General features: G+C 29.8%; 100 protein-coding genes and 3 tRNA genes (1 of these 103 running past the window's edge). 51 read left to right on the top strand and 52 right to left on the bottom strand.

Annotated features, from left to right (window positions below; all coding sequences use genetic code 11):
• The 7 genes from BM549_RS00515 to BM549_RS00485 form a co-directional block, all read left to right on the top strand.
• Positions 1 to 456 carry the final stretch of a type IA DNA topoisomerase gene (locus BM549_RS00515; RefSeq protein ID WP_290468458.1) on the top strand. It extends 1,842 nt beyond the left edge of the window, so only the last 456 of its 2,298 coding nucleotides appear in the window; the start codon falls outside the window, past its left edge; its stop codon occupies positions 454 to 456.
• On the top strand, positions 457 to 1,032 hold the full coding sequence (locus BM549_RS00510) for a pseudouridine synthase (protein ID WP_013871150.1): 576 nt from the start codon (positions 457 to 459) through the stop codon (positions 1,030 to 1,032).
• 71 nt (positions 1,033 to 1,103) lie between these two features.
• Positions 1,104 to 2,351, top strand: a complete 1,248-nt coding sequence (locus BM549_RS00505) for a mechanosensitive ion channel domain-containing protein (RefSeq protein WP_290468457.1) — start codon at positions 1,104 to 1,106, stop codon at positions 2,349 to 2,351.
• Between the two features lie 85 nt (positions 2,352 to 2,436).
• Positions 2,437 to 3,114 carry a TetR/AcrR family transcriptional regulator gene (locus tag BM549_RS00500; RefSeq protein WP_013871152.1) on the top strand — a complete coding sequence of 226 codons (678 nt, stop codon included), beginning with the start codon at positions 2,437 to 2,439 and terminating at the stop codon, positions 3,112 to 3,114.
• Entirely contained in the window at positions 3,114 to 4,778 is a 1,665-nt protein-coding gene (locus BM549_RS00495) for a peptidase domain-containing ABC transporter (RefSeq protein WP_290468456.1), read from the top strand. The genes BM549_RS00500 and BM549_RS00495 overlap by 1 nt, the downstream gene beginning before the upstream one ends.
• 1 nt (position 4,779) lies before the next feature.
• Positions 4,780 to 6,126: an HlyD family secretion protein gene (locus tag BM549_RS00490; protein ID WP_290468455.1), complete on the top strand. Its 1,347-nt coding sequence runs from the start codon at positions 4,780 to 4,782 to the stop codon at positions 6,124 to 6,126.
• A gap of 1 nt (position 6,127) precedes the next feature.
• The gene (locus BM549_RS00485) at positions 6,128 to 7,513 is read left to right on the top strand and encodes a TolC family protein (protein WP_290468454.1); all 1,386 of its coding nucleotides are present in this window, start codon (positions 6,128 to 6,130) and stop codon (positions 7,511 to 7,513) included.
• Between the two features lie 53 nt (positions 7,514 to 7,566).
• Here BM549_RS00485 and BM549_RS00480 read toward each other — a convergent pair whose 3' ends face one another.
• Together BM549_RS00480 and BM549_RS00475 are read right to left on the bottom strand one after the other, a co-directional pair.
• On the bottom strand, positions 7,567 to 8,019 hold the full coding sequence (locus BM549_RS00480; protein WP_013871156.1) for a cold-shock protein: 453 nt from the start codon (positions 8,017 to 8,019) through the stop codon (positions 7,567 to 7,569).
• A 98-nt stretch (positions 8,020 to 8,117) separates the two neighbouring features.
• Positions 8,118 to 8,834, bottom strand: coding sequence for a hypothetical protein (locus BM549_RS00475; RefSeq protein WP_290468453.1), 717 nt, complete (start codon positions 8,832 to 8,834; stop codon positions 8,118 to 8,120).
• A 539-nt stretch (positions 8,835 to 9,373) separates the two neighbouring features.
• Between BM549_RS00475 and BM549_RS00470 the strand changes: the two genes are divergently transcribed.
• Positions 9,374 to 9,508 (top strand): hypothetical protein, encoded by a 135-nt coding sequence (locus BM549_RS00470; RefSeq protein ID WP_013871158.1) that lies wholly within the window; start codon positions 9,374 to 9,376, stop codon positions 9,506 to 9,508.
• A gap of 71 nt (positions 9,509 to 9,579) precedes the next feature.
• Here the strand turns inward: BM549_RS00470 and BM549_RS00465 are convergent, their stop codons facing one another.
• Positions 9,580 to 11,568, bottom strand: a complete 1,989-nt coding sequence (locus tag BM549_RS00465) for a dehydrogenase E1 component subunit alpha/beta (protein ID WP_290468452.1) — start codon at positions 11,566 to 11,568, stop codon at positions 9,580 to 9,582.
• Between the two features lie 143 nt (positions 11,569 to 11,711).
• Between BM549_RS00465 and BM549_RS00460 the strand changes: the two genes are divergently transcribed.
• The 6 genes from BM549_RS00460 (at position 11,712) to BM549_RS00435 (ending at position 16,470) form a co-directional block, all read left to right on the top strand.
• Complete coding sequence (locus BM549_RS00460; protein ID WP_290468451.1) at positions 11,712 to 12,659, top strand: 2-oxoglutarate and iron-dependent oxygenase domain-containing protein; 948 nt, start codon at positions 11,712 to 11,714, stop codon at positions 12,657 to 12,659.
• Between the two features lie 70 nt (positions 12,660 to 12,729).
• The gene (locus BM549_RS00455; RefSeq protein ID WP_013871161.1) at positions 12,730 to 13,056 is read left to right on the top strand and encodes a translation initiation factor; all 327 of its coding nucleotides are present in this window, start codon (positions 12,730 to 12,732) and stop codon (positions 13,054 to 13,056) included.
• Positions 13,057 to 13,060: 4 nt separating this feature from the next.
• A complete protein-coding gene (locus BM549_RS00450) occupies positions 13,061 to 14,002 on the top strand; it encodes a DUF1835 domain-containing protein (protein ID WP_290468450.1) in 942 nt (313 codons plus the stop codon).
• Complete coding sequence (locus tag BM549_RS00445; RefSeq protein ID WP_290468449.1) at positions 13,992 to 14,861, top strand: nucleoside phosphorylase; 870 nt, start codon at positions 13,992 to 13,994, stop codon at positions 14,859 to 14,861. Before BM549_RS00450 ends, BM549_RS00445 begins: the two co-directional genes overlap by 11 nt.
• 106 nt (positions 14,862 to 14,967) lie before the next feature.
• A complete protein-coding gene (locus BM549_RS00440; RefSeq protein WP_290468448.1) occupies positions 14,968 to 15,822 on the top strand; it encodes a substrate-binding domain-containing protein in 855 nt (284 codons plus the stop codon).
• A gap of 51 nt (positions 15,823 to 15,873) precedes the next feature.
• Entirely contained in the window at positions 15,874 to 16,470 is a 597-nt protein-coding gene (locus BM549_RS00435) for a hypothetical protein (protein ID WP_290468447.1), read from the top strand.
• Here the strand turns inward: BM549_RS00435 and BM549_RS00430 are convergent.
• The gene (locus BM549_RS00430) at positions 16,467 to 17,135 is read right to left on the bottom strand and encodes a uracil-DNA glycosylase (RefSeq protein ID WP_290468446.1); all 669 of its coding nucleotides are present in this window, start codon (positions 17,133 to 17,135) and stop codon (positions 16,467 to 16,469) included. The two genes, BM549_RS00435 and BM549_RS00430, sit on opposite strands and share 4 nt — an antisense overlap.
• A gap of 63 nt (positions 17,136 to 17,198) precedes the next feature.
• Here BM549_RS00430 and BM549_RS00425 point away from each other — a divergent pair, with 63 nt between their 5' ends.
• The 5 genes from BM549_RS00425 (at position 17,199) to BM549_RS00405 (ending at position 23,626) form a co-directional block, all read left to right on the top strand.
• Positions 17,199 to 18,692, top strand: a complete 1,494-nt coding sequence (locus tag BM549_RS00425) for a YfcC family protein (protein WP_290468445.1) — start codon at positions 17,199 to 17,201, stop codon at positions 18,690 to 18,692.
• Positions 18,693 to 18,711: 19 nt separating this feature from the next.
• Entirely contained in the window at positions 18,712 to 19,842 is a 1,131-nt protein-coding gene (locus tag BM549_RS00420; RefSeq protein ID WP_290468444.1) for an FAD-dependent monooxygenase, read from the top strand.
• A gap of 221 nt (positions 19,843 to 20,063) precedes the next feature.
• Positions 20,064 to 20,564, top strand: a complete 501-nt coding sequence (locus BM549_RS00415) for a hypothetical protein (RefSeq protein ID WP_290468443.1) — start codon at positions 20,064 to 20,066, stop codon at positions 20,562 to 20,564.
• A gap of 453 nt (positions 20,565 to 21,017) precedes the next feature.
• Positions 21,018 to 23,186, top strand: coding sequence for a DNA mismatch repair protein MutS (locus BM549_RS00410; RefSeq protein ID WP_290468442.1), 2,169 nt, complete (start codon positions 21,018 to 21,020; stop codon positions 23,184 to 23,186).
• Positions 23,186 to 23,626 (top strand): thiol-disulfide oxidoreductase DCC family protein, encoded by a 441-nt coding sequence (locus BM549_RS00405; protein WP_290468441.1) that lies wholly within the window; start codon positions 23,186 to 23,188, stop codon positions 23,624 to 23,626. Before BM549_RS00410 ends, BM549_RS00405 begins: the two co-directional genes overlap by 1 nt.
• Before the next feature lie 67 nt (positions 23,627 to 23,693).
• Here BM549_RS00405 and BM549_RS00400 read toward each other — a convergent pair whose 3' ends face one another.
• From BM549_RS00400 to aroC, 9 genes are all read right to left on the bottom strand, one after another.
• Complete coding sequence (locus BM549_RS00400) at positions 23,694 to 23,948, bottom strand: hypothetical protein (protein WP_290468440.1); 255 nt, start codon at positions 23,946 to 23,948, stop codon at positions 23,694 to 23,696.
• A 274-nt stretch (positions 23,949 to 24,222) separates the two neighbouring features.
• Positions 24,223 to 24,870 carry a hypothetical protein gene (locus BM549_RS00395; protein ID WP_290468439.1) on the bottom strand — a complete coding sequence of 216 codons (648 nt, stop codon included), beginning with the start codon at positions 24,868 to 24,870 and terminating at the stop codon, positions 24,223 to 24,225.
• A 4-nt stretch (positions 24,871 to 24,874) separates the two neighbouring features.
• Entirely contained in the window at positions 24,875 to 25,822 is a 948-nt protein-coding gene (locus BM549_RS00390) for an L-histidine N(alpha)-methyltransferase (protein WP_290468438.1), read from the bottom strand.
• Position 25,823: 1 nt separating this feature from the next.
• The gene (egtB, locus tag BM549_RS00385; protein ID WP_290468437.1) at positions 25,824 to 26,978 is read right to left on the bottom strand and encodes an ergothioneine biosynthesis protein EgtB; all 1,155 of its coding nucleotides are present in this window, start codon (positions 26,976 to 26,978) and stop codon (positions 25,824 to 25,826) included.
• 46 nt (positions 26,979 to 27,024) lie between these two features.
• Positions 27,025 to 27,750, bottom strand: coding sequence for a flavodoxin family protein (locus tag BM549_RS00380; protein ID WP_290468436.1), 726 nt, complete (start codon positions 27,748 to 27,750; stop codon positions 27,025 to 27,027).
• 126 nt (positions 27,751 to 27,876) lie between these two features.
• Complete coding sequence (locus BM549_RS00375) at positions 27,877 to 28,212, bottom strand: hypothetical protein (RefSeq protein WP_290468435.1); 336 nt, start codon at positions 28,210 to 28,212, stop codon at positions 27,877 to 27,879.
• 2 nt (positions 28,213 to 28,214) lie between these two features.
• On the bottom strand, positions 28,215 to 29,045 hold the full coding sequence (locus BM549_RS00370) for a sulfurtransferase (protein ID WP_290468434.1): 831 nt from the start codon (positions 29,043 to 29,045) through the stop codon (positions 28,215 to 28,217).
• A gap of 11 nt (positions 29,046 to 29,056) precedes the next feature.
• On the bottom strand, positions 29,057 to 30,382 hold the full coding sequence (locus tag BM549_RS00365) for a dicarboxylate/amino acid:cation symporter (protein WP_290468433.1): 1,326 nt from the start codon (positions 30,380 to 30,382) through the stop codon (positions 29,057 to 29,059).
• Between the two features lie 105 nt (positions 30,383 to 30,487).
• Positions 30,488 to 31,546: a chorismate synthase gene (gene aroC, locus BM549_RS00360; protein WP_290468432.1), complete on the bottom strand. Its 1,059-nt coding sequence runs from the start codon at positions 31,544 to 31,546 to the stop codon at positions 30,488 to 30,490.
• 205 nt (positions 31,547 to 31,751) lie between these two features.
• On the opposite strand from aroC, the gene BM549_RS00355 reads away from it, so the two are divergent.
• Positions 31,752 to 32,603, top strand: coding sequence for a UDP-2,3-diacylglucosamine diphosphatase (locus BM549_RS00355; RefSeq protein WP_290468431.1), 852 nt, complete (start codon positions 31,752 to 31,754; stop codon positions 32,601 to 32,603).
• On the opposite strand, the gene BM549_RS00350 is transcribed toward BM549_RS00355, so the two are convergent.
• Positions 32,595 to 35,507, bottom strand: a complete 2,913-nt coding sequence (locus tag BM549_RS00350) for an FAD-binding and (Fe-S)-binding domain-containing protein (RefSeq protein WP_290468430.1) — start codon at positions 35,505 to 35,507, stop codon at positions 32,595 to 32,597. The two genes, BM549_RS00355 and BM549_RS00350, sit on opposite strands and share 9 nt — an antisense overlap.
• Positions 35,508 to 35,617: 110 nt before the next feature.
• Here BM549_RS00350 and BM549_RS00345 point away from each other — a divergent pair, with 110 nt between their 5' ends.
• The gene (locus BM549_RS00345; protein WP_290468429.1) at positions 35,618 to 36,094 is read left to right on the top strand and encodes a hypothetical protein; all 477 of its coding nucleotides are present in this window, start codon (positions 35,618 to 35,620) and stop codon (positions 36,092 to 36,094) included.
• 55 nt (positions 36,095 to 36,149) lie between these two features.
• Here BM549_RS00345 and bshA read toward each other — a convergent pair whose 3' ends face one another.
• The 12 genes from bshA to BM549_RS00285 all read right to left on the bottom strand — a co-directional run bounded on the left by bshA (position 36,150) and on the right by BM549_RS00285 (position 49,147).
• A complete protein-coding gene (bshA, locus tag BM549_RS00340; protein ID WP_290468428.1) occupies positions 36,150 to 37,295 on the bottom strand; it encodes an N-acetyl-alpha-D-glucosaminyl L-malate synthase BshA in 1,146 nt (381 codons plus the stop codon).
• Between the two features lie 90 nt (positions 37,296 to 37,385).
• Positions 37,386 to 40,349: a glycoside hydrolase family 3 N-terminal domain-containing protein gene (locus BM549_RS00335; RefSeq protein WP_290468427.1), complete on the bottom strand. Its 2,964-nt coding sequence runs from the start codon at positions 40,347 to 40,349 to the stop codon at positions 37,386 to 37,388.
• Positions 40,350 to 40,477: 128 nt separating this feature from the next.
• Complete coding sequence (gene serB, locus BM549_RS00330) at positions 40,478 to 41,701, bottom strand: phosphoserine phosphatase SerB (protein ID WP_290468426.1); 1,224 nt, start codon at positions 41,699 to 41,701, stop codon at positions 40,478 to 40,480.
• 41 nt (positions 41,702 to 41,742) lie between these two features.
• The gene (locus tag BM549_RS00325) at positions 41,743 to 42,228 is read right to left on the bottom strand and encodes an ABC transporter ATPase (protein ID WP_290468425.1); all 486 of its coding nucleotides are present in this window, start codon (positions 42,226 to 42,228) and stop codon (positions 41,743 to 41,745) included.
• 31 nt (positions 42,229 to 42,259) lie between these two features.
• Positions 42,260 to 43,771 carry a PH domain-containing protein gene (locus tag BM549_RS00320; RefSeq protein WP_290468424.1) on the bottom strand — a complete coding sequence of 504 codons (1,512 nt, stop codon included), beginning with the start codon at positions 43,769 to 43,771 and terminating at the stop codon, positions 42,260 to 42,262.
• The gene (locus BM549_RS00315) at positions 43,758 to 44,273 is read right to left on the bottom strand and encodes a PH domain-containing protein (protein WP_290468423.1); all 516 of its coding nucleotides are present in this window, start codon (positions 44,271 to 44,273) and stop codon (positions 43,758 to 43,760) included. Before BM549_RS00315 ends, BM549_RS00320 begins: the two co-directional genes overlap by 14 nt.
• 4 nt (positions 44,274 to 44,277) lie before the next feature.
• Positions 44,278 to 44,472 (bottom strand): hypothetical protein, encoded by a 195-nt coding sequence (locus BM549_RS00310; RefSeq protein WP_013871195.1) that lies wholly within the window; start codon positions 44,470 to 44,472, stop codon positions 44,278 to 44,280.
• A gap of 20 nt (positions 44,473 to 44,492) precedes the next feature.
• Positions 44,493 to 45,284 (bottom strand): (Fe-S)-binding protein, encoded by a 792-nt coding sequence (locus tag BM549_RS00305; RefSeq protein WP_290468422.1) that lies wholly within the window; start codon positions 45,282 to 45,284, stop codon positions 44,493 to 44,495.
• A 21-nt stretch (positions 45,285 to 45,305) separates the two neighbouring features.
• A complete protein-coding gene (locus BM549_RS00300) occupies positions 45,306 to 45,644 on the bottom strand; it encodes a hypothetical protein (protein ID WP_290468421.1) in 339 nt (112 codons plus the stop codon).
• Complete coding sequence (locus tag BM549_RS00295) at positions 45,637 to 46,950, bottom strand: (Fe-S)-binding protein (protein WP_290468420.1); 1,314 nt, start codon at positions 46,948 to 46,950, stop codon at positions 45,637 to 45,639. The genes BM549_RS00300 and BM549_RS00295 overlap by 8 nt, the downstream gene beginning before the upstream one ends.
• Before the next feature lie 14 nt (positions 46,951 to 46,964).
• Positions 46,965 to 47,903, bottom strand: a complete 939-nt coding sequence (locus tag BM549_RS00290; protein WP_290468419.1) for an MlaD family protein — start codon at positions 47,901 to 47,903, stop codon at positions 46,965 to 46,967.
• Positions 47,904 to 47,959: 56 nt separating this feature from the next.
• Positions 47,960 to 49,147: an N-acetylmuramoyl-L-alanine amidase gene (locus BM549_RS00285; protein WP_290468418.1), complete on the bottom strand. Its 1,188-nt coding sequence runs from the start codon at positions 49,145 to 49,147 to the stop codon at positions 47,960 to 47,962.
• Between the two features lie 17 nt (positions 49,148 to 49,164).
• Between BM549_RS00285 and BM549_RS00280 the strand changes: the two genes are divergently transcribed.
• Positions 49,165 to 51,939, top strand: a complete 2,775-nt coding sequence (locus BM549_RS00280; protein WP_290468417.1) for a putative LPS assembly protein LptD — start codon at positions 49,165 to 49,167, stop codon at positions 51,937 to 51,939.
• A 43-nt stretch (positions 51,940 to 51,982) separates the two neighbouring features.
• Positions 51,983 to 52,366, top strand: a complete 384-nt coding sequence (locus BM549_RS00275) for a RidA family protein (protein WP_290468416.1) — start codon at positions 51,983 to 51,985, stop codon at positions 52,364 to 52,366.
• Between the two features lie 77 nt (positions 52,367 to 52,443).
• Here BM549_RS00275 and BM549_RS00270 read toward each other — a convergent pair whose 3' ends face one another.
• The 5 genes from BM549_RS00270 to BM549_RS00250 form a co-directional block, all read right to left on the bottom strand.
• Positions 52,444 to 52,953, bottom strand: coding sequence for a DUF3124 domain-containing protein (locus tag BM549_RS00270; RefSeq protein ID WP_290468415.1), 510 nt, complete (start codon positions 52,951 to 52,953; stop codon positions 52,444 to 52,446).
• Positions 52,954 to 53,043: 90 nt separating this feature from the next.
• On the bottom strand, positions 53,044 to 53,907 hold the full coding sequence (locus BM549_RS00265) for an N-acetylglucosamine kinase (protein ID WP_290468414.1): 864 nt from the start codon (positions 53,905 to 53,907) through the stop codon (positions 53,044 to 53,046).
• A gap of 135 nt (positions 53,908 to 54,042) precedes the next feature.
• Positions 54,043 to 55,044, bottom strand: coding sequence for a type I glyceraldehyde-3-phosphate dehydrogenase (gap, locus tag BM549_RS00260; RefSeq protein ID WP_290468413.1), 1,002 nt, complete (start codon positions 55,042 to 55,044; stop codon positions 54,043 to 54,045).
• A 23-nt stretch (positions 55,045 to 55,067) separates the two neighbouring features.
• Positions 55,068 to 56,054, bottom strand: a complete 987-nt coding sequence (pfkA, locus tag BM549_RS00255) for a 6-phosphofructokinase (protein WP_290468412.1) — start codon at positions 56,052 to 56,054, stop codon at positions 55,068 to 55,070.
• A gap of 186 nt (positions 56,055 to 56,240) precedes the next feature.
• Positions 56,241 to 60,614, bottom strand: coding sequence for a translocation/assembly module TamB domain-containing protein (locus BM549_RS00250; protein ID WP_290468771.1), 4,374 nt, complete (start codon positions 60,612 to 60,614; stop codon positions 56,241 to 56,243).
• Between the two features lie 148 nt (positions 60,615 to 60,762).
• On the opposite strand from BM549_RS00250, the gene tsaD reads away from it, so the two are divergent.
• The 8 genes from tsaD (at position 60,763) to BM549_RS00210 (ending at position 67,774) form a co-directional block, all read left to right on the top strand.
• Positions 60,763 to 61,785 (top strand): tRNA (adenosine(37)-N6)-threonylcarbamoyltransferase complex transferase subunit TsaD, encoded by a 1,023-nt coding sequence (tsaD, locus tag BM549_RS00245; protein WP_290468411.1) that lies wholly within the window; start codon positions 60,763 to 60,765, stop codon positions 61,783 to 61,785.
• 51 nt (positions 61,786 to 61,836) lie between these two features.
• Positions 61,837 to 62,451, top strand: a complete 615-nt coding sequence (locus BM549_RS00240; RefSeq protein WP_290468410.1) for a hypothetical protein — start codon at positions 61,837 to 61,839, stop codon at positions 62,449 to 62,451.
• 115 nt (positions 62,452 to 62,566) lie between these two features.
• Positions 62,567 to 63,202, top strand: coding sequence for a peptidylprolyl isomerase (locus BM549_RS00235; protein WP_290468409.1), 636 nt, complete (start codon positions 62,567 to 62,569; stop codon positions 63,200 to 63,202).
• Positions 63,202 to 63,906 (top strand): 16S rRNA (uracil(1498)-N(3))-methyltransferase, encoded by a 705-nt coding sequence (locus BM549_RS00230; protein ID WP_290468408.1) that lies wholly within the window; start codon positions 63,202 to 63,204, stop codon positions 63,904 to 63,906. Before BM549_RS00235 ends, BM549_RS00230 begins: the two co-directional genes overlap by 1 nt.
• Positions 63,907 to 64,051: 145 nt before the next feature.
• Positions 64,052 to 64,720, top strand: coding sequence for a DUF4159 domain-containing protein (locus BM549_RS00225; protein WP_290468407.1), 669 nt, complete (start codon positions 64,052 to 64,054; stop codon positions 64,718 to 64,720).
• A 197-nt stretch (positions 64,721 to 64,917) separates the two neighbouring features.
• Positions 64,918 to 65,418, top strand: a complete 501-nt coding sequence (locus BM549_RS00220) for a TrmH family RNA methyltransferase (protein ID WP_290468406.1) — start codon at positions 64,918 to 64,920, stop codon at positions 65,416 to 65,418.
• A gap of 69 nt (positions 65,419 to 65,487) precedes the next feature.
• The gene (locus BM549_RS00215) at positions 65,488 to 66,579 is read left to right on the top strand and encodes an AI-2E family transporter (protein WP_290468405.1); all 1,092 of its coding nucleotides are present in this window, start codon (positions 65,488 to 65,490) and stop codon (positions 66,577 to 66,579) included.
• 10 nt (positions 66,580 to 66,589) lie between these two features.
• Positions 66,590 to 67,774, top strand: a complete 1,185-nt coding sequence (locus BM549_RS00210) for a class I SAM-dependent methyltransferase (RefSeq protein ID WP_290468404.1) — start codon at positions 66,590 to 66,592, stop codon at positions 67,772 to 67,774.
• Here BM549_RS00210 and BM549_RS00205 read toward each other — a convergent pair.
• The 10 genes from BM549_RS00205 to BM549_RS00160 all read right to left on the bottom strand — a co-directional run bounded on the left by BM549_RS00205 (position 67,771) and on the right by BM549_RS00160 (position 76,793).
• Positions 67,771 to 68,175, bottom strand: a complete 405-nt coding sequence (locus tag BM549_RS00205; protein WP_290468403.1) for a hypothetical protein — start codon at positions 68,173 to 68,175, stop codon at positions 67,771 to 67,773. The genes BM549_RS00210 and BM549_RS00205 overlap by 4 nt on opposite strands.
• 121 nt (positions 68,176 to 68,296) lie before the next feature.
• Positions 68,297 to 68,947 carry a ligase-associated DNA damage response endonuclease PdeM gene (gene pdeM, locus BM549_RS00200; protein WP_290468402.1) on the bottom strand — a complete coding sequence of 217 codons (651 nt, stop codon included), beginning with the start codon at positions 68,945 to 68,947 and terminating at the stop codon, positions 68,297 to 68,299.
• 1 nt (position 68,948) lies between these two features.
• Complete coding sequence (locus BM549_RS00195; protein WP_290468401.1) at positions 68,949 to 71,402, bottom strand: ligase-associated DNA damage response DEXH box helicase; 2,454 nt, start codon at positions 71,400 to 71,402, stop codon at positions 68,949 to 68,951.
• Positions 71,403 to 71,404: 2 nt separating this feature from the next.
• Positions 71,405 to 72,994, bottom strand: a complete 1,590-nt coding sequence (locus tag BM549_RS00190; protein ID WP_290468400.1) for an ATP-dependent DNA ligase — start codon at positions 72,992 to 72,994, stop codon at positions 71,405 to 71,407.
• Positions 72,991 to 74,022, bottom strand: coding sequence for a ligase-associated DNA damage response exonuclease (locus BM549_RS00185; RefSeq protein WP_290468399.1), 1,032 nt, complete (start codon positions 74,020 to 74,022; stop codon positions 72,991 to 72,993). The genes BM549_RS00190 and BM549_RS00185 overlap by 4 nt, the downstream gene beginning before the upstream one ends.
• 108 nt (positions 74,023 to 74,130) lie before the next feature.
• A complete protein-coding gene (locus BM549_RS00180; RefSeq protein WP_290468398.1) occupies positions 74,131 to 74,292 on the bottom strand; it encodes a hypothetical protein in 162 nt (53 codons plus the stop codon).
• 78 nt (positions 74,293 to 74,370) lie between these two features.
• A tRNA-Arg gene (locus tag BM549_RS00175) sits at positions 74,371 to 74,444 on the bottom strand.
• 18 nt (positions 74,445 to 74,462) lie between these two features.
• A tRNA-Pro gene (locus tag BM549_RS00170) sits at positions 74,463 to 74,537 on the bottom strand.
• A 30-nt stretch (positions 74,538 to 74,567) separates the two neighbouring features.
• Positions 74,568 to 74,656 (bottom strand) — tRNA-Ser (locus BM549_RS00165).
• 91 nt (positions 74,657 to 74,747) lie between these two features.
• The gene (locus BM549_RS00160; RefSeq protein ID WP_290468397.1) at positions 74,748 to 76,793 is read right to left on the bottom strand and encodes an HDIG domain-containing metalloprotein; all 2,046 of its coding nucleotides are present in this window, start codon (positions 76,791 to 76,793) and stop codon (positions 74,748 to 74,750) included.
• A gap of 137 nt (positions 76,794 to 76,930) precedes the next feature.
• Here BM549_RS00160 and BM549_RS00155 point away from each other — a divergent pair, with 137 nt between their 5' ends.
• Together BM549_RS00155 and BM549_RS00150 are read left to right on the top strand one after the other, a co-directional pair.
• The gene (locus BM549_RS00155; RefSeq protein ID WP_290468396.1) at positions 76,931 to 78,106 is read left to right on the top strand and encodes an acetyl-CoA C-acyltransferase; all 1,176 of its coding nucleotides are present in this window, start codon (positions 76,931 to 76,933) and stop codon (positions 78,104 to 78,106) included.
• A 23-nt stretch (positions 78,107 to 78,129) separates the two neighbouring features.
• Positions 78,130 to 78,879 carry a C40 family peptidase gene (locus BM549_RS00150; protein ID WP_290468395.1) on the top strand — a complete coding sequence of 250 codons (750 nt, stop codon included), beginning with the start codon at positions 78,130 to 78,132 and terminating at the stop codon, positions 78,877 to 78,879.
• A 51-nt stretch (positions 78,880 to 78,930) separates the two neighbouring features.
• Here the strand turns inward: BM549_RS00150 and BM549_RS00145 are convergent, their stop codons facing one another.
• Both BM549_RS00145 and gyrA read right to left on the bottom strand, forming a co-directional pair.
• Positions 78,931 to 80,169 carry a tetratricopeptide repeat protein gene (locus BM549_RS00145; protein ID WP_290468394.1) on the bottom strand — a complete coding sequence of 413 codons (1,239 nt, stop codon included), beginning with the start codon at positions 80,167 to 80,169 and terminating at the stop codon, positions 78,931 to 78,933.
• A gap of 26 nt (positions 80,170 to 80,195) precedes the next feature.
• The gene (gyrA, locus tag BM549_RS00140) at positions 80,196 to 82,727 is read right to left on the bottom strand and encodes a DNA gyrase subunit A (protein WP_290468393.1); all 2,532 of its coding nucleotides are present in this window, start codon (positions 82,725 to 82,727) and stop codon (positions 80,196 to 80,198) included.
• Positions 82,728 to 83,150: 423 nt separating this feature from the next.
• Here gyrA and BM549_RS00135 point away from each other — a divergent pair, with 423 nt between their 5' ends.
• The 3 genes from BM549_RS00135 to BM549_RS00125 all read left to right on the top strand — a co-directional run bounded on the left by BM549_RS00135 (position 83,151) and on the right by BM549_RS00125 (position 86,806).
• Entirely contained in the window at positions 83,151 to 85,709 is a 2,559-nt protein-coding gene (locus BM549_RS00135) for an ATP-dependent Clp protease ATP-binding subunit (protein WP_290468392.1), read from the top strand.
• 73 nt (positions 85,710 to 85,782) lie between these two features.
• A complete protein-coding gene (locus tag BM549_RS00130) occupies positions 85,783 to 86,178 on the top strand; it encodes a hypothetical protein (protein WP_290468391.1) in 396 nt (131 codons plus the stop codon).
• 232 nt (positions 86,179 to 86,410) lie between these two features.
• Positions 86,411 to 86,806, top strand: coding sequence for a hypothetical protein (locus BM549_RS00125; protein WP_290468390.1), 396 nt, complete (start codon positions 86,411 to 86,413; stop codon positions 86,804 to 86,806).
• Here the strand turns inward: BM549_RS00125 and hutH are convergent.
• The gene (hutH, locus tag BM549_RS00120) at positions 86,770 to 88,281 is read right to left on the bottom strand and encodes a histidine ammonia-lyase (RefSeq protein WP_290468389.1); all 1,512 of its coding nucleotides are present in this window, start codon (positions 88,279 to 88,281) and stop codon (positions 86,770 to 86,772) included. The two genes, BM549_RS00125 and hutH, sit on opposite strands and share 37 nt — an antisense overlap.
• A gap of 133 nt (positions 88,282 to 88,414) precedes the next feature.
• On the opposite strand from hutH, the gene BM549_RS00115 reads away from it, so the two are divergent.
• Positions 88,415 to 89,458 (top strand): TlpA disulfide reductase family protein, encoded by a 1,044-nt coding sequence (locus BM549_RS00115; protein WP_290468388.1) that lies wholly within the window; start codon positions 88,415 to 88,417, stop codon positions 89,456 to 89,458.
• Between the two features lie 68 nt (positions 89,459 to 89,526).
• Here BM549_RS00115 and BM549_RS00110 read toward each other — a convergent pair whose 3' ends face one another.
• Positions 89,527 to 91,089, bottom strand: a complete 1,563-nt coding sequence (locus BM549_RS00110) for an NAD(P)H-hydrate dehydratase (protein WP_290468387.1) — start codon at positions 91,087 to 91,089, stop codon at positions 89,527 to 89,529.
• Between the two features lie 152 nt (positions 91,090 to 91,241).
• On the opposite strand from BM549_RS00110, the gene thrA reads away from it, so the two are divergent.
• From thrA to thrC, 3 genes are read left to right on the top strand one after another with little or no spacing between them, the layout of a single operon-like run.
• Complete coding sequence (gene thrA, locus BM549_RS00105; RefSeq protein ID WP_290468386.1) at positions 91,242 to 93,686, top strand: bifunctional aspartate kinase/homoserine dehydrogenase I; 2,445 nt, start codon at positions 91,242 to 91,244, stop codon at positions 93,684 to 93,686.
• Between the two features lie 9 nt (positions 93,687 to 93,695).
• The gene (locus BM549_RS00100; protein WP_290468385.1) at positions 93,696 to 94,616 is read left to right on the top strand and encodes a homoserine kinase; all 921 of its coding nucleotides are present in this window, start codon (positions 93,696 to 93,698) and stop codon (positions 94,614 to 94,616) included.
• A gap of 32 nt (positions 94,617 to 94,648) precedes the next feature.
• Positions 94,649 to 95,944, top strand: a complete 1,296-nt coding sequence (gene thrC / locus BM549_RS00095) for a threonine synthase (RefSeq protein WP_290468384.1) — start codon at positions 94,649 to 94,651, stop codon at positions 95,942 to 95,944.
• A 2-nt stretch (positions 95,945 to 95,946) separates the two neighbouring features.
• On the opposite strand, the gene BM549_RS00090 is transcribed toward thrC, so the two are convergent.
• Genes BM549_RS00090 through msrA form a run of 3 tightly spaced genes read right to left on the bottom strand, consistent with a single transcriptional unit; the run spans position 95,947 to position 97,451 of the window.
• A complete protein-coding gene (locus BM549_RS00090; RefSeq protein WP_290468383.1) occupies positions 95,947 to 96,249 on the bottom strand; it encodes a hypothetical protein in 303 nt (100 codons plus the stop codon).
• Between the two features lie 55 nt (positions 96,250 to 96,304).
• Positions 96,305 to 96,901: a GTP cyclohydrolase I FolE gene (gene folE, locus BM549_RS00085; RefSeq protein ID WP_290468382.1), complete on the bottom strand. Its 597-nt coding sequence runs from the start codon at positions 96,899 to 96,901 to the stop codon at positions 96,305 to 96,307.
• A gap of 1 nt (position 96,902) precedes the next feature.
• Positions 96,903 to 97,451 (bottom strand): peptide-methionine (S)-S-oxide reductase MsrA, encoded by a 549-nt coding sequence (gene msrA, locus BM549_RS00080; protein WP_290468381.1) that lies wholly within the window; start codon positions 97,449 to 97,451, stop codon positions 96,903 to 96,905.
• Between the two features lie 178 nt (positions 97,452 to 97,629).
• Here msrA and BM549_RS00075 point away from each other — a divergent pair, with 178 nt between their 5' ends.
• The 5 genes from BM549_RS00075 (at position 97,630) to BM549_RS00055 (ending at position 104,650) form a co-directional block, all read left to right on the top strand.
• Entirely contained in the window at positions 97,630 to 100,152 is a 2,523-nt protein-coding gene (locus BM549_RS00075; RefSeq protein ID WP_290468380.1) for a DUF5916 domain-containing protein, read from the top strand.
• Between the two features lie 52 nt (positions 100,153 to 100,204).
• On the top strand, positions 100,205 to 100,864 hold the full coding sequence (locus BM549_RS00070; RefSeq protein WP_290468379.1) for an ABC transporter ATP-binding protein: 660 nt from the start codon (positions 100,205 to 100,207) through the stop codon (positions 100,862 to 100,864).
• A gap of 54 nt (positions 100,865 to 100,918) precedes the next feature.
• On the top strand, positions 100,919 to 102,619 hold the full coding sequence (locus BM549_RS00065) for a hypothetical protein (protein ID WP_290468378.1): 1,701 nt from the start codon (positions 100,919 to 100,921) through the stop codon (positions 102,617 to 102,619).
• Positions 102,612 to 103,376 (top strand): TIGR02757 family protein, encoded by a 765-nt coding sequence (locus BM549_RS00060; RefSeq protein WP_290468377.1) that lies wholly within the window; start codon positions 102,612 to 102,614, stop codon positions 103,374 to 103,376. Before BM549_RS00065 ends, BM549_RS00060 begins: the two co-directional genes overlap by 8 nt.
• A 71-nt stretch (positions 103,377 to 103,447) precedes the next feature.
• On the top strand, positions 103,448 to 104,650 hold the full coding sequence (locus BM549_RS00055) for a GAF domain-containing sensor histidine kinase (RefSeq protein ID WP_290468376.1): 1,203 nt from the start codon (positions 103,448 to 103,450) through the stop codon (positions 104,648 to 104,650).
• 69 nt (positions 104,651 to 104,719) lie between these two features.
• Here the strand turns inward: BM549_RS00055 and BM549_RS00050 are convergent, their stop codons facing one another.
• Together BM549_RS00050 and BM549_RS00045 are read right to left on the bottom strand one after the other, a co-directional pair.
• On the bottom strand, positions 104,720 to 105,034 hold the full coding sequence (locus BM549_RS00050) for a DUF6799 domain-containing protein (RefSeq protein ID WP_290468375.1): 315 nt from the start codon (positions 105,032 to 105,034) through the stop codon (positions 104,720 to 104,722).
• A gap of 110 nt (positions 105,035 to 105,144) precedes the next feature.
• Positions 105,145 to 107,052 (bottom strand): peptidase M61, encoded by a 1,908-nt coding sequence (locus BM549_RS00045; protein WP_290468374.1) that lies wholly within the window; start codon positions 107,050 to 107,052, stop codon positions 105,145 to 105,147.
• 129 nt (positions 107,053 to 107,181) lie between these two features.
• Between BM549_RS00045 and BM549_RS00040 the strand changes: the two genes are divergently transcribed.
• From BM549_RS00040 to BM549_RS00020, 5 genes are read left to right on the top strand one after another with little or no spacing between them, the layout of a single operon-like run.
• Positions 107,182 to 108,189: a glycosyltransferase family 2 protein gene (locus BM549_RS00040; protein WP_290468373.1), complete on the top strand. Its 1,008-nt coding sequence runs from the start codon at positions 107,182 to 107,184 to the stop codon at positions 108,187 to 108,189.
• A 32-nt stretch (positions 108,190 to 108,221) separates the two neighbouring features.
• On the top strand, positions 108,222 to 110,168 hold the full coding sequence (locus BM549_RS00035) for a BatA domain-containing protein (RefSeq protein ID WP_367112923.1): 1,947 nt from the start codon (positions 108,222 to 108,224) through the stop codon (positions 110,166 to 110,168).
• Positions 110,165 to 111,418: a dihydroorotase family protein gene (locus tag BM549_RS00030; protein ID WP_290468372.1), complete on the top strand. Its 1,254-nt coding sequence runs from the start codon at positions 110,165 to 110,167 to the stop codon at positions 111,416 to 111,418. Before BM549_RS00035 ends, BM549_RS00030 begins: the two co-directional genes overlap by 4 nt.
• Positions 111,418 to 111,747, top strand: a complete 330-nt coding sequence (locus BM549_RS00025; protein ID WP_290468371.1) for a hypothetical protein — start codon at positions 111,418 to 111,420, stop codon at positions 111,745 to 111,747. Before BM549_RS00030 ends, BM549_RS00025 begins: the two co-directional genes overlap by 1 nt.
• Positions 111,748 to 111,749: 2 nt before the next feature.
• Complete coding sequence (locus BM549_RS00020; RefSeq protein ID WP_290468370.1) at positions 111,750 to 112,397, top strand: alpha/beta hydrolase-fold protein; 648 nt, start codon at positions 111,750 to 111,752, stop codon at positions 112,395 to 112,397.
• A gap of 6 nt (positions 112,398 to 112,403) precedes the next feature.
• Here the strand turns inward: BM549_RS00020 and BM549_RS00015 are convergent, their stop codons facing one another.
• Positions 112,404 to 112,844, bottom strand: coding sequence for a hydrolase (locus tag BM549_RS00015; RefSeq protein WP_290468369.1), 441 nt, complete (start codon positions 112,842 to 112,844; stop codon positions 112,404 to 112,406).
• A gap of 121 nt (positions 112,845 to 112,965) precedes the next feature.
• The gene (locus tag BM549_RS00010) at positions 112,966 to 113,727 is read right to left on the bottom strand and encodes an MBL fold metallo-hydrolase (protein WP_290468368.1); all 762 of its coding nucleotides are present in this window, start codon (positions 113,725 to 113,727) and stop codon (positions 112,966 to 112,968) included.
• A 105-nt stretch (positions 113,728 to 113,832) separates the two neighbouring features.
• Here BM549_RS00010 and BM549_RS00005 point away from each other — a divergent pair, with 105 nt between their 5' ends.
• Positions 113,833 to 115,284 carry a TonB-dependent receptor gene (locus BM549_RS00005; protein WP_290468367.1) on the top strand — a complete coding sequence of 484 codons (1,452 nt, stop codon included), beginning with the start codon at positions 113,833 to 113,835 and terminating at the stop codon, positions 115,282 to 115,284.
• Positions 115,285 to 115,343: the final 59 nt, after the last annotated feature.

Below are 115,343 nucleotides of genomic sequence, written 5' to 3'. Positions count from 1 at the left end.
TGTCCAAAATGTAAACAAGGTGCTATTTTAAAAGGAAAAACCGCTTATGGTTGTTCAGAATATAATAAAACTTGTGACTTTGTAATGCCTTTTAAGTTTGAAGGTAAAACAATTTCTGAAAAACAATTTATACGTTTATTAGAAAAAGGCTCAACTGTAAACTTAAAAGGATTTAAAATTGATGGCGCTTCCGCTGAAGGACTAGTAAGATTTGATGATGATTTTAAGCTAAAGTTCGAACCTAAAAAAGGAAAAATTCAACCTAAAAGTACTTCCGAAGAAAATAAATGTCCAAAATGTAATAAAGGCACAATAATAAAAGGAAAAACGGCTTACGGTTGTAGTGATTATAAAAGCGGATGTGATTTTAGATTTAGTTATGATTTAATTCGCGAAAAAGCGAACGGACAACAACTAACTAAAGCTTTGGTTTTTAAAATTATAAACGAAAACTAATTGCATCAACATTTTAAAATATACAAACCTTACGGTATGCTTTCGCAATTTGCGAGTAATTCTACACAACAAAAGCGCAAGCGTTTTTTAGGTGAGTTGGGTAGTTTTCCTCAAGGTACAATGCCTATTGGTCGTTTAGACGAAAAAAGTGAAGGCCTATTGTTATTAACTACAGATGGGAAATTAAGCGATTATGTTAACTCCAGTGGTATTGAAAAAGAATATTATGCCTTAGTTGATGGTGATATTTCTCAAGAGGAAATTAGTTCACTAAAAAAAGGTGTAGAAATTGGTTTTGATGGTAAAAAGTACCAAACCAAACCATGTAAAGTTTTTAAATTAGACAACGCACCTCTTTTACCAGAACGAGGGAAAAAAATACGTGATGCTAGACATGGTCCTGTTTCTTGGATTTCTATTACTTTAACCGAAGGTAAGTTTAGGCAAGTTAGAAAAATGACAAGCGCTGTTGGCTGTCCTACACTTCGTTTAGTGCGTGTTAGAGTTGGAAATATACAACTTGGAAATTTAGAATCTGGCGCAGTAAAGCCAATAGATATCCCTAGTTTACTTTAACTATTTTTTATAGGTTAATTTAGCTAAGACAAATTAAATCTCTTTAATTTTGTTAAAAATTTTAATAGACTATGCAAGAGCAAATTGCCTGTTTTTTTTATGATTACTATGAGGTTTTTGGTTTTAATGAAACCGCAGCCAAATATCTTAATATGTTTACATTATTAATAATAGCTTTATGTATTATTTATTTTGTAGATAAAATTATCACAAAAACATTACGCGTAGCCTCTGTTCGTATTGCAGAGCATACAAAATCTCCTTTTGATGATTTATTATTAGCCAATAAAGTTCCTAGAAATGTAGCACATATTTTTCCGTTAATATTAGCTTTAAACCTGCTACCTATAATTTTTGCAGATTTTGACTATATAGAATCTCCTGTTAGAAAATTACTTCAGGTTACATTTATAATTCTGGTGTTATGGATTGTTAGAAGTGTTTTACATACCATTGAAGATTTTTTAAAAACCATACCTAGTTTAAGAGACAAACCAATAGATAGTTACATACAAGTATTCATGATTTTTGCTTGGATAGTTGGTGCTTTTGCAGCTATTGCTGTGTTTACAAACCTTTCAATAATTAAATTCATCACTGGATTTGGTGCAGCATCTGCTATAATACTTCTTATTTTTAAAGATACCATTCTTGGTTTTGTTGCAAGTATACAAGTGTCTATTAACGATATGGTGCGTATTGGCGATTGGATAACTTTCGAAAAATATGGTGCCGATGGTGATGTTGTTGAAATTAATTTGGCTACTGTAAAAGTTCAAAATTTCGATAATACAATTACCACAATTCCTACCTATGCCATGATTTCAGACTCGTTTAAAAACTGGCGTGGTATGAAAAATTCTGATGGTAGACGTATTAAAAGACACTTAATGATTAAGCAGGATTCTATTAAATATTTAACACCCGAAGATGTAGAGCGTTTAAAAGACGTACAGCTTATCTCTAGTTATTTAGCAGGAATGCAAGAGAAACTAGATAAATATAACACCGAAAACAATGTAGATAAAACCTTATTGTTAAACGGAAGAAACCTTACCAATATTGGTGTTTTTAGAAAATACATTCAAACTTATTTAGAAAATCATTCTGCAATAAATAAAGACATGTTGTTAATGGCTAGGCAATTACAACCTACCACTCAAGGTGTACCATTAGAGGTTTATGCTTTTAGTAAGGATAAACGTTGGGAAAATTACGAATATGTAATGTCTGATTTATTTGACCATTTCCTTGCAGCAGTTCCTTTTTTCGAATTGGAGATTTTCGAATTACCAAGCTCTAAGACCTTCAAAGCCTAATTTTACAGTAAAAAAGTTAATTAATAGTTAATCTGATTTCAAAATTAATAGTATTACTATTATATTTGCAACTAAATAAATTGTTATGAAATATTTACTATCAAATATAAAAATTAGTATTAACGAGAAAATTTATTTAAAAGATCCAGAATCTTCTTCGTTAGGTAAACGCATTATAAAAAACAGCATTTTATTAATAGATGAAATTGGTTTTGATTTATTCACTTTTAAAAAATTAGGAGTTAAAATTGGATCTAACGAAAGTTCAATTTACAGGTATTTTGAAAACAAACACATGCTTTTACTCTACCTTACTTCTTGGTATTGGACCTGGCTAGAATACCAATTAGTACTTTCTACAAATAGCTTAGCAGATAAAGAATTAAAACTAAAAGCTGCAATAGAAGTACTTACACAAACAACTACAATAGATAGTGCTTTTGGTCATATAGACGAAATTATTTTAAAGCGTATAGTAATAAATGAATACTCTAAATCTTATTTAACAAAAGAAGTTGATGAAGAAAACAAAGAAGGCTATTTTTCAGTATATAAAAGATTAGTAAACAGGTTAAAAGATTTTATAATAGATGTTAATTCATCATATAAATATCCAAAATCGCTTGCAAGTACAATAATTGATGGTGCAATGCACCAACATTATCTAAAAGATCATTTTAAATCTATTACAGAATGTAGTGAAACCTTGGCTCCTACTGTATTTTTTAACGATTTGGTTTTTAAAATTTTAAAACAGAACTAATGGCAAAAACAATATTAACTACTACACAAAGATTAATAGGTCTTTTAAAACTTGATAAAAAAGATATTAAACAAATATTTTTTTATGCCATTTTTGCAGGTATAGTAAGTTTATCATTACCACTAGGAATTCAAGCTATTATTAACCTTTTACAAAGTGCTCAAATTAGTACATCTTGGATGGTTTTAGTTGGCTTAGTAACCTTAGGCGTTGTATTTGTTGGTGTATTACAGCTTATGCAAATTAGAATTATAGAAAATGTACAACAAAAAATATTTACGCGATCATCATTTGAGTTTGCATATCGCTTTCCTAAAATGACAATGAAAGGCTTAAATGGTTCTTATGCACCAGAATTAGCAAATAGATTTTTCGATACATTAACAATACAAAAAGGACTTTCAAAAATTTTAATAGAATTTCCCGCTGCATTATTGCAAATAATTTTCGGTTTAATATTACTATCCTTTTACCATCCATTTTTTATTATTTACGGTTTCTTGCTGTTATTACTAGTTTACATTGTATTTAAATTTACCGCTCAAAAAGGACTAGAAACCAGTTTAGAAGAGTCTAATAGCAAATATAAAGTTGCCCATTGGCTACAAGAAGTTGCCAGGTCTATACTAAGTTTTAAACTTTCTGGAAAAACTAATTTAGCAATGCATAAAAACGATAGACTTGTAACTAACTATCTAGAAGAGAGAGAAAAACATTTTAATGTTTTAATTCTTCAGTTTATGCAATTGGTAGGTTTTAAGGTTTTGGTAACTGCTGGATTGTTAATTATTGGAGGCCTTTTAGTTTTAAATCAAAAAATGAATATTGGACAATTTGTTGCTGCCGAAATTATAATACTTCTAGTAATTGCATCTGTAGAAAAACTAATTCTTGGCTTAGAAACTATTTATGATGTTTTAACCTCTATAGAAAAGTTAGGAAAAATAGTAGATAAACCTTTAGAATCACAAGAAGGAGAAATACTAAAAGTTAATAATGAGTTTCATTTAGAATTAGATGATATTTCATACTCTGTACAAGATAGAGAAGATAAAATATTAGACAATATTTCATTAGAAATTAAACCTAAGCAAACGTTGTTAATAACAGGGCAAAATGGTTCTGGAAAATCTACTCTTTTAAAATTAATAGCAGGCTTAATTAAGCCAACTAGCGGTAAAATTTATATAAATAACAAATCGCTTTTAGGAATTAATATAAACTCTTACAGATCATTTATTGGGCAAACACTCGCGCAAGAAATGCCTTTTGAAGGTACTTTGTTAGAAAACATCACTTTTGGTGATACTACTATAACATTAGATCAAGTAAATGATGTAATAAAAAACTTAGGCCTTAAAGATTATGTGAAAAGCTTACCCTTAGGCTTAAAAACAATGCTTTATCCAGAAGGAAAAGGAATGTCTTTTACAATTTCTAAAAAAATTATGCTAGCAAGAAGTGTTGTTAAAAAACCAAAACTACTATTACTAAAAGAACCATTAGATCAATTTGAAGCAAAAGAAGCTCAAGACATAATTCAATATTTAACCTTACCATCTCACGACTGGACTCTGGTAGTGGTAAGCCATAATAATATTTGGTTACCTAAAGCAAATAATGTTATAGAATTAAATGAAGGTAGAATAATTAACAAGAAATAATATGCTAAATATATCTACAAATAAATTAAACGAAAAAGTAGACATTTCTAACTATATGTCTCATAAAAAAGCTTTTGGTAAAAAGCATTTTAAAAACTTTAATAGACTATTAATTTCATTTGCTATACTTTGTATAATAATCTTGTTATTACCATGGACACAAAATATATCGGCCAATGGTGCAGTAACAACGCTTACACCAGACCAAAGACCACAAAGCATACAATCTCCAATTCCTGGTCGTATAGAAAAATGGTTTGTACGTGAAGGTGATTTTGTAAAAAAAGGCGATACAATTCTATTTATTTCTGAAGTTAAAAACGATTATTTCAATCCAGATTTAGTGAAAATTACTGGTCAGCAAATAAATTCTAAAACAGCATCTGTAGAAAGTTATGGTTTAAAAGTAAAAGCTTTAAACAATCAAATTTCAGCATTATCAAAAGAGCGTACTTTAAAAATTAAGCAAGCAGAAAACAAACTATTACAAGCAAAGCTTAAAATGAAAAGCGATAGTATAGATTTTGAAGCAGCTAAAACAAATATTGAAATAGCAAAAAAACAATTAAATCGTGCAGAAATTTTAGAAAAAGAAGGATTAAAATCATTAACAGATGTTGAACAAAAACGATTAAAACTTCAGGAAACTCAAGCCAAACTTATATCTCAAGAAAATAAATTTTTAGCCTCTAAAAACGAAATATTAAATGCCCAAGTAGAAATCACCCGCTTAAAAGCCTCATATATAGACAAAATATCTAAAGCACAAAGCGATAAGTTTACAGCAGAATCTAACCAATATGATGCAGAAGTACAAGTTTCAAAATTAGAAAACAACCGTACCAATTACGAGATACGAAATGCTATGTACTATATAAAAGCACCACTAGATGGTTATATTAATAAAGCTTTAAAAACAGGGATTGGAGAACGTTTTAAAGAAGGCGAACGTATTGTTGGTATTATGCCTGCAAATTACGATTTGGCTGTAGAAACCTATATAGATCCTATAGATTTACCATTAGTACATATAGGTGAAACATTTAGAGTTCAATTTGATGGTTGGCCAGCAATAGTATTTAGCGGTTGGCCAAATGTATCTTACGGTACCTATGGCGCAAAAGTAATAGCAATAGAAAATTTTATAAGCAGCAATGGTAAATTTCGAATCCTTTTAGCTCCAGATGAAAACGATTACAAATGGCCATCTGCAATTAGAGTTGGCTCTGGTGTTAGAGCAATTGGCTTATTAGAAGATGTACCTATTTGGTTTGAAGTCTGGAGACAATTAAACGGATTCCCGCCTAATTATTACCAACCAGAAAACAATGGAGACAAAACAAAATAGCATGAAAAAAAATATATTAATATTATGTATTTTATTATGTACTAATGCTTTTTCACAAAGTATTAATGAATTAGAATTAAGTTTTGAAGAATATATAAGTTACGTAAAACAATTTCACCCTATTGTTAAGCAGGCAAACTTAAAACTTGAAGAAGGCGAATACAATTTATTAAAAGCACGTGGAAGTTTTGATCCAAAAATTGAAGCTATTTACAACCGAAAAGATTTTAAAAACAAAGAATATTATAACTTATTTAACGCAACATTTAAAGTGCCTACTTGGTATGGCGTAGAATTAAAAGCAAATTTTGAAAATAATGACGGACTCTTTTTAAACCCTCAAAATAATGTACCAGATGATGGTTTGTTTTCTGCAGGAATATCGGCATCACTAGGACAAGGATTGATTATTAACGAAAGAATGGCTACTTTAAAAAAAGCCAAATACTTTATAGAACAAAATAAAGCAGAAAGAACTTTAGCAGTAAACCAAGTGTTATACGAAGCCTCAATAGCCTATTTTGAATGGCTTCAAACTTATAATGAACAGAAAATGTACAGTCGTTTTCTAGAAAACGCTAAAACACGATATAATGGAGTGAGAAAAAGTGTTTTAGCTGGTGATAAGCCAGGAATAGATAGTTTAGAAGCAAACATAAACATTAATAATAGAAAACTTTCACTAGAGCAATCAAATATTAAATTTTTAAAAAACACCCTAAAAGTCTCTAATTTTCTGTGGTTAGATTCCGGTGTGCCTTTAGAAATAAATACAAGTGTAACACCTGTACAATTACAGGAAACTACTGTAGATAAGGTTTTAAGTTTAAATCAAAATATTAATTTTGAAATAAACAACCATCCAAAATTAAATGCTTTAAATAATAAAATAAAAAGTTTGAATGTAGATGCTAAACTAAAAGCAAATATGCTTTTACCAAAAGTAGATGTACAATATAATTTTATTACTGAAAACCCAGACATAAGTAATAGTTATAGTTCTAACAATTACAAATTAGGATTAAACGTCTCATTTCCTTTATTTTTAAGAAAAGAACGTGGTAGTTTAAAATTAACAAAACTAAAAATTGATGCTTCAAAGTTTGAGCGATTAAACACTAGTATTACAATAACAAATAAAGTGGAAGCGCTAAAAAAAGAGCTTGATTCTTATACAACGCAAATAGAATTAATAGACTCTGTAGTAAAAGATTATAAAACTTTACTTAATGCTGAAGAAAGAAAATTTAGCTTTGGAGAAAGCTCTGTCTTTTTAATTAACTACCGTGAGTCAAGTTTAATTGATGCAGAATTAAAAGCTTTAAAACTAAAAAACATGTTTTACAAAACTAAAGTTAAGTTATTTGAAGCTTTAGGTAATATTTAAAAAAAAGCCTTGGTTAAAAACCAAGGCTTTTTTTAAACATACGCTTTATGGCGTTATATTTTTTTAACACGAACGGCATTTAAACCTTTCATGCCTTTTTCTAATTCAAATTGAACTTTGTCATTTTCTGTGATTTCATCAATTAAACCACTAACGTGACAAAAGTATTTCTCTTGATCTTCGGTATCTATGATAAAACCAAAACCTTTTGATGAATCGTAAAATGAAACTTTTCCTTTTCTAATTGGATCTACTTCTGGCAAATCTTCTTTTTTAGGTACACCTAAAATAATATTATCTGCTTTTACTTTAATTTTATCTTCTGGATCTGGCGGCGTATCTACTAAATTACCGTTAAAATCTACGTAAGCAAATTGTATTCCATCTGTACCATTTTCTTCCTTAGCGGCCTTTCTAGCCTCCATTTTCTTACGTTTATCTTCTCTTTTCTTTAAGCGCTTTTTTTCTTTTTCTAATTTGTTAAATGTCTGTTGCGACTTTGCCATTCTTCTTTTTTGTGAGTATTAAAAATTAACTTAGTTGTTAATTATGTTTGTAAAAATACGATTTTCAGTTGGTTAAATAAAAAAAATATTGAAGTTTGCTATTCTTTATTCTTTTCGTCTTCACTATTTGGTGGTAAAAGCACCACTGTAAAAGTACCGCGAACACCTGTAAGTAAGTTCCATTGGCTACTTAACAGCTTATTTCCAGTGGTTTTCTCAAAAACAGCAAAGCCTGCTGTATTTGGTCCAGATGTTCCTTGGTTTAATGCTTCAAATTCGACTACATTTTCTCCAGGTTGTAGTGTTAATGTAAAGTTTTTATTAGCATTAGATAAAACAATTCTACTATTTACTATAGTTCCGTTTACCCAAATTCTAACCAAATCTCCATCTTCTGCACCAAAATCTCTTAATAAAACATCTTGGTATTTAGATTTTGTAAGGTATTTACCAAAAAATTGATTTACTTTTCTACCTTCTTCACGATATTCATCTTCTCTTAATTGTAAAGCATTTTTTAATTGCTTACCATATAATTCAGCAGAACCCCTTAATTTATCGTCATGAACCATAGAGAATTCCTTTCTTTTTGAGATACTCATTTGTTCTTCTTTAGAAAGTGTTTCTTTTATATCGTCTTCTTTCTCGGGTTTTTCGTCATTCTTCTTTACTGGTTGAATAATAATTTCGTCATCTTCTAAAGGATCATCTACGTTTTCTGCTGGTATCGCAATAGATCTGTTTTCGCTATCTATTTGGGCATTTACACCAATTATAGAGCAAAATAAAAAGAATGTTAGTAAATAAATTTTCATAGGTATTTGGTAATATGTCAAAAATAAACCAAAAACCATACCTAAATATTAATTTTTTATTAATTACTGTGAAAATATTCTTAAACCAAGCTATTATTAACATATTCCCTATTATAATTACTCAATTTTAATAGTGCCTAAATGTTAAATTATGTTAAAATAGTACTATGTATTACAAAGTACTGTAACAATTTTGAAATTGCTTCGTCTTTATAGTATAACAAAACAATTATCAATCAATTTAAAACCAATTATTATGAGAACTTTAAACACAAATCAATTATCAGCAACATTAAACGGGACTAAAAGTAACACTTGGAATACTAGAAGACGTTTTAGATAAAAAAATATCAATCAATCAATCAATCAATCAATCAGTTAAAATTCATCAATCAAAAAATTAACCATCATGAGAACTTTAAACACAAATCAATTATCGGCAACATTAAACGGAACTAAAAGTAACACTTGGAATACTAGAAGACGTTTTAGATAGAAAAAAATCAACAATCAACCATCAATCAAAAAATCAAACAATTATGAAAGCAATTATTAATACATTAAGAAAAACCAGCAGTATTACAGATGAACGTTTATTTGTTAATAGAGAAGTTTTTAAATTTAGTAATACTAAAGGAACACTATGGAATGGCGTAAAACGCTACGCACATTAAAATTGCTTGATTAATTAAAAAAAGCCAGCGAGTTAGGGTTCGCTGGTTTTTTTATATAATAACATTAACTATTAATATTCTAATAAGGCTAATAATTCTGCTTCAAACTTATCACGAGATAAATATTGGTCTTCTAGCTGATTTATAAAAGGAATAGGTGTTTCAAGACTTGCAACACGTTTTACTGGTGCATCTAAATGTTCGAAACAATTTTCCATAATTAGTGCAGAAATATCACTGGCAATACTGCCAAAAAGTGAATCTTCTTGTAGTATAATTACGCGTCCTGTTTTTTTAGCTGAAGCATAAATAGTTTCTGTATCTAATGGTTGTAAAGATCTTAAATCAATAACATCGGCAGAGATGTCTTGGTGTTTATCTAAAGTATTTAATGTCCAATGTACGGCTTGACCATAGGCAATTACAGTAATATCATCGCCTTGTTTTAGTGTTGCTGCTTTACCAAACGGAATTGTAAAATAGTCTGTTGGTACATCTTGACGAATACTTCTATATAAAGCTTTGTGCTCAAAAAACAATACTGGATTTGGATCATTAATTGCTGTTGCCAATAAGCCTTTTGCATCTTTTGGAAATGCAGGATATATAACTTTTAAACCTGGAGTTTTAGTAAACCAAGCTTCGTTTGTTTGACTATGAAAAGGTCCTGCAGCTACGCCTGCACCACAAGGCATTCTTAGTACAACATCTGCATTTTGGTTCCAGCGATAATGTGATTTTGCTAAATAATTTACAACAGGATTAAAACCAGATGTTACAAAATCACTAAACTGTAGCTCTACAACGCTTTTTATTCCTGCTATGCTTAATCCCATTGCAGTTTCAATTATTGCCGATTCGCAAATTGGAGTATTACGTACTCTGTCTTTTCCAAATGCTTCTACAAAGCCATCTGTAATTTTAAAAACACCACCATATTCTGCTACATCTTGACCCATAATGACTAAGTCGTTATGCTTTTCCATAGACTGTTTTAAGCCTACGTGTATCGCATCAATCAAGCGTAACTCTTCGGTGTTTTTACTCTCTTTAACATCTTGATAATCAAAACTTTTAAAAACATCATTTAATTCATTGCTTTCAGTTGAAACAATTGCTGCTTCAGCATTCGTTCTGTCTAAATGTGTATCTATTTCAGCCTTAATTTCAGCTTTAAAAATAGCGTCTTCTTTTTCGGTTAAAATACCTTCTTCTAAAAGATGTAACTTATAATTATCTATTGGGTCTTTTTTTGCCCATTGGTCCATTAACTCCTGTGGCACATATTTAGTACCACTAGCCTCTTCATGACCACGCATTCTAAAAGTTTTGAATTCTATTAAAACAGGACGTGGTTTTTTTCTTATACTTTCTGTTATTTTAGAAATTTTAGTAAACACCTCTAAAATGTTATTACCATCTATAATATGAGATTCCATACCATAACCTAAAGCACGATCTGCTAAATTCTCACAATTATACTGTTCTTTGGTAGGTGTTGACAACCCATATCCATTATTTTCAATACAAAAAAGCACAGGCAATTGCCAAACAGATGCTACATTTAAAGCTTCGTGTATATCTCCTTCACTTGTTCCGCCTTCACCTGTAAATACCGCTGTTACTTGGTTTTTATTTTTCAGTTTACTAGCTAATGCAATACCATCTGCAACGCCAAATTGAGGTCCTAAGTGAGAAATCATACCTACAATATTAAACTCTTGCGTTCCAAAATGAAATGAGCGATCTCGACCTTTTGTAAATCCGTTTGCTTTTCCTTGCCATTGGCTAAATAAACGGTATAGTGGTATGTCTCGAGTTGTAAAAACACCCAGGTTTCTATGCATTGGTAAAATATATTCTTCTGCATGCATAGCCATTGTTACACCTACAGAAATAGCTTCTTGACCAATACCAGAAAACCATTTGCTAATTTTACCTTGACGAAGTAAAATAAGCATTTTCTCCTCTATTAATCGAGGTTTTAACATGGCTTGATATAATGCAATCTTGGTTTTGTTAGATAACTTTGTTTTATTATAATTTATGTTAGATTTCATAAGTGTGTTAGGCATCCTAAAAAGTTTATCAAATATAACATTATTGCATAAAAATCAATTATTGATCATAATAATTATCAATTATTAAATATGGTAACTTTTCTTTACATTTGTATATAAAAGATTATAAAACGAAAGTAGAAATGACAAGTATCCCAAGTGTTGATTTAGAAGATTTTCTTTCTGATGACCCAAAGAGAAAACAAAAATTTATAGATGAAATAGGAAAAGCTTATCAAGAGATAGGTTTTGTTGCTTTAAAAGGGCATTTTTTAGATGAAAAACTAGTTGATAGATTATATTCTGAAATAAAAAACTTTTTTTCTTTACCTGTAGAAACTAAACAAAGCTATGAGATTCCAGGAATTGGAGGTCAACGTGGCTATGTTTCTTTTGGAAAAGAGAGCGCAAAAGGAAAAAAAGAAGGTGATTTAAAAGAGTTTTGGCACTTTGGTCAATACGTAGAAGATGATCCAGAACGCGCAAAAGAATACCCTGATAATGTAGAAGTTAAAGAAATTCCTGCCTTTAATGAAGTTGGTAAAGAAACATACCAAATGTTAGAAAAAACAGCTAAATATGTTTTACGTGCTTTAGCTTTACATTTAGATTTAGAAGAAACCTATTTTGATAAGCATATTCATAATGGTAATTCTATTTTAAGACCAATACACTATCCACCAATTACCGAAGAGCCAAAAGCTGCAGAACGTGCAGCTGCCCATGGTGATATTAATTTAATTACCTTGTTAATGGGTGCACAAGGTCGTGGTTTACAAGTACAAAACCATGATGGAGAGTGGATTGATGCTATTGCAGAACCAGATGAATTAATGATTAATGTTGGAGATATGTTATCTCGCCACACAAATAATAAATTAAAATCTACAATACATAGAGTAATTAATCCGCCAAGAGAACTTTGGGGAACTAGCCGCTACTCTATCCCGTTTTTTATGCATCCAGTTAGTGAAATGAAATTAGATGTATTAGATAGTTGTATAGACGAAAACAACCCTAAGCAATACGAAGATATTACTGCAGGAGAATTTTTAGACCAACGTCTTATTGAACTAGGACTTAAAAAATAAGTTATAAGTACTACAGTCTTCAGTAAATAAAACTACTGAAGACTGTTTCTTTATACTTAATAATTAATAGATGGACTTAAAAGACCAATTAAAAAACCTTTTTCCAGAACACGAAGAAAAAGATATAGAACCTACAACAGAAGATCAAGGTCTTTGGTTGCAGGACGATCCTATTATTTGTAAATACGAAAAACGAAAAGGAAAACCTATTACCATATTAGAAGGTTATACTGGAGCTACAGAAGATTTTAAAGCTTTAGCTAAAGAGTTAAAACAAAAACTAAGCGTTGGCGGAAGTTTTAAAGATGATAAAATTATAATTCAAGGAGATTATCGTGATAAAATCATGACAATTCTTAAAGAAAAAGGCTTCAATGTAAAACGTGTTGGCGGTTAATAATATGAGCAAAAAAACACTTCACATTACAAATGGCTCAAGCCTTACAGATTTTCTTATAAAAGAAAAATACGAAGGAAATATTGTAACCTGGCATGAGATGTTATGCGAAGGTCCAACCGAAAAAATAATAGATACCGATTCATTTTTTAAAAACCGAAAAGCCTATCTAGAATCTATTTACGATTTTAAATACGATATTTCTAAAGTAAGAGATGAATTAAAAGTTTTAAATACCGTAAATGAATTTGATGAAATAGTACTTTGGTTTGAGTACGATTTATTTTGTCATATTAATTTAATAGCTGCCATTAGCTTACTAAAGCAAAAGGATATTAGAAAACCTTTAAGTTTAGTTTGTAGTGGTAGAATTGAAAATGAAAAAGAGTTAAAAGGATTACCACAATTAACACCAACTCAATTAAAAACACATTATAATGAGCGTGTTTCACTTACTATAGATGATATTGCATTAGCACAAAAAGCTTGGAGAATATACTGTGAAGGCGATCATAACTTATTAAAACCGTTAATTGTTAGGCCTTCAAATTTTAAATATTTAAGTATATGTTTAAAAGCACATTTAAAACGTTTTCCAGATACTAGAAGTGGTTTAAGTACATTAGAGTATAATATTTTAAAATTAGCAAAAGAGCATAAAGTTAAATCACGACACCATTTAGTTGGTTATGCACTACATTACCAAGGTTATTATGGTTTTGGAGATATACAAATAAAGCGTTTAGTAAATAATCTTGAAGCTTTTTATACCGAAACCGAAGATAGCCTTACATTAAATAGAAATGGGCATTTAGCCTTAGAGCATTTAAAAAACTTTAGAAACGAAATGGATTGTAATTTTGTTTTTGGAGGTGTTAATAAATGTGAATTTCAATTTAATAAAAAAGAAAATAAACTTATTAAAAATATAATGAATGCCAATTAAAGATTCAGAATTAATATTAAATCCAGATGGTAGTGTTTATCACTTAAATCTAAAACCTGAACATATATCTAACACCATAATTACAGTTGGTGATCCAGATCGCGTATCAAGTGTAACAAAACATTTTGATACTATTGAGTTTAAAACACATAAGAGAGAATTTCATACTCAAACAGGAACCTATAAAGGCAAACGCATTACTGTAATTTCTACAGGAATTGGTACAGATAATATTGATATTGTATTTAATGAGCTTGATGCTTTAGTGAATATTAATTTAGAAACTAGAGAAGTAAAACAAGAATTAACCGCATTAAACATAATACGTATTGGCACTTCTGGCTCAATAAAAGAAGACATTCCTGTAGATGCTTTTTTAATTAGTGAATTAGCAGCAGGTTTTGATAGTTTACTTCATTTTTATGATAGCGAATCGTTTCAACACAAAGATATTTCACAAGCATTAATAGAACAAACTAATTGGTTTAAAGCAAAATCAGACCCTTATGTAGTGAGTTGTGATGATTCTTTATTAAACAAACTAAGTTCAGACAAAACAGTTACTGGTTTTACAGCAACTAACGTAGGTTTTTATGGACCTCAAGGTAGAATTTTACGATTAGCACTTCAGGATAATCAATTAAATAATAAATTAGCTAGCTTTAATTTTAAAGGCAAATCTATTACTAATTTAGAAATGGAAACCGCAGGAATATATGGTATTTCAAAACTATTAGGCCACAAAGCACTATCCATGAATGCAATAATAGCCAATAGAGCAACTGGTGAATTTAGCGAAAATCCTACAGCAACTGTAGACAATTTAATAACTTACACATTAAATAAGTTAGTAGACTAATTTTAATAACACTTAAAAACAAACGCTATTACTACTTTTTAAGGTAAAAGAAAAAAACTTATTTTTAAATAAGAATAATTTAGAGTACCGTTTTCACGGAAACATTATGAAAAAAATAAATATAGGAGGTGTTCCAGAACATTTTAATCTTGCTTGGTATTTAGGCTTAAAAAACGGTGAGTTTAAAGACGAAAATATAAACCTACGTTGGAAAGACTATTTTGGCGGCACAGGTGCTATGTGTAAAGGCCTGCGTGATGGAGATATAGATATGGCAGTAATTTTAACCGAAGGCATTATAAAAGATATTATCGCCGGTAACAAATCTAAAATTGTACAAGTATTTGTTAAAACACCACTTATTTGGGGAATTCATGTCGCTCAAAACTCTAAATATAAAACTCTTGAAGATTTAAAAGGAACAAAAGCTGCAATTAGTCGTTATGGTTCTGGATCCCATTTAATGGCTTACATTAATGCACAAAACAATGGTTGGGATTTAGAAAAAGATTTAGATTTTGAAGTCATTAAAAACCTAGATGGTGCAGTTGAAGGCTTAACTAATGGAAAAGCCGACTATTTTATGTGGGAAAAATTTACCACAAAACCATTAGTAGATAATGGTGTTTTTAGACGCATAGACAACTGTCCGTCGCCATGGCCATGTTTTGTTGTTGCTGTACGAGAAGAGTTTTTAGAATCTAATAAAGATGATGTAAAAACCATATTAAATATTGTAAATAATACCACATCAGAATTTAAAGATATTCCTAGTATAGATCGCATGATAGCAAACCGCTATGAGCAAGAATTAGAAGATGTGCAAGAATGGCTAACCTTAACCGAATGGTCTCAAGAAAACATATCTAAAGCAACAATAAACAAAGTTCAAGACGAATTGCTTGCTTTAAATATAATTCCTGAAAAATGGAAATATGAAGATTTAGTAGAAAAACTCTAGCCAAAAACACGCAACCTTTTTTATTTCTGGCGTCTACTAAAAAATAAACTAATGAAAATTACTTCAGTTATTATTTTAGTATCCATTTCGCTTTGTGCCTCTTTATGTTGTTCTAGTGACGATGATTATTTTGCTCCAGAAATACTTATCGAGAATAACGCAATTGTGCAAATAGAGAATAATCAAACTGAATTTAATGTAAATGAAAACATTATTATAGAAACTTATATTTGTAACGCACAAACAACAATAAATAACCAAAACATAATTTTAAGCGATTTTGATTATGCTGAAGTTGGTCAATCACGATATTACTACAATTTAGCCTTGTATAAGTTAAATGGATTTGGTACTATTTCTCAAATCCCATTAACTACAGATAGTATTATAAACTTTAATGGAGAAACTTTAATAAACGGAAATTATATAGAGGTTATAAGTTATTTTGATGGATCAGGATATAAAAATAAGTTTAGTATTACACTTGCAGAGTCTGGGACATATTATTTAGCAGGATTAAATTTCTTAAATGCTAATACTGGAGAATTCACTGTACATGGCGGCATTTATGAGTTTGGATTTATAAACATAAAATCTACCATAAGTAATAGTAATGCAAATGCTGCTTACCAATTTATTGTAAATTAAGACCATATAACTTCACGCAAATTTTGTGTTTTTAAAATTGAATTCACCTTGCTAAAATGCTTATTACCAAACCAATACCCTCGATTAGCACTTAATGGCGAAGGATGTCCAGATGTTAAAATGTGATGTTTACTCTCATCTATTAATTTAGATTTCTTTTTAGCAAAACCACCCCAAAGAAGGAAAATTACACGCTCTTTTTTATCGCTTATTGTTTTAATAACAGCATCTGTAAAAGTTTCCCAACCTTCTTTTTGGTGACTTCCGGCTTCGTGAGCGCGCACTGTTAAAGTTGCGTTTAGTAAAAAAACACCTTGTTCTGCCCAACGTTCAAGATTCCCACTTTTTGGATATGGTATTTGTAAATCGTTTTCAATTTCTTTAAAAATATTTATTAACGATGGCGGATGCGTAATACCATTGTTAACACTAAAACACAAACCATTTGCTTGATTATAGTTATGGTATGGATCCTGACCTATTATCACAACTTTTAAATCATTAAAATGGCATTTTTCAAAAGCATTAAATATTAAATTTTTAGGAGGAAAGCATTGGTTTTCTTCGTATTCAGTTTCAACAAAATTCATTAAACTTTTAAAATAAGGCTTATTAAATTCAGCTTGTAAATAAGGTTGCCAACTGTTGTGTATTGTAATGTCCATTATTAGTTTTGTATTTCAGAATAAAAATAACACTATCTTTAGTGTTGCAAAAATATATTCCATTTGAAAAATATAAAATTTCCCACAGCACAAACTATTCTTTTAATTATAGCAGGACTTGTAACACTTTTAACATGGTTTATTCCTGCTGGTAAATATGATACTTTATTATATAATAGTGCCAGCAATAACTTTACTCAAACAAGTACAACACAAACTTTAAATTTACCTGCTACACAGCAAACTTTAGATGCATTAGCTATAAAAATTCCTTTAGAGAAATTTACAAATGGTGATATTTATAAAGCTATAAACATACCAAATACATACAAAAAACTAGAAGCACAACCACAAGGTGTGTTAGAATTTATAAAATCGCCGGTAAAAGGTATAATTGAAGCTGCAGATATTATTTTTCTAGTTTTAATTATTGGAGGATTAATAGGTATAATTAATAGCACAGGTGCTTTTGATGCTGGTATTTCATGGTTAGCAAATAAATTAAAAGGGAACGAATATATTTTAATTATTCTAGTAACAACTCTAGTAGCTGCTGGTGGTACAACCTTTGGCTTTGCCGAAGAAACAATTGCCTTCTTCCCTATTTTAATTCCTGTTTTTCTGGCAGCAAAATATGATGCTTTAGTAGGTGTTGCTTGTATTTTTATTGGTTCGTCTATAGGCACAATGTGCTCTACTATAAATCCTTTTAGTACAATTATAGCAAGTGACGCAGCAGGAATAAGCTGGACAACAGGTGTTTGGGGAAGAGTTTTTATGTTAGCAGCTTGTTTAACAATTTGTTTGATATATATAATTCGATATGCAAACCGTGTAAAAAAAGACCCTACAAAATCTATTATATACGATCAAAGAGAACAAATTGCGGCATTATTTGGTAATACAAATGCTAAAGTTATACATTTTACAACACGATTACGTTTGGCTTTATTTGTGTTTGCAATGTGTTTTGCTATTATGATTTACGGCGTTGTTTTCTTAGAATGGTGGTTTGTAGAAATGACAGCAACTTTTCTTGTTGGTGCTATAATTATAGGATTTATTGCCAATATAAAAGAATCTGTTTTTGTAGATACTTTTGTTAAAGGCGCTGGAGATTTACTAGGTGTAGCTTTAATTATTGGTATTGCACGAGGTATTACCGTAATTATGGCAGATGGTCTAATTAGTGATACCATGTTATATTATGCTAGTGATTTAACTACAGGAATGAATAAAGGTTTATTTGCTACTGCTATGACTGGTATTTATGCAGGTCTTTCTTTTTTTATACCAAGTTCTTCTGGTATGGCAGTACTTACCATGCCTATAATGTCTCCACTAGCAGATACCGTAGGTGTTGGACGCGAAATTGTAGTAAATGCTTATCAATTTGGATTAGGCTTATTTTACTTAATTAACCCAACAGGTCTTATTTTAGCTTCACTAGCAATAGTAAAAGTTGGATTTAATAAATGGCTAAAATTTATCATGCCGCTTTTTGTAATTTTAATTGTATTCACTTTAATAGTCATGACGCTTTCAGTATATTTATAGAAGCCAAAAAAAGCATTAAATGTATACAATTATAGGCGCAGGAATTGGAGGATTAACCACTGCCTTAGTTTTCGAAAAACTAAATATAAACTATCAATTATTTGAAAAAGCCAAAGGTCCAAACGCCTTAGGTGCAGGTATTTGGTTAGCGCCAAATGCATTACAAGTATTAGAATTTGCGGGTGTTTTAGATAATGTTACCCAAGCCGGTAATATTATTAATAGAATTACTTTAACTAATGAAAAACTTAATACTTTAGTAGATAGTAGTCAACTACCAGCAAAAGAAAAATATGGTTTTTCTACAGTTGCAATACATCGAGGTAAACTACAATCTGTATTAATTAATGCACTCCCAAAAAACAAAATACAATGGAATAAAGCTTTTAAATCTTACACGCAAGCTAATAATAATGTAACAGTCACTTTTAGTGATGGTTCTCAAACAAAAAGTACTTATTTAATTGGTGCAGATGGTATAAACTCTAAAGTAAGAGCACAATTATTTCCAGAATCTACAATTAGGTTTTCTGGACAAACCTGCTGGCGCGGAGTTATGCAAACAGCTTTACCTGAAGACTATAAAGATCGAGGTATTGAGATTTGGGGAAAAGGTATTAGGTTTGGTTTATCTCAACTATCTAATAACGAAACCTCGTGGTTTGCTGTGAAAAAAAGTAAGGCTTTTGGTAAAGATGATACCGCTGTTTTAAAAGAAAAACTCCATGCATACTATAAAAACTTTCACCCATTAGTTCATCAATTAATAAACAATACAAGTTTAGAACATATTATTAGAAATGATATTACAGATTTAAAACCTCTTAAAAGCTGGCAGAAGCAAAACGTTTGTCTTCTTGGTGATGCAGCACATGCAACAACTCCAAACATGGGTCAAGGTGGTGCACAAGCCATAGAAGATGCCTATTATTTAGGAAAATTAATAGCTAAATTTCCTAATAAAAATAATTTTAAAGCTTTTGAAAAAAAACGCTTTAAAAAAGCAAATGCTATTGTTAATCAATCTTGGAGAACAGGAAAAATAGCTCATTTTAAAACATTAGCTCCAATAAGAAATATAATTTTTAAAAACATTCCTAAACCAATTCTTGACAAAACAATGTTTTCGGTTTACGATTTAAAAAACTAAATAATAAGATTGACTGTCAATCAATGTCGTGATACACGTTCTTTAAAACCATAACATATACACAATCAATTGTTAAAAACTTCGCTATCAAAAGATTAAATTCGCTTGATTTAAAAACTGTAAAAATATAACTTCGCCTAACGAATGATATAAAATCTTACAACGTTTCATATCAGACAACATTAGCAATTATAAAAACCAATAAGCAATCATAGAATAAAATGAAATTAATAATATTTGGAATTTTACTTTTCTTTGTTTTAAGAACTATTGCAAAACAAAATTCGAAAGAAGGAAAAAAAGATTCATTAACTAAAACATTTTCAGTTATTGAAAATAATATTACAAAAGCAAAGAAAACGATAGAAAAATCAATAAGTAGTTCTTATATTACTGGTTGCAGTTGGATACAAACAAATATTGAAAACAATAATGTCCTTTATACTTTTAGAAGCAATGGCGAATTACTTATTACTACTAATGGAAATGTAAAAAAAGTTGAATATGAATTAATTGTTGACAACAACAGTATTTTAATCACTAAAGACGGAATAATTGAGCATTACAACATCTTCAATGAAGGAAATGATTTTCTTTTACTCAACAAAGTATCCTCAAATACTATAATTGCTTTAGCAAACCAAACAAAATATAAAGATGAAATCAAATCTGCTCTAAATCAAAAAATCAAAAATCTTAATAATCTAACCACAAATGAATAATTAGAAAGAAAAAAATATACTTCAAATGGTGATTCAGATCACTTATTTATTTCTTTATCTAAATCTTGGCAGAACAATAATAAAGAAAAAATAATTTTTGATTTTATTGACCATTTAGAAAAAAAGTAATTAAACACAGTATAGATTATGAGATTTAGGAAAAATATAATACTAAAGAAAATAGAGTTGACTTTGGAGAATTTATAATATGAAATAATTACAATTGCTAATAACGTGTATAATTCATTACTAGTTACAACTTACTTACGAAAGTCCTAGCGGACTTTCTATCTGTGATTTATTTCCTAAATTCAGTCCTAAAACACGCAACAAACCATACACAAAACCATTAAGCAAACTCTTCCAAAATTCATAATCTCACTTCTATTCCGTAACTTTGTTATGCTAAGAAAAAGATATAATTAAAAGTTTTCCGTTAACACGGAAAGTACTATGATAAACATTCATAAAAAAACATTACAAGATTTAGAATTCGAGACCGTTTTAGAACAAGTTAGTGAATATTGTGTAACCCATTTAGGAAACCAAAAAGCCTTACAAATAGAACCTTTTAATAATAAGGAGGCATTACTAAGCGCGTTACAATTAACTAATGAATATGTATCGTCATTTTATAATGATAATCGTATTCCTAACCATGGATTTGATGCCATAACAAAAGAATTACAATTACTACGTATAGAAAACACGTATTTAGAAACCCATAGCTTAAAGAAAATTGTTTCTATTTCGCTTACAGCTAATGATATTGTTAAGTTTTTAAACAAATTTGAAGACTACTATCCCAGCTTAAAACAATTCGCTAGTCGTATTGAGGTGACTACTGTAATTATTGAAAAAATAGATAGCGTAGTCGATAGGTTTGGTGATGTAAAAGATAATGCTTCTGCCCTATTATTTGAGTTACGCCAAAGCATGAATAAACTAAAAGGTAAAATTAACTCTAGTTTTACTTCGGCTTTAAACCAATATCATAATCTTGAATATTTAGATGATATTAGAGAATCTGTAGTAGAAAATAAACGCGTACTAGCTGTTAAAGCAATGTATAGACGTAAAGTTAAAGGTGCCATTATGGGTGGCAGTAAAACAGGAAGTATAGTTTATATAGAACCAGAAGCAACACTACAACACACAAGAGAATTAAATAACTTAGAATACGAAGAAAGCGAAGAAGTTGTTAGAATTTTAAAAGAAGTCACCAATTTTTTACGGGATTTCCTACCATTAATAGAAGCGTATCAAGTATTTTTAACTAACATAGATGTTATTGCAGCTAAAGCTAAATATGCAAAGTCTATGAATGCTATTTTACCAGAAATTAGTGAAGACAGGCATATATTTTTACGTGATGCTTACCATCCATTACTATATTTAACCAACGTAGAAAAAAAGGAGAAAACCTACCCGCAAACCATAGAACTTAATAACGATAAACGAATTATTGTAATTTCTGGACCAAATGCTGGAGGTAAAAGTATTACCCTTAAAACAGTAGGCTTATTACAACTTATGTTGCAAAGTGGTATGCTAATTCCTGTGCACGAACGTAGTAAAGTCACTATTTTCGATAGAGTTTTAACAGATATTGGCGACAACCAATCTATAGAAAACCACTTAAGTACATACAGCTATAGGCTAAAACAAATGAATTACTTTTTAAAAAAAGTAAATAAAAACACATTATTTTTAATAGATGAATTTGGAACAGGATCTGATCCTGAACTTGGTGGTGCTTTAGCTGAAACTTTTTTAGAAGAATTTTACGGTAGAAATGCCTTTGGAATTATCACAACACATTACGCCAATTTAAAAATGTTGGCCAATGAAAAAGATGAAATGATAAATGCTAATATGATGTTTGATGAACGTACATTAGAACCTATGTACAAATTAGCATTAGGTCAAGCAGGAAGTTCGTTTACATTTGAAGTAGCACAAAAAAACGGCATACCTTATAGTTTAATTAATCGAGCAAAAAAGAAAATTGAACGCTCTAAAGTAAGGTTTGATGCTACCATAGCAAAACTTCAAAAACAACGTGCAAAGCTTGAAAAAACCAGTGAATCTTTAAAGGTTAACGAAAGAAAAAAACAATCTGAAGCAGATAAACTTGAAGAAATAAATAATAAAATTCAAAAAAAATTAGAAAGCTATCAGGAACTGTATGATAGCAATCAACGTTTAATTTACTTAGGACAAAAGGTAAATGATATTTCTGAAAAATTCTTTAAAGATAAAAGGAAAAGAGAATTAATGGCCGAGTTGTTTAGATTAGTACAAATTGAAAACTCTAAACGCAAAAAAGTTTCTGCAAAACAAGCTAAAGCAGAAAAAGCCAAAGAAGCTAAAATAAAGCAAGAAGCCGAGAAAAAAGTTGAAGTTATACGTAAAAAGAAAAAAGAAGCTAAAAAGAAAGCAGTTGTACAAGAAAAGCCAAAGCCAGTTTTAAAAGTTGGAGATCGTGTACGTATGCATGACGGTAGAGCTGTTGGTAGTATAGACACATTAGAAAAAGGAAAAGCGACTGTTAATTATGGTATATTTACTACTAATGTAAATGTAGATTTATTAGAATTAGTTGAAGCTGTAAAAAAGTAATGATAAATCAATTACCTAAACATAAAAAGTTAATTTTATTTGATGGTGTTTGTAACCTTTGCAATAGCTCTGTTCAATATGTAATTAAAAATGATAAAAAAAGTAAATTCATGTTTGCAGCTTTACAAAGTGATGTAGGCAAACAAATTATTAATCATTTTAAAATTAACCCATTACATACAGATTCAATACTACTCTACTCTCCCAAAAAAAACACAATAAAAGTTAAATCTACAGCTGCATTATATATTGCTAAAGACTTAGGTTTCCCTACTAATGTAATGGCCATATTTTTAATTGTACCAGTATTTATTAGGCATTGGGTTTATGACTATGTTGCAAAAAACCGTTATAAATGGTTTGGAAAAAAAGAATCTTGTTGGTTACCAACGCCAGAGCTGAAATCTAAATTTATTGGTGAAGTTAAAAATGAGGCATAAAAAAAGTCTGAAATTAATTTCAGACTCTACTCCTAATACATTTATTTAGATTGGCATCTAATTAATATTAGCACATTTTAGGTTTTTGCTTAGATGAAGCAATTAATTTTAATAATGATGTTTTATTATAATTTTCAATGTCAATTTCTTCCATAGTTTTAATGCCTTTTACACTAATCACTACAGTGTTTTCTTTAACTTGAGTAGCAGCTTGACTTACAACTTTTACTTCTGTTTTAGTTTCTGTATTATTTGCTTTATTATCTTGAGCAGAAGCAAAAGAAACGAAAAGTAATAAAAGTAATGTTGTTAAAAATTTCATTGTTTGAGGCATTATTTCTGTTTAACAGTGTAAATATATATCGCCTCTCTAGATTTGCAATAAATTTCTCGTTGAACGACCAAACTATTTGATTTAGGAGATATAAATACAAATATTATCGACAAAATACACGTTTATTAGAAACCATATAAACTCTCATAGCCCACTAAATAAGGACGTTACTAAATGAGTATATGCTATAATTTTGTTATAGTAGTATTTGTTACTATTTAAAATTGAATAATTTTATTTTTAAATTGAAATTAATATTTAACTAAATTATAGCATTACATTGTAATTGCACTAAATCAATTACATTTTTTGTATGATTAGTATTTATTATAGAAAGTTCTGTACAAGCAATAATTACAAGGCAGTTTGTGCTAAATTCATTTACTAATGCTTTAAACTTAGCGACATTGGTACTTGTCTCTTTATTGTAATAAACGGCTTGTCTTAACTCATCTAAAAAAGAGATAATGTCTTCGTCTAAGTTTACTAAAGTCGTTTCTGTGTTATTTAAAACAGTTGCTATACTTGAGTTGCCTTTTGTATGCCTGGTACCAAACACTACACATGTTTTTAAGCTAGTTTCAATTAACTTGTGTTCTAAGAGAATAATAGGATGAATAATACAAAGCTTAAAAGACATTAAATCTAATATACTATGTAGTGTAATATTAGGTACAATTAAATTAGTTTTAAAAGAATTAAATGGCATTATTGCCTCTTGTAAAATAGGAATTATTACATTTTTACCGTTTGGCAAATAAGGATTGATTGTGTTAAAATCGATTTGTTTTACAATTAACGGACATGTTGAAAAGCCTTTAAATTTTTTATTATATAAATTATGAAGTACCTCTTGGTAAAACAAAGTGCTTCTAACACCTAAGCCAAGAAGTACAATTTGAGTTTGCATGACATTAAAATTTTTCTAAAATATAGCTGTTAAAATATTTTTTAGAATCGCTTATTTTAGAAATTTGCTTCAGTTTAGTATTATTTAAAAAAGAATTTAAAATCTCATCGTTATATTTTCTTGAAATTTCGGTAAGAATTTTTTCTCCTTTTTGAAACTTAAAACTAACATTATCGCCATTAAAGGTAACTTCTTGGTCTTCTTTACTTACTAAATAGCTTTTTGCTACTCCAGTTTTTTCATTGTATTCTGGACTATGATCAAAGTTTTCTATTTCAAAATTTGCTTCTAATTCGTTATTAATTCGGTTTAATAAATTAAGATTAAAAGCTTTAGTAACTCCTTGGCTATCGTTATATGCAGGTAAAACAACATCTTTAGGTTTTATAGTGTCTAAACCTATAATAACCTTATCGCCTACTTGCAAAGCATTACTTAATTTTATTAAAAAATCTTGAGCTTCATGATCTTGTAAATTACCAAGATTTGAGCCTAAAAACATTATAATCTTTGGTGTTGTATTGGTTTTAATATCGTTTAAAACACCAAAGTAATTACCTTGAATAGTTTCTATGTTTAAATTTGAAAACTCTTTGTGTATAGATTGTTCTAAAGCATCTAAAGCATTTTGAGAAATATCTATTGGCAAGTATTTAAAGTTATAATCTTCTTCAAGTAAAACTTTTAAAAAGGCTTTTGTTTTTTTACCGTCACCAGCTCCAAGCTCTATTAAATCGAATGGCTTATCTTTATTAATTTCTAATTTCGAAATTATTTTTTTTGATTTTGTGCTAAATATTTCAAATTCTGCTCGTGTTAAATAATACTCTGGTAAATGCATTATTTTCACAAAAAGAGCATCGCCAATGGCGTCGTAAAAATATTTTGAAGGCAAAGTTTTTGGCGAATTTTTTAATCCGTTTTCTATATCTAATCTAAATTGTGATTTCATTTTATTTGGCTAGTCGTATTCCTGTAAATTGCCATTGTGTTTCTGGCGAAAAAAAGTTTCTATAAGTATATCTACTATGGTTTGGTGAAGTTGCAACACTACAACCACGCAATACCATTGTGTTAATCATGAACTTGCCATTGTATTCTCCAACAGCTCCTGGTTCTTGTTTGTAATTTGGATATGGCAAATAGGCAGAGTTTGTCCACTCCCAAGTGTTTCCCCAATTAAATTTTGAAGCGGCAATTTCCCATTCAAATTCTGTTGGCAAACGTTTACCAACAAAGTTTGCGTAGGCATTGGCTTCATAATACGATAAATGTGTTACTGGTGCTTTAAGATTTATTTTTTTTAATCCGGCTAATGTGTAAACAAACCATTCGTTATCTATATTATACCAGTATAATGGTGCTTTTAAATTGTTTTTGTTAATCCATGTCCAACCATCGTCTAACCAATATTTTGCGGTTTCATAACCATTTGAGGTTATAAAATTTATATAATCTTCGTTTGTTACTAATTTATTTGAAATTGTATAGGGTTCTAAAAACACACGATGTTTACATGTTTCATTATCATAACAAAATTCATTATTATCATGACCAATAGTATAGATACCTTCTTCTATTTTTATAAACTCTTGCTTTTGTTCTTCTACTATATTGTTTGCAAAAGCTTCTTTGTATAATTTTGGATTTATTGGGTTTTTAGATAATGTATATTTTATATCTGTAATTAATAATTCTTGATGTTGTTGTTCGTGGTTGATACCTAAAACTAGCAGATTAGTAATATCGCTATCATTTGGGAAGTTTTTTAATAATAAAGAGATATGCTTATCTACATGAATTCTATAATTATAAATAGTTTCTACGCTTGGTCTTGTAATTAAACCACGTTCATTTCTATTAATTCGCTTACCTAAGCTATTGTAATAGCTGTTAAATAAAAAACCGTATTCTTCATCAAAAACTTTATAGTCTTTAAAATAAGGTTTTAAAATCATTTCTTCAAAAAACCACGTTGTATGTGCCAAATGCCATTTTGGTGGACTTGCAAAAGCTACAGATTGCGGTGTGTAATCTTCAATATCTAAAGGTTCACAGAGTGTATTTGTATACTGTCTTGTAGTGTTGTATTTTACAAGTATATCCATTATTTTCTTATGTCGTTTGTCATTAATTAAATATAACTAGAATTAATTATCTGTATTCTGGATTTTCAAAAGACCAATGTGTACCACTATCCCAATCTTCTCTTGAATTGCCATAATTATTATAACCATTATTGTCTTTTAGCATTTTTGCTAAATGCAATAAATTATATGTCATAAAGGTAGTATTTCTATTGGTAAAATCTGAATTAAACCCTTTTGGAGGATTCAATTTTTCTTCTTTCCATTTTGTATCGCCGTAACTTGGTCCTGGTCCAACTTCACCAATCCAGCCAGAATCTGCCTGTGGCGGAATAGAATAACCTACGTGCTGCAAAGCATATAAAATACCCATAGCACAATGTTTCACGCCATCTTCATTTCCAGTTATCATGCAACCACCAACTTTTCCATAAAATATATATTGACCTTTAGAATTGGTTAAACCGCTCATGGCATAAAGCCTCTCTATAAGTTTTTGTGCTTCAGATGATTTTTCACCCAACCATATTGGTGTACCAATTATAAGTACATCTGCATTCATCACTTTTTTATAAATTTCAGGCCAATCGTCTTTTTCCCAACCATGCTCTGTCATGTCTGGATAGACACCAGAAGCAACATCTTTATCTATAAACCTAATGCTTTCAAACGTTACATTTTCTTTTTTTAGAATGTCTTGAGAAACTTTCATTAAAGTTTCTGTATGGCTTACGTTTGGTGATTTTTTTAATGTGCAATTAATATAAAGCACAGTTAGATTTGAGAAATCCATAATTGTTTTTGGTTAGGTTATATACTAAGTAGTCGTTATAAAAAAGAGTACTTAACATAACTTATAATTGCTATTAAATATAAGCAATTTAAAACACAAAAACTTTTGTAAAATGTAGTATTGGTTTTATTCTTTTAAGATTTTGCGTAAATACATAAATGTAGTGTCTTCCATATCGTGAACTTCTCCATCTGCATAAAGCATAAGTTTTATATCGGCAAATAACTCAGAAAAATCTGTTTTAAAATAATTATGTGTTTTTACACTTTCAATTATTTTTTGAAGACATTGATAGTCATTATCATTATCGAATTCTTCATGTACTTTTGCAAATGTTTTTCTATCGACTTTAGACATAATAAAATCTTTTTCATCGTTAGTTTCATGCAAATCTGAATTTGCGATATATAATAAAATATAAGCAACTAATTCTTTTTTTGTCCAGCGACTTGGCTTATCCATAATTATGCAATTGTTAAAGTTCCATACTCTGTCCACGAGCCATCGTAAACACTATTTTTATATCCTGCAATTGTTGCAGCTAAGGCTAAAACAGAAGCAGTAATTCCGCTACCACATGTAAAGACTAAATGTTGATTGTTGTTAGCTATAGATTTAAAAATATTTTGTAATTCTGTTTTAGATTTAAATATATTACCGCTTAACACTTGGTTAAAAGGTAAATTAGTTGATGTTGGAATACGACCACTTCTTAAACCTTTTCTAGGTTCTGCAACTATGCAATTAAAACGATCGCTAGAACGCGCATCTATTATTTTAAAATTAGAATCTTTAGTTATAGCTTCTAATGAATCAAAATAAACCACAGAATCTGGTTTATAGTTGGCTTTAAAATCACCTTTTTTAAAAGATTTTTTATTTGTTTTCTTTTCAATTTTAAAACCTTTGTTTCTCCATTCTGGGAAACCACCGTTTAAAACAGCAACATTTTTAAAACCAAATGTTTTTAGTAACCACCAAGCTCTAGCGCTAGAATAAACTCCATGATAATCGTAAATAACAATTACCGAATCATCATTAATCCCTAAGCTTTGGGCAGGAGTTTCAAATTGAATTGCAGATGGTATTGTATTAGGAAATGTAGATTTTGTATTGCTAAATTGTTTTTTTATATCAAAAAATCTGGTGTTGGGTATTTGTGAATTTGATAAATCTGAAACGTCTCCAATAACCTTTGAAATAGTTGCATCTAATATTACTAAATTTTTAGCATCTAAATGCTTTTGTAGCCAATCTACAGATACTAAATTTTCAATTGTTGTTAATCGAGACATGTTATATTACATTATTTTACGGCATCGTAATTATCATCCCATTCTTTAGGTATTGGATTATCGTGTAATTTACCTAAAGATTTTGCTACGAGCATAGACACTGTAGCATCACCAGTTACATTTACTACAGTTCTACACATATCTAATGGTCTATCTACTGCGAATATTAAAGCTAAACCAATTGGTAATAATTCTGCAGGAAAACCAATAGACTCTAAAACAATTACTAACATTACCATACCTGCACTAGGTACAGCAGCACTACCTATAGAAGCCAATAAAGCTGTTGCGATAATTACTATTTGATTTGTAAATGTTAAGCCTTCTGGCCAAATAACTTGCATAATAAATACAGCAGCAATACCTTGGTATAAACTTGTGCCATCCATATTTACAGTAGCGCCAACCGGTAAAACAAAACCAGCAACTTCTTTATCTACACCTAAATGCTCTTCTACACGCTCCATAGTTACAGGTAATGTTGCTGCACTAGAACTTGTAGAAAACGCCAATAATTGCGCTGGAGATAATTTATTTAAAAACCATAATGGTGATTTTTTTGTGTATACTTTTACTAAAATTAAGTAAAAACCAATCATTAAAGCTAAACCAAATACTACACACAAAGCATAGCTTAAAAGTTTTAAAAGAATTTCGGTATCATCAAAAGCTATAATAACATTTGCCATTAATGCAAAAACTGCATACGGTGCAAAAAGCATGATTAAATCTACCATTTTCATAACTACTTCGTTTAAAGAATCGAAAAAATCTACAAGTGGTTTTGCCTTTTTTTCTGAAATTAATAATAAACAAATTCCCACAAAAAGAGCAAAAAAGATAACCTGAAGCATTTTAGCTTCACCTAAAGCAGTAAAAATATTACTAGGAAAAATATCTACTAATGCTTGTAAAGGCCCAGCATCATTTTGAGCAGAAGCTTTCATAAGTTTATCTGAAACACCTGCATCATTTTCATATTTCATTTTTATTTTCTCAATAGTATCCTGTGGCATTCCTGCTCCAGGTTTTATAGTATTTACAATAGATAAACCTATAACAATAGCCACTACAGTTGTACCAACATATATTAGTATGGTACGTAAACCCATTTGTTTTATTTTAGAAATGTCTTTTAAATCTGATATTCCCTTTATTAAGGATGCTAAAATTAAAGGTACTGCAATTAGCTTTAAAAGGTTAATAAAGATTTTTCCAAAAGGAGCAATCCAATCGGAAACAAAATGTCTTCCGCCATCAACAGAATTCATTATGAATCCAAAGATGATACCTAAAATCATTCCGATTATTATTTTCCAGTGTAATGCTAATTTCATATTGTAATTGTTTTATTTCCATTTTTTTTACATAATATATAATACTGTAAAAAAGGAAAATTTAGTTGTTAGTATTTGTATTTTATTTTTTTCTAGAGACTTAAGTTAGTACATTTTATTCAGCAAATAAAAATCTGCTAAAACTAAGGCTGCCATTGCCTCTACAATTGGTACTGCTCTAGGAACGACACAAGGATCATGGCGACCTTTACCTTGCATTTCTACAATATTGCCATCTTTATCTATAGTATTTTGATTTTGCATAATTGTAGCAACCGGTTTAAATGCAACACGAAAATAAATATCCATACCATTACTTATACCGCCTTGAATACCACCAGAAAGGTTTGTTTTTGTAGTGCCATCTTGATTGTATAAATCATTATGCTCGCTACCTTTCATTTTAGCACCACAAAATCCACTACCATATTCAAAACCTTTAACTGCGTTTATAGAAAGCATTGCTTTACCTAAATCTGCATGAAGTTTATCGAATACAGGCTCGCCTAAACCTACAGGAACATTTTTAATTACACAAGTAATTGTGCCTCCAATTGTGTCTCCTTGTTTTCGAATTTCTTTTACACGAGCTATCATTTTTTCTGCTGTAACTTCATCTGGGCAACGTATAGCATTCGTTTCAATTTTAGAAAAATCTAATTCTTGATAAGGTTTATCTATAAAAATATCTCCAACTGAAGATGTAAAAGCATTTATTTGAATATCTTGAAGCACTTGCTTAGCAATGGCTCCAGCAACTACTCTACTTGCAGTTTCTCTTGCCGAACTTCTTCCGCCACCACGATAATCGCGAAATCCGTATTTTTTATCGTAAACATAATCTGCATGACTTGGTCTGTAAGAATCTTTTATGTGCGAATAGTCTTTAGATTTTTGGTTAGCATTTTCAATTACAAAACCAATAGGTGTTCCTGTAGTTTTGCCTTCAAAAATACCTGATAAAAATTTTACTTCGTCAGGTTCTTTGCGCTGTGTTACTATTGCAGATTGCCCAGGTTTACGCCTATTCATTTCATTTTGAATGGCATCTAAATCTAAAGTTATATTTGGCGGACAGCCATCTATAATGCCACCTAAAGCAACACCATGAGATTCTCCAAAAGTTGTAAGTTTAAATAATTGCCCAAAGCTATTTCCTGCCATAAAGTTCTAATTTGTGCTAAAATAAATTTAAAATAACAGAAACAAAAATTGTATTGTAAATTATTACTGCTTATGCCTTGTTAATATGTAATTTACATAATTGTAATTAATTTTACATACAGTTAACGTATTACTATTCTTTATATAAACTCTAAATAATATTCCATTAATATTAAGTTTTAATCTTTGTGTAAAATCTATTAGTTTGGAAATTAAAAGAAAAGTAGAAGTTGTCGTTATCTCTGATGTTCACTTAGGTACCTACGGTTGTCACGCAAAACAACTGCTTACCTACTTAGAAAGCATCAACCCTAAAACACTAATTTTAAATGGTGATATTGTAGATATATGGCAATTTAGTAAACGTTATTTTCCTAAATCTCATTTAAGAGTTATTAAAAAAATAATGGATTTTGCGGCAAATGGTGTTGAAGTAATTTACATTACAGGAAACCATGACGAAATGCTTAGAAAATTTACCGATACTAAAATAGGCAACATTTCTATAGTAAATAAAAAAATACTGAATTTAGATGGAAAAAAAGCGTGGTTTTTTCATGGTGATGTATTTGATGCATCAATACAAAACGCTAAATGGATTGCTAAATTAGGCGGTTACGGTTATGATTTTTTAATTCTTGTAAATAGGTTAGTAAACTGGTTTTTAGTAAAAATGGGAAAAGAAAGATATTCGCTTTCTAAAAAAATAAAAAACAGTGTTAAAAGAGCAGTTAAATATATTAGTGACTTTGAAAATGTTGCTACAGATTTAGCTATTGAAAATGGCTATGATTATGTAGTTTGCGGTCATATACACCAACCTAAAATGGTTATTAAAAAAAATAAATACGGAGAAACTACATATTTAAATTCTGGTGATTGGGTAGAAAATTTCACAGCATTAGAATACCAGTTTAAACGCTGGAAATTATATAGTTATAAAGACGATAAACGTGCTCCTTTTTTTGCAGATAGTGATTTAAAAGAAATGGATTTTAAAGACCTTGTTGCTGCAATAACCATTATTGACCCAAAAGAAATAAAAAAATCAAGCTAGAGCTCGTTTTAATATTGTAATTGGATGTAATGCTTCGCGTTGGGTTCCATCTTTTATTTGATGCCTACAACTTGTTCCATTGGCAGATATTAAAGTGTTTGCATCTGCTTTTTTAATTGCTGGAAATAAGGTTTGATTTCCTATTTGCATACTTACTTTATAATTTTCTTTTTGATAACCAAAACTTCCAGCCATACCACAACAACCGCTTGGTATTAGGGTAACTTTATAATTAGCTGGCAAATTAAGTACATTAAAACTATGAATTTGATTACTTATTGCTTTTTGGTGGCAATGTCCATGAAATTTAATTGTTTTAGCTTCTTGCGTAAATTGAGATGCATTAATATTACCTATTGCTATTTCGTTGCTAATAAACTCTTCAATTAAATAACTATGTGTTGCTATTTTTTTAGCAGATTCTTTATCATCTGCCAATTTTAAATACTCATCTCTAAATGTTAAAATAGCTGAAGGTTCAATGCCAATTAATGGTGATTCATTTGTAATTAAATCTTTAAATAAAGCCACATTTTTATTAGCTACTTTTTTTGCTTCTTTTAAAAATCCTTTTGATATAAATGCACGACCAGATTCTTCATTTTTTATGACTTTTACCTGATAGTTTAATGCCTGTAAAAGCTGAATTGCGTCTACTCCAATTGTTGTATCTAAATGGTTTGTAAATTCATCATTAAACAAATAAATAGTTTTAATATATTTATTCTTAAGGTTTTGATTTTTAATGTTTTTAAATTCACCATCTAAACTTATACTTGATATGTTTGGCAAGCTTCTTTCTTTCGCAACACCTAAGAATTTTTTTACTATTGAGGATGTAAATTGGTTTGAAAATATAAAGTTTGATGTCTTAGGTAGTATAGCTGCATAAGCGTTTAACTTATTATTATATGCAAAGATTTTTGTTGCTAAACTACTCCCGTTTTCCTTTTTATATTGGTATTCAAATTCGGCTTTTAAAGTAGCTACATCAACACTACTTGGGCATTCGGTTTTACAAGCTTTACAACTTAAACACAAACTAAAAACATCTTTTAATTCTTTATGATTAAACTTGTTGTTTTTTTCAGAATGCGTTAAATACTCTCTTAATGCATTTGCTCGTGCACGTGTAGAATCTTTTTCGTTTTTAGTAGCTCTATAACTTGGACACATTGTACCACCAAAACGTTCTGTTTTTCTACAATCTCCAGAGCCATTACATTTTTCTGCTTCTCGTAAAATACCTTGAGAACTAGAGAAATCTAATAGTGTTTTTACTTCTGGTTCTTTTCTGTTAACTTGATATCTCAAGTTCTTATCCATTGCAAATGGCTCTACAATTTTACCCGGATTAAATATATTTTTAGGATCAAAAGTATTTTTAATGCGCTTTAAAAGCTCATAATTTTTATCACCAATCATTAAATTTATAAACTCTGCACGCACAATACCATCACCGTGTTCTCCACTAAAAGAGCCATTATACTTTTTTACTAAATGTGCTACATCTGTTGTTATTTTTCTAAATAAAATAACATCTTCTTCTTTTTTTAAATTTAAAATAGGTCTTAAATGAATTTCGCCTGCACCGGCATGAGCATAGTAAACAGCATCTTGATTGTAACCATCCATTAACTTGGTGAAGTCTGAAATAAAATTAGCTAAATCTGGTAATGCAACAGCAGTATCTTCTATACAAGCAACCGCTTTTTTATCGCCAATAATATTTGCAAGTAAACCTAAGCCAGCTTTTCTAAGTTCAACAGCTTTATTAATTTCATTATTAACCAAGCTAACATTAGCATAACTTAAACCACTATTTTCTATTGTGTTTATTAAATCTTCTGCTTGCTTATTTGCTTCTGCTTTACTGCTAGCTTTAATTTCACACATTAATACAGCTTCAGGATTACCTTTAATAAATTGCCTATTTTCTGCTTGGGTTTTATTATTTTTAGTACAATCTAAAATGGTTTTATCCATCATCTCACAAGTAAACAAGCTATGTTGCATAACTGGTTGTACTGCATTTAAACAGCTAGAAATTGAATTAAAATGAGCAACAACCATAATACTTTCTTTAGGTGGTAAAGTATCTAGTTTTAAAGTAATTTCTGTTGTAAAAGCTAAAGTACCTTCACTTCCCGTTAGTAACTTACTTAAATTAAAGTTTTCTTGAATGTTTAAAAGTTCGTCTACTGCATAACCCGTATTTCTTCTATGAATTTCTTGTTTTGGAAATTCTTTAATTATTTCATTTCTATTTTCTTCAGAAGTAATTTCTTTTATTATTGATTTATAAATAGAGCCTTCTAATGTATTTAAATCTATTTTTTTATTAAGTGTCTCGTTCGATATTTCTTTAAACTCTACCTCACTACCATCACTTAACATTGTTTTTAATGCAATTACTTTATCTCTTGTAACACCATATTTAATTGATGTTGTTCCTGATGAGTTATTACCAACCATACCACCAATCATGCAACGGTTAGATGTTGATGTATTAGGACCAAAAAACAAACCAAATGGTTTTAAATATGCATTTAATTCGTCTCTAACAACTCCTGGTTGTACAGTTACAGTTTTATTAGTTTTATCTAAACTTAAAATTTTTGTAAAATGTTTAGATATATCTACTACTATTCCTGGACCAACGCATTGTCCTGCTAATGAAGTTCCTGCAGCTCTGGGTATTAAAGATATATTATTAGCATTTGCAAAATGAATTAAGGTTTGTAAATCTGTAACAGTTTTGGGTACTGCTACAGCTAGAGGAAGCATACGGTAAACTGATGCATCTGTAGCATAAAGGCGTTTTATTAATTCATTGTTATAAAATTCGCCAGTTAATGAATCACTTAAATTTTGTAATTTAAAAGTAGAAACTATTTTGCTCATAATTTTTTCAAATTTAAGATATCTTAACAATTATTAACCAAACTTTAGCGTTATTGTTTTAAAACGCATTAATCTTAATATTACTTTTGAATAACTAAAAACTATAATTTATGAAAAAAATACTTTTATTATTGCTAGTAGTTGTTGGATATACAGCTACTGCACAGGATATTTCTAAAAATGCAATTGGTCTTCGATTGGGAGATGATGATGGGTTTGGAGCCGAAATAACATACCAACGCGCTATACAAGACAACAACAGACTAGAGTTTGATTTAGGTATTAGATCTGGTAACGACTACGATGGTTTTAAATTAACAGGTTTATACCAATGGGTTTGGAATATAGATGGTGGTTTTAACTGGTATGCTGGTGCTGGTGGTGGAGTTGGTTCATATAGTTATGACAATAGATTTGGAGATGATTTTGATGATACATTTGTATTTGCTGCCGGAGATGTAGGTATAGAATATAATTTTGATATTCCTTTACTACTTTCTCTTGATATAAGACCAGAATTAGGTTTTGGCGATTATAGAGATGATTTAAATTTTGATTTAGCTTTAGGGATTAAATATCAATTTTAAAAAACAATAGATAGAATAAAAAAAAGCTATTTCAAATTTGAAATAGCTTTTTTTTTTATAGTTTTTGTGTTAACAAACATGTTTTTAAAGTTTCTTCATATAGCGCTTCGTATTGCGGTACTATGTTATCTATAGTAAACTTTGCTGCTTGAGTTTTTGCATTTATTTTAAAAGTTGCCAACTTAGTTTCATCTTCTAAAATTTTAACTGCATTATTGCTCATTGCATTCACATCTCCAACATCACTTAAATACCCAGAAAAACCTTCTAAATTAACCTCTGGAATTCCTCCAGTATTACTCGAAATAACAGGAACACCAGAAGCCATAGCTTCTAACGCCGACAAACCAAAACTTTCCGTTTTACTTGGCAATAAAAACAAATCGCTAAAACATAGTATACGGTCTATTTCATTACTATTACCAAAAAACACCACTTTGTCTGTAATACCTAATTCTCTACATAATCTTTCAGCTGGTTCTCGTTCTGGTCCTTCTCCAACCATCATTAATTTTGCTGGAATTTGTTTTTGAATTTTATTAAAGATTTTTATAACATCAGGAATGCGTTTTACTTCTCTAAAGTTACTAATATGAGTAACAATTTTTTCTTCTTTAGTTGCCATCATATCACGTTGGCAATCTGTAAAATTTGTTTTAAATTTTTTAGTATCTATAAAGTTAGTGATTACATTAATATCCTTTTTTATATCAAAAAGCCTTAAAGTATCTTCCTTTAAACTTTGTGATACCGCTGTAACCGCATCAGATTTATTAATACTAAATGTAACAGCTGGTTTGTAAAATGGGTGATTACCAACAAGCGTTATATCTGTACCATGTAATGTTGTAACTATTGGCACATAAATATCTTCCTCACGTAACATTTTTTGCGCCATATAAGCTGCGTAAGCATGAGGTATAGCGTAATGCACGTGTAGTAATTCTATTTTGTGTAGTTTAACCATATCTACAAGCTTACTTGATAAAGCAAGCTCATAAGGTTGGTAATGAAATAAAGGATATTCTGGTACGTTAACCTCATGATAATGTACATTATTACCCAATAACTCTAACCTAACCGGTTGATTATAGGTTATAAAATGAATGTTATGACCACGTTTAGACAACTCTAAACCTAACTCTGTTGCTACAACTCCACTTCCTCCAAAAGTTGGATAGCATACTATGCCTATTCTCATAATTTTTAATTAACGTGCCATACTTAAAGTAGACATGTGTTGGTTTTTTATTGGTAGTAATAACTATTAATACTTTACAGTAATTACATATTATTTTATAATTGCATTATAAATAGCTTCTTGAATATTGGTTCTAATATTTTCACGAAGTAACATATTTTTTCCTTTAGATGTTGGGTATGTTCTATTTGCCATAAAAACATATACTAACTCTTCATCTGGGTCTGCCCATGTGTATGTGCCTGTAAATCCTGAATGACCAAAACTAGCCATTGAAACACAGCCACAGGTTGGTCCTGATTCTCCTAATTGAGGCTTATCGAAACCTATACCTCTTCTTACACTTTTGTGACAATAATGGCAGGTGTTAAACTTATCTATAGTTTCTGGTTTTAAATAACGTACACCACCATAATATCCTTTTTGCAGAAACATTTGCATTATTTTGGCAATATCATTCGCGTTACTAAAAACTCCTGCATGACCACCAACTCCATCTTGCATAGCAGCGCCCATATCATGAACGTAACCTTGTATTTTTTGAAAACGGAAATAATCATCTTCTTCAGACGGAACAATTTTTGTGTTACTTACTGTTTTGTAAGGATTATAAATGGTGTAGTTTGCTCCTAAAGATTTATAAAAATGCTCTTGTGTTAACTCATCTAAAGGCTTGTTGTAATGACTTTCTATGTATTGTTTTAAAATATAATAAGGTAAATCGCTATAGCGGTAACGTAAACGTGACAGTAATTCTGTTTCTTCAATTATTTTAGGAATAGAATCTTTATAATCTTTTCTCATCCACATATTATTAGCCACTTTAATACTGTATTTCTCAGATTTTGTTTTACGGTAATATTTCGCTTGTGGTTTTTTAGTAACAGAATCTAAAGTTTTATAATAGAAAGGAATCCAAGGTTTTAACTGTGCATAATGTGATAGCATTTTTTTTATAGTAACGTCCTTTTTATTATTGTTTTTGTAATTAGGAAGAATTTCTGAAAGTTTAGTATTTAAACTTACAACGCCTTGTTCTTCTAATTCCATTAACAATGGCAATGTGGCTACAATTTTTGTTAATGAAGCAATATCATAAATATCATCATCTTTTACTTTTGGAGCATCTTTACTATAGGTATGGTGACCAAAATTTTTGTTGTAAATAACTTTTCCTTTTTTTGCAACAACAATTTGTATTCCTGGTGTCATTCCTGCTTTTACTGCATGATTTGCGATAGAATCTATTTTTTCTAATTTATAAGAACTCATGCCAACACGTTCTGGAAAACTATAGCCTAAACGCTCTAAAGAATTGGTTTGTACTCCTTGTCCAACACTAAAATAAGGACCAGAAGACACTGGTAAAGTACCTTGTGCTGCTAAAGCACCAAAAATAATTTCGGCAGATGTTTCTTGCGCTATTTTACTGTTTTGATAACTAACTATAACACTTTCAATGTTTGTAATAGATTTTATATCTAATAACGCATATGGTTTAGCAAAAACATCTAAAATAACATTATTTGTTCTCGCTATTTCATAAAGCCATGTCAACTCTTTATCGCTAAACTTATAGCCTTTCCATGGGTTTTTATTCGATTTATGAAACCCTATAATTACGGTATTATAATTTTGAAGTTTTTTAATTAATTCATCTAAATGCGTTGCGGAAACTTCATGTACTTCACCATATTTTTTAAGAGCATTATAAAATGGTTCTCCATCTGCATCACCCATTTTTACATAGGCTATTTTTTTGGTATCTAAATTACGAAGCGGCAATAACTGTACAGAATCATGAGCTATGGTAATGGCTTGCTCCATTAATTTTTCATAAAGCATATCATCTTGTAAGCGGTTTAAATCGTTTACAATATTATACAATCCAATAGGCTCATAATTATTTAAACCAACTTTATATTTAGCCCGCAATACTTTTTTTACAGAATGTGCTAAACGTTCTTCGGTAAATAATCCTTTTTCAAAAGCTTTAAAAAGTTTATTGATTCCTGCTTCAACGTTCTCAGACATTAGCATTACATCATTTCCTGCTAAAAAAGCTGCTAAATCTATGTTACCAACAGTGTTTTTGGAACTGTTGCTATCTCCATCTAACTCTTCAAACTTAAAATTTGCAGCGCCTTTCATTGTTAAAGCATCTGTAAATATTAAACCTTTAAAACCTAAACGTTGTTTAAGAATGTTGGTTACAATATTTTTTGAAATAGATGATGGATAACCTGGTCTTGGTTCTAAACTAGGAATGTTTAAATGAGCAACCATGACACTAGACAATCCTTCTTTTATAAGTTTTTTATATGGATATAAATCTACTGAATCTATACGTTTTTCATCAAAAGAAACGGTTGGTAACGTTAAATGCGAATCGTCTTCTGTATCACCATGTCCTGGAAAATGTTTTGCATTAGCTAATACTCCTGCACTTTGCATGCCTTTCATGAAAGCCGCTGCTTTATCTGTTACATTATCTCTATCCTCACCAAACGAACGGTTTCCAATTATGGGGTTATTTGGGTTTGTATTAATATCTACTACAGGAGCAAAATTAAAATGGACACCTAAGCGTTTACAATGTTCTCCTAATTGTCTGCCTGTTTGCTCAATTAAATAATTATCTTTTATTGCACCAAGCGTCATATTCCATGGAAAAGAATATGTAGAATCTAAACGCATACTCAATCCCCATTCTGCATCCATACCAATTAATAAAGGTACGTTTGATGCTGCTTGTAATTCGTTATTTAATTTAGCTTGGCGCACTGGTCCACCTTTAGAATAAATAATACCACCAATTTTTTGTTCTTTTATAAGCTTAACAACTTTTGCTTTTTCGGCAGCAGATTGACTTGAAAATACTTGCACCATATATAATTGTGCAATTTTCTCTTTTGTGCTTAATGTGTTATACAAACTATCTACCCATTTGGTTTGAGCCATTACATCTTTTGCCTGTAAAGGGTTTTGAGTTTCTTGTGCAGAAATGGTTATAGTAAATAATATAGAGAGGAAAAAATAAAGTGTTTTGCGCATGTAAATTTTTCTTTTTGAATCGTTACTTAGATAACAACTAAAAACTATGCCAAATTAGTATAATTACTATACTTATTAAAGTCTTTAAGATAGATTTATGAAGAAATAATGAACAATTAAAATAATGTTTATTCTAATAAATCTATATGCCTATCGTGGTAGCCTAAAAGGTATAAAACGCCATCTAAACCAATACTTGAAATAGAACTTTGGGCATTGTCTTTTACCTTTGGTTTAGCATGGAAAGCAATACCTAATCCTGCTAAATTTAACATAGCCAAATCGTTAGCTCCATCACCAATAGCTATGGTTTGGCTAATATTTAAGCCTTCTTTTTTTGCAATTTCTTTTAGGTATTCGGCTTTTTTATTTCCATCTACAATTTCACCAAGATGATTACCGGTTAATTCTCCATTTTTAATTTCTAATTGGTTAGCATAAACGTAATCTATACCTAATTCTTTTTGAAGATATTCACCAAAATATGTAAAACCTCCAGAAAGTATTGCTGTTTTAAAACCGTAACTTTTTAAAGTATTTATTAATCGTCTTGCGCCTTTTGTAATTGGTAAGTTAACAGCAACATTTTGTAAAACGTCTTCTTTTAACCCTTTTAAAAGTTTCATACGTTTTGTAAAGCTTTCGTTAAAATCTATTTCACCTTGCATTGCAGACTCTGTAATAGCTTTAACCTCTTTACCTACTCCAGCAAGTTCTGCTAATTCATCTATAACTTCGGTTTGAATTAAGGTAGAATCCATATCAAAACATACTAAACGTCTATTTCTTCGGTAAATATTATCTTCTTGAAAAGCAATATCTACATCAAGCTCTTTAGAGACTTGCATGAATTTTTCGGTAAGTTCTTCCTTATTGTTTATTTTTCCTCTTATAGATAATTCTATTGAAGCTCTAGGATAATCGTTAGTTTTAACTAAAGATGTTCTTCCTGTTAATCGTTTTATAGCATCGATATTTAGGTTTTTATCTGAAATTATGTTTGTAACCTTAGACATTTGCTTAGCCGTAAGTCTTTCGCCTAAAATGGTAACGATATAGCGATCTTTACCTTGTAAGGTTACCCAATTTTCATAGTTTTCTAATGTAATTGGAGTAAATTTTGCCTGTATTCCTAATTCGTAAGATTTAAATAACAAATCTTTTAATACAGGTGAGGCACTTTCTCCAGATTCTATTTCAAATAAAATACCTAAAGATAAAGTATCATGAATATTTGCTTGACCAATATCTAAAACTTTGGCTCCATATTGTGCTAAAACAGCTGTTAAACTTGAGGTTAATCCTGGTTTATCTTGTCCTGAAATATTTAATAAAAAAATCTCATTAGTCATAGCGTATGGCTTAGTTTATAGTATGGGTTTTAGGTGTTTTTTTAATTTAAGAAACGGTTATGCCAGCTATCGCTAGCAGGAACTTCCCAGTTTTCGTTTAGTTCTGCAATATTGGTAACTAAATTATTAAAAACAATAGTGTTTTTAGAAACGGCTTTATCTTTTGCCATTTTTCTAAAATCTGTTAAAGATTTATAAGCAACATATTCTCCTTGTTTGTAAGACACGTTCATTTTATCCATTAAATCTACATTGTAATCTTTTTCTAATTGCTGAATAAAATGTACAGATGCATCAATACTGCAACCTGTTGCAGACTGCGAATCTTGATTAACAGCTATAATTATAAAACGCTTATATCTTATTTCGTAACCGGCTTGTAAACCTGTACCATGGGCAGTCCAATTTGCTATAAAAGTATCTAATTTTGCTTTAATTTCTTCTAATTCTGTAACAGAAAAAGAACGATTTGCTTGATATATCCAGACTCTTGACTCTTCTGGTAGTGTATTAAATTCTACTAACATAATTTTATTATTGAATTACAAAAATAACAGATTACATCCAATCTCTATCTTCAGATTCTACTTTATATAATAAGAAATTTTTAATGTCTCTTGCTATATTTAATTCTATATGTGGTATTGTAATTGCTTTTGATGCAGAATACACTTTTACCGTTGCTAATTTGCGCTTTTTTTGAAATATGGTTTGCTTTATTTTTACTGCTTGTACCTTATGTGTTTCTAAAAAACTGGTATGTGTTTCTATTAACTTTCCTGTACCTACAACTATATATTTATTGTCTATACTGTAGTATGCTTTTTTATAAGCGTATAAAGTGTTAGCTGCAAATAATATTACCAAAGGAATATTTATTAAAAACACTAATGGTGGAGCAAAAATTATAGGGATATTGATTAATAGTAATAGAAATATATTAACCATTATTTCTTTTAAAATAAAATAACGATTGGGTTTATATTTTTGTATTGATGTGTATACGCCAGAATAAAACTCATTAATTAACTCATTAATTTGAGTTTTATTTAAACCTATAATATTGAACTTTAATTGTTGCTTTTTATTAACCATTGCCTGCGTAAATGAAAGTTTATAAAGCCCAAGTGCTTTTTTAAACTTGTTTGTAGAAATGGTTGTGTTTTGGATTCTTGATGAAACTAAACCTAAGTTTATTTTATTAAACAATCCTTTAGATATTTCTAATCCATCTTTTTTACGATAGACTGTTAAATTGAAGTTTTGTACTACTGTTTTTATAAGAGAAAATAAAAAAGATGTAATTAATAATAGAATTAATAATGTAACATTAAACATTATTAATCCTAAAAGTGCTTGTTCATCTAACTCAAAGTATTCATTAAATCTTGAGGTGACTTTAAATTGCTTTATAAATTCTTTAAAATCGTTATACAGACCAAAAATAAAAGCTAAAACAAAGACTAAACTTTTTAAATGATTCTCGCTTATACCTTCTAAAAGTAATTTTTTAAAAGAGGCTTTATAGTATACATTGGTTGTTTCAACGCTTTTTTTTATATTTTCTTTCTTTTCTAAATTATCCTCTACTTTAGCACCAGATAATAACTGTTTTTTTAAAGCTTCAGCTTTTGGTTTAGATAGTGCTTTTATTTCAATTTCAGTTTTATCATCTCCTGCAGTTTCTATAGATAAGGAAACTACATTTATAAGTTGCTGAATTACATTTTGCTTGATGTAAACGTTTTGAATTTTAGATTTAGATATCGAGGTTTCTTCTTTATTAATTATACCTTGTTTTAATATAAAGTAGTCTTTATTAATATAAAACTTAAAGTTTAGGTATTTTAATATAGCAAATATGATAAAGTATAAAATAAATGCTGCTACAGAAAGTATTACTTTATAGTTGTAAATATCTAAAGCTTCACCACTTTGAAAATATTTTAAAAAAAAGGCAGCAATAACAATTATTAAACCTTTAATTACTTTATAAACGCTAACTCCAAAAAATACAATAATGCCTTTTGCAGATTGTCGAGAAGGTATATTAAAGTTATTCTCGCTCATTTAAAATATTGGTTAAAAAAGCATATTGAGAATCGGCTACTTCTTTTGGTAAGCCACTTATAGATAAGTCTCCACCAGATTCTCCAGCAGAGAAAATTTTTAATGTAGATAAACCAAATTTTCTGGCTAAAAAAGATCTTGAAATTTCTAAATGTTGTATACGGTTAAATGGTAATGTTGTTGAAGAATTATTTAAATAGCCATGAGAATATGTTATGTCTTTTTCTCTTAAAGCATACTTACGTTTTTTAAAACCTAATTTATATAAAATAAATTGTGCTAAAAAAACAATTAGAACTCCAGCTACTAGGTACCAATAAATAGAATGAAAACCTTCTTTTTTAGTAAAATACTTTACAGCACTTAAAACTGCTATTATAATACCATATAGTATTACAAGGTTTATTACTATTATGGTAAAATATTTTTTTGCTATAGGTTTTAACTCTAATGCTTCAACTTTTGGTAAAGTTTCTATATCTATTTGACTGTTTGAAAACAAATGATTATTTTTTATTGTTATTCATAAAATAAAATCCAGATACAAGTCCTTGAAATAATCCAAAAGCTACAAAATGAAAAAGGAATTTAAGAATATTAAATTCTTCATGATTATAATGATCTAAAGCCCACATAAATATGGCAAAAAACAAACCAGATATAAAACCAAATAATATTCTAGTAATTGTTTTCTTACTCATTTACTTATGTGAATTTTGACTTATAAACCTTGTGCTTGAGCAATTAACTCGGCAACATCTAACACTTGAATTTCGTTTTCTTTTTCTTTAACTTTTACGCCATCAGACATCATTGTCATACAATAAGGACAACCAGTTGCTATAATATTAGGATTTGTTTTTAAAGCATCTTCTGTACGTAACTCATTAACATCTTTGTCTCCTTTTTCTGGTTCTTTAAACATTTGAGCTCCACCAGCACCACAACATAATGCTGTAGACTTGCTTCTTTTCATTTCAATTAATGTTGCATTTAGAGTATTCAATACATCTCTAGGTGCTTCGTATTCTGAATTAGCTCTGCCTAAATAACATGGGTCATGAAATGTAATACGCTTATTATTAAAAGTGTTTGAGCTAATTTTAATTTTACCTGTATTTATAAGTTCTTTTATAAATTGAGTATGGTGTACAACATCATAGTTACCACCTAAACCTGGATATTCGTTTTTTAAGCAATTAAATGAATGAGGATCGCAGGTAACAATGCGTTTAACTTCGTAAGCGTTAAGTAATTCGATATTCATAAACGCCTGCATTTGAAACAAAAATTCGTTTCCTGCGCGTTTTGCTACATCTCCTGTAGAGCTTTCTTCGGTTCCTAAAACAGCAAAATTTACTTCAGCTTTATTTAATATTTTAACAAATGCTTTTGTTATTTTTTTTGCTCTATCGTCGTAACTTCCAGCAGAACCTACCCAGAATAAGATATCTGGTGTTTTACCTTCTGCCATCATTTCTGCCATTGTAGGCACTATTAGTTGCTCGCTCATGTTAATTGGTTATATGAGGTTTTACTTATTGTCTTTCAGTTTTGCAAAATCTTTTTTAGCAATTCGTATATAAATTGCTAATCTTTTTTTGCCTTGTTTTAATTTATTTTCTGGCAAATACTTTTCGGCATCTGCTCTATACAATGCTTCTTGACCTATACTTTCTAATTGTTTTTCGTTACAATAATCGCAAAACACTTTTTTTAACCAAATGCTATCTGCCTTACTATTGTTATATATAATTTCTGTATAAGCTTTTATTTGAAGCGAATCTTTTTTGTATGATTGACTAAACATTACATTTGAAACACATAACATTATAAATATAATTATATGGTATCTCAAGGTTTGTTTATTCATCTTTCCAGTTTAATCTATCCATTTGGTTATATGGCCATGGTGCTCCATTGTTTTCAACATTAGTCATCATGTTGTTTAACTCCATTGGTGCTGCACTTTCTTCCATAACTAAGTAACGACGCATCTCCATAATAATATTTAATGGGTCTATACTAATTGGACAAGCTTCTACACAGGCATTACAACTTGTACATGCCCATAATTCTTCTTTTGTAATATAATCATTAAGTAGTTGTTTACCATCGTCTACAAAAACACCTTTGTTAGCGTCTATATTTTTACCAACTTCTTCTAGACGATCTCTGGTATCCATCATTATTTTTCTAGGCGATAATTTTTTACCTGTTAAGTTTGCAGGACACTCGCTGGTACAGCGTCCGCACTCTGTACAAGTATATGCATTAAGTAGGTTTAACCAACTTAAATCTTGCACATCACTAGCTCCAAATTTTGCTGGTATTTCTTCCTCTTCGGTTTCTGCTGGCGCAGCAAATGGATCTGCATCTGGATCCATCATTAATTTCACTTCTTTTGTTACAGCATCATTATTATCAAATTGACCTTTTGGTGTTAATTTACCATAATATGTATTTGGAAACGCTAATAATATATGTAAGTGTTTAGAGAAATACAGGTAGTTTAAGAATACTAATATTCCTAAAATATGTAACCACCAAGCGCTACGTTCTATAATATGTAAAGTACCTTCTGATGCTCCACTAAATAATGGCGCAATAAACTGGCTAACTATATTTCCAGATGCTATATTTTGAAATGTAGTATCTGTTGCATTCATTATTAAGAATAATGCCATTAAAACCATTTCAAAATAAAGTATAAAATTACCATCGTTTTTTGGCCAGCCTTTCATTTCGGCACTCATAAAACGTCTTAATTTTATAATATTTCTACGAACCCAGAATACAACAACCGTTATAAATACTAATGCTGCAAGAATTTCAAAGCTTCCTATTAAAAAACCGTAAACAGATTCTGGTAAAATACTTAAGCCAATTCTATGTGTTCCAAAAAGGCCATCGATTATAATTTCTAAAACTTCGATATTAATAATTACAAAACCAACATATACAACAACGTGCAAAAATCCTGCTATAGGTCTTTTTACCATTTTGCTTTGTCCTAAAGCTATCATTGCCATGTTTTTCCAACGTTGAGATTTATTGTCGCTAACGTCTTTGGGTTGGCCTAATTTAATGTTTCTAATTAGTTTTTGTACATTTTTTGCAAAGTAGCCAATGCCTAAAATTAATGCTATGGCAAAAATAATGTTTGGTAAGTAGTTCATTTATATTAGTTAGTTTATTCTCTTTCGTCTTCAGGTTCTACGTATGGTTTGCTCTTTTTCCCAAATACAGATATGTTTACATAACGTTTTGGGTTAAGTTTAAAATCTTGTAGTAGTTCTTTTAATTGGTAAGAAGCTACTTCAAGATTATTATATAATTTATCGTCTTTTAATAATTTACCCATAGAACCTTCACCTTTATTTAAATCGGCAATAAGTCCATCTACACTAGCTAAAGTGTTGTCAAGATTTTTTACAGTTTGGTCTATATTAACATCTTTTAAATTATTTGACAAAATAGCTAAATCTTGACTTACTGTATTAAAATTTGTTAATACCTCGTTTAAATTCTTTTCATTTGAAGCAATTACACCATTAAATGATTTTGATAGTGTTTGAAAAGATCTTAAGGTATTGTTAAGTTCTGAAAGTGCGTTTCTAAGTCCTTTTTCTGAGTCGTCTTGAACTAAATCGTTTAAACTTAAAAGTAAAGAATCTGCTGCTTTTAAAGTACCATCAAGCTCATTACTTAAACCAGAAAAATTACTTGTTAAGCTTGAAATTAAGCCTACTTCTACTTCACTTTCTATATAATCTCCAGATTTTGCTAATTCTTTAGAATCTCCTGGAATAATAGCAATACCATTGCCTCCCATTAAACCTAATTCGTATAGTCTAATCTTACTATCTTTTGAAAATTTTAATTTTTCATCTACTTGAAAAGCAACTCTTGTTTTTCCGGTTTCAAAATCGTATTTAATTTCTGAAATTCTCCCTACATTATTACCTTTAATAGTTACTGGAGAGGATGACGTTAATCCATTATATTCAAAAGTGGTATAGAATGAATTGTCTGCTTCTAATAGATTTTCACCCTTAAGATAATTAAATCCAAAAATAAACAAAGCTATTCCTGCAATAACCAATATGGCTGTTTTTACTTCTCTTGACATGTGTAGATTATTATTTGAGTCGATAACAAAAATAGGATATTTTTATAAAGAATAGCCTATTTTGTACCCTCATTTAGCGCTTTTTCTAAACTTATTCGTTTTCCGTCTTTGTAAGCTACAATATATGCGCTTTTAAATCCTTTTTTACGAGCTTCTTTTTGAAGCAGTTGAATTTTATTTATATCTGATGAATATCCATAAAAGTATTTGTACAATTTATCTTCTTTTTCTCTTGAAACAGGATTTAATCCTTTAAAATTGTATGGCTTAGGCTCTAGTTTTTTAGATCCAGCTGCTATTTGAACTTTAAATACAGTATTATTTATAATTTTTTCTTCAGTAGAAATCTCTTCTTCTTCAATTGTTTCTGTAGGAATATCTACAATACTTATATTTAAATCTAAATTGTGTTTATACTTTAAAATTGCATTTTCAATAGATGTTGCAATATTGCTTTGGCCTTTATTTGAATTTAAATAAGCACCTTCAGTTTTATTAGTAACAAAACCTGTTTCAATTAAAACACTTGGCATATATGTGTTGTGCATTACCCATAAACTAGCTTGTTTTACACCACGACTTTTTCTTTTAGATTTATCTCTAAAATTATTTTCTATTAGCCTTGCTAGCATAATACTTTGGTCTGTATATTCTTCTTGCATAAGACTTAAACCTATAAAAGATTCTGGAGAATCTGGATCGAAACCTGCATAATGTTCTTCGTGGTTGTCCTCTAAAAATATTACTTCGTTTTCTTTTTTAGCTATTTCAAGATTTCTTTTTGTATTAGCAACACCTAAAACAAAAGTTTCTGTACCATAGGCTTGAGAATTATGTGCATTACAATGAATTGATACAAATAAATCTGCATCTGCTCTATTTGCAATTGCAGCACGTTCTCTAAGTTCTAGAAACACATCGGTTTTTCTTGTGTAAATAACTTTAATGTCTTTATTTTTTTCTAAGGCTGCTCCAACTTTTTTAACAATTTTAAGTGCAATATCACTTTCTCTATAACCGTATTGAGAATGTTTTCCAGGATCTTTTCCGCCATGACCAGCATCTAACACAACAACAAATTTTTCTTTATTTGATTGAGCGTCAACAGTTGAGGATACAGAAACTGTTAATACTATTATAAAAAATACGAAAACTGTTTTTAGTTGCGTTTGCATTATATTGTAACTCATTTTTAAAGCTTTTACTGTGGTTTTATAAATTTTTGAGAATAATAAATTAATCATAAAAAATATATGTAATTTTGGGATTTCAAAAACCGAGCCATAGTTTAGCAAAAATACATTTAAAAGCATTGCATACAAATACAAAATACATACTTTTTGCCCTAAGTTTTACAGTGTTTATCAACACTTTTTGCTTTGCTCAAGACACGCCAAATAAAAGTTTAAGTATTCCAGCAGATAAAAAAGAAGCTCCTGTACAAGTTTCTATAGACACTTTTTTAACTAAAGATGTAAACAAACCTATTGTTAAAGAAAAAGAAAACGACTCTACTCTTAATGATAGTATAACACCCAAAAAAGCAAAACTTCTTGAAGCCATAGTTTCATATAAGGCTAAGGATTATACACTTTTTAATAGAAAAGAGCAAAAAATGTACTTGTATAATGAAGCACAAGTGTTATACCAAGACATGGAACTAACTGCTGGTAGCATTGTAATAGATTATAGTACAAATAAAGTATATGCTGGTCGTTTAAAAGATTCTGCAGGTAACTACTCACAACGTCCAGTATTTAAACAAGGTACAAATGTTGTTGAGCCAGATTCTATTATATTTAATACTAAAAATCAACGTGCTTTAATATTTAATTCTAGAACCGAACAAAACGGAATGAATATTCTTGCAGAACGCTCTAAAAAAGAAAATGACTCTGTTTATTTTTTAGGTAATACGCGTTTTACAACGGCTGAAGATTTAGACGACCCTGAGTACTACTTTTTAACCGACAAATTAAAATTAGTACCAGATAAAAAAATTGTTGTTGGAGGAACACAAATGTATATTTACGATGTTCCAACACCTATATTTATACCATTTGGTTTTTTTCCGCTTACCTCTAAGCAAACTTCTGGTGTTATAATACCTAGTTTTGGAGAGCAAAATGATCGTGGTTATTTTCTTCAAAATGGAGGTTATTATTTTGCAATAAGTGATTATGTAGATTTAGCAGTATTAGGTGATTATTACACTAATGGTAGTTATGGTTTACGTTTTGAATCTAAATATAAAACACGTTATAAATTTAGTGGTAATGTAGGTTTTAGATACGAGAACTTAATAAATAGTGAACGTGGTTTTCCAGATTATTCTAAAAGAACCATTTATAATTTACGCTGGTCACACCAACAAGACACTAAATCTAATCCAAATTCTAGATTTTCTGCTTCTGTAAACCTAGGTAGTAGTAATTATTACCAACAATCTGTAAACCAAGTAAACGCAGCAAGTTTTTTAAATAACACATTAGCTTCTTCAATTTCATATTCAAAAACTTTTCAAGGAGAACCACAGGTTAATTTAAGCTTAACTGCTACACATTCTCAAAACACTCAAACCGAACAAATTAATATGACTTTACCTACATTACAAGCTAGTGTAAGTAGAATTTATCCTTTTGCGCCTAAAGTTGGATCTAAAAAAGGAGTGATACAAAATATTAATTTACAATATAATGTTCGTGGTGAAAACAGTATACAAACTACAGATTCTTTATTCTTTAAAAGTGAAATGTTTGATGACGCTAGAATTGGTATGCGCCATACAATACCATTAGCTACAAACTTTAAAGTATTTAAATATTTTAGTGTAAGTGCATCTGCTAACTATGATGAAACTTGGACTTTAAATACTATAAACCGTTTTTATGACCCAGAAGAAGAGCTAGTAGTAACTGAAGACCTAAATGGTTTTGATTCTTATAGAACCTATAATTTTGGAACAAGTATAGGTACAACAATTTATGGATTATTTAACTTTGACAAAAAAGAAGAAGGCAAAAAAATACAAGCCATTAGGCACGTTATGCGTCCATCTATAAGTTACAATATAAATCCTGCCTTCGATAAATATTATGACACCTACGAAGTTACAGATATAGACGGAAACCCAATAGAAGAAGTAGAATTTTCAAGATTTGATGGCAGTTTATACGGAGCACCAAATAAAACATACTCTAGCTCTATTGGCTTATCTCTATCAAATAATTTTGAAGCAAAAGTTCGTGATAAGGATAGTACTAAAACAGAACCTAAAAAAATTATTTTATTAAATAACTTAAACTTTTCTACATCTTATAATGTAGCTGGAGACTCTTTAAAATGGAGTCCTGTAAGGATGTCTGGTGGCACGCAATTATTTAATAATAAAATGAATGTAAATTTTGGAGCCACTTTAGACCCATACGCTTTAGATAATAATAACCGTAGAATTGACACTTACAACATTAACAATGGCGGAAGTTTATTTAGATTAACAAGCGCTAACTTAACACTTAGTTACAGTTTAAGTAGTGATGGTGGCGAGCGTGATAGTAACACCAGCCAAAGTAGTAGAAATGAAACACTACAAAGTGGTGGTCGTGATGATGATTTATTTGGGCGCTCTCAAGATTTTGCAGACCAACGTTTTAATAAAGATGATGAGGATGAAGACGAAACGCCAAGCGAACTTTATAATTATAAAATACCATGGAGCTTACGTTTAGCCTATGCTGTTAATTATGGAAACGCAGCCAGACAAAACGAGATTACATCAAACTCATTAATGTTTTCTGGAGATTTAGAAATTGCACCTAGATGGACAATTGGTGCTTCATCCGGATACGATTTTAAAAACAAAGGGTTTTCTTATACTCAATTACGTTTTGAAAGAGATTTATTAAGTTGGAGAATGAACTTTAGTTGGATTCCATTTAGTACAAGAAGCTCATGGAATTTCTTTATTGGTATAAAATCTAATTTATTAAAAGATTTAAAATACGAAAAACGTCGTCAACCAGACCAGCAATTATAATTACGTTTTCGCTTTCGCGGAAATATTAAAACACTATTTCCTTATGAAAAAAATTATTACTACAACCAAAGCTCCTGCCCCAATTGGACCATACAATCAAGCTGTTTTAAGCGGAAACACACTTTATACATCTGGACAAATAGCATTACATCCTGAAACTGGAGAACTTGTTATTGATGATATTGTAACAGAAACAAAACAAGTTATGGAAAACATGAAAGCTGTTTTAGAAGCTGCAGACATGACTTTTGAAAATGTAGTTAAAACCTCTATTTTTATAAGTGACATGAATAACTTTGCAGAAATAAACGCTGTTTATACGCTTTATTTTAACGACGAAACAGCACCTGCAAGAGAAACGGTAGAAGTTGCAAACTTACCTAAGTTTGTTAATGTAGAAATTAGTATGATAGCTATTAAAGAATAGTATAAAAGCTATATTATTTAGTAATACAATGCCTCTTATTTTTTTGAGGATTACTATTATTAAAAAAATACTAGTATTTATTCTATACGTTTTGCTTGGGTTGTAAACGACAAACCTTGTTGACCCATTGTAGAATTCATAATTCCTTCAAAAAGTGGTTCTGGTGTATTTTTAGGTTTTTTCCACTCGAAAATAAAATTAGAACCTGTACCTCCAGAAATATCAATTTCATCTATAATAATTTCGGTGGTTTCCATTGGACCTAAATATATAGGCGCATCAAAATACGTTCTTACCTTTACACCATGAGTATCATAATATTTAGCTTTAAGTATAAATATTGTATCAACATCGCTAGTGTTTCGTAAACTAACCATTGCTGTTAAATTATGTCTTTTATGCTCAGACATACTATAAATTTGTGAATACACAGACAAATATGATTTACCGTACTCTAAGGAGTCTTTTTTAGATAAATTTGCAGCACGCTTAGACCAGTTTTCTGGATTTACAGAACTTATCTCTTTCTCTTCTATACAATTAAAAACAGTAATTAATAATATTAATATAAGATATTTACCTTTCATATTCATCTTTATTTAGCACCAAATATGGTATTATTCGTTTGGTTTTCTAAATTACAAAACTTGAACAAGAAAGAGAATAAAGTATATTTATTATTTTAATTGTGCTGTATGAAATGCAACCAAACCTTCAATTGGTCTACGTTCAAAATTACCTACTTTATAATTAAATTCTTTTGCAACAATCTCTATTTCTTCTTTACAGAAAAAAGCTATAGATCCTGCAAAGTGTACAGGTACGGTTTTTAACTCTTCTTTAAATTGCATGATCATGTTTTTAGAAAACACGCGTATACCTTCTTTTATAAGCTCTTGAATGTATTTAGAATCTTTATTCAAAATCATAAACTCTGCAAAATTTGCCAAATATGCATTAGGATTTGGTTGTTTATAAAGGTTACGTTTTATAAAATCTGCTTCTAAATTATATTTATCTGCAAAAGCAACTTTTAAAGGTTCTGGCATGTGGTTAAAATAATAATCTCTAAGTAATTGTTTGCCAAAATAATTCCCAGAAGCATCATCCATAATTGTATATCCTAGAGAAAACACACGCTGGTGTAAATGCGCTCCATCATAATAACTACAATTTGAGCCAGTGCCCATAATACATACTACAGCAGCTTCATCTTTAGATGAAATTGTAGAATAAACTGCAGCCATGGTGTCTTCGTTTACTGTAACATCTGCGTTTGTAAAAAATTGCTCTAAAACACCTTTTAATAATAGTCTTGGTTTTTCGGTACCACATCCTGCACCATAAAAAAACAAATGCGTGACTTTATCACGATTTTTCTTTAATTTTTTTGTTTTTTTTATGATTTTACGTAATTTTTTTTCTTCTAAAATGGCAGGATTTAATCCTTTCGTTCTAACTTTTTCAAACAATTGGTTACCATTATTATCTACTGCAATCCAATCGCATTTTGTAGAACCACTATCAACTATTAATATCATGTTTTAAAATTATTTATTTGAAAGTAAAAAAGCACAGTTAAAATCTTTAATTAATAAGATTAAGTTCACTGTGCTTTTTTATATATAAAAATAAATTAAAGGATAATATATACTCTTTAATTTAGAGGTTTAATATTATAAGCTGTTAACTTTTTCAGCTAAATCTACTAATTTATTAGAGTATCCAAATTCATTATCGTACCAAGATACTAATTTAAAAAATGTTGGATTTAATTCAATTGCAGAGTCTGCATCAAAAACACTAGTTTTTTCTTCGCTTACAAAGTCTTGAGATACTACAGCATCTTCTGTATACCCTAAAACACCTTCCATGTCTCCACTAGCTGCTTTTTTCATTGCTGCTTTAATTTCTTCTAAAGATGTTTCTTTTTTAGTTTTTACTGTTAAATCTACTACAGACACATCTACTGTTGGAACTCTAAAAGCCATACCTGTTAATTTACCATCTAATTCTGGTATTACTTTACCTACAGCTTTAGCTGCTCCTGTAGAGGTTGGTATAATATTATTTAGTGCAGAACGCCCTAAGCGGTAATTTTTACGTGACGGTGCATCTACAGTAAATTGAGTAGAAGTTGCCGCGTGTATGGTTGTCATTAAAGCTTCTTCAATACCAAAGTTATCTTCTATAACTTTAGCTAAAGGTGCTAAACAGTTTGTTGTACAAGATGCATTAGAAACAATAGTATCTTCTGCTGTTAATTTATTATCGTTTACACCCATAACAAACATTGGTGCATCTTTACTTGGTGCAGAAATTACTACTTTTTTTGCACCACCTTCAATATGGTAGTTTGCTGTTTCTAAGGTTGTAAAAATTCCTGTACATTCTGCAACAACATCTGCTCCTGCTTCATCCCATTTTAGGTTTTTTGGATCTCTTTCTGCCGTTACTCTAATTGTTTTTCCGTCTACAACTAAGTTTCCATCTTTTACTTCTATTGTACCATCAAATCTCCCATGTACAGAATCATATTCTAATAAATAGGCTAAATGATCAACATCTAGCAAATCATTAATTGCTACTACATCTACATTATCTCTTTTTACAGTTGCTCTAAAAACGATTCGACCAATTCTACCAAATCCGTTAATTCCTAATTTTAATTTTGACATTTTTTTGTTTTGTTTATTTAAGATTATGTTGTCATTATATCTGACACTCTAATCAATTCTTTATTTATTTTAGATTTTCCTTTTACTGCTTTTTCTAATGGAGTTAAAACTATTTTATCGCTAGCTAAGCCAACCATATAATTAGATTGTCCTTCCATTAAACTTTCTACAGCTTTTACTCCCATTCTACTTGCTAATACACGATCGAAACATGATGGTGCGCCACCACGTTGCATGTGGCCAAGTACAGATACTCTAACTTCATATTCTGTCATGTTTTCTTCAACATAATCTCTAAGTTCGAAAACATTTTTTCCTATTTTATCACCTTCGGCAACAACTACAATACTTGAAGATTTTCCAGATTTTTTACTTCTACGAAGTGACTCTAATAATCTATCTAGACCCAAATCTTCTTCTGGAATTAAAATTTCTTCGGCTCCTGCTCCAATACCTACATTTAAAGCAATGTGTCCAACATCACGTCCCATAACTTCTACAAAAAACAAGCGGTTATGAGAACTTGCTGTATCTCTAATTTTATCTATAGATTCTACAACGGTATTTAAAGCTGTGTCGTAACCTAAGGTATGTGAAGTTCCATAAATATCGTTATCTATAGTTCCTGGAATACCAATTACTGGGAACTTGTATTCTTGATTGAATATTAATGCTCCTGTAAATGTACCATCACCTCCAATAACTACTAAGGCATCAACGCCGTTAGCTTTTAAAGCGTTGTATGCTTTTTTTCTTCCTTCTGGTGTTCTAAATTCTTTAGATCGTGCTGATTTTAAAACAGTACCACCTTTGTTAATAATACCCTTTACGCTACGTGCTGTAAGCTCTTCAAAATCGCCTTCTATCATGCCTTCATAACCTCTATATATACCAACACATTCTATATTGTGGTATGCACATGTTCTAGCGACAGATCTAATTGCGGCATTCATTCCTGGAGAGTCACCACCAGAGGTCATAACACCTATTTTTTTTATTGTTTGCGACATTAATTTTTTTAAGTTTATTAGGGAATAATTATAGTAAATCTAAGAAAGTAAAATGATTTATGACTACGCTTTTGTCAAAAATTAACACGTAAACTACACTATAACGTTTTAGTTAAGTGGTTTTTTGATAGTTTTTTAGTAAAGTTTTTATGAAATTATAATTGAATAAAGAATTTTAGAAAAAGCTTAATTTTTTTTGAAATCTATATTATCGTCTGAAAATTTAGAGTTTTCTTTTTCTTCTTCTTTAGGAACTTCTTCAACTGCAGATTCTTCTTTTTGCTTACCAAATATTTTTCTAACTAATTCACCAAACGTATCAAAATCTACTGTATATGCTATACCTAAACCTTGGGTGTAACCTATTTCTTCGGCAAAATTTCTAATACTATTTTCTCTATTAAATACAGTTGCTGTTAAAGTTCCTTCTTCATTTAATAAAAAATCTATTTGTACATCTCCTGCAATTACAGACTCTGATACGCCACCACCAACAGGTACACCAACTTTACCATTTATTAATACACGATCTGTAATTTTAGTTTGCAATGTTACACCTAAACGATCATCGGTTTCGTAATCTAAACGGCTTTGTCCTGCTTCGTAATTTAAACCTATATTTATTTTACTATCACTATCTGTAAAGAAACCATTTATTAAACCGTTTAATCTTTCGGTTAAGGTTCCTGTTAAGTTAATATCCCTAAACTGCCTGTTAAATGCTCCTGTTGCTAATAGGTATAATGCTTGATTATCTCTATCTTCTTTTGAAGCTATTCTATAATTAATTTCAGATTTAAGTGTTGAACTTACATTAGGAAATTCGAAATTAAAATCTGGCTCTGGTTTTTCAAGATTACCTGTTAAGTTTATTTCTAATTCTACCGGTATGGTTTGAGATATTGGTGTATCTAGTAATGGTGATGGATTTGTACGTGTTTTATATATTGCTTGAATATCTATTTGTGCTTTTAGTGGGTTCCCGTCCCATCGTAAAACACTTTCGTATGGTGTTACATAAAATTCTTTTTCTACTACTCCACCATAAAGAAAATTATAAACGCCTTCCCAAACTACAAAATCTCCATACATATTAAATTTACCATTTGTATTAATATTAAATAGTAAACCTCCAATACCTCGACCTTTTATTGTACTTCCAGACTCGCGATCCATAACAATTTCAATTAGTGCATCTTCTGTAACATCTAAATCAAAGTCTAATTCTAAACCTGAAATATCATTTATAACAACTTCTTTTCCTTCTTTTTTTGCTTGTTTTTCTTCTGGTGTTAAAAAATGAATAAATGAATTATCACCAAAAGATTCTACATCGTTTAATGGGATATAAAATTCTGTTCCTGGTTCTGTTGCTGCAATAGCATTTATTCTTAAAGCTTCGGTTGGTCCTTCAATTTCTGCACTACCACTTATAAATCCTGTGCCATAATAAAGTGATTCTTCAGAAAATTTTGTATCTAACACTAACAATCTATCGGTTTCAATATCTAAACCTAATCTCCAATTGCTAAAATTTGTATGACTTATTGTTCCATCTAAAACACCTTTTGTTTTGTATTTAACATCTGTTAAATTAACATTATTAAACCTAAATTGTTGCTCGCTTAACGTTATGGATGCTTTATTATTAAAATCGAAATCTACATTAAGGTATGGTACTTTTAAACCACCATTATCTACTAATAACTCTCCCTCAAAACTTGGTTGACTTAAGTTTCCTACAACTTTAGCTTGTCCTGTAACATCTCCTCGAACACGAGTTAAAATGGGCTCTAAAAGTGGAGACAGAATATCAAGTTTAAATTTATTAAACACTAAATCTACATTTATAGATGAGTTTTTACCAGCAACACTTACATCACCAATAGCTTGAAAACTTTTTGTTTTATCACCTTTTATATTAGCGTTAACTTTATAGTTAGTTAAATCTTCATTTCCAATTATATTAGCATCAAATGAGCCAAAAGGTTGTCTATTTATAACTAAATTATCAATAGTTAAAATAGAGTTTGGTACATATGCTCCATTTTGTTGTAATATATTAAGTTTACCATTTACATTACCTGCCAGAGATAAACTGTCTATACTTGGCGTTATTTTGTTTAAATCAACGTCTTTAAAATTTAATTTTAAATTTTTGTAAGTACTATCTTTTATAAAGCCTGCTAAATTAATCTCTTCATTTTGATGGCTCATTACAATTTTTTTAATATCAATATCATTAAAATTATTATCGAAAATTATTTTATTGTATTTATCGCTATCCTTATTTACTACCCAAGTATTGTCTTTAAATTTTACTTTACTTTTTTTAAAACCAAATACAGATTGATTTTCTTGATTATTGGTATGATAAAAACTTAAATCGTATTCATCATTATTACGTTTACCACCTTTAAACTCTGAACGCATATAAAGCGTATCATTTAAAGTTACGTTTATAAGGTTAAACTTTGAAGCATTGTAAAAGCCTGTATTTATACTGTCTATTTCTACATAGGTATTAAATAATGGGTTTTTATTATCTACTTGTAATTCTATGTCTTTAACGAAATAGTCTAAAAGTTCTATTCTTGGCGATTTAAAAGTAAGTTTAAACTCTTTTTCATCGGTTTCTACTCTTCCTTTTATATAAGTGTTTTTACCAAGTTTTAAATCTGGATAAAATACTTCTACAATTTTGTTATAAATTTTAAAGTTGAAGTTTATGTATTGGTCTGTTTCTATTGTATTTGGCGCTTGATTGGTGTAAATACTTTTAATAGAGTTTTCAAATAAAGAAGCTACATCTTCAAACCTAAAATCACCGCTCATTTCTCCTTCTATTATATCTGGAGAGTTTACTGTTATTAAATGCTCATTATCATTAAAGGAAGATGTTATTGCAAAATCTTCAAAATAATAATCTTCGTTTTCGTTTTTATAATTGGTTTTGTTAAATGAAATACTACCAACGGCATCGTTTATTGTGGTGCCTTTCATTTTCATATCTACAATACCTTTAAATTTAGAGATTTCGTCTCGCGTATAAAAGTTTAATATTTTAAAATCTGCATATTCTACATTTGCTACAAAATCAAAACTGTTTATTGTTTTAGATAAGTCTGCAAGACCATTAAATTCTAATTTTAAATTTTTATCGTTTACAATAAGTTTTCCGTTAAATACGCTTTGTTTGTATTGCCCATCTACAATAATATCTTGGTATTTATAATTATTATAATCTATAGAATATACGTCTCCTGTAAGGTTAGAGCTTAAGTTTTCTTTTTTAAAACCAACACCATCAACATCTAAATTAGAAGATATTTTTCCCAAGTTTGGATCTTCAAGAAAAACGCCCATATCAAACTCATCAAAAATTACATTACCATTGTATTTTGCAGTATCAATATTAGATACATTTTTTATACTAAGTTTAGATTTTACAAAACCTAAATTTGTATCTATGTTTAAATCTGCATTTATATTATTAGGTGTAATATCTGTAATGCCATTTATAGTAAAGTTTCCTAATTTATTAAAGATAGAAGGTATTGTTGCTCCTAAAACATTTGGTAAAAGGCTTTTTAAATCTCTGTAGTTAGAGGATAGATTATTAAACTCACCATGCATAGCAAAGTCATTTTCTGCACTATTTAAAAGGTTTTTAAACTTTATGTCTCCATAAATTTTGGTGTTATTACTTGTTGTAAGTTTTAAATTGGTAAGGTTTAAATTGTTTAAAGTACCAGAAACGTCTGTATCGAATTTTGCGTGCTCGTTTGCTCCAAATTCATTATAAAAAGTATTTAACTCGTTTAAAGCTACATCTGCATTTTTAAAATTAGCTGATACTAAAACTTTGTTTTCAAAGTCTGAAAAATCTTCTCTATTATATGAAAATTTTAAATCTCCTTTAAGTACTGAATTTCTAGTTTTTATATCTAAATCATCAAAAGTCATTTGAGTTAAAGTATACCCAAAATTAGTTGATAGATTTTCCATCTCTAAACCACGACTATCTTTAAATGATAAAGTATTTATTCGTGCGCTAACATCACTCCCGTTTATTAAAAAATTGGTGGCATTAATATTTAATTTAGAAAATTCTAGAATTTTTGGTGTTTCTTTATTTTCATCAATAAATTTAAATAGGCCATTATAAATAGAAACATCACTTGAAGATAATAGAAAACTGCTTTTATCTTTTCTTGGGTTGTCATCATCAAAACGCGCTACAAAAACATCTAAATTAGTTTCGGTAGCATCTTTATACGTTTTAATATTAAAAATTAAATCTTCTAAATCTATATCACCAAAATTAAGTTTTCCGTCGTATAAATTTTTAAAATTTAATATTGAAGTATTTAATTCTGAAGCACTTATAAGTGTGTCTTTTTTGTAATCACGAATTAGTATTTCTTTTAACTCTACATCACCATTAAACTGAAGTCCAACTTTACCAACGGTTATATTAGTATTAAAATCGTTATTTAATCGCTTAGTAACATAACCTCCAAGTTTTGTTTGTATAGCGGGAATAGACAATAACAACACCAATATGATGAAGATTAGCAATAAAATTGCTATTAATTTGCCTAATATTTTGAGTATTTTTTTGATGCTATAATTAAGTTATAAAAAACTACCTTTGTACTTTACAATTTAGTTCAAAATTAACAATAATAATGCCGATTATACGCTAATGGCAAAACAAAATATTTATATACTAGGTATAGAGTCGTCTTGCGATGATACATCTGCCGCTGTTATATGTAATAACGTTGTTTTAAGCAATGTTGTTGCCAACCAAAAAATACATGAAGAATATGGTGGTGTTGTACCAGAATTAGCTTCTAGAGCGCACCAACAAAATATTGTTCCTGTTGTGCATCAAGCCTTAAAACAAGCAAATATAACAAAGCACGAATTAAGTGCTATTGCATTTACAAGTGGTCCTGGATTAATGGGTTCTTTATTAGTAGGTACATCGTTTGCAAAATCTTTTGCTTTTGGTTTAAACATTCCAATTATAGATGTAAACCATATGCAAGCGCATATTCTTGCTCATTTTATAAAAGAAGAAAATTTTAAACAACCAGAATTTCCGTTTTTAGGTTTAACCATTTCTGGTGGTCATACACAAATTGTTCGTGTAGACGACTATTTTAAAATGAATGTTATTGGCGAGACTATTGATGATGCTGTTGGAGAAGCTTTTGATAAAAGCGGAAAAATTTTAGGTTTAGGATATCCTGCAGGTCCAGAAATAGATAGACGCGCAAAATTAGGAAACCCAAAAGCTTTTAAATTTACAAAACCAAAAGTTGATGGTTTAAACTTTAGTTTCTCTGGATTTAAAACAGCTGTTTTATATTTTATACAAAAAGAAGTAAAAAAGAACCCAAACTTTATTGAAGAAAATCTAAATGATATTTGTGCATCAATACAATACACAATTATTGGAATTTTAATAGACAAACTAAAACTTGCAAGTAAAGAAACTGGCATAAAACATATTGCAATTGGTGGTGGCGTTTCTGCTAATTCAGGAATTAGAAAAGCTTTAAAAGATGGTGAAAACAAGTTTGGTTGGACAACCTACGTACCTAAATTTGAATACACAACAGATAATGCTGGAATGATTGCTATTGTTGGTTATTTAAAGTATTTAGAAAATAATTTTGCAACACAAGATGTAATGGCATCTCCAAGATTAAAAATATAATTATCTTGAATTTTTAAAACTTTAAAATTGAGAAAAACCTTAATACATTAAATGCATAACGAAACCATAATTTTTATTTTAAACTTATTTGTTTATGGTTTTTGTTTTACAGCTATAGCTAGTTATATATTAGCTGCTTTTAAAAGTAATAATTTACGTAGCTGGAACACTTCATTTTACTATTTTATAGTTAAAACAATACGTATAATTGGAATATTATACTTTATATATTACCTAAGTTATTTAATATCTTTTTATTTTTCTACAGACCAGGTTTTATTTACAATTAGAGCAACAGGACCTTATTGGTTTTCCTATTGGTTTATGTTGTTAAGGCCATTATTATTTTACTTATTAATTCAACTGTTTTGGTTTAAAAGTTTTCAAATAAAAAACATAAAAAGTTTTCTTTTAATTCTATTAATTTTACTATTAATAATAGCCTCTGGCGAAAATTTAGAACGTTTTGTTATTTTAACAACAGCAATACATCGTGACTATATACCAAATACTTTAATTACTAACTATTTTACGCTTCAAGGCTTTAACTTAAACCTATATTTACTTTTTATTGTTTTATTTATAATAGAACGCCTATTAATTTTCACTGCATTAACACTATTAATTAGAAGTATATCTCTAAGAATCAAGATAAAAACAAGCTAAAAAATTAAATAAAATATAGCTTGTTGAAATTAGTGTTAATAACCTTATAGATTATTTTAAATAAGAACTTTATTTTTTGTTTTTTTGTATTGAAAAGCCAACAAATACTAAAGAAATGAAGAATTTACTACTACTCTTATTTTTAAGTTTTACAATTTTAACAAATGCTCAAACTGCCATAAAAAAAGAGTTAAAAGCTATTGAAACTGAAGAACAAGCCGAAGCTTATTTAGAAACTAAAAAATCTAAAAAAAATAAAATTTTAGTATTTAACGAAGAAAAGCATAAATCTAAACTCGCAAAAGAACTTATAGAGATGCCTGTTGGTTTTACTAAAAATGAAAGAACCCAGTTTAAAAAAACACACTATAAAGTAATTAAAAAAGAAAAAGTACCGCATTATAGAATAAGCTACATATTTTTTGATGGTAATAAAATGGATGCCAGCAAAATTTACGACTTAAGAAAAACAATCATGGTAGAACATGGTAAAGGTGTGCCTTTTGAAGATTTAGCAAACAAATATTCTATGGCTAAAAATATAAGAAAAGGAGCCGATTCTGGTTGGGTAAAAGATGGAGATATGCCCATAGAAATAGAAAATGAGGCTTTTAATTTAAAACACCAAGTAAACGATATTTACGATGTAAAAACCGAAAAAGACAACGGCTATTATATCATTAAAAAAACGTATCGCATTAAAGAAATTAGAGAAGTAAGTGTTTTAAAAGTTTTAGAAACAATAGACTAATGCAACTATTTTACAGTCCAGACATCTCGAAAAACCAAGAGCAATTTACTTTCTCTAAAGAGGAAAGCAGACATATTGTTAAGGTTCTTAGAAAAAAAGATGGAGATATATTACATATTACAAATGGAAAAGGTGATGTCTTTACAGCAGTAATACTTATTGCTGCAATAAAAAGTTGTACTGTAGAAATTAAAGAAGTCGTTACACAAAACCCTTTAAATTATAACTTGCATTTAGCTGTTGCACCAACAAAAATGAATGACCGCTACGAGTGGTTTTTAGAAAAAGCTACAGAAATTGGCATAAGTACCATCACGCCTATTATTTGCGACCATAGTGAGCGAAAAGTAATAAAAGAAGACAGATTTGAAAAAATATTGCAATCTGCAATGAAACAATCACTAAGTGCTTACTTACCAAAATTAAATCCTGCAATAGCATTTAAAGAGTTTTTAAAACAAGATTTTAACGGTGCATTATATATTGCGCATTGCGAAGAAACAAATAAAAAATCCTTAAAAAAGGAATTACAAACCAATACAGATATTACTATTTTAATTGGACCAGAAGGTGATTTTAGTACAAAAGAAATAGAATTAGCACTTACCAATAATTTTATACCAGTTACATTGGGAGAAACACGTTTAAGAACAGAAACCGCGGCAATTGTTGCTTGCCATTCTGTTGCATTTGTAAACGAATAATTACATCTTTATAATCTTACAAAAGCATTAATTAATATTTAGATTATAAAGTTTTATAAAAAATTATAATTCTTGCTTAATATGTAAAGTAATAAATTAGAGCTAAAAATGTATTTTGCATAACAATTATAATTATTTTTGAAATATGATCTACAGCCCAAAAACGTTTATATCATTAGTTATAATTGCTTTGTTTACCTCATTTTTTTCTGTAAAAAGTGGCGCTCAAGATTTAGCAATTTTAAAATACAAAGGTGGTGGCGATTGGTATTCAAATCCTACAGCTTTACCAAACCTTATTAAATTTTGTAATGACAATATAGAAACAGAAATAAACACTAAACCAGAAACAGTAGAAGCTGGAAGTACAGATATTTTTCAATATCCTTTATTACACATGACAGGACATGGTAATGTTTTTTTTAATGAGGAAGAAGCACAAAACTTAAAGCTATATCTTGAAAGCGGTGGTTTTTTACATATAGATGATAACTACGGCATGAAAGATTATGTAGTAAAAGAATTAAAAAAAGTGTTTCCAAATCAAGAATTAAAGGAATTACCAAAAAGTCACGAAATATTTAATACAGCTTTTAAATTTACTCAAGGATTACCAAAAATTCATGAACACGATGGAAAGAGACCACAAGCTTTAGGGTTATTTTATAAATCACGATTAGTTGTATTATTAACATTAGAAAGTGATTTAGGTGATGGTTGGGAAGATCAAGAAGTACATAACGATCCAGAAGATGTAAGATTAAAAGCCCTACAAATGGGAGCTAATATTGTTAAATACGCTTTTGAAAATTAAAAACCTATGAATACTATTTTGGATATAGTTTCTTCGGTTTTTGATTTCTTTTTTCAATTTTCCCTAAAAGACAAAAACAATAAAAAACTTCCTAAATCACTTTTAATAATAATTATATTTTTAACTATTATCATCCCGATATCAATTATAATATACATTGAATCACAAGTGTAATAATACTAATTCAATATAAAAATTTGCAACTCACTCATTACAACACCACTTTTAAAAAACAACAATTTCCTATCACTATTATTTGTGAGAACGTTACAAATGCTCCAAATATTGGAAGTTTATTTCGTACTGCAGATGCTTTTGGTGTAGAAAAAATTATTTTTTGTGGCAGCAAAATTCCTTTAGGAAGAAAAATGACAAAAACTTCGAGAGCTACAGAAAAAGTTATAAATTACGAAGAAAGAGAAACTGTTGAAGAAGTAATTATAGAACTAAAAAAAAGGGATTATTATATTTTAGCTTTAGAAATTACAGATAATAGTAAACCAATACACACTATTAATGTACCTACAAAAAAGCCTATTGCAATAGTAATTGGTGATGAAAATTTTGGCATATCTAATACTGCTTTACAACAAACCGATGCCATTATACACATAGATATGTTTGGGCAAAACAGTAGTATGAATGTAGTACAAGCCACCACAATTGCACTATATGAAATTACAAAACAATTACGTTAAAAAATTACGCTTTCTAAAGTTCTACATTAAAACTAATTGTTTAGCTTTACTAACTAAAACTAATAAATTTTGACATCTAAAATTATATCAAACGGTATTTTAAGAGCATTTGCTATTATTGTAGGCATTGTTATATTGCTTTGGTTTCTGTACACTATACAATCTGTAATTGCTTATTTAGCAATAGCAGGTGTAATTTCTCTAATAGGAAGACCTCTAGTCATTTTTTTAAAACGAAAATTAAAATTTAATGATACGGTTGCAGTAATAACAACCATGTTTCTATTTATTTTAGTTATCGCTGCTATAATTGGTATGTTTATTCCCTTAGCTATAGAGCAAGGTCAAAATTTATCGCTTTTAAATATAGACCAATTACAAACTAATATAGAAAACCTTTACCAAGAGTTTATTCAGCATTTTAATTTAAATAAAACAGATGTAGAAGAATCTATTAAAGATTCAAAAGTGTTTTCAAAAGTAAATTTTGGTTTTATACCTAATTTCCTAAATGCAGTAGTAACAGGTTTTGGAAGCTTTAGTATTGGTTTATTTTCGGTGTTATTTATTTCATTTTTCTTTTTAAAAGACAGTAATTTATTTGGCTCTTCAATATTAACATTATTCCCTAAAGCTCAAGAATCTCGTATTAAAAAATCAATAATTACTATTAGAGATTTATTATCAAGATACTTTGGAGGCTTACTATTACAGTTACTAATTTTGTTTACAATTTACTCTATTGTCCTCCTTATTTTTGGTATAGAAAATGCCGTAATTATAGCTTCACTTTGTGCACTTTTAAATATTATACCTTACGTGGGACCAATAATTAGTGGTGTTTTAATAATATTACTTACCATGTCTAGCAACTTAGGCCAAAGTTTTAGTGATGTTATTTTACCTAAAACCATGTATGTCATGATTGGGTTTATTGTGGCACAATTAGTAGATAATTTCTTTTCACAACCTTTTATATTTTCTAAAAGTGTAAAGTCTCATCCATTAGAAATTTTTATAGTAATTATTATTGTTGGCTTGTTATTTGGCATAGTAGGTTTAATAATTGCAGTTCCATTATATACAGCTTTAAAAGTAATTGCAAAAGAATTTCTTTCAGAATACAGAATCGTAAAAAGATTAACCAAAGGATTAGAATAAAACTATACTTTTGAATTCCAACATTTTAAACAAAGACGTACAAGAATGCATCACTAATAATATTAATTCTAATATTACCGAATTAATATTAAAAGGTATAAGCTTTCCAAATGTTGAAACATCTCAATTAATAGAACAAATTGAAGCTAAAAAACGTTCTCAAAAAAAGCTACCTACTTGGTTTTCTACTAAAAACATATACTATCCCAATAAATTAAATATAGAGCAAACCTCTTCTGAGATTACTGCAAAATATAAAGCAAGTTTAGTTTCAGGAGAATCAATAATAGATTTAACAGGAGGTTTTGGTGTAGATTGTTATTATTTTTCTAAGCAAATAAATCATGTAACACATTGTGATATAAATACAGAATTATCGAAAATTGTAAAACATAATTCTAATAAATTACAAATAAAAAACATGACTTGTTACCCTAAAAATGGGTTAGATGTTTTAACCGAAGATCAAACAAACTACGATTGGATATATGTAGATCCTTCAAGACGAGATGATATAAAAGGCAAAGTTTTTTTGCTAAAAGATTGCTTACCAAATATTCCCAAACATTTAGATTTATTATTTAAAAAATCTAAAAATGTGATGATTAAAACCTCTCCTCTATTAGATATTACGTCTGGAATTAATGAATTATCACAGGTTAAAGAAATTTATTGTGTTGCAGTAAACAATGAAGTAAAAGAATTGCTTTGGGTTTTAGATCGCGAGTTTAATGGTGAAATTAAAATTAAAACAACAAACATTACAAAACAAAACAAGCTGGTTTTTAATTTTACTTTAACTGAAGAAATACAAGCTACTGCTCAACTTAGCGAGCCACTAACCTATTTATACGAACCTAATGCTGCCATTTTAAAAGCAGGTGCTTTTAATGTTATTGCTAATAAATTAAATCTCTACAAACTACATAAACATTCGCATTTATATACTTCTGAAAAATTAGTAGATTTTCCTGGAAGACAATTTAAAATTGAAACTATAGTAGAATACAATAAAAAGAAATTTAAAAAAGTTTTTAAAGAGAATAAAGCAAATGTAACTACAAGAAACTTTCCGGAATCTGTACAATTAATACGAAAAAAATTATCGCTTAAAGATGGAGGAAATAATTATATATTTTTCTCAACAACTTTAAACGATAAAAAAATTGTACTAATATGTACTAAAGTAGACTAAAACTGTTCAATAGCATCAGAAACAATATGGTTGTTTTCTCCAACTTCCATATCATAAGCCGAGCAGTGATTCATATCCTGAACAATGGCTTTTAGTGCTCCATCTGAAGATAAAACATCAAATGTAGTAACTCCGGCATCAAAATAAAACCAAGAAGAACTTTCTCCTGGACTTAAATTGTAAACAAAACCAACCAATATGCCATTAGAGTCATAAATTTCTAAATTAACATCAAGATCACCATTATTAGTAATTCGTGCTCCTGCTTGACTATTTGAACAAACAAAATTTAAATTTTCTAATTCGTTGTTTTCTGTAAAACTATTTTCAATAGGCTCTGTTGAGCAACTTGTAAAAATAATAGCAATACATAATACCGAAAGTTTAAGTAGATTTTTCATTATAATTTTCAATTTGGGACTGCAAAAGTACATTTGAGCAGGAGATAATTATTTTTAATCCCTTTTATTAAAATAAAAAATCGATAAAATGTATAATTTATCGGTTTAAGTGAGTTATTTGTTATATTTTATAGATACCTTGAGAGGTAAATGCGTAATTAACAGACTCTTTTGGAGAGTTTTTTGTGTTCAAACCTGTAAATAAACTAAACGCAGGCAATATAAGTTGATTACTACTAACTTGATAACATGGCAGTTTTATAAATTGCTTGCCTTTACCTTTAATAATAACACCTGGATGCGTGTGGCCAGAAATTATAAATTCATTTTCATTACTTTTCACATTATCATGTACAAAAGATGTTTTTTTAATTCTTTTTTTAGGTCTGTGAATAGTAATGTTTAAATCTTTGTATAAAGCTACAGAAAGTCTATCATGATTTCCAATAATAAGCTCGAAATTTATATTAGGAAACTGTTGTAGCCAAATTTTAAAATGTGCTACATCGGTATTAAACTCTGCATGAAAAAGATCACCTACAATTAGTATTGTTTTAGGCTTAAAAAACGCTATTAAAGCTTTTAAACGCTCCAAATCTTTAATTAAAACATTATCAGGAATTGGAATGCCATGTTTTCTAAAATGAGCAGATTTACCTACGTGCAAATCTGAAAGCACAAGAGCGTCTTCACTTTCCCAATACAAAGCACGTTGATTGGTAAGTGTAAATGTTTCTTGATTACAAATTATGTTTTTTGTTACAATGTGCAACTTAATCTAGTTTAAAAACTTGCTGTTGAATGCGAGCAATACGTTTTCCTATATCTTCGTTACTAATTGTACTTCGAAGTCTATCTACTTTTATAGGAAAACTCAAAGGTGTAAAAGATTTTGCTCTTTTAATAATAATCTTACTATTTTCTATTCTTTTAAATGCTGCCTGCATGCGTACTTCTTCTAATTGCTGATTAAAAACTTCGGTATAAGCTTGTTTTAAAAGTAAATTATCTGGTTCGTTTTCATCGAGAACTCTAAAAATTAAACCCGAACTTGATTGCAAACTCTTATTATTTTTACGTGTTCCTGGTTGCGATTGTACAACTAATCCTGCAATTACAGCAATATCTCTAAATTTTCTAGAAGCCATTTCTGCTGCATTTATACTGGCTGTGACATCTTCCATTAAATGTTCTCTAGACAAAATGTTTTTTATATTACTTTCATCTAAAGGAATGGCTTGGTCGCTTAATAGCTCAAAACCATAATCATTCATTGCTATTGTAAAGGTTAACGGCATTATTTTTCCTAATCTATAAGCTACTAACGCAGCAATTACCTCGTGTACCAAGCGACCTTCAAAAGGATACATAAATAAATGAAAACCATCTTTGGTTTCTATTAATTCTACTAAAAACTCATCTGCTTTTGGAATGTGAGATGTTGTTTCTTGTCTAGACAATAAAGGATGTAAAAATTTAAGTTCTTTTTCTCTAGAACCTGGTTTTAACGCATCATTAAGTTTTAATCTTAAAAAATGACTTAAATATGAGGTTAATGGTAAACGTCCTCCCATCCAACTTGGTGTTATGGCATTTTTAGATTTGCTTCTTTTAACCAAGACACTCATATCTTTTACCTGTATCATTTCTAAAACACGACCGCCAAGAATAAAACTCATTCCTGGTTTTAATTTTGAAATAAAATACTCTTCTATCATACCAATATATCCGCCAGAAATAAATTTAACCATTAGCATGGCATCACTAACAATTACACCAATATTCATTCTATGTAACATAGAAATTCTTCGGCTTTTTACTTTATATAAGCCATCTTCATCTAAAATTACTTTATGAAATTCTTCATAAGCTTTTAAAGTATTACCACCTTGAGTTATAAACTGAATTGCCCAATTAAAATCGGCTTTAGTCATATAATGAAATGCATGAACTTTACTTAATAAAGAAAATGTTTTTTCCGCATTAAAACCTTCACCAACTGCTAATGTTACTAAAAACTGAACTAAAATATCGTAAGTTAAAACCATAGGTTCTCTAGACTCAATTTCGTTAGTTTTAACAGCTTCTTTTATTGCTGAAGCCTCAATTAATTGAAGAGAATGTGTAGGTACAAAATAAATTTTTGAACGTTCGTATGGCGAATGTCCACTTCTTCCTGCACGTTGCATAAAACGAGCAATGCCTTTGGGAGAACCTATTTGTATTACACAATCTACAGGTTTAAAATCTACACCTAAATCTAATGAACTGGTACAAACTACGGCTTTTAAATTTCCAGCGCTTATATTCTCTTCTATCCAATTACGTGAAACCTTATCTATAGAGCCATGATGTATGGCTATTTGTCCTGCTAAATCTGGAGCTTCTTCAAGAATTATTTGATACCAAAGTTCACTTTGGTTTCGTGTGTTTGTAAAAATTAAAGTGGTGCTGTTTTCTAAAATTACAGGTACTATTTTAGAAGCCATATTTTTTCCTAAATGTCCGGCCCAAGGCAATACTTCTACTTCGTCTGGTAATATAGAAATAATGTCTATTTTCTTTTTTTCTTTAGCACGAATGGTAGTTGTTTTAATTTCTGGATATGGTATTAAAACTGTTTTTGCCTGTTCTAAATTACCTATAGTTGCTGTTATTCCCCAAATACGAAGATTTGGAGATAATGCTAATAATCTTGCAATTACTAACTCTGTAAGTACGCCACGTTTACTACCCAATAATTCATGCCACTCATCTACCGCTACACATTTTAAGGATTTAAACCATCTTGAATTCTTTTTTTGAGAAAACAATAAATGCATTGTTTCTGGTGTAGTAAGTAAAACGTCTGGCATTAAACGTTCTTGCCGTCTTCTATCTTTTTGTGGTGTATCTCCATTTCTTACTTCAACTGTCCAATCTAAACCTATAGATTCTACTGCTTCGCTCATTGCTTTTGCTAAATCCTTAGCTAAAGATCGTAATGGACTAACCCATACTAATTTTAGTCCTTTTTTATATTGATTTGGATGATTTAAGTAATCTATAACTACAGCAAGAAACACCGAAAATGTTTTACCAAAACCTGTTGGAGCAATAACTAATCCCGAATATTTATTACTATACCTTTGCCAGGTTTTATATTGAAAACTAAAAGGCTCATTACCATCTTTTGCCATCCAGTTTTCTATTATCTTGTAACCTTCGGAGTCTTTAAATGTACTCATATTTATTGTGCTTCAATTAATGCGGTTACAGACTCAATAGTATCTATTTCGCTTACAGGTTTATCTTTTCTCCAACGTTTAATTCTTGGAAAACGTAGTGCTACTCCAGATTTATGACGTTTACTGTATGCAATACCTTCAAAAGCAATTTCAAAAACCAACTCTGGCTTTACAGTACGTACAGGTCCAAATTTTTCTATAGCATTTTTATTTACCCATTTTGAAATTTCTGTTATTTCTGCATCTGTTAGTCCAGAATATGCTTTTGCCACAGTAACCAAACCGTCATCTTTTTTTACTGCAAAAGTATAATCTGTGTACTTGCTACTTCTTCTTCCGCTTCCTTTTTGCGCATAAATCATTACTGCATCTATAGTTAGAGGTTCTACTTTCCATTTCCACCAATCTCCTTTTTTTCGACCAACATGGTAAGGTGAAGCTTTTTGTTTAAGCATTAATCCTTCAGAATTTATTGTACGTGCATTTTCTCTAATTTCTTTTAAAACTTCCCAATTTTTAAAATTTATTATTTTAGAAAGCTTTAATTTGTCGTTTAGAGCCACTGTTGAAAATAATGTTTCAAGTTGATTTCTTCTTTCCTGCATTGGTTTATCTCTAAAATCTTGATTGTTATATTCTAGCAAATCGTAAGCATAAAATCCAACAGGTATGTCTTCTAAAAGCTTTTTGGTTATATTTTTTCTATTTAATCGTTTTTGTAAATCATTAAACAGTAAAACAGTACTGTCTTTTAATGCTAAAATTTCACCATCAATTACAAAATCGTCTTTAAAATTAGTAATAGTTTCAACAATTTCTGGAAACTGAGAGGTCACTAGTTCTTCACCTCTAGACCAAATATAAACCTCATTATTCCGTTTTACAATTTGTCCGCGAATACCATCCCATTTGTATTCTACTTGCCATTCTTCAGGTTTTCCTAGTGCTAATAAATCTTTTTCTAAAGCATAAGCTAAACAAAACGGATAAGGTTTTGAATTGTCGTAATTAATGTGACTACCATTTAATAAATCGGAAAAATTTATGGTTTCAATATTCCAATTTCCAATTATACTGTGCATAAGTTGATTAGCATCAATTCCAGATAATTTTGATAAAGCATTTACCAATGTTTTTTTAGAAACACCTATTCTAAAACTACCTCCAATTAATTTATTAAAGATAAGACGCTCTTGCATTTCTAGTCCAGACCAAGCATTTAAAACGTATTTTTTTTTCTCTTCTTCTGTTTTAGGTTTTAGTGCAATTAATTCTTGCATCCATTGGTGTAAAGGTTTTTCTATTGTATGTGTTGGGTTAGGTAATATTAATGCTATAGTTTCTCCTAAATCGCCCACCGTACTATAACTTTCAAGAAACAACCATTCTGGAAGTTTTGTAATTTCAAAAGCCCATTGTTTCATTAAACTCGATTTTACAGGTCGTGGTGGTCGTTTTCCTGTAAAAATAGAAATTAACCAAAGTTTATCTTTTTCTGGTGCGGTTTTAAAATAATCAACTAATGCTTCAATTTTTGCATTGGTTTTATTAGTAATTTCTAAAGCACTAATTAAGTTTGAAAAGTGTTTCATTGTATACTACTGGCTTTAGTTTGGTTTTCTTTATCTTGTGATGCTAATTCTTCTTCACCATATTCTGTTATAACTTCTTCTGAAGGGATACCAATTTCATTTAAATATTTTGAAAAAGTAGCTTGAGATCCATGTGTTACATATACCTTTTCTGCTTCTGAAGCTTTGACAGCAGATAATAAACCATCCCAATCTGCATGATCACTTACAGGAAAACCTGCATCAACAGCTTGCCATCGTCTATTTCCTCTAATTTGCATCCAACCAGAGCATAATGCAGTTGCTGCATTTGGTATTTTTTTTAATAGTTTAGAACCTAATAATGCTGGCGGAAGGATTACTATTTTATTTTGAATCGCCTTTTTATCAAAATCATATTTTAATAATTCTGTTTTTGGTAAAGCTATTCCTGAGTTTTCTATTGCATTATTTAGGTTATGTATAGCAGAATGTACATGAATTGTATCTAAACCCTCTAAAAGTTTCATTAAGCGTTGAGCTTTACCCAAAGAATAACCTATAAAAACACTTGTTCTATTTACTGACTGATTTTTTAAAACCCAATTATGAATATTTTTTTGGAGCATTTCCTCTGGCAACCATTTATATATAGGTAACCCAAAAGTACTTTCGGTAATAAATTCGTGACATTTAACACTCTCAAAAGGCGCACTTATAAAATCTGGTTGAGTTTTATAATCTCCAGTAAAAACTACTACAAAACCTTTAAATTCTAATCTAATTTGTGCAGAACCTATTACATGACCTGCAGGATGAAAACTAACTTTTACACCATTAATTGTTTTAGGTTCGTTATAAGCTAAACTTTCAATAGCTATATCTAAGCCTAACCTATGTTTTAATATGGCTTTAGAATCGTTTTGACATAAATAATGTTTATTGCCTTTTCGAGCATGATCTGCATGACCATGAGATATTATAGCGTGTTTTACAGGATACCAAGGATCTAAATAGAATTTACCTGGAACACAATAAATACCTTTTTTAGTAAATTTTACAAATTTCAATTATTAGCTTTTATAGTGAAGCTATAATTTACAACATAAGAAATTTTAAGAAGTTGAGATTAACTAATTTTTAACCCATTTAGCAGAAAATTAACTACTATATTAAATTTATTCTTCTTCGTTAGATACTTTTTTTGATCTTTCTACTATTGCTCGCAAGCGTTCTTTTCTAGTAATTTTTTCTCGACGAAGTTTATTTTTCTTCCTACCCATTAACTTAGAATGTTTAGCTTTATTCTTTGTGTTTTTGGCGCTTCCAGATTTTGCCATGAGTATAGAATAGGTTTTATAATAATTAAAAAGGATTTAAAACAAGAAATCCCTTTCAAATTAATGAAAGGGATTCTGTGAGCCCTGAAGGATTCGAACCTTCGACCGCCTCCTTAGAAGGGAGGTGCTCTATCCAGCTGAGCTAAGAGCCCTTAGCACTTAAAAAATAGTCGGGGTGGCAGGATTCGAACCTGCGGCCTCCACGTCCCAAACGTGGCGCGATAACCGGGCTACGCTACACCCCGAAAATTATTGTTTTGTGTTAATTTAAACTGCGGAGAGACAGGGATTCGAACCCTGGGTACCTATTTCTAGGTACGACGATTTAGCAAACCGCTCCTTTCGGCCACTCAGGCACCTCTCCAATTTTGTAATGAACGTTGCAATAAATTGCGGATGCAAATGTATAACAACATCCTAAATAACGCAACAAATTTACCTATTTTTTTTAATAATTATTCTGGATATTCAATTCTTAAATGGTAAATGTTTGCTAGCTTGCGTTTTAGCACTTTTTTAATATGTTGAATTTCTTTAAAAGTAATATTTGCATTCAAAAATTGACCATCTTCCATTTGCTTATTTAGTATGTTTTCTACAAAACTATCAATTTTTGTAGCGCTTGGTTCTTTTAAACTTTTAGATGCTGCTTCTACACTATCGCACATCATTAATATTGCTGTTTCTTTACTAAATGGTTTTGGGCCTAAGTATGAAAAATCTTCTATATCTATATTTTCATTTATTGCCTTCTCTTTCATATAAAAATAATAAACTGTACTAGTACCGTGATGTGTTCTAATAAAATCTATAACTCGATCTGGTAAATTATTTTTCTTTGCTATTTCAATTCCATTAATAACATGATCTACTATAATGTTAGCGCTTTCTTTTGCTGAAAGTTCATCATGAGGATTTAATCCTGAAGATTGATTTTCTGTAAAATATGTAGGGTTTTTCATTTTACCAATATCATGATATAATGCTCCTACTCTAGTTAACATTGCGTTTGCTCCAATTTCATTTGCCGCAGCTTCAGCTAAATTAGCAACGTTTAAGGAGTGATGAAATGTTCCTGGAGCTTCATCTGCTAAACGTTTTAAAAGTTTTGAATTAGTATCTGACAATTCTAATAAAGATACATCTGAAACTAATCCAAAAAGCTTTTCATATATATATATTAATGGTTGTACAAATAATGTAGCTAAACCGCATAAAACAAACATTGCAAATGTTTCCCATTTTAAATTTTCTATACTTCCTTCATGGATTACAAAAAACGCAAAATATGCTATTATATATACTAGCGTTATTTGACCAACGGATATAAATATATTGGCGCGTTTATACAATTCTGATACTGTTAAAATAGTTACTATTCCTGCGATTATTTGTAAAAACATATATTCATAACTATTAGGTACAATAGAGCCTAATAATAATACTGTTATTACGTGAGTAAATAGGCCTAATCTTGCATCGAAAAAAGCTTTTAAAACTAATGGTAATACTGCTATTGGAACTATATAAATAAATGAGACATTATAACTAACGATAAGAGTGGTTAAAAGAACCATTAAAAATACATTGAAGAATATAAAGGTGACTTTTGTATTGTTATTATATACGTCTAATCTATATTTTTGTAAAAAAAGCAATAGCATTAATAATGCTAAGGCTACTAGTAATGTATAAGCAAATACAATCAAATTATAATTTGATTGTGTCCAAACTTGGGATTGATATTCTGACTCTAACGATTTTAATATTTTGTATTTATTGCCTTCTACAACTTCTCCTTTAGAGATTATAAGTTGATCTTTTTCTACGCTTCCTCTAGTATATGATAAGGTTTTTTCTGCCTCAATTAATGCTTTGTCTGTTAGGTTTTTATTGTATTCTAAGTTTGGTTTTATTATATTAAAAAACAGGTTTTTTAATGCTATTTTATAAGCCAATAAATTTTCTTTCTTAAGTTCTGCTTCTATTTTATTACTAACATCTTTTAAAGTATATATATTAGAATACTGTGTTTTGCTTTTTTCTACTCTATCTTCTAATATTGTTACATTAGATAGTTTTGAAAAAGATAAATCTTCGTCAACAATTCCATAACTATATAAATCGTTTAAAATTGTTTTTCCTCTATTGTAAATGGTTGAAGCAGAACCATAAACCGAATCTGGAAATTGAGCTTTAAACTCTTTTTCATATTGTTTTTTTACTTCTGGGAATACTGTAGAATTTATATTAAAATATTTTATAGCATTTTCTGCTATTTGTTTTTTTTCTGCTTCTAATTCTTCATTTGTTTTTTGAATTGCAAAATTAAATGGCGCATATAAGGTTTCTGATTGCCAAGGTTTACCTTTTTCAAAATCATACTTAAATCTTCCGCTCTTTGGGAATAAATAAACTACTAAAAACGTGGTACATATAAAAAGAATTATTTTATATATAAGAGAATGATTTTTATAAAAAGAATTAATGAAGTCTTTCATTTTAAAGCTAATAGATTTCTATAGAAAATCAAATGTAATAAATCTTGACTTCTAATAAGAGTTATTATCTCTCTAAGGTTCTCATTTTTTATAAAAAATCCTTAATTTCGCAAGAATTAAAATAAAGTCTCATAATTATGAAAGAAGTTGTTATTGTTTCTGCTGCTAGAACTCCAATTGGAAGTTTTCTAGGTGCATTATCTACTATACCTGCTCCAAAACTTGGTGCAATTGCTATAAAAGGTGCTCTTGATAAAATTAATTTAAAGCCAGAATTGGTTGAAGAAGTTTTAATGGGAAATGTTGTACAAGCAGGAACAGGTCAAGCTCCTGCAAGACAAGCTGCAATATTTGCTGGAATTCCAAATACCGTACCTTGTACAACCATTAATAAAGTTTGTGCATCTGGTATGAAAACAGTTATGCAAGCCGCTCAAGCTATTGCTTTAGGTGACGCTGAGATTGTTGTTGCTGGAGGTATGGAAAATATGAGTTTAATACCACACTACTACCATGCAAGAACTGCTACTAAATTTGGTCCTGCCAAATTAGAAGATGGTATGCAAAAAGATGGTTTAGTTGATGTTTACGATCAAAATGCAATGGGCGTTTGTGCAGATGCTTGTGCGACAGAATATGACTTTTCTAGAGAAGACCAAGATGCTTATGCTATACAATCTTACAAAAGATCTGCTGCTGCTTGGGAAACTGGAAAATTTAATAATGAAATTGTACCTGTTGCTGTGCCACAAAGACGTGGTGATGATATTATAGTGACAGAAGATGAAGAATTTAAGAATGTAAGAATGGATAAAATTCCTGGATTACGACCTGCATTTTCTAAAGATGGAACTGTAACTGCTGCTAATGCATCTACTATTAACGATGGCGCAGGAGCTATGGTTTTAATGAGTAAAGAAAAAGCAGAAGCATTAGGTTTAAAACCTCTAGCTACTATAAAAAGTTATGCAGATGCCGCCCATGAGCCAAAATGGTTTACTACAGCACCAGCAAAAGCTTTACCAAAAGCTTTAGATAAAGCTGGAATTGATATTAAAGATGTTGATTATTTTGAATTTAATGAAGCATTTGCTGTTGTTGGGTTAGCAAATATGAAAATTTTAGGATTAGAAGATACAAATGTTAATGTTAACGGTGGTGCTGTATCTTTAGGGCATCCATTAGGTTGTTCTGGAGTTAGAATACTTATAACTTTACTTAATGTTCTTGAACAAAATAATGCTAAAATTGGTGCTGCAGCTATTTGTAATGGTGGTGGTGGCGCATCAGCTTTAGTTTTAGAACGTAATTAATATTCTATATCTAAAAATAATAAATGCTATACGGAATTTGTAACTTAAGTATTGTTCCTTTAAGACTTGAAGCATTAGATACCAGTGAAATGGTTTCACAGGTTCTCTATGGTGATCTTTTTAAAGTTGTTGAAGTACGCAAATCTTGGGTAAAAATCCGTTTAGCATTTGATAAATATGAGGGTTGGATTGATATTAAGCAGTATCAAGAAATTACAGCAGATGATTATAAAATTTTAACTTCTGAAACTCCAAAGCTTTCAAAAGATTTAATAGAATTTGTAGAAGCTGAAAATCAAGAGCTATATTCTATTCCTTTAGGATCTCAATTAAATGCTCTTTCGTTATTAAAACACACTTTTGACGGTGATATATCTAACGGAACACAAGATAAAAGCCAGTTAATTTCTACTGCTTTTAACTACTTAAATGCTCCATATCTTTGGGGAGGAAAAACGCCTTTTGGTATAGATTGTTCTGGTTTTACTCAAATGGTCTATAAAATTAACGGATATAAGTTATTACGTGATGCTTCACAACAAGCTACGCAAGGTGATGCTTTAAGTTTTATTGAAGAAAGTGAACCAGGAGACCTTGCTTTTTTTGATAATAATGAAGGTGCCATTACTCATGTTGGAATAATCATGAAAGATAATTATATAATACATGCTCATGGTAAAGTTAGAATTGATAGGCTAGATCATTCTGGGATATATAATGTTGACAAAAAAATACATACTCATAAACTTAGAGTTATTAAAAAAATAATATAAAAAAAACCACTAATTAAAATTAGTGGTTTTTTTTATAAATAAAGTCTCTAATTAGATTCCGTATTTTTCTTTAAGAGCTTTAGCTTTTGCTCCTTCATCAATAGCAATATATATATTAACTAATGTTCTTGCAGCATCTATATTATCGTCACTAATAGATAATACTTTTTCTAAGTATGGTACTGCACTTTTGTATAATTCTAAACGTTGACCTTTTAACTCATCGTATCTTTTATCATCTTTTGCACTACTTCCAAGACCATTCATCTCTTCAATAATTGCCTGTTCATCACTTAATAATAAAGAAGCCATATTAGTTAATGCATTAACGTAGTTAGGATCAATTGCTAAAGTTTTTTCATAATAAGCTTTAGCTTCATCATTTTTTCCTGTTTCTGCAGACAAAACACCTAAATTATATAATAAATCAACATTATTTGGGTCTTTATCAACTGCTTGCTTTATAAGTAATGCATACTCATCTACATTCCCAAGTTGGTATTGAGTATTAGCTTCTGTAATAATTAAATTTATATCATCTGGGTTTGCTTCTCTTGCTTCTTTAATAGCTGCTAAAGCCTCTTCTTTTTTTCCTTGGTTTAAATAGATAAGAGCTATGTTTTTTGTTATCTCTCCTTTTTTAGATTCGGTTTCACGCTCACCTGGATTAATATGAGTTTTTGTTTTATTTACATAAAGATCTCTTACGTTTTTAGCAAATACTTCTTCTTTTCCAGTTTCTTTGTTAGTAGCATAATATTCAGTTTTAACACCATCATAACCAATTTTATTTAATTCTTTATAGAATTTTAATGCTAAATCGTAATCTTGACCACTAATAGCACTAATTGCTGCAAAATATAAATATTCTTGATCTGCTGAATCTAAATCATATAATATTGAAAATAATTTAGCAGCTTCAACAAAGTTTTTAGAACTATAAGCAGCGTTTGCTTTAGTTAAAAATTCATTTTTAATTACTTGTTTTGTTTGCTCAAATTCTGAAACATGCTTACCATCTACTTTATTAAAATTTTCTAAAGCTTTTTGTAAATCTGCTGGTGCTCCTGCTCCATTGGCATAAAAAGCTTTTGCTGATGCAAAATAAAATTTAGATTTCATTTTATCATCCATTGAACCTAACATTGGTTCTAATTGAGAAACCATTGCTTTAGCTTCTGAATAGTTATTATTTTTAATTGCTTTCTCTAGTTTTTTTAATTCTTTTTTCTGTGCAAAAGAAAAAAGTGTTACCATTAAGGCTAATGAGAGAATTAATTGTTTTTTCATTTTAATAGTTATTTGTTATTTGTGTTTTATTCTTCTTCGTTTGAAGCAAGAGTCGTGCCATTGTTAGTATCATTAGTGTTTTCTACACCTTCAGTACTTTCATCTATCACTTCTTCTTCTTCATGCATTACTTTTGCTACGGCAGCAATTGAGTCTTTTCCTTTTAGGTTTATAAGTTTAACTCCTTGTGTTGCTCTTCCCATTACACGTAAATCTGCAACTGCCATTCTAATTGCTATACCAGATTTATTAATAATCATTAAATCATCTTCATCTGTTACATTCTTGATAGACACTAAGTTACCGGTTTTTTCTGTAATTGAAATAGTTTTTACACCTTTTCCTCCACGGTTAGTAATTCTATAGTCTTCTAAACTTGAGCGTTTACCATAACCATTTTCTGAAACAACAAGAATATTACTATCCATATCGTTTACAGCAATCATACCTACTACTTCGTCGTTTTCTTCGTCTTGTAATCTAATACCTCTTACTCCAGAAGCTCCACGTCCCATTGGTCTTGTTTTTGCTTCTTCGAACCTAATGGCTTTACCAGATTTTAATGCTAACATAACTTGGCTTTCACCTGTTGTTAATTTAGCTTCTAGTAACTCATCATCTTCTTTAATTGTTATGGCGTTAATACCGTTAGTTCTTGGTCTAGAGTATTGTTCTAAAGAAGTCTTTTTAACTTGACCTTTTTTAGTTGCCATAATTACGTAATGACTGTTTACATAATCTTCATCTTTTAAATCTTGAGTACAAATAAACGCCATAACTTTATCGTCTTGCTCAATATTTATAAGGTTTTGTATTGCCCTACCTTTAGATGTTTTAGAGCCTTCTGGAATTTCGTAAACGCGCATCCAGAAACATTTTCCTTTTTGAGTAAAGAACAACATGTATTGGTGGTTTGTACCAACAAATAAGTTTTCTAAAAAGTCTTCGTTACGTGTTGTTGATGCTTTTTGCCCAACACCACCTCTATTTTGAGTTTTGTATTCTGTAAGAGATGTACGTTTAATATAACCTGCATGAGAAATTGTAATTACAACTTTCTCATCTGGAATCATATCTTCAATACTTAAATCTCCACCTGCATATTCTATTTTAGAGCGACGTTCGTCTCCATATTTATCTCTAACTAACTGAAGTTCTTCCTTTATTATAGTCATTCTACGATCTTTTTTATCTAGAATATCTTTAAGGTCTTCAATAGTTTTCATTAATTCTTCATATTCTGCACGCAGTTTATCTTGCTCTAGTCCTGTTAATTGACGTAGACGCATTTCTACAATTGCTTTGGCTTGAATTTCTGAAAGTTCAAATTTTTCAATTAATTTTGCACGTGCTTCGTCTGCATTAGATGATGCTCTTATTAATGCTATTACTTCATCTATATTATCTGAAGCTATAATTAAACCTTCTAATATATGTGCTCTTTCTTCAGCTTTACGTAATTCGTATTTTGTTCTTCTAACAACAACTTCATGTCTATGTTCTACGAAATAATGAATAAGCTCTTTTAAGTTTAATAATTGAGGTTTTCCATTTACTAATGCTATATTGTTTACACTAAATGAAGATTGTAATGCTGTGTATTTGTATAGTTTGTTTAATACAATATTTGGTATTGCATCTCTTTTTAAAACGTACACAATACGCATTCCGTTTCTATCAGATTCGTCTCTAATACTAGAAATACCTTCTAATTTTTTATCGTTTATTAAATCAGCAGTCTTTTTAATCATGTCTGCCTTATTAATTTGATAAGGAATTTCTGTTACAATAATACATTCTCTACCTTGAACTTCTTCAATATTTGCATTACCACGCATTACAATTCTTCCTCGTCCGGTATGAAATGCTTCTTTTACGCCATCGTAACCATAAATAATACCACCAGTTGGAAAATCTGGAGCTTTAATGTGCTGCATAAGCTCATCAATCTCGATATTATTATTTTCTATGTATGCAATTGTACCATCTACAACTTCTGTTAGGTTATGTGGTGGCATATTAGTTGCCATACCAACAGCAATACCAGATGCGCCATTAACAAGTAGTCCTGGAATACGCGTTGGAAGTACGGTAGGTTCTTCTAAAGTATCATCAAAATTTAATTTATGGTCTACTGTCTCTTTGTCAATATCTGCTAACATATCTTCAGATATCTTACGCATTCTTGCTTCGGTATAACGCATTGCTGCTGGACTATCACCGTCTACAGAACCAAAGTTTCCTTGACCATCAACTAACATATAACGTAAACTCCATTCTTGAGCCATACGCACCATTGCATCATATACCGAGGTATCACCATGTGGGTGATATTTACCTAAAACCTCACCAACTATTCTTGCAGATTTTTTATGCGCACTATTTGCTCTAACACCTAATTCATGCATACCATAAAGCACACGTCTGTGAACTGGCTTTAAACCATCTCTTACGTCTGGTAAAGCACGTGACACAATGACTGACATTGAATAATCAATGTAAGCCGATTTCATTTCATCTTCAATATTAATCGGAATAAGTTTCTCTCCTTCTGCCATATATATTTAAGTTATTATTTATAGTAATTTCAAAACGTGCTAATATAACTATTTCATTAGTCATAGTAGGCTTTTAACCTTATTTTTTTAACAGTTTTTATTAACAATTTTAATGTGCTTTTTAGTTAATAACTATCTTGTTAATTGTTTTGATTTTATAAACTTTTTTTTGTCTATTAGCATATAATACTATGTCTTACACTAAATTATGGAAAAATAAATATATTTCCTTTTCAATTTGCAAATAAAAATATAGCCGTAAACTACACTATACTTTGCTTTTTGCTTTATTTTTTGAAAAATAAAATTCGTTTATTTTATTATAATTTTAACTAAACATTTCAATTGTCATATTATTTAAGGTACAGTTTTTGCCAATTATATTATGATTTTATTAAATTTAATGACGAAAGGAACAACTATATGGATGATAATTTTTCACCAAGAGTAAAGGATGTAATTGCTTACAGTAAAGAAGAAGCACTTCGTTTAGGTCACGATTTTATCGGGACAGAACACCTTATGCTTGGTTTATTAAGAGACGGAAACGGTAAAGCTATTAATATTTTAAATGCTTTAGATATTGATTTAAATCATTTAAGGCGTAAAGTTGAAATATTAAGTCCTGCAAATCCCAACGTTACGATTACTTCTAACGAAAAAAAGAATTTACACCTTACTAGGCAAGCAGAACGTGCTTTAAAAACAACCTTTTTAGAAGCTAAACTTTTTCAAAGCACTTCTATTAATACAGCACATTTATTGTTATGTATTTTAAGAAATGAAAACGATCCCACTACCAAACTTTTAAATAAGCTTAAAGTGGATTACGATAATGTTAAAGAACAATTTAAGTCTATGATTACAAGTGACGATAACTATACAGATAATTCCAACGAGCCAAAAGCAGAGTCGTTTCAAGATGACTCTCAAGGCAATGATGGTAACGAGTCTAAAGATATTTTTAATACTCCTACAGGAAAAGGAAACAAAAAGTCTAAAACTCCTGTTTTAGATAATTTTGGCCGCGATTTAACAGCAATGGCCGAAGAAGGCAAACTAGATCCAGTAGTTGGTAGAGAAAAAGAAATTGAACGTGTATCTCAAATTTTATCACGTAGAAAGAAAAACAACCCATTACTCATAGGAGAACCTGGTGTTGGTAAAAGTGCCATTGCAGAAGGTTTAGCTAATAGAATTGTTAAAAGAAAAGTGTCACGTATTTTATTTAATAAACGTGTAGTTACTTTAGACTTAGCAAGCTTAGTAGCAGGAACAAAATACCGTGGTCAATTTGAAGAACGTATGAAAGCCGTTATGAACGAGCTTGAAAAAAATGATGATGTTATTTTATTTATAGATGAAATTCACACCATTGTTGGTGCTGGTGGAGCAACAGGTAGTTTAGATGCTTCAAACATGTTTAAACCCGCATTAGCAAGAGGCGAAATACAATGTATTGGCGCTACTACTCTAGATGAGTATAGACAATATATAGAAAAAGATGGCGCTTTAGAACGTCGTTTTCAAAAAGTAATTGTAGAACCAACCACTGTTGAAGAAACAATTGAAATTTTAAATAACATTAAAGGTAAATACGAAGAACACCACAATGTTGATTATACAGATGCTGCAATAGAAGCTTGTGTAAAATTAACAAATAGGTACATGACAGAACGTTTTTTACCAGACAAAGCTATTGATGCGTTAGATGAAGCTGGATCTAGAGTTCACATTACAAACATCGATGTACCAAAGCAAATTATTGAATTAGAAAAAAAGCTTGAAGAAGTAAAAGCAACAAAAAATTCTGTTGTTAAAAAACAAAAATACGAAGAAGCAGCACGTTTACGTGATGACGAAAAACGTATTGAAAAAGAATTAGCTATTGCTCAAGAAAAATGGGAAGAAGACACTAAACTTCACAAAGTTACAGTTACTGAAGACAACGTAGCAGATGTTATTTCTATGATGACTGGCGTACCAGTAAACCGTATAGCACAAACTGAAAGCAATAAATTAGCAGAATTACCAGACCTTATTAAAGGAAAAGTAATAGGTCAAGACGATGCAGTAGCTAAAGTAGTAAAAGCCATACAACGTAATCGTGCCGGACTTAAAGATCCAAACAAGCCAATTGGTTCATTTATATTTTTAGGTCAAACAGGAGTTGGTAAAACACAATTAGCAAAAGTACTTTCTCGTGAGTTATTTGATAGTGAAGAATCACTTATTAGAATAGACATGAGTGAATACATGGAAAAATTTGCTATTTCTAGATTAGTTGGTGCGCCTCCAGGATACGTTGGTTACGAAGAAGGCGGACAATTAACCGAAAAAGTTAGACGTAAACCTTATGCGGTTGTCTTACTTGATGAAATTGAAAAAGCACATCCAGATGTTTTTAATATGCTATTACAAGTTTTAGATGATGGTTATTTAACCGATTCTTTAGGACGTAAAATAGACTTTAGAAACACAATAATTATTATGACTTCTAATATTGGAGCTCGTAAATTAAAAGATTTTGGTACAGGAATTGGTTTTGGTACAGCTTCGCAAAAATCTCAAGAAGATGCTAATGCACGTGCAGTAATACAAAACGCTTTAAAAAAATCGTTTGCACCAGAGTTTTTAAATAGAATTGACGATGTAGTTGTATTTAATCCTTTAGAAAAAGAAGATATTAATAAAATAATTGATATTGAATTAGATAAATTATTACTTCGTATTAAAGGTTTAGGCTATACACTTGAATTAACAACAGCAGCTAAAAACTATATTGCAGACAAAGGTTTCGATAAACAATATGGTGCTAGACCGTTAAAAAGAGCTATTCAAAAATACGTAGAAGATGCTTTAGCCGAAGAAATAATAACAGCTCACATAACAGAAGGTGATATTATTAAAATGGATTTAGACAGTAAAACCGATGAGATTAAGATCTCAATTGAAAAAGCACAAAAATCTACAGAATCATAAAAATTTAATTATAATTTACACCCGTTAATCCTGCAAAATTTGATAGTTTTGCGGGATTATTTTTTTTTATATAATGAATCTCCCAACAACACTACCAAATCATACTATTACTCTTGCCTTTGTAGATATTAGTTTTTTTGAAAACTACTTTATTGGCTCTTTTAAAGAAGGCGAATTAGTAACAAAAGAAAAAACTGAAACCATAACAAAGCTTGCACTAGATTTTTATAAAAGCAAGCCTTTTGTTTATATTTCTAATCGCGTAAATTCTTATGCTGTTGATCCTTCTATTTATCGTTATATACTATCTGTTAAAAATTTAGCTGGATTTGCTGTAGTTTCTAAAAACACTATTGCACTAAACAATGCAAAATTCGAAAAATTGTTTTTTAAAAAGCCATTTGAAACATTCAAAACAATTGATGAAGCTATACAATGGAAAAATATGCTTTTAAAAAATCACAAATAGACAAAAACATAAAATTTAAAGTCCATTTAACTAGCTCTAAATTAATGCTTAAGCGCTGTTTTTGTGTTTTCTATAAATTACACGATTATTTACAAAAACCATTTCGTTTCACGCTTTAACCTTTCTTTTTTACTTTTAATCGAATAACAAATCTAGCAGAACAATGTAAAACACTAAATACCAATGTAATATATAAATTTGATCATTATTAATTTCCCATTCCCTCAATGCTATGATGTCAAATATAAATTTTGGTAATATAAAATTCTTCAATAATCATATTATATATGAAATTAATGAAGGCGTAACTGTCTCGCTCTCTAAAAATAGAGTTTTAGTAGAACTTGCTTTAAACTACTTTAAAGGCAAGCCATTTGTTTTTATTGTAAATAGAAAACATTCATATTCTGTAGACCCTATGATTTACAGTGAAATTTCAAGAATTGATACATTAAAGGGTATCGCTGTTGTTACTACAGACACTAAAAAAATTGTGTCTTGTAAAATTGAAAAATTATTTTCTACAAAACCTTTTGAGCTTTTTCCTAATATTGAAAAAGCAACTAATTGGGTAAACGATTTAATTTTAAATTACCCTAATGATTCCTCTAAATCTATTGCAAGTTGATTTATAAAATTAATTGAAGCAGCAATATCATCATGTAATACTTCATCTTCTTCTATAAAAGGAACTTCGGTTCTATAAGCCTGTAAAAAAGACTCTATAAAATCACTAGATTTTAAAGGACTTCTAAACGCTAATGCTTGTGATGCATTCATTAGCTCGATTGCTAAAATACGTTCTACATTATTTACTAAAGTAAAAGCTTGCGTTGCAGCATTTGCTCCCATACTAACATGATCTTCTTGTCCATTACTAGATACAATAGAATCTACAGAAGCTGGAGAAGCTAATTGTTTATTAGCACTTACAATACTTGCAGCAGTATATTGTGGTATCATAAATCCAGAATTTAAACCTGGATTATTTACTAAAAATGCTGGTAAACCTCGTAAACCAGATACGAGTTGAAACACACGTCTTTCAGATATGTTTCCTAATTCTGCCATAGCAATCTTTAAATAATCTAATGCTAAAGCTAATGGTTGACCGTGGAAATTTCCGCCAGAAATTATTTCATCTTCCTCTGAAAAAATATTTGGATTATCGGTTACCGCATTTATTTCAGTTTTAAAGGTTTTAAGTACAAATGCCAAAGTATCTTTTGTTGCACCATGCACTTGTGGAATACATCTAAAAGAATAAGGATCTTGAACGTGTTGTTTTTCTTGAATAATAACTTCACTCCCATCTAAAAAAGTTCTAATTCTTTCAGCGGTTTTTAACTGTCCGTTATGTGGTCTAACCAAATGTATTAACTCATTAAAAGGTTCTATTCTACCATCAAAAGCATCAATAGAAATACTTCCTATTAAATCTGCCAAGTAAGATAATTTATAGCTTTTTAACAATAAATGTACACCATAAGCACTCATAAACTGTGTACCATTTAATAGCGCTAAACCTTCTTTAGATTGTAGCTGTATTGGTTCCCAATTAAAGGCCTTAAGCAAATTTTCTCCAGTGATTACATTACCGTTATAATTTACTTTTCCTTTTCCTATTAATGGTAGCGATAAATGCGCTAATGGTGCTAAGTCACCAGATGCTCCAAGAGATCCTTGAGTATAAATTACTGGTAAAATATCATTATTAAAAAAAGCTATTAAACGTTCTACTGTTGCTAATTGACTACCAGAATGCCCATAATTAAGCGATTGTATTTTTAATAGTAACATTAGTTTAACAATCTCCTGCGGTACTTCATCACCTGTACCACAAGCATGAGACATTACTAAGTTTTCTTGAAGCTTAGTTAAATTATCTTTAGATATTTTTACATTATAAAGCGAACCAAAACCTGTATTAATTCCGTAGATAGGTTTTTCTTCTTCTTTAAGTTTATTGTCTAAATAAAATCTACAATTTTGAATACGAGTTTTAGATTCTGGAGACAGTTCTAAGGTTTTTCCTTGGGTAATAATCTCATTAATAGTAGTTAACTCTAAAACTTGGTTCGATATAAAATGAATATTGCTCATTAATTGGTTTAAATTTCTATCAAAAATGAAAAAACAAAGCGTATTATACAAGTATTGTTAATAATTTATCAATTATGTGACATTGTTAATAGAATCTATTATTTTTGAATAAACTAAAATGATTTTTAAAAACATGAAAAAACTATTATTATGCTTGTCTGTTTTTGCAATTGTAGCATGTAAAGATGAAGCACCAAAGGATTACGTAACCCTTTCTGGTAAAATTGAAAACAAAAGCAGCGACTCTCTATTTATATACCAAGGTAGAACATTTAGTAAAACAATTAAAGTAAATGAAGATGGTACTTTTACAGATACTTTAAAAGTAGCGCCTGGTATGTATGGTGTTTATGATGGTAACGAGTCTACAAGTTTATATTTAAAAAATGGTTATGATTTAAACCTTACTTTAAACACTAAGGAGTTTGATGAAAGTATTAAATTTTCTGGCGAAGGTGCAGAGGCTAACAACTATTTAGTTGAAAAAGCATTAATGCAAGAAAACCTAATTGAACCAAGTATTTTTGATCTTGAAGAAGCAGATTTTAATGCTAAAGTTGTTGAACTTGAAAATGAAATGAATACTTTTTTAGATAAAAATGCAACAGCATTAGATTCTACACTATTAGCAAACGAGAAAATGCAAATTAGTCAATTTAAACCAGGTATTACTGGAGCATACAAACAACAACAAGCTAGAGCAGCACAGTTTGCATCTTATATTGGCAAACCATCACCAAATTTTGATTTTGAAAATGTAAAAGGTGGAAAAACAGCTTTAACAGATTTAAAAGGTAAATATGTTTATATAGATGTTTGGGCTACTTGGTGCGGACCTTGTATTAGAGAGATTCCAGATTTAAAGAAACTTGAAAAAGATTTTCATGATAAAAACATTCAATTTGTAAGTGTATCTGTTGATGATGGACGCGGTTTTAAAGGTGATGTAGCAGCAGCAAAAGAAGGTTGGAAAAAAATGATTGCAGAAAAAGAATTAGGTGGAATTCAAGTAATTTCAGATAATGGATGGAAATCTGACTTTGTTCAAGGTTTTAAAATTAACGGTATTCCTCGTTTTATTTTAATTGATCCGGCAGGAAATGTTGTAAATGCAGATGCTCCAAGACCTTCAAGCCCAAAGCTTAGAGAAGTTTTAAATAATTTAGAGAATATCTAATTCTTTAAATAAAATATATTTATAAAAAACACCTAACATAACGTTAGGTGTTTTTTTTATATAATTAATTACTTCTTGTTTTCTGAGTCTGCTTCTTCAACTTGTGGCTGCTCTGGCTGTTTAAACAAATCTAAGTAGGCTAAAGAAATACCATTTATTACATCACTAGCTAATAAACTTTGATAACCAAAATCTTCTAATAAAACATCGGCACTTTTACCGTGTAAGTACACACCAAATAAAGTAGCTTGTAAAGCATCATAACCTTGAGAAATTAAACCAGTAATTACACCTGTTAAAACGTCACCTGTTCCTGCTGTAGCTAATCCTGGATTACCAGTTGCGTTTACAAATAATTTATCATTGAAAACGGTAATTGTATTAGCTCCTTTTATAACAACTATTAACTTATATTTTTTAGCAAATTTTTTGGCTTTTTCTAATTTATCAAAATCGTCGTTCCACTTTCCTATTAAACGTTCTAATTCTTTTGGGTGTGGTGTTAAAACGGTTAACTCTGGTAATAACTTTAGTAAACCTTTCTTTTTAGATAATATGTTTAATCCATCTGCATCAATTACAAGTGGTTTTTTGTTGGCTTTTAAAAAGTTTTCAAAAGCTAAAATAGTTTCATCGTGTGTTCCTAAACCAACACCTATTCCAATTACTGTTGGATCTATTTCTAAATTTATACCTGTTATTTTTTCATCATCTGCATCTGTTAAAACCATAGCTTCAGGTAAAGCGGTTTGCAAAGGTATGTAGCCACATTTTGGTACATAAGCAGTAACCTTTCCTGCTCCTGCTGCTAAAACTGAACGACTAGCTAAATTTACTGCTCCTATTTTACCATAACTACCGCCAATAATTAAACTATGGCCAAATGTGCCTTTGTGGCTATATTTTTCTCGAGGTTGATACATAGGAAGTATTTCATTTTTTCCTATTAAATCTGCCTCAGTTGCTGTAGTATATAAATATTCAGGATCTATACCAATATCTAATACTTCCCATTGTTGTGTGTATTTTGCAGTTTCTGGTAAAAAGAACACTAATTTTGGTGTTTGAAAACTTAACGTATAACCAGCTACAACAACCGCTTCTTGGTCTTCTACAGCTTTATCTGTATGTAAACCAGACGGCAAATCTATTGATAAAGTAAAAGCTTTCGTGCTTCTAAAAAATTGAAAAAGTGCTTTTACCCAAGCGTCAATTGGTCTATTTAAACCTATACCAAAAACAGCATCAACAATAATATCTTTAGTATCAATTTGAATATCATTAAAATCATCTGCACAACTTAATAATGTTGGCCAATCTTTTGTTGTGTTTTTAATACGGTCGTAATTAATTAAAAAGTCTTTAGATCGTTTATCACTACAATTAACTATATATACTTTAACATTATAGCCATGTGTTATTAAATGCCTAGCAACTACTAAACCATCACCACCATTATTACCAATACCACAAAATACATGAATTGGCACTTGTGCGCCTTGCATACGCATGTGTAACCAATTAAAAATTTGTATTCCTGCTCGCTCCATTAAATCGGTTGAAGAAATTTTTTGTCGTTCTTGCGTTTGCTTATCGCCAGCGTAAATTTGTTCTTTTGAGAAAATTTTCATTTAATATTTTTTAACTTAGAGACACTTTTATCTATAATTTTGTAATGAATTTGCTTTAAATTTAGAATAGCATAAAAATGAATGATTAGTTTTCTTATTCAGGTAAAAGTAATACATTTCAGTATCATTTATAAATATTTAATTCAACACAAATGCAAGTACTTAAATTTGGTGGAACATCTGTTGGTTCTTCAAAAAATATAAATAGGGTTATAACAATTCTAGAAAATTACGCAACAAAAGATAAAGTAATTTGTGTTGTTTCTGCTGTTGGTGGTATTACAGACAAACTACTAAAAGCTGGACGCTTAGCACAAAAAAAAGACGAAGACTATCTATCTGAATACAAAACAATTAAATCCATACACTTAAAGTTGTTATTAGAGTTAGTGCCAAGTAAAAACAAAGCTATTTCTAAGACCATAGAAGATAAATTAAAGCAATTAAAAGAACTGCTAGATGGCATTTATTTAATTAATGAATTATCTCCACAAACATCGGATAAATTAGTAAGTTTTGGAGAATTACTATCTTCTTTTATAATTACCGAAGCTTTAAAATACAAAGGCGTTAATGCAAAAAGAAAAAACACTCAAGATTTAATTGTTACAAACTCTAATTTCACAAAAGCTGAAGTCGATTTTGAAACGACAAATTTAAAAATTAGAGATTATTTTAATGAGAGTGATTATAGCATAACCCTAGTTCCAGGCTTTATTTCTAAATCTAATAAAGGAGAAATAACAACTTTAGGTCGTGGCGGTAGTGATTATACAGCGGCCATTATTGCAGCAGCATTAAATGTAACACAGTTAGAAATCTGGACAGATGTTAGTGGTATGTATACTGCAAACCCTAAATTAGTTAAGCATGCTTTTCCTATAGAACGTATTAGTTACCAAGAAGCTATGGAATTATCACATTTTGGTGCTAAAGTTTTATATCCGCCAACAGTGCAACCTGTTTTAGATTTAAATATCCCTATACATATAAAAAACACCTTAAAACCAGAAGCTTTAGGTACAATAATTTCTAATGAAAATAATAACAAATCTAACATTGCAACTGGTATAACTAATATTAATAATATTGCGTTACTAACCTTGCAAGGTAACGGTATGGTTGGTGTTCCTGGTTTTTCTAAACGTTTATTCGAAGTTTTAGCTCAAGAAAAAATTAATATTATTTTAATTACACAAGCATCATCAGAGCATTCAATATGCTTTGGTATTTTACAAAATGATGCAAGTACAGCTGAAACGGCAATAAATACTGCATTCGAGCATGAAATTTCAATTCATAAAATAGATCCTATAATTGTTGAACTTAACCTATCTATCATAGCTTTAATTGGAGATAATATGAAAAACCATCAAAGTATTAGTGGTAAAATGTTTAGCACATTAGGAAAAAACAACATTAATATTAGAGCTATTGCTCAAGGTGCATCAGAAAGAAATATATCTGCTGTTATTGCAGAAAAAGATGTTGAAAAAGCTTTAAATACAATACATGAACGCTTTTTTGAAGACAATAATAAACAACTCAATGTTTTTATTACAGGAATTGGTAATGTTGGAGAAAAACTAATAGACCAAATCGAGCAACAGCACGAATTTTTAAAGAAAAACTTAAAACTAGATGTAAGAATTATTGGTCTTGCAAATTCCAGAAAAATGGTATTTAATGCTAATGGTATTGACCTAAAAAACTGGGCAGCACAATTTCATCATGCAGATAAATCTACTCTTGAAGGCTTTTTTGAGAAAGCAACTCAGTTAAATTTACGCAATAGTATCTTTGTAGATGTTACTGCAAACGAAGCTGTTTCTAAAATGTACGCAGGCTATTTAAAAAATAGTATTGCTGTTGTTGCTTGTAGTAAAATAGCATGTTCTAGCGATTATAAAAACTACAAACATTTAAAAGATTTATCTTTAAAATACAATACGCCTTTTTTATACGAAACTAACGTTGGTGCAGGTTTGCCAATAATAAATACATTAAATAACCTTGTGGCTTCTGGCGACAAAGTTACCAGTATACAAGCAGTTTTAAGCGGTAGTTTAAATTTTATATTTAATAATTTTAATGATCATACTAATTTTCATGACACTGTAAAACGTGCACAATTTGAAGGCTATACAGAACCGGACCCAAGAATTGATTTAAGCGGTATTGATGTAGCTAGAAAGATGTTGATTTTAGCCAGAGAAAATGGAGGCACAATGGATATTGATGCTATTGAAAACGAATCGTTTTTAACAAAAGCAAATTTAGAAAGCGGATCGGTAGATGATTTTTACAAAACACTTAAAAAAGACGAAGCTCATTTTCAAGCATTATACGCCAATGCAAAAGCAAAAGATTGTCAACTTAAATATGTAGCAGAATTTAAAAACGGTAAAGCTAAAGTTGGCCTTCAAGAAATACCTAACAATCATCCATTTTCAAATTTAGAAGGTAAAGATAATATTGTAATGTTTTACACACAACGCTATCCAGAACAGCCACTAATTGTTAAAGGTGCTGGTGCTGGTGCAGATGTAACTGCATCTGGTTTATTTGCAGATATTATAAGAATAGGAAACAACTAAAACTGCAAAATGAATCAAATAAAAATCTTTTCGCCGGCAACGGTTGCAAATGTTTCTTGTGGTTTCGATGTATTAGGCTTTTGCTTAGATACTATTGGAGATGAAATGGTTATTAAAAAAACCATAAAAAAAGGCATAAAAATAACCAAAATTGAAGGTTATAATTTACCTTTTAAAACCGAAGAAAATGTTGCTGGAGTTTCTGCTTTAGCCTTAATTGAAGCATTAAAGCCAGATTGTGGTTTTGAGATAGAAATTTATAAAAAAATTAAACCAGGAAGTGGTGTTGGTAGTAGCTCTGCAAGTGCTGCAGGAAGCGTTTGGGCAATTAATGAATTGTTAAACAAACCTTTTAATACAACAGAAATAACAAATTTTGCAATGAAAGGTGAAGCTCTAGCAAGTGGTTGCGAACATGCAGATAATATTGCTCCTGCTCTATTTGGTGGCTTTACGTTAGTAAAATCTGTATCTCCTTTAAATGTATTGCAATTACCAACTCCAGAAGATTTATACGCAACAATTATTCATCCGCAAATAGAAATTAAAACATCTCAAGCACGAGCCATTTTACCTAAAGAAATTCCACTTCAAAATGCCATTACACAATGGGCAAACGTTGGAAGTTTAGTACATGCACTGCATACAAATAATTATAATTTATTAAGTGATGCGCTTCAAGATGTAGTTGTAGAACCTTATAGAAGCCAATTAATACCTAACTTTAATTCTATAAAAACACAAAGCATTACTGCTGGTGCGTTAGGCGTAGGTATTTCTGGATCTGGGCCATCAATATTCGCTTTATCCAAAGGAGAAGAAACAGCAAATAAAGTAGCAAAAGCTATGAAAAAAGTCTATTCTAATACAACGATTGATTTTGAAGTATATGTTTCAAAAATCAATAAACAAGGCATGAAAATTATATAAAAATAAAGCATTTCCGGTAACGGAACATTATTATGAAATACTACTCACTAAACCATAAAGCCGAAAATACAAGTTTTAAAAATGCTGTTGTTAAAGGTTTAGCACCAGATAAAGGATTATACTTTCCTGAAAACATAACACCATTACCAAAATCTTTTTTCGATAATATTCAAAATCTAAGTAATACCGAGATTGCCTTTCAAGCTATAAAACAATTTGTTACACCAGATATTCCTGAGCAGGTTTTAAAAACTATTATAGATGAAACGCTATCTTTTAATTTTCCTGTTGTAAATTTAAGTGAGCATATTTCTACTTTAGAACTTTTTCATGGACCAACAATGGCTTTTAAAGATGTTGGAGCTAGATTTATGGCAAGATGCTTAGGCTATTTTAATAAAGAAAACAGTAACGAAGTCACAGTATTAGTAGCTACTTCTGGAGATACTGGAGGCGCAGTGGCAAATGGATTTTTGGGTGTAAAGGGAGTAAATGTTGTTATATTATATCCTAGCGGAAAAGTAAGCGATATACAAGAAAAACAATTAACAACATTAGGAAATAATATTACAGCATTAGAAGTTGATGGTGTTTTTGATGATTGCCAAGATATGGTTAAGCGTGCATTTTTAGACGAAGATTTAACAAGTAAAATGCAGTTAACCTCTGCAAACTCAATTAATGTTGCGCGTTGGTTACCACAACTTTTCTATTTTATGTTTGCATACAAACAATTACATAAAAAACATGAAAACATTGTATTCTCGGTACCTAGCGGTAATTTTGGAAATGTTTGCGCTGGTATGATGGCACAGCAATTAGGGCTACCAATTAAACACTTTATAGCTTCTAATAATGAAAACAATGTTGTTACAAATTACTTACATACAAAGGAGTACAAACCAAAACCATCTGTACAAACTATTAGTAATGCAATGGATGTTGGTAATCCAAGTAATTTTATAAGAATTAAAGAAATCTATAAGAATAATTTCGATAGTTTAAAAACAAACTTATCCTCATATAGTTTTAATGATATTGAAACTAAAAAGGCTTTAAAAGAAATTTTTGATAACTATAATTATGTAGCAGATCCACATGGCGCTGTTGGATATTTGGGCTGTAAAGCCTATTTAAAAGATAATAAAAATAGCCATTGTGTGTTTTTAGAAACAGCACACCCAACTAAATTTTTAGATGTTGTGGAAGAGGTTATAAAAGAAAAACAACCATTACCAAAACAAATTGAGGCTGTTATGGATAAAGAAAAAGTTTCAACTCAAATAAGTACTTATAATGAGTTGAAACAGTTTCTTTTAAGTAAGTAAAGTTATTCTACTTCTATAATAGTTTCTTCTTTTTTAGTACTTATTACGTAAGTATAAAACCACATTATAGTAAATGTTGGTATAACATCTAATCCTGGTAAAATTTCCTCAACAAAACTAACTGCTGCGGCAACTTTACCTTTTCTGCCTTTATACATCTTAGTCATTAACCATGACGAAGCTGGTGCCCAAAACAAGTCTATAAATTCACCTAAAAAGGGAACTATAAAACTTGCATAACCTACTGCATCAAATATAATACTTAAGGCTAGTTTTTTGTATTTGCTTGTGTTTTCTAAATTCATTATGTTGTATTGTGTTAATAATCAATACATAGCAAATAGTGTTCCAAATTAATGTTTAAGACAAGGTCTCACTAATTAGTTTTAAAAATTCGGTACGTGTTTCTATATTTTTAAAAGCGCCTCTAAATCCAGACGTGGTAGTGACAGAATTTTGTTTTTGTACACCTCGCATTTGCATACACATATGGCTGGCTTCTAAAACAACTGCAACACCTTCTGGTTTTAAAGTATCATCAATACAATTTAAAATTTCATGTGTTAAGCGCTCTTGTACTTGTAATCGCCTTGCAAAAACATCAACAATTCTTGGTAATTTACTTAAACCTACAATGTGACCGTTTGGAATATATGCAATGTGCGCTTTACCAAAAAAGGGTAAAATATGGTGCTCACACAAAGAATAAAATTCAATATCTTTTACTACAACCATATCGTTATAGTCTTCTTTAAACATTGCACCTCTTAAAATATCTGCTGCGTTTTGATTATAACCTTGAGTTAAAAACTGCATGGCTTTTGCTGCACGTTCTGGTGTTTTAACTAAACCTTCTCTGCTTGTGTCTTCACCTAAATCTTCAATTATTTCTTTATAACGATTCTTTACATCATCGGTAACTTTAATATTATATTCTTCAAATTTTTTATAAGGCATTCTAGTTTGTTTTTAATTTATCACTATAATAAGTACTTAGTTTTTTTATTTTTGGGTCTATAACATACTGGCAATAAGATGCTTCTTTGTTACGCTCATAATATTCTTGATGATCTTCATCTGCAATATAAAAAGCGCCTAATGGTGTAACTTCTGTTACAATTGGTGCGTTAAAAATATTTTCTTTATTTAAAAAAGTAATAAAAGCTTCAGCTTCATGTTTTTGCGTCTCAGAATTATAAAAAATTGCAGATCTGTATTGTGTTCCTATATCATGACCTTGACGATTTAATGTAGTAGGATCATGAGTTGCAAAAAATATTTCTAAAAGTTCAACAAAACTTACTGTTGTATCATCAAAAAAAACCTGAATACCTTCAGCATGACCAGTTCTTCCTGTACAAATTTCTCTGTATGCTGGATTTTTAATATTACCTCCCGTATAACCCGAAATTACTTTATTTACGCCTTCTACTCTATTAAACACAGCTTCTGTACACCAAAAACATCCACCAGCCAAAGTCGCTATTTTTAATTGTTTCTCTTCCATTTTATAAAATTACTTAGAAATCTATTCATTTTACCAATATAAATATGAAAACAAATTTAGTTTTAACTTTTAATTATGAAAAAAAAAGGATTCTCAAAGTAGTTTTGTTTAACTAACTGTAACACTATAAAAAAAATATAGTCTTTAAGACATCAATCAAAAAATAAAACCAAACTTAATGATACGTTATTTACTAATTTCGCTAACTATACTATTATCTGTTACTTCTTTCGCTCAACACAAAAAAAAATACATAATAAACCGTACTAATCAAGCACCAAAAATTGATGGTGTTTTAAATGATGCTGTATGGGAAAATGCTCAAATAGCTACAGATTTTGTGCAGTTTAGGCCAACTGCAGGAAAAACAATGCCAAAAAATAAACGTACCGAGGTTAAAATGACTTACGATGATTCTGGTATATATATCGCTGCATATTTATATGACAATCCTGAAGATATGTTAAGACAATTTACACAACGTGATAATTTTGGACAGTCAGATTTTTTTGCTGCTGTTTTTAATCCAAATAATGATGCACAAAATAATACAGAATTTTTTGTGTTTAGCTCTGGTACACAAGCCGATGCTGTGGAGAATACTGGTGGTGAAGATTTTGGGTGGAATGCCGTTTGGGAAAGTGCAACTAAAACAATGAGTGATGGTTGGGTTGTAGAAATGAAAATCCCTTATCGTGCTTTACGTTTTACACAACAAGAAAACCCTATTTGGGGAATACAATTTCATAGACAATATAGAAAAACAAGAGAACAAGCAACCTGGAACCCATTTGATATTACAAGTGGTGCTGCAATAGGCTTATATAACGGTGAATTACGCGGTTTAAAAAACTTACAGCCACCAACTCGATTAAACCTTTACCCTTTTGCATCTGCTGTTATAGACGATTTTGATGGTGAAACTAACCAAGATTATAACGTAGGTTTAGACATTAAATATGGCATAACAGAAAATTTTACTTTAGATGCTACTTTAATTCCAGATTTTAGCCAAGCAGGTTTTGATAATGTACAATTAAATTTAGGGCCTTTTGAGCAAACCTTTTCTGAACGTAGACAATTTTTTACTGAAGGATTAGATCTTTTTAGAAAAGGAAATTTATTCTTTTCAAGGCGAATTGGTAGTGCTCCAATTGGTAGTCCTAATCTTGCTGAAAATGAAGTTTTAGATGAAGAATACCCAAGAAAAACAAATCTTTTAAATGCTGTAAAAGTTTCTGGTAGAACAAAAAATGGCTTAGGAATTGGATTTTTTAATGCTATTACAGAAAAAACTGAGGTTAGAGTTAAAACAACTAATGTACAAGACGATCCAAATACAGAAATAAATGAAGAAGTTATTTCTTATAGAGATGAAGTTGTAGAACCTTTAGCAAATTATAACATTTTAGTTGTAGACCAACAGTTTAACAAAAACTCTTCTGTAAGTTTAATTAACACAAACGTAGTTAGAAATGGATCTAATAGTAGAGATGCTAATGTTACAGCTTTAGTTACAGATTTATCTAACAAGACAAATAGTTTTGGTTTAAATGCTCAAGCTAAAATGAGTAATATTAATTATCCTAACCAAAGCAGTAATATAGAAGAGGAAGAAGAAAGTTTATTAGACAAATTAGAAACTGGATATAGCGGAAGCATTTGGGCTGGAAAAACTAGCGGACAATACCGTTATAGCGGAAACTACTCTTTTGCAGATACTAAATTCGATATTAACGATATGGGATTACAGTTTAGAAACAACTACAGTAATTTTGGTTTAGATGCTTCTTATAGAATATTTGAACCTACCAAGAAACATAATAATTTTGAAATAGGACTTTGGTTTAATTACAATCAATTATTTAACCCAAATACTTATACAGGTAAAAACTTTGGTGGTCGCGTTTTTGCTGTTGGTAAAAAAAGCTTAATGGCTTATGGTGGTAGCTTTAATGTACAACCAGGAAAGCAATTTGATTATTTTGGACCTCGTGTTTCTGGTCGCTATTTTATAAGTGAAGATTGGTTAAATACTTCTATTTGGATGTCTTCAGATTATAACAAAACCTTTGCTTTAGATGCAGATATAGGATACGAAACACTATTTGAAGATGGTAGATCTTACCAAAGTGTGTTTTTTGAAGTTGAACCAAGAGTAAGATTAAATGAAAAATTTATTATTGTTTATGGTTTTCAATGGGATCAAGAACTTAGAGAGCGTGGCTGGATTGATTTTATTGGTGACGATATTATTTATGGGCAACGCGACCAGTTAACTATAGAAAATAATTTGTCTGCTAACTATAATTTCAATCCGTTTCACGGTTTAACATTAAGTTGTAGAAATTACTGGAGCGCAGTACAATATGAGAATGAATTATTTGCTTTAGGAGAAAATGGCCGTTTAAATCGTGATGATGATTATACAAAAGACGATTTAAGTGATCCAGATATTAATTTTAGTACTTGGGATGTAAATTTCACATACAAATGGCAATTTGCACCAGGAAGCTTTTTAACAGCACAATACAGAAACCGTATTTCTAATTTTAACACCAATGGTTCGCAAAATTTTGGTAATAGTATAGACGAATTGTTTGATAACCCTAAAGGAAACACTGTATCGTTAAAAATGGTATACTTTATAGATTATAACAACATTAAAAATATGTTTAAAACAAAATCTAAAACCATATAAAGTTGTGCAATAACGTACAAAATACTATTTTCATTTTTTTTAAAATTGAAGTATGATTAAAGCGGAAAATATACAAAAGTATTACGACGATTTACACGTTTTAAAAGGTGTTGATGTTCACATTAAAAAAGGCGAAATAGTTTCAGTTGTTGGTGCATCAGGTGCAGGAAAAACAACCTTATTACATATTTTAGGCACTTTAGATGCTGTTTCTAAAACCTCAAATTCATCATTAATTATAAATGATATCAATATAAATTCACTTTCTGAAAAACAATTAGCAAAATTTAGAAATGAAAATATTGGGTTTATATTTCAGTTTCACCAGCTATTACCAGAATTTACAGCAATTGAAAACGTTTGTATTCCTGCTTTTATAAAAAAAACACCCAAAGCTGAAGCTACAAAACGCGCCAAAGAATTATTAGATTTTTTAGGTTTATCGCATAGGTATGACCATAAACCTAACGAATTATCTGGTGGCGAGCAGCAAAGAGTTGCCGTAGCAAGAGCTTTAATTAATAATCCTGCTTTAATTTTTGCCGATGAACCTTCTGGAAACCTAGATAGCGAAAGTGCAGAAAATTTACATAACCTATTTTTAAAACTAAGAGATGAGTTTGGGCAAACCTTTGTTATTGTTACGCATAACAATGACTTAGCAAATTTAGCCGATAGAAAACTAACCATGGTAGATGGTAAAATTATTTAAGTTTTTAAACAGTTTATAAAAGTTGTATTTTCGTTAGCAACTTAAATCGCATTAATGCTTTTAATTTTACTTTCTTGGATTTATATTTTTGCTACAACTCTTGTATTTGGAGTTGCTACAGCAAAATTATTTAGAATACAAGCTATAGATACTATTACAGCAGTATTTATTGGTAGTTTTACAGTTACACTTTGCATTGGTTTTTGGTCTATTTTTAATGCAGTAAACACGCTTTTTTATATTGTATTTTTCGTAATAAGTTTACTATTATATTTAAAAAATAAAACAGATGTATACTATAAAATCAAGCAACTTAAAACATCGTTTCTTCAATTAACATCCTTTTTTAAAGGCTTTATAATTTTTCTGTTGTTTGTAATTTTAGCTAAATGCGCATCAGCACCATTTTTACTTGATAACGAAACCTATTACATTCAAACCATAAAATGGTTAAACCAGTACGGTTTTACAAAAGGCTTAACTAATTTGCATTTATTTTTAGGGCAAACCTCTGGATGGCATATACTGCAAAGCGGATATAATTTTGAGTTTATTTACAGTAATTTGAACGATTTAAGCGGTTTCTGTTTATTTCTAGGAAACGTATTCGCCATAGAAAAACTTAATAATTATGTTAGGGATACAACTAAAAACAAAATAGATTTAATTATTGGTTTATTTCCAATTTTTAATGTTTTTCTATTTCAATTTATTGGTGCTCCATCTCCAGATATAGCAATTTATGTTTTAGGTATAATTATTTTTTATGAGTTTTTAAGTTGCTACAAAATGTATAATATTTACTCATTTCACGCCGTATTTTTACTCTCAGTATTTGCAACATTTATAAAACTAACAGGATTTATATACTTTGTATTAGCACTTGTACTCTACTTTCACTATTATAAACACACTAAAAAAGACAATAAAATTTTAGCTGGTTTTGGTATAATTACATTAGTACTATTTTTAGTAAAAAATACAATTATTACTGGCAATCCATTTTATCCATTACATATTAATTTTTTAAAAACTAACTGGAGTTTACCTAATAGTGTAAGTTCTTATTTTTCGGTTTATGAAAAAGCAGCAAGCTATGGCTTAGACCTAGAAAGCTACAACATGTTTTCTTTTATCTCACGCCTTAAAAGTTGGGTAAGTTACTCTTTAATAGATGGTGTTTTTAATGCTTCAATGCTAATTTTATTATTAATTACGCCACTGTTTATATTAAAATTAAAGCAGAAAAAACCTATACTAATAGTTTATTTTTCAGGAGTTTTTGCATTTATAATTTTATTATTTATAGTACCGCAGTATCGTTTTTTCTTTCAGTATTTAATACTATTTTCTCTTATTGTATTATCATCTATAATTAAGCACAAACATATAATAACTCTAGTATTATCTGTTAGTTTAATAACAGTTATAACTTCTACATTTTTAAGCTTTAATCTTTCTAATTTAACAAATACACAAGCGCATAATACAACCAACTCATTTTCTTTTAAACATATAATAACGCCTTATAAAAATTCAAAATACAAAATGGATTTTGAAACTATAAACATTGAAAACACCACAATACATTCGCCAGTATTTATAGATTTTTTCTGGGCTACTGGTGAGTTACCATTACCTGCTTTAAACAAAGCTCAATATGAATATTTTAAAACTAATTTTAATATTATACCGCAGCAGTTTAGTGACGATTTAAAAGATGGTTTTTATTCTAAAAAAATAATGAATGACTAAAAAAGAATTAAAAGAATTTTTAGATGCTAAAGTTGAGCAATATAACAGACTTGATTTTATAGATAGCGACCCAATTCAAATTCCACATAAATTTAGTAAAAAAGAAGATATTGAAATTGCAGGCTTTTTAAGTGCGACTATAGCTTGGGGAAACCGTAAAAGCATAATTAACAATGCAAATAAAATGATGCAATTATTAGACAATGCACCATTTGACTTTGTAATTAATCATGAAGAAAAAGATTTAGAACCATTAGAAAGCTTTGTGCATCGTACATTTAATGGTATAGACTTTATAACGTTTATTAAAAGTCTACAACATATATACAATAATCACAATGGTTTAGAAGCTGTATTTTCTAAACACGCAAATAAGCAATCCATACAACCTGCAATACATGAATTTAAAACTATTTTTTTTGAAATAGAACATTTAAAGCGAACTGAAAAACATGTTAGTGATCCTTTAAAAAAATCTGCAGCAAAACGCATAAATATGTTTTTACGCTGGATGGTTAGGCAAGATAAAACAGGTGTAGATTTTGGTATTTGGCAAAGCATATCACCAAGTATTTTATCCTGTCCGTTAGATGTACATTCTGGTAATGTAGCTAGAAAACTAGGTCTTTTAAAGCGTAAACAGAACGATGCAAAAGCATTAGCAGAACTTGACCTATCGCTTAGAAAATTAGATAAAAACGATCCTGTTAAATACGACTTTGCGCTGTTTGGTTTAGGTGTTTTTGAAGGTTTTTAACTTATAATAGAAAAAAAAGTAAGAACTAAGTATTTTAATACTATATTTACATTTAGCCTAAATTTGTAAATGTGATAAGTCCTTCTATTCCAGAAAATGAAGCAGCTAGATTAAGAGCTGTAAAAAGTTATAATTTGTTAGATACACTTCCAGAAAGTGACTTTGATACAATTACAGCATTAATAGCTTCTCTTTTTAATGTACCTATAGCATTAGTTACATTATTAGATGCCGATAGAAACTTTTTAAAATCGCATTATGGTGTTCCGTTTAGCGATTCTCCAAGAGACATCTCTTTTTGTGGCCATGCCATATTAACAGATGGTGATATATTTGTTATTGAAGACTCAAGAAAAGATATTCGATTTCAAGATAATCCATTAGTAAAAGATCATAACGCTATATTTTATGCTGGTGCGCCATTAGTAAACAAAGATGGTTTTAAACTAGGAACCCTTTGTGTTTTCGATTCTAAACCTAGAAAAATAACTAGAATTCAACGTGAAGCCTTAATTGCTTTATCTAGTCAAGTCGTAAACCTTTTTGAGTTGAGAAAGCAAAATAAAGAATTAATAGAAACTAAGGCTGTTTTAAAAGAAAGGAATGAGGAATTAAAAACCTTTGCAGGTACTGTTTCTCATGATATGAAAATGCCTTTGGCTAACTTAATTGTTACGTCTGATATTATTAAAGTTAAATACGGAAAAAAGCTAGACGAAAAAGGTTTAGAATATTTAAGCTATTTAAAAAGTGCATCACTAAATCTAAGCAAATATATTACTGGTTTATTAGAACATTATGAAAGTGATAAAATAGATAATGAAACCGAAAGTTTTGATTTACATCATTTATTAGAAGAAATAGTAGATCTTTTAAATATAAATTTAAACTGTGAAATTAATTTTCCAGATAAAAACGAAGAACTTTATTGTAATAGAGCCGCTTTAGAACAAGTATTTTTAAACTTAATAGGAAACAGTTTAAAGTATAATGATAAAGAAGAAATTATAATTGATATAGATTGTAAAAAACAAGATGACCACTACTTTTTTACAGTTAAAGACAATGGTATTGGTATTCCAAAAGAAAAACAAAACGAGATATTTAACTTATTCTCCACTATTGGAAATGTAGACCGCAACGGTAATAAAGGCCATGGTATTGGCTTATCTACAGTTAGAAATATTGTACAATCTTTAGGTGGTACTATATCTGTATCTTCAATAGAAGGAGAAAGTACAACTTTTGAATTTTCAATTCTTATAGAACAGTAAGAAACATATAAAATAAAAAAGACCTGCATGTTTATGCTGGTCTTTTTTTATATTTAAATTAGAAGTAAGTTATCGCTTCATTTTCTTTTTAAGCATTTTATTTAAATCTGCTTGCGATTTGTATTTCTTTCCACTCATGCCTAAGCATTCTCCATCAGATAATTTCATAGATTTATCGTCTAAAATATAAGTACCATTAGGTTTAACTACAATACCATTTTTTAGCTTTAAATCTTCTTTTAAAGGTTTAACACCTTCAAATGTGTAATGAAACACTTTATCATTAAGTAAAATCACATAATCACTATCTACAGGTTTCTCTTGTGCAATAGCTGTTGCTATACTCATTAAGAAAACAAAACTCATTAAAATTAACTTCTTCATTTTTTTATTTTTTAAGGTTAAAACTTGCATTTTTAAGTATTTAAAGATACTTAAAATTATGCTTTAAAGCAATTTATTCAATTACTATGCCAAGCTTTAAATACTAATTACTAGCCTTTTAACCAAGCTTGTCTTAATTCGTTTTGTTTAGCTGTTGCATTTGGGTCTACTTCTAAATTAGAACCTGTTGTATAAGATTGTGTTAAAGTGGTTTTAACTACAATTTCTTCTCCATTTCTATCTAAACGTACATCTACTTCTCTACCTGGTTTCCATAAATAAGCAGCAGAAAGTAATTGGTTTGCATTACTTAAAGTTAATTTTTCACCATCTATTGTTTTTATTACATCTCCTGGTAACACACCATTTTCTGCCCAAAAACTATTGTCTTTTACTGCTTCAGAAAAAGGAATTGTACCGTTAGCTACATTTGGTTTAAAAATTAAAACACCATCATTTTGTATGTAGTTTGTTTTTACTTTGCCTTCAGTCATTTTTAAACCTACTTTTGCAAAAAAGTCGTTATAGTTAATTGGTGTTCCGCCTACAACATGTTTTTGTAAAAATTCGCCAATGCTAGGATACGTCATCGCTGTGATTTCACTAATTAAGTTATCATCTTCAAACGGTTTATTTTTCCCGTATTTAAGAGATAATTCTTTCATTAAAGATAAAATACCACGGTTACCGTTGCTCTCTTCACGCATTAAAATATCTATACACATACCAATTAATGCTCCTTTTGAGTATACATTTATGTACTCTCCTGCGTAAGGCTCATCAAGAATATTTTCACTCATTGTAGTAAAACTCATCGCATCATTATAATTTGATGCAGATTTAATTTTACCCATTATTTTATTATAAAATTCTTGCTCTGTAACTAAATCTTGATCTACTTGAAAAAGTGTTGCAAAATATTCTGTTACACCTTCATACATCCATAAATGTTTAGAAAATGTTGGTTCGTTATAATCAAAATAATGTACATCTTCAGAGTGTACACTTAATGGTGTTACAATGTGAAAAAACTCATGCGAAACAACATCAATCATACTTTCTGCTAAAGCTTCATCTGGCATAGATTCTGGTAAAACTACAACTGTAGATGTGTGGTGTTCTAAAGCACCAAAACCTTTTGGTGATTCGGCTTTACCTTCAGATAAATATAAATATATATCATACCTAGGTGTGCTGTTTACATCTCCTAAATATGTTTTTTGTGCTTGCATCATTTTCTCCATAGTTGCTTTTACTTTTGCTGCACTATGCACATTGTTTGGAGAATACACACTTAATACAATTTTAATATCGCCAACCTGAAATTCTTCAACATCCAAATTACCATAAAACATTGGGTTATCTGTAATATCAAAATATCTTGGAGCAAAATAACTAGAGGTCATTGCTAAACCATCATCACTCATTTTTGTACCTGTTTCTTGTAATGCAGATGTTCTTGCCATTGTTTTTGGAGCTGTAACATCTAATTTATATTGTGCATTTTTTAAAGAATCAAAATAGCCAATAAACCCATGTAAGTTAAGTACATAGTTTGTATCTTCAATATTAGTTCCTGCTGGAGAAAATGGTACTTCACCACCAATGCCACCACCATTTGCTTCCATATCAAAAGTATCGTTAACATTGTACATTATTTTATCTAAGTTCGAAGCATTGGCAATAGTCCACGTGTTTGTGTCTAATTTTGTTACCTCTAAAGCATTACCGTTATAATCTATAGCTTGAAAATTTTCTATGTATTTTCCAAAATCACTAACAGAATAAGTACCTTGTACAACTCTAGGCAGTCTATAAGTTACTGTTGGCGTTGTAAAACGACCAGGATTGATAACTACTGGCGCTTTATCATCTACAACTTTTGTTAAGTCTAAAGTAGTTTCAATTGGATTTAAGGTTGCTAAATCGCTGTTAGATTTGCTACTTGCGTTTTTAGTAGAATTACAACCTACTAAAAGCAAACCTGCAAATGCAACGGTAAAAAATTGGTTTTTCATTATTAAAGTGTTTTGTTAAAAATCTTAATGCTTTTAAGACGCTCAAAAATATATCTTGTTACATAATTTTATTTAAAAATTATGTTAATTAGTATTTTCACGACATTTAATTCATGCTATATTGCAGCAATGAAACAAGCGCTAATTAGTATTCTCATTCCTTTTAAAAACACACAAGATTATATTGGCGAGTGTTTACAGTCTATTATTAAACAAACTTATAATGATTGGGAATTAATAATTATCGACGATAGTTCTACAGATAATAGCTACAATATTGTTAACGCTTTTGCGGAAAAACATAGCAATATTGCCTTATTAAAAAACAATGGTTCTGGCATTATAGATGCATTAAAACTTGCTTTTAAACATAGTAAAGGTGAATTTATTACTAGAATGGATAGTGATGATATAATGGATGAAGACAAGTTAAAAACGCTTCATAATAACTTAATTACAAACGGAAAAAAGCATATAGCGACAGGATTGGTAAGTTATTTTTCTGCTAAAGGCATTAGTGATGGCTATAAAAAATACGAACAATGGCTTAATATGCTTACCAAAAATGGTAATAACTATAATGAAATTTATAAAGAATGTGTTATACCATCACCTTGTTGGATGTTACATCGTGAAGATTTAGAAGCTATTAATGCTTTTAATACAAATCGCTATCCCGAAGATTATGATTTAACTTTTAGATGTTACCAAGCTAATTACAAAATAATACCAAGTAACAAAATACTTCATTATTGGAGAGATTATGGTACTCGAGCTTCTAGAACCGATGCTAATTATGCCGAGAATAGCTTTATAGATATAAAAATACACTACTTTTTAAAATTAAATTATAACAACAAAAAACCTTTAGTTGTTTGGGGTGCAGGAAAAAAAGGAAAAACTATTGCAAAAAAATTACAGGAAAATAATATTCCTTTTTATTGGGTTTGTGATAACCCTAAAAAAATAGGAAAACATATATACAATGTTGAAATGAAACCGTTTCAACACATAGCTGCATTAACTAATCCACAAATTATTGTAAGTGTTGCTAACAGTATAGAACAAGACACTATTAAAGCTTACTTACATGCGCATAATAAAATTTCTATGCATGATTATTTTTTCTTTTGTTAAAGCAAGTAATAATTAAGTTTAAGTTTTTATATTTGTCTAATTCAAAATTAGCAATGCAGTTTAAAAACCCAGAACTTCTTTACGCACTATTCTTACTGCTAATTCCTGTTTTAATTCATTTATTTCAATTACGTAAATTTCAAAAGGAATCGTTTACTAATGTTGCCTTTTTAAAGAAAGTTACTTTACAAACTAGAAAAAGTTCGCAAATTAAAAAATGGTTAGTTTTATGTTTAAGAATGTTACTACTTGCCGCAATTATTTTTGCGTTTGCACAGCCGTATATTTCTAAAAACAAAACTTTTAATGCAAAAACCGAAACTGTAATTTACCTAGATAATTCTTACAGTATGCAGGCTAAAGGAGATAAAGGTGAATTATTAAAACGTGCAGTAAATGATATTATAGAAAATGTTGGTGAGACAGAAACACTATCTATTATAACTAATAATGATGCGTTTAGAAATACTACCATTAAAGCCATTACTAATGATTTATTAAGTTTAAATTACTCCTCTAACCAATTAAGCTACGATGCAGCGCTTTTAAAAAGTAAAAAATACTTTACTAAAAACGAAAACACAATTAAAAACCTCTTGTTTATTAGTGATTTTCAGCAAAAAAATCAAAACTTAAACTTAAATGATAATTTAGATATAAATCTAAATTTAGTACAATTACAACCAGTAAACACGACTAATGTCACTGTAGATAGCTTATACATTTCTAAACAAAACGCTAGTAATTTAGAACTTACTGCGGTAATAAAAAACAACGGCAATACGATAGAAAACCTTCCTGTTTCTCTTTTTAATAATCAAAATCTACTAACAAAAAGCGCTGTAACTATTACAGATAAAGCTACTGCTGTTTTTACCTTACCAAATAACCAAATAATAAATGGTCAAGTAAGTATAGACGATACAAATCTTCAGTTTGATAATACGCTATATTTTAATATAAATCGCAGTACAAAGCTTAATGTATTAACAGTTAATCAAACCAATGACTCGTTTTTAAAACGTATTTATACCGCTCCAGAATTTAATTATACGTCTACAACATTTAATACTTTAAACTATAGCGACATAAGCAAGCAAAACCTTATTGTTTTAAACGAATTAGAACAAATACCAGGAGCATTAAATACGGCATTAAAATCGTTTACAAATAATGGTGGCATAGTAATAGTAATACCTCCAGCAACAACTATAGATTTAGCATCTTACAATACTATTTTAAATAACTTTGGTTTAAGTAAAATTTCTAGCAACAATATTACCGAGAAAAAACTAACTACAATAAACTATTCGCACCCTATATTTAATAGTGTTTTCGAAAAAAAAGTAAGTAATTTTCAATATCCTAAAGTTAATAGCTTTTATGCACAAAATGTAACGACTTCTCCTCTATTACAATATGAAGATGGTAAACCTTTTTTATCTGAAAATAACGGCCTTTACTTTTTTACAGCTGCTTTAAATACCAAGAATAGTAACTTTACCAATATAAACTTAGTTGTTCCTACGTTTTATAACATTTCGCAACAAAGTTTAAAACGCTCAAACTTATACTATACAATTGGTAAAGAAAATAAATTTGACGTTGTTACTAACTTACAGCAAGATGCTGTACTAACGTTACAAAAAGGCGAACATAAAATAATACCACAACAACAATATTTTAATAATAAAGTAACTATAACAACAAACGAAACGCCAGAATTAGCAGGAATTTATACCATAAAAAATAAAACCGAAATTCTTGAAAATGTAAGCTATAACTATTCTAGAGACGAAAGTGTTTTAAACTATCAACAATTTTCTAATAACGATAATGTTACGGTTAGCAACTCGGTGTCACAAACCTTTAATAACATAAAAAGTGATAATAATGTTAATGCGCTATGGAAATGGTTTGTTATTTTTGCCTTGTTACTTTTAATTACCGAAATGCTCATCTTAAAATATTTTAAATGAACGTACTTATAAAATCTGCAACTATTATTGATGCAAAGAGTAATCACCATAATACTACTCAAGATATTTTAATTGAAAAAGGCATAATTTCTAAAATTGCCAAAAACATAAAAAATACAAATAATTACAAAGAGATTACTTTAGAAAACCTACATGTATCTCAAGGTTGGTTTGATAGTAATGTTTGTTTTGGTGAGCCTGGTTTTGAAGATAGAGAAACCATAGAAAACGGACTTAAAACTGCGGGAAAATCTGGCTTTACAAGTGTGGCATTACAAGCAAATACACTACCAGTTATAGATACAAATGCTTCAATTTCGTTTTTAAAAACTAAAGCCCAAAATAATGCAGTAAACTTATACCCTATTGGAGCATTAACCATAAAAAGTGATGGCGTTGATTTAGCAGAATTATTTGACATGAAAAATGCTGGAGCAGTAGCATTTTCAGATTATAAAAAACCAATTAAAAATCCAAACCTTTTAAAAATAGCTTTACAGTATGCTAGTAACTTTGAAGGCTTAGTGTGTTCTTATCCACAAGAAAACAAAATAGCTGGAAACGGAGTAATGAACGAACATATTACTAGTACTGGACTAGGTTTAAAAGGAAATCCTAATTTAGCAGAAGCTTTACAAATTGCACGTGATTTATATATTTTAGAATATACTGGAGGGAAATTACACATACCAACAATTTCTACCTTAGAAGCTGTTAATTTAATTCGTGAAGCAAAACAGAAAAAATTAAACGTTACTTGTAGCGTTGCAATACATAATTTGTGTTTAACAGATAATGAATTAAGCGATTTTGAAACTAAATACAAAGTATTACCACCATTAAGAACACAACAAGATGTAAATGCACTTTTAGAAGGTTTAAAAGATGGTACAATAGACATGGTTACAAGTGATCATAACCCACAAACCATAGAGAATAAAAAAATGGAGTTTGATTATGCTTCTTATGGAACTATTGGATTAGAAAGTGCTTTTGGAGCTTTACAAACAGTTGTAACCACTAAAAAGGCAATACAATTACTAACCAATGGTAAACAAACATTTAATGTAAATACTCACATGATAACTGAAGGAGAAAAAGCAGATTTAGCACTTTTTAATCCAACGTATACATACAATTTTTCTACAGAGAATATTATATCAAAATCTAAAAACAGCATATTTATAAACCATAAGTTAAAAGGAAAAGCTTACGGTGTAATAGCTAATAAAAAAATAGTTTTACAATAATGAATACAAATGCAGCAGAAGAAGGCAAAACACTAAGTGTAGTTGCTTATTTAACCATAATAGGTTCGGTAATAGCTTTAATAATGAATCAAGATAAAAAAAATCCTTTTACTTCATTTCATGTAAGACAAGGTTTAGGGCTTTGCTTATCATATATGATTTTAGGGTATTTTGTTGGAAGTTTTGATAGCTGGATGATTTCTACTGCTTTTTGGCTTGGATTTGGTATTCTATTTATTTACGGTATAATTGGAGCTATTACAGGAAAAATGAACGAAGTTCCATTAGTAGGACCTTTTTATCAAAAACTATTTTCAAGCATAGGATAATAATGAGCACACTTTCTTTAACACACGTAGTACGCGAATCTTCTTTAAAAGAAAATGCGCCTTTATTAATTTTATTTCATGGTTATGGTAGTGATGAAAACGATTTGTTTTCTTTTGCTACAGAGTTACCCGAAGAACTTTTTATTGTTTCGGCACGTGCACCTTACCCAATGCAACCTTTTGGTAATGCTTGGTACGCCATAAATTTTGATGCCGAAAAAGGTAAATGGAGTGATAATGAACAAGCTATAAAATCTAGAGATTTAATTGCTAGTTTTATAGACGAAGTAATTGCTAAATATCCTGTAAATAAAGATAATGTTTCACTTTTAGGCTTTAGTCAAGGTAGTATTTTAAGTTATGCTGTGGCATTAACTTACCCAGAAAAAATTAGAAATATTATTGCTTTAAGTGGTTATGTAAATTCAGATTTATTTGAAATTAAAACTAAAGATAATTATAAGCATTTAAGCTTCTATTGTTCACATGGTAGTGTAGATCAAGTAATTCCTGTAGATTGGGCAAGACAGTCTCCAAAATTTTTAGAAGCTTTAGATATAGATTATAAATACTCAGAGTTTCCTGTTGGTCATGGAGTTGCACCACAAAACTTCTACGAATTTAAAGATTGGCTTATAACTAAACTTTAAAAACAATTAATTTATTGGGTATAAAAACGATTTGGCAACATTGTATTTTAATTCGCCTTTTTCGTTTATATCGTAAGTTATAAATAATTCACCTTCAAATTGCCCATCTGTAAAATCGGCAATTATCCATTTATGGTTTAAAATGCGAACAATATTTATTTGCATTCTGTTACCTTCACTAGAACCGTAAGGTACTAATGGATGTTGTTCGCCTTCAAAAATATTTTGAGCATAAATACCATCTTCTATCGCTTTTAAAAGCTGATCAACATCATAACCTTGATCTTGAAAATAGAAATAAGACTTTTCATTACTATCAAAATTAAAGTATGATAAATCTGTAATTTCATCATTTAATTTTAAAATAGAATCTTGATATTTTTTAATTCGTTTTTCGCTATTTGCGACTTTTCGGTTGCTATCATCAAAAATATTTTTCGAATTCATATATTGAAATAATATAAGTAATAACGAAAAAATAAATAAGTACATAAAAATGCGATTCTTCATAACAACAGGTAAATTTAATTTTGGATTTTATTTATTTGGTGAAAATAATTTTTAAATTTTATAATTCTAAGGTTAATTCATCATAAGCTAAAAAAACATTTTCCGGAAGCTTTTTTTCTACTTCGTCATGAAACCCTAAATAATGGCTTATATGAGTTAAATATGCTTTTTTAGGTTTCACTCTATCAATAATACTTAATGCTTCGTCTAAATTAAAATGAGAAATATGAGCTTCTTCTCGCAATGCATTTATTACTAAAACATCTAAATTATAAAGTTTTTCTAATTCCTTTTCGGCTATCGTTTTCATATCTGTTAAATAAGCAAAATCTTTAAAACGGTAACCAAAAACTTGTAGCTTGTGGTGATAACCTTCAATAGGTATTACGTCTATATTCTTTAATTTAAATGGTGTGTTTTTTATTTCATGCTCTATTACATTTGGTACACCAGGATATTTATCTTTAGTGGTAAATATATACGCAAAACGTTTTTGCAATTCACCTAACACACGCTTATGTGCGTAAATATCTATATCGCCTTGACGAAAGAAAAAAGGTCTAATATCATCTAATCCAGCAGTATGGTCTGCATGTTCATGAGTAAAAATAACACCATCTATTGCGTTACAGTTAGCACGAAGCATTTGCTGCCTAAAATCTGGGCCACAATCTATAACAAAAGTATAGGTATCCCATGAGACTAATACCGATACACGTAAGCGTTTATCTTTAGGATTGTCACTTAAACATACTGGATGTGTACTACCAATAACGGGTATACCTTGTGATGTTCCTGTACCTAAAAATGTGATTTTCAAAAGAGAATATATAATTAATTTATACTCACACAAAAATAGGATATTTTTTTTGTTTGGTATAGTTATTTGGTACCTTTGTCTGTAAGATAAATCAATGCTATTACTATGGAAATTACCCTAAAAGGAGATACTAATATTGAAAGTATTCCATCAATAAAAGATAAAGCACTACGTATAAATTTAAATCAAAATATATATGGTACTTTTTCAGAAATTGGCGCAGGACAAGAAACTGTAAGACAATTTTTTAGAGCTGGTGGTGGCTCTGGAACTATTGCAAAAGCAATGTCTGCTTACGATAAAGATTTTAGTGATGCCATATATGGTATTGAAGATGATAGACGTTACGTTACAGAAGCACGTTTACGCAAAATGCTTGATCATGAAATTAATTTAATCGAGCAACGTATTACCAGAGATAAACATCCTCATAAAATGTTTTTTAGTTATGCAAACACTGTAGCAACTATAGATTTTGCAAAAAAATATAAAGGACACGGTTGGGTTGGTATTAAGTACCAAGTAGATGCAGAGCAAGATTATAATGAAATTGTTTTGCACATTCGTTTTAAAGAAAATGATGCTCGTTTACAACAAGAAACTCTAGGTAAATTAGGAACTAACTTAATTTATGGTGCTTTTTATAAATATAATGAACCAAGAAAATTACTGCGTTACTTATACGACCACTTAGATAAAGACCAATTAGAAATTGATACTATTAATTTCTCTGGTCCTATTTTTGAAGATGTAGATAACCGTTTAATGAGTTTACAACTTGTTAAAAATGGTATGACAGATGCCGTTATGTTTGCACCAGATGGAAATAATGTATTACCTGCTAGAGTATTATATAAGAAAAATATTTTAGCATTGCGTGGTAGTTTTAGACCTGTAACAAAGGTTAATATGGACATGTACCAGAAATCTCTGGATATGTTTATAAAAGAAAGTAAAGTAGACGAAGAAAAAACACAAGTTATTTTTGAAATTACTTTATCTAACCTTAGAGCCGAAGGTGAAATTGATGAGCAGGATTTTATGGATCGTGCTAGGTTATTATGTTCTTTAGGGCAAACAGTACTTATTTCTAATTTCCAAGAATACTATAAATTAGTAGAATACTTTTCTCAATACTCTAAAGCTAGAATGGGCTTAGCAATGGGAGTTAATAATCTTGTAGATATTTTTGATGAAAAATACTACCGTCACTTAAGTGGTGGTATTCTTGAAGCCTTTGGTAAATTATTCTTTAAAGATTTACGTGTGTATTTATACCCAATGCAAAATGATGATGGTTCTTTAACTACAAGTAACGATTTAAAAGTACACCCAAGAATGAAAGAGCTTTACAAATTCTTTAAGTATAATGGTAAAGTTGTAGATATAACAGATTATGATGCGTCTACATTAAATGTGTTTTCAAGAAAAGTATTAAGTATGATATCTAAAGGAGAAGATGGTTGGCAAAAAATGTTACCAGAAGGTGTTTCTAGCTTAATAATGGAAAAAAGTTTATTTGGTTGTGAGACTGAAGAAATACCAAATAGAGAATAAAATTTAAATTATATATAAAAAAAAGCCGCTTAAATAAGCGGCTTTTTTTATGAATGAAT

The sequence above is a fragment of the Lacinutrix sp. MedPE-SW genome, from assembly GCF_001874145.1.
Lineage (GTDB): Bacteria > Bacteroidota > Bacteroidia > Flavobacteriales > Flavobacteriaceae > Lacinutrix.
This window is presented reverse-complemented; position numbering and strand designations above follow the sequence as displayed.

What these genes read in the sequence shown, in the direction of transcription:
- BM549_RS00460 (WP_290468451.1), top strand. Translation starts at nt 11,712, where the DNA reads ATGACAAGTATCCCAAGTGTTGATTTAGAAGATTTTCTTTCTGATGAC.
- BM549_RS00270 (WP_290468415.1), bottom strand. Translation starts at nt 52,953, where the DNA reads ATGAAAGGTAAATATCTTATATTAATATTATTAATTACTGTTTTTAAT.
- BM549_RS00150 (WP_290468395.1), top strand. Translation starts at nt 78,130, where the DNA reads ATGCTATACGGAATTTGTAACTTAAGTATTGTTCCTTTAAGACTTGAA.
- BM549_RS00380 (WP_290468436.1), bottom strand. Translation starts at nt 27,750, where the DNA reads ATGGATTTCTCAAATCTAACTGTGCTTTATATTAATTGCACATTAAAA.
- BM549_RS00400 (WP_290468440.1), bottom strand. Translation starts at nt 23,948, where the DNA reads ATGAAATTTTTAACAACATTACTTTTATTACTTTTCGTTTCTTTTGCT.
- BM549_RS00310 (WP_013871195.1), bottom strand. Translation starts at nt 44,472, where the DNA reads ATGAGTAAGAAAACAATTACTAGAATATTATTTGGTTTTATATCTGGT.
- folE (WP_290468382.1), bottom strand. Translation starts at nt 96,901, where the DNA reads ATGCCTTATAAAAAATTTGAAGAATATAATATTAAAGTTACCGATGAT.
- BM549_RS00050 (WP_290468375.1), bottom strand. Translation starts at nt 105,034, where the DNA reads ATGAAGAAGTTAATTTTAATGAGTTTTGTTTTCTTAATGAGTATAGCA.
- BM549_RS00490 (WP_290468455.1), top strand. Translation starts at nt 4,780, where the DNA reads ATGCTAAATATATCTACAAATAAATTAAACGAAAAAGTAGACATTTCT.
- BM549_RS00370 (WP_290468434.1), bottom strand. Translation starts at nt 29,045, where the DNA reads ATGTCTCGATTAACAACAATTGAAAATTTAGTATCTGTAGATTGGCTA.
- BM549_RS00110 (WP_290468387.1), bottom strand. Translation starts at nt 91,089, where the DNA reads ATGAAAATTTTCTCAAAAGAACAAATTTACGCTGGCGATAAGCAAACG.
- BM549_RS00130 (WP_290468391.1), top strand. Translation starts at nt 85,783, where the DNA reads ATGAATCTCCCAACAACACTACCAAATCATACTATTACTCTTGCCTTT.
- BM549_RS00335 (WP_290468427.1), bottom strand. Translation starts at nt 40,349, where the DNA reads ATGCGCAAAACACTTTATTTTTTCCTCTCTATATTATTTACTATAACC.
- BM549_RS00350 (WP_290468430.1), bottom strand. Translation starts at nt 35,507, where the DNA reads ATGAGCAAAATAGTTTCTACTTTTAAATTACAAAATTTAAGTGATTCA.
- BM549_RS00440 (WP_290468448.1), top strand. Translation starts at nt 14,968, where the DNA reads ATGAAAAAAATAAATATAGGAGGTGTTCCAGAACATTTTAATCTTGCT.
- serB (WP_290468426.1), bottom strand. Translation starts at nt 41,701, where the DNA reads ATGACTAATGAGATTTTTTTATTAAATATTTCAGGACAAGATAAACCA.
- BM549_RS00240 (WP_290468410.1), top strand. Translation starts at nt 61,837, where the DNA reads ATGCATAACGAAACCATAATTTTTATTTTAAACTTATTTGTTTATGGT.
- BM549_RS00365 (WP_290468433.1), bottom strand. Translation starts at nt 30,382, where the DNA reads ATGAAATTAGCATTACACTGGAAAATAATAATCGGAATGATTTTAGGT.
- hutH (WP_290468389.1), bottom strand. Translation starts at nt 88,281, where the DNA reads ATGAGCAATATTCATTTTATATCGAACCAAGTTTTAGAGTTAACTACT.
- BM549_RS00030 (WP_290468372.1), top strand. Translation starts at nt 110,165, where the DNA reads ATGAACGTACTTATAAAATCTGCAACTATTATTGATGCAAAGAGTAAT.
- BM549_RS00480 (WP_013871156.1), bottom strand. Translation starts at nt 8,019, where the DNA reads ATGGCAAAGTCGCAACAGACATTTAACAAATTAGAAAAAGAAAAAAAG.
- BM549_RS00475 (WP_290468453.1), bottom strand. Translation starts at nt 8,834, where the DNA reads ATGAAAATTTATTTACTAACATTCTTTTTATTTTGCTCTATAATTGGT.
- BM549_RS00320 (WP_290468424.1), bottom strand. Translation starts at nt 43,771, where the DNA reads ATGAGCGAGAATAACTTTAATATACCTTCTCGACAATCTGCAAAAGGC.
- BM549_RS00285 (WP_290468418.1), bottom strand. Translation starts at nt 49,147, where the DNA reads ATGATTAATTTATTATTCTCAAAAATTTATAAAACCACAGTAAAAGCT.
- BM549_RS00145 (WP_290468394.1), bottom strand. Translation starts at nt 80,169, where the DNA reads ATGAAAAAACAATTAATTCTCTCATTAGCCTTAATGGTAACACTTTTT.
- bshA (WP_290468428.1), bottom strand. Translation starts at nt 37,295, where the DNA reads ATGAGAATAGGCATAGTATGCTATCCAACTTTTGGAGGAAGTGGAGTT.
- BM549_RS00470 (WP_013871158.1), top strand. Translation starts at nt 9,374, where the DNA reads ATGAAAGCAATTATTAATACATTAAGAAAAACCAGCAGTATTACAGAT.
- thrC (WP_290468384.1), top strand. Translation starts at nt 94,649, where the DNA reads ATGAAATACTACTCACTAAACCATAAAGCCGAAAATACAAGTTTTAAA.
- BM549_RS00125 (WP_290468390.1), top strand. Translation starts at nt 86,411, where the DNA reads ATGATGTCAAATATAAATTTTGGTAATATAAAATTCTTCAATAATCAT.
- BM549_RS00345 (WP_290468429.1), top strand. Translation starts at nt 35,618, where the DNA reads ATGAAAAAAATACTTTTATTATTGCTAGTAGTTGTTGGATATACAGCT.
- BM549_RS00450 (WP_290468450.1), top strand. Translation starts at nt 13,061, where the DNA reads ATGAGCAAAAAAACACTTCACATTACAAATGGCTCAAGCCTTACAGAT.
- BM549_RS00065 (WP_290468378.1), top strand. Translation starts at nt 100,919, where the DNA reads ATGCTTTTAATTTTACTTTCTTGGATTTATATTTTTGCTACAACTCTT.
- msrA (WP_290468381.1), bottom strand. Translation starts at nt 97,451, where the DNA reads ATGGAAGAGAAACAATTAAAAATAGCGACTTTGGCTGGTGGATGTTTT.
- BM549_RS00060 (WP_290468377.1), top strand. Translation starts at nt 102,612, where the DNA reads ATGACTAAAAAAGAATTAAAAGAATTTTTAGATGCTAAAGTTGAGCAA.
- BM549_RS00505 (WP_290468457.1), top strand. Translation starts at nt 1,104, where the DNA reads ATGCAAGAGCAAATTGCCTGTTTTTTTTATGATTACTATGAGGTTTTT.
- BM549_RS00430 (WP_290468446.1), bottom strand. Translation starts at nt 17,135, where the DNA reads ATGGACATTACAATACACAACAGTTGGCAACCTTATTTACAAGCTGAA.
- BM549_RS00390 (WP_290468438.1), bottom strand. Translation starts at nt 25,822, where the DNA reads ATGAAATCACAATTTAGATTAGATATAGAAAACGGATTAAAAAATTCG.
- BM549_RS00500 (WP_013871152.1), top strand. Translation starts at nt 2,437, where the DNA reads ATGAAATATTTACTATCAAATATAAAAATTAGTATTAACGAGAAAATT.
- gap (WP_290468413.1), bottom strand. Translation starts at nt 55,044, where the DNA reads ATGTCAAAATTAAAATTAGGAATTAACGGATTTGGTAGAATTGGTCGA.
- BM549_RS00300 (WP_290468421.1), bottom strand. Translation starts at nt 45,644, where the DNA reads ATGAATAAACAAACCTTGAGATACCATATAATTATATTTATAATGTTA.
- BM549_RS00005 (WP_290468367.1), top strand. Translation starts at nt 113,833, where the DNA reads ATGGAAATTACCCTAAAAGGAGATACTAATATTGAAAGTATTCCATCA.
- BM549_RS00235 (WP_290468409.1), top strand. Translation starts at nt 62,567, where the DNA reads ATGAAGAATTTACTACTACTCTTATTTTTAAGTTTTACAATTTTAACA.
- BM549_RS00405 (WP_290468441.1), top strand. Translation starts at nt 23,186, where the DNA reads ATGATAAATCAATTACCTAAACATAAAAAGTTAATTTTATTTGATGGT.
- BM549_RS00115 (WP_290468388.1), top strand. Translation starts at nt 88,415, where the DNA reads ATGAAAAAACTATTATTATGCTTGTCTGTTTTTGCAATTGTAGCATGT.
- BM549_RS00180 (WP_290468398.1), bottom strand. Translation starts at nt 74,292, where the DNA reads ATGGCAAAATCTGGAAGCGCCAAAAACACAAAGAATAAAGCTAAACAT.
- BM549_RS00465 (WP_290468452.1), bottom strand. Translation starts at nt 11,568, where the DNA reads ATGAAATCTAACATAAATTATAATAAAACAAAGTTATCTAACAAAACC.
- BM549_RS00305 (WP_290468422.1), bottom strand. Translation starts at nt 45,284, where the DNA reads ATGAGCGAGCAACTAATAGTGCCTACAATGGCAGAAATGATGGCAGAA.
- BM549_RS00455 (WP_013871161.1), top strand. Translation starts at nt 12,730, where the DNA reads ATGGACTTAAAAGACCAATTAAAAAACCTTTTTCCAGAACACGAAGAA.
- BM549_RS00290 (WP_290468419.1), bottom strand. Translation starts at nt 47,903, where the DNA reads ATGTCAAGAGAAGTAAAAACAGCCATATTGGTTATTGCAGGAATAGCT.
- BM549_RS00135 (WP_290468392.1), top strand. Translation starts at nt 83,151, where the DNA reads ATGGATGATAATTTTTCACCAAGAGTAAAGGATGTAATTGCTTACAGT.
- BM549_RS00015 (WP_290468369.1), bottom strand. Translation starts at nt 112,844, where the DNA reads ATGAATTCGAAAAATATTTTTGATGATAGCAACCGAAAAGTCGCAAAT.
- BM549_RS00495 (WP_290468456.1), top strand. Translation starts at nt 3,114, where the DNA reads ATGGCAAAAACAATATTAACTACTACACAAAGATTAATAGGTCTTTTA.
- BM549_RS00020 (WP_290468370.1), top strand. Translation starts at nt 111,750, where the DNA reads ATGAGCACACTTTCTTTAACACACGTAGTACGCGAATCTTCTTTAAAA.
- BM549_RS00040 (WP_290468373.1), top strand. Translation starts at nt 107,182, where the DNA reads ATGAAACAAGCGCTAATTAGTATTCTCATTCCTTTTAAAAACACACAA.
- BM549_RS00485 (WP_290468454.1), top strand. Translation starts at nt 6,128, where the DNA reads ATGAAAAAAAATATATTAATATTATGTATTTTATTATGTACTAATGCT.
- BM549_RS00155 (WP_290468396.1), top strand. Translation starts at nt 76,931, where the DNA reads ATGAAAGAAGTTGTTATTGTTTCTGCTGCTAGAACTCCAATTGGAAGT.
- BM549_RS00295 (WP_290468420.1), bottom strand. Translation starts at nt 46,950, where the DNA reads ATGAACTACTTACCAAACATTATTTTTGCCATAGCATTAATTTTAGGC.
- BM549_RS00445 (WP_290468449.1), top strand. Translation starts at nt 13,992, where the DNA reads ATGCCAATTAAAGATTCAGAATTAATATTAAATCCAGATGGTAGTGTT.
- BM549_RS00265 (WP_290468414.1), bottom strand. Translation starts at nt 53,907, where the DNA reads ATGATATTAATAGTTGATAGTGGTTCTACAAAATGCGATTGGATTGCA.
- BM549_RS00325 (WP_290468425.1), bottom strand. Translation starts at nt 42,228, where the DNA reads ATGTTAGTAGAATTTAATACACTACCAGAAGAGTCAAGAGTCTGGATA.
- BM549_RS00090 (WP_290468383.1), bottom strand. Translation starts at nt 96,249, where the DNA reads ATGAATTTAGAAAACACAAGCAAATACAAAAAACTAGCCTTAAGTATT.
- BM549_RS00195 (WP_290468401.1), bottom strand. Translation starts at nt 71,402, where the DNA reads ATGAGTACATTTAAAGACTCCGAAGGTTACAAGATAATAGAAAACTGG.
- BM549_RS00045 (WP_290468374.1), bottom strand. Translation starts at nt 107,052, where the DNA reads ATGAAAAACCAATTTTTTACCGTTGCATTTGCAGGTTTGCTTTTAGTA.
- gyrA (WP_290468393.1), bottom strand. Translation starts at nt 82,727, where the DNA reads ATGGCAGAAGGAGAGAAACTTATTCCGATTAATATTGAAGATGAAATG.
- egtB (WP_290468437.1), bottom strand. Translation starts at nt 26,978, where the DNA reads ATGGATATACTTGTAAAATACAACACTACAAGACAGTATACAAATACA.
- BM549_RS00025 (WP_290468371.1), top strand. Translation starts at nt 111,418, where the DNA reads ATGAATACAAATGCAGCAGAAGAAGGCAAAACACTAAGTGTAGTTGCT.
- BM549_RS00070 (WP_290468379.1), top strand. Translation starts at nt 100,205, where the DNA reads ATGATTAAAGCGGAAAATATACAAAAGTATTACGACGATTTACACGTT.
- pfkA (WP_290468412.1), bottom strand. Translation starts at nt 56,054, where the DNA reads ATGTCGCAAACAATAAAAAAAATAGGTGTTATGACCTCTGGTGGTGAC.
- BM549_RS00225 (WP_290468407.1), top strand. Translation starts at nt 64,052, where the DNA reads ATGATCTACAGCCCAAAAACGTTTATATCATTAGTTATAATTGCTTTG.
- BM549_RS00100 (WP_290468385.1), top strand. Translation starts at nt 93,696, where the DNA reads ATGAATCAAATAAAAATCTTTTCGCCGGCAACGGTTGCAAATGTTTCT.
- BM549_RS00435 (WP_290468447.1), top strand. Translation starts at nt 15,874, where the DNA reads ATGAAAATTACTTCAGTTATTATTTTAGTATCCATTTCGCTTTGTGCC.
- BM549_RS00395 (WP_290468439.1), bottom strand. Translation starts at nt 24,870, where the DNA reads ATGCAAACTCAAATTGTACTTCTTGGCTTAGGTGTTAGAAGCACTTTG.
- BM549_RS00160 (WP_290468397.1), bottom strand. Translation starts at nt 76,793, where the DNA reads ATGAAAGACTTCATTAATTCTTTTTATAAAAATCATTCTCTTATATAT.
- BM549_RS00190 (WP_290468400.1), bottom strand. Translation starts at nt 72,994, where the DNA reads ATGAAACACTTTTCAAACTTAATTAGTGCTTTAGAAATTACTAATAAA.
- tsaD (WP_290468411.1), top strand. Translation starts at nt 60,763, where the DNA reads ATGGCAAAACAAAATATTTATATACTAGGTATAGAGTCGTCTTGCGAT.
- BM549_RS00415 (WP_290468443.1), top strand. Translation starts at nt 20,064, where the DNA reads ATGAAATTAATAATATTTGGAATTTTACTTTTCTTTGTTTTAAGAACT.
- BM549_RS00205 (WP_290468403.1), bottom strand. Translation starts at nt 68,175, where the DNA reads ATGAAAAATCTACTTAAACTTTCGGTATTATGTATTGCTATTATTTTT.
- BM549_RS00375 (WP_290468435.1), bottom strand. Translation starts at nt 28,212, where the DNA reads ATGGATAAGCCAAGTCGCTGGACAAAAAAAGAATTAGTTGCTTATATT.
- aroC (WP_290468432.1), bottom strand. Translation starts at nt 31,546, where the DNA reads ATGGCAGGAAATAGCTTTGGGCAATTATTTAAACTTACAACTTTTGGA.
- thrA (WP_290468386.1), top strand. Translation starts at nt 91,242, where the DNA reads ATGCAAGTACTTAAATTTGGTGGAACATCTGTTGGTTCTTCAAAAAAT.
- BM549_RS00410 (WP_290468442.1), top strand. Translation starts at nt 21,018, where the DNA reads ATGATAAACATTCATAAAAAAACATTACAAGATTTAGAATTCGAGACC.
- BM549_RS00420 (WP_290468444.1), top strand. Translation starts at nt 18,712, where the DNA reads ATGTATACAATTATAGGCGCAGGAATTGGAGGATTAACCACTGCCTTA.
- BM549_RS00275 (WP_290468416.1), top strand. Translation starts at nt 51,983, where the DNA reads ATGAAAAAAATTATTACTACAACCAAAGCTCCTGCCCCAATTGGACCA.
- BM549_RS00230 (WP_290468408.1), top strand. Translation starts at nt 63,202, where the DNA reads ATGCAACTATTTTACAGTCCAGACATCTCGAAAAACCAAGAGCAATTT.
- BM549_RS00075 (WP_290468380.1), top strand. Translation starts at nt 97,630, where the DNA reads ATGATACGTTATTTACTAATTTCGCTAACTATACTATTATCTGTTACT.